This window comes from Rhodococcus sp. 15-2388-1-1a (assembly GCF_002259145.1).
GTDB lineage: Bacteria > Actinomycetota > Actinomycetes > Mycobacteriales > Mycobacteriaceae > Rhodococcoides.
On the sequence record NZ_NPFP01000032.1, the window covers coordinates 173015 to 270557 of the forward strand.

113 protein-coding genes and 1 tRNA gene are annotated in these 97543 nt (G+C 65.2%); 25 read left to right on the forward strand and 89 right to left on the reverse strand.

The genetic code is table 11. The features are described from left to right. The first annotated feature begins 15 nt into the window (after window positions 1-15). The 12 genes from CH302_RS19045 to CH302_RS19100 all read left to right on the forward strand — a co-directional run bounded on the left by CH302_RS19045 (window position 16) and on the right by CH302_RS19100 (window position 13597). Entirely contained in the window at window positions 16-1455 is a 1440-nt protein-coding gene (locus tag CH302_RS19045) for a sugar transferase (RefSeq protein ID WP_230596353.1), read from the forward strand. 40 nt (window positions 1456-1495) lie between these two features. Then, on the forward strand, window positions 1496-2869 hold the full coding sequence (locus CH302_RS19050; RefSeq protein ID WP_037193210.1) for an O-antigen ligase family protein: 1374 nt from the start codon (window positions 1496-1498) through the stop codon (window positions 2867-2869). Then, window positions 2779-3831, forward strand: a complete 1053-nt coding sequence (locus CH302_RS19055) for a glycosyltransferase family 4 protein (protein ID WP_037193211.1) — start codon at window positions 2779-2781, stop codon at window positions 3829-3831. Before CH302_RS19050 ends, CH302_RS19055 begins: the two co-directional genes overlap by 91 nt. Further along, entirely contained in the window at window positions 3831-5357 is a 1527-nt protein-coding gene (locus tag CH302_RS19060; RefSeq protein ID WP_037193213.1) for a flippase, read from the forward strand. Before CH302_RS19055 ends, CH302_RS19060 begins: the two co-directional genes overlap by 1 nt. A gap of 273 nt (window positions 5358-5630) precedes the next feature. Beyond that, window positions 5631-6863 (forward strand): hypothetical protein, encoded by a 1233-nt coding sequence (locus CH302_RS19065; RefSeq protein WP_052047914.1) that lies wholly within the window; start codon window positions 5631-5633, stop codon window positions 6861-6863. Then, window positions 6853-7962, forward strand: coding sequence for a glycosyltransferase (locus CH302_RS19070; RefSeq protein ID WP_037193214.1), 1110 nt, complete (start codon window positions 6853-6855; stop codon window positions 7960-7962). Before CH302_RS19065 ends, CH302_RS19070 begins: the two co-directional genes overlap by 11 nt. Continuing rightward, window positions 7949-9208, forward strand: coding sequence for a hypothetical protein (locus CH302_RS19075; RefSeq protein WP_052047867.1), 1260 nt, complete (start codon window positions 7949-7951; stop codon window positions 9206-9208). Before CH302_RS19070 ends, CH302_RS19075 begins: the two co-directional genes overlap by 14 nt. Window positions 9209-9262: 54 nt before the next feature. Next, on the forward strand, window positions 9263-10348 hold the full coding sequence (locus tag CH302_RS19080; protein WP_037193215.1) for a glycosyltransferase family 4 protein: 1086 nt from the start codon (window positions 9263-9265) through the stop codon (window positions 10346-10348). A gap of 120 nt (window positions 10349-10468) precedes the next feature. After that, window positions 10469-11041, forward strand: a complete 573-nt coding sequence (locus tag CH302_RS19085; RefSeq protein WP_230596354.1) for a giguanylate cyclase — start codon at window positions 10469-10471, stop codon at window positions 11039-11041. A 5-nt stretch (window positions 11042-11046) separates the two neighbouring features. Continuing rightward, window positions 11047-11976: an aldo/keto reductase gene (locus CH302_RS19090; protein ID WP_037193219.1), complete on the forward strand. Its 930-nt coding sequence runs from the start codon at window positions 11047-11049 to the stop codon at window positions 11974-11976. A 207-nt stretch (window positions 11977-12183) separates the two neighbouring features. Further along, a complete protein-coding gene (locus CH302_RS19095; protein ID WP_037193220.1) occupies window positions 12184-12546 on the forward strand; it encodes an STAS domain-containing protein in 363 nt (120 codons plus the stop codon). A gap of 154 nt (window positions 12547-12700) precedes the next feature. Further along, window positions 12701-13597: an SDR family oxidoreductase gene (locus tag CH302_RS19100; protein WP_037193221.1), complete on the forward strand. Its 897-nt coding sequence runs from the start codon at window positions 12701-12703 to the stop codon at window positions 13595-13597. Here the strand turns inward: CH302_RS19100 and CH302_RS19105 are convergent. Both CH302_RS19105 and CH302_RS19110 read right to left on the reverse strand, forming a co-directional pair. After that, on the reverse strand, window positions 13590-15209 hold the full coding sequence (locus CH302_RS19105) for an MFS transporter (protein ID WP_052047868.1): 1620 nt from the start codon (window positions 15207-15209) through the stop codon (window positions 13590-13592). The genes CH302_RS19100 and CH302_RS19105 overlap by 8 nt on opposite strands. A 98-nt stretch (window positions 15210-15307) precedes the next feature. After that, complete coding sequence (locus tag CH302_RS19110) at window positions 15308-15895, reverse strand: TetR/AcrR family transcriptional regulator (RefSeq protein WP_230596355.1); 588 nt, start codon at window positions 15893-15895, stop codon at window positions 15308-15310. Between the two features lie 119 nt (window positions 15896-16014). On the opposite strand from CH302_RS19110, the gene CH302_RS19115 reads away from it, so the two are divergent. Genes CH302_RS19115 through CH302_RS19125 form a run of 3 tightly spaced genes read left to right on the forward strand, consistent with a single transcriptional unit; the run spans window position 16015 to window position 19207 of the window. Then, complete coding sequence (locus CH302_RS19115) at window positions 16015-17703, forward strand: nitroreductase family deazaflavin-dependent oxidoreductase (RefSeq protein WP_037193225.1); 1689 nt, start codon at window positions 16015-16017, stop codon at window positions 17701-17703. A 41-nt stretch (window positions 17704-17744) separates the two neighbouring features. After that, window positions 17745-18698, forward strand: coding sequence for an ABC transporter substrate-binding protein (locus CH302_RS19120; RefSeq protein WP_037193226.1), 954 nt, complete (start codon window positions 17745-17747; stop codon window positions 18696-18698). A gap of 20 nt (window positions 18699-18718) precedes the next feature. Further along, window positions 18719-19207, forward strand: coding sequence for an SRPBCC domain-containing protein (locus tag CH302_RS19125; protein ID WP_037193227.1), 489 nt, complete (start codon window positions 18719-18721; stop codon window positions 19205-19207). A 1-nt stretch (window position 19208) separates the two neighbouring features. Here the strand turns inward: CH302_RS19125 and CH302_RS19130 are convergent, their stop codons facing one another. Continuing rightward, on the reverse strand, window positions 19209-19490 hold the full coding sequence (locus CH302_RS19130) for a DUF7218 family protein (RefSeq protein WP_037193228.1): 282 nt from the start codon (window positions 19488-19490) through the stop codon (window positions 19209-19211). 122 nt (window positions 19491-19612) lie between these two features. Here CH302_RS19130 and CH302_RS19135 point away from each other — a divergent pair, with 122 nt between their 5' ends. Then, window positions 19613-20731 (forward strand): hypothetical protein, encoded by a 1119-nt coding sequence (locus tag CH302_RS19135; protein WP_052047869.1) that lies wholly within the window; start codon window positions 19613-19615, stop codon window positions 20729-20731. A 59-nt stretch (window positions 20732-20790) separates the two neighbouring features. After that, the gene (locus CH302_RS19140) at window positions 20791-21498 is read left to right on the forward strand and encodes an enoyl-CoA hydratase-related protein (protein WP_037193229.1); all 708 of its coding nucleotides are present in this window, start codon (window positions 20791-20793) and stop codon (window positions 21496-21498) included. 9 nt (window positions 21499-21507) lie between these two features. Here CH302_RS19140 and CH302_RS19145 read toward each other — a convergent pair whose 3' ends face one another. The 4 genes from CH302_RS19145 to CH302_RS19160 all read right to left on the reverse strand — a co-directional run bounded on the left by CH302_RS19145 (window position 21508) and on the right by CH302_RS19160 (window position 25499). Continuing rightward, window positions 21508-22401 carry a universal stress protein gene (locus tag CH302_RS19145; protein ID WP_052047870.1) on the reverse strand — a complete coding sequence of 298 codons (894 nt, stop codon included), beginning with the start codon at window positions 22399-22401 and terminating at the stop codon, window positions 21508-21510. 115 nt (window positions 22402-22516) lie between these two features. Beyond that, window positions 22517-23545, reverse strand: coding sequence for an LLM class flavin-dependent oxidoreductase (locus tag CH302_RS19150; protein WP_037193230.1), 1029 nt, complete (start codon window positions 23543-23545; stop codon window positions 22517-22519). A gap of 83 nt (window positions 23546-23628) precedes the next feature. Next, complete coding sequence (locus tag CH302_RS30175) at window positions 23629-23799, reverse strand: hypothetical protein (RefSeq protein WP_155292939.1); 171 nt, start codon at window positions 23797-23799, stop codon at window positions 23629-23631. Window positions 23800-24278: 479 nt separating this feature from the next. Further along, window positions 24279-25499 carry a lipase family protein gene (locus CH302_RS19160; RefSeq protein WP_052047871.1) on the reverse strand — a complete coding sequence of 407 codons (1221 nt, stop codon included), beginning with the start codon at window positions 25497-25499 and terminating at the stop codon, window positions 24279-24281. 366 nt (window positions 25500-25865) lie between these two features. On the opposite strand from CH302_RS19160, the gene CH302_RS19165 reads away from it, so the two are divergent. The 4 genes from CH302_RS19165 to CH302_RS19180 all read left to right on the forward strand — a co-directional run bounded on the left by CH302_RS19165 (window position 25866) and on the right by CH302_RS19180 (window position 27859). After that, window positions 25866-26696: a tyrosine-type recombinase/integrase gene (locus CH302_RS19165; protein WP_217903123.1), complete on the forward strand. Its 831-nt coding sequence runs from the start codon at window positions 25866-25868 to the stop codon at window positions 26694-26696. Window positions 26697-26710: 14 nt separating this feature from the next. Beyond that, the gene (locus CH302_RS19170) at window positions 26711-27160 is read left to right on the forward strand and encodes a DUF2637 domain-containing protein (protein WP_052047872.1); all 450 of its coding nucleotides are present in this window, start codon (window positions 26711-26713) and stop codon (window positions 27158-27160) included. A gap of 86 nt (window positions 27161-27246) precedes the next feature. After that, the gene (locus CH302_RS30180; protein ID WP_037193234.1) at window positions 27247-27573 is read left to right on the forward strand and encodes a DUF2510 domain-containing protein; all 327 of its coding nucleotides are present in this window, start codon (window positions 27247-27249) and stop codon (window positions 27571-27573) included. A 16-nt stretch (window positions 27574-27589) separates the two neighbouring features. After that, window positions 27590-27859 (forward strand): hypothetical protein, encoded by a 270-nt coding sequence (locus CH302_RS19180; RefSeq protein ID WP_037193238.1) that lies wholly within the window; start codon window positions 27590-27592, stop codon window positions 27857-27859. On the opposite strand, the gene CH302_RS19185 is transcribed toward CH302_RS19180, so the two are convergent. The 19 genes from CH302_RS19185 to CH302_RS19270 form a co-directional block, all read right to left on the reverse strand. After that, window positions 27856-28101 (reverse strand): hypothetical protein, encoded by a 246-nt coding sequence (locus CH302_RS19185; RefSeq protein WP_037193239.1) that lies wholly within the window; start codon window positions 28099-28101, stop codon window positions 27856-27858. The genes CH302_RS19180 and CH302_RS19185 overlap by 4 nt on opposite strands. A gap of 26 nt (window positions 28102-28127) precedes the next feature. Continuing rightward, window positions 28128-29048: a recombinase family protein gene (locus tag CH302_RS19190; protein ID WP_037193240.1), complete on the reverse strand. Its 921-nt coding sequence runs from the start codon at window positions 29046-29048 to the stop codon at window positions 28128-28130. 166 nt (window positions 29049-29214) lie between these two features. After that, a complete protein-coding gene (locus tag CH302_RS19195; protein ID WP_037193241.1) occupies window positions 29215-30507 on the reverse strand; it encodes a replicative DNA helicase in 1293 nt (430 codons plus the stop codon). Further along, window positions 30504-31469, reverse strand: coding sequence for a helix-turn-helix domain-containing protein (locus CH302_RS19200; RefSeq protein ID WP_052047873.1), 966 nt, complete (start codon window positions 31467-31469; stop codon window positions 30504-30506). Before CH302_RS19200 ends, CH302_RS19195 begins: the two co-directional genes overlap by 4 nt. Window positions 31470-31576: 107 nt before the next feature. Continuing rightward, complete coding sequence (locus tag CH302_RS30185) at window positions 31577-31813, reverse strand: hypothetical protein (protein WP_037193242.1); 237 nt, start codon at window positions 31811-31813, stop codon at window positions 31577-31579. A 68-nt stretch (window positions 31814-31881) separates the two neighbouring features. After that, window positions 31882-32871 carry a PD-(D/E)XK nuclease family protein gene (locus CH302_RS19210; protein WP_037193244.1) on the reverse strand — a complete coding sequence of 330 codons (990 nt, stop codon included), beginning with the start codon at window positions 32869-32871 and terminating at the stop codon, window positions 31882-31884. Beyond that, window positions 32868-33017: a hypothetical protein gene (locus tag CH302_RS30190; protein WP_155292940.1), complete on the reverse strand. Its 150-nt coding sequence runs from the start codon at window positions 33015-33017 to the stop codon at window positions 32868-32870. The genes CH302_RS19210 and CH302_RS30190 overlap by 4 nt, the downstream gene beginning before the upstream one ends. Then, the gene (locus CH302_RS19215) at window positions 33014-33214 is read right to left on the reverse strand and encodes a hypothetical protein (protein ID WP_037193246.1); all 201 of its coding nucleotides are present in this window, start codon (window positions 33212-33214) and stop codon (window positions 33014-33016) included. Before CH302_RS19215 ends, CH302_RS30190 begins: the two co-directional genes overlap by 4 nt. Then, the gene (locus tag CH302_RS19220) at window positions 33214-33654 is read right to left on the reverse strand and encodes a hypothetical protein (protein ID WP_037193254.1); all 441 of its coding nucleotides are present in this window, start codon (window positions 33652-33654) and stop codon (window positions 33214-33216) included. The genes CH302_RS19215 and CH302_RS19220 overlap by 1 nt, the downstream gene beginning before the upstream one ends. Further along, window positions 33651-34184 (reverse strand): hypothetical protein, encoded by a 534-nt coding sequence (locus CH302_RS19225; RefSeq protein ID WP_037193257.1) that lies wholly within the window; start codon window positions 34182-34184, stop codon window positions 33651-33653. The genes CH302_RS19220 and CH302_RS19225 overlap by 4 nt, the downstream gene beginning before the upstream one ends. Beyond that, the gene (locus tag CH302_RS19230) at window positions 34181-34912 is read right to left on the reverse strand and encodes a hypothetical protein (RefSeq protein WP_052047874.1); all 732 of its coding nucleotides are present in this window, start codon (window positions 34910-34912) and stop codon (window positions 34181-34183) included. Before CH302_RS19230 ends, CH302_RS19225 begins: the two co-directional genes overlap by 4 nt. Before the next feature lie 118 nt (window positions 34913-35030). Further along, complete coding sequence (locus tag CH302_RS19235; RefSeq protein ID WP_037193259.1) at window positions 35031-35273, reverse strand: DUF1508 domain-containing protein; 243 nt, start codon at window positions 35271-35273, stop codon at window positions 35031-35033. Then, on the reverse strand, window positions 35273-36253 hold the full coding sequence (locus CH302_RS19240) for a hypothetical protein (RefSeq protein WP_037193260.1): 981 nt from the start codon (window positions 36251-36253) through the stop codon (window positions 35273-35275). The genes CH302_RS19235 and CH302_RS19240 overlap by 1 nt, the downstream gene beginning before the upstream one ends. Window positions 36254-36452: 199 nt before the next feature. Beyond that, complete coding sequence (locus CH302_RS19245; RefSeq protein ID WP_037193262.1) at window positions 36453-36833, reverse strand: phage holin; 381 nt, start codon at window positions 36831-36833, stop codon at window positions 36453-36455. 29 nt (window positions 36834-36862) lie between these two features. After that, entirely contained in the window at window positions 36863-37519 is a 657-nt protein-coding gene (locus CH302_RS19250; protein WP_052047875.1) for a hypothetical protein, read from the reverse strand. Continuing rightward, window positions 37516-39081, reverse strand: coding sequence for a peptidoglycan DD-metalloendopeptidase family protein (locus CH302_RS19255; protein ID WP_082323746.1), 1566 nt, complete (start codon window positions 39079-39081; stop codon window positions 37516-37518). The genes CH302_RS19250 and CH302_RS19255 overlap by 4 nt, the downstream gene beginning before the upstream one ends. Window positions 39082-39161: 80 nt before the next feature. After that, window positions 39162-39461 carry a DUF7572 family protein gene (locus CH302_RS19260; RefSeq protein ID WP_037193263.1) on the reverse strand — a complete coding sequence of 100 codons (300 nt, stop codon included), beginning with the start codon at window positions 39459-39461 and terminating at the stop codon, window positions 39162-39164. After that, window positions 39461-40582: a glycine-rich domain-containing protein gene (locus CH302_RS30195; protein WP_155292941.1), complete on the reverse strand. Its 1122-nt coding sequence runs from the start codon at window positions 40580-40582 to the stop codon at window positions 39461-39463. Before CH302_RS30195 ends, CH302_RS19260 begins: the two co-directional genes overlap by 1 nt. Continuing rightward, window positions 40579-41064 (reverse strand): hypothetical protein, encoded by a 486-nt coding sequence (locus CH302_RS19270; protein WP_037193264.1) that lies wholly within the window; start codon window positions 41062-41064, stop codon window positions 40579-40581. Before CH302_RS19270 ends, CH302_RS30195 begins: the two co-directional genes overlap by 4 nt. A gap of 119 nt (window positions 41065-41183) precedes the next feature. Between CH302_RS19270 and CH302_RS19275 the strand changes: the two genes are divergently transcribed. Further along, entirely contained in the window at window positions 41184-41777 is a 594-nt protein-coding gene (locus CH302_RS19275) for an HNH endonuclease (RefSeq protein ID WP_052047877.1), read from the forward strand. 7 nt (window positions 41778-41784) lie between these two features. Here the strand turns inward: CH302_RS19275 and CH302_RS19280 are convergent, their stop codons facing one another. The 57 genes from CH302_RS19280 to CH302_RS19545 form a co-directional block, all read right to left on the reverse strand. Next, entirely contained in the window at window positions 41785-43419 is a 1635-nt protein-coding gene (locus CH302_RS19280) for a Gp37-like protein (RefSeq protein ID WP_141216684.1), read from the reverse strand. Beyond that, window positions 43419-44345 carry a hypothetical protein gene (locus CH302_RS19285; RefSeq protein ID WP_037193266.1) on the reverse strand — a complete coding sequence of 309 codons (927 nt, stop codon included), beginning with the start codon at window positions 44343-44345 and terminating at the stop codon, window positions 43419-43421. Before CH302_RS19285 ends, CH302_RS19280 begins: the two co-directional genes overlap by 1 nt. Before the next feature lie 2 nt (window positions 44346-44347). Then, window positions 44348-48532: a phage tail protein gene (locus CH302_RS19290; protein ID WP_037193267.1), complete on the reverse strand. Its 4185-nt coding sequence runs from the start codon at window positions 48530-48532 to the stop codon at window positions 44348-44350. Window positions 48533-48637: 105 nt separating this feature from the next. Next, a complete protein-coding gene (locus CH302_RS19295; RefSeq protein WP_037193268.1) occupies window positions 48638-49204 on the reverse strand; it encodes a hypothetical protein in 567 nt (188 codons plus the stop codon). 3 nt (window positions 49205-49207) lie between these two features. Continuing rightward, window positions 49208-49702 carry a hypothetical protein gene (locus tag CH302_RS19300; RefSeq protein WP_037193269.1) on the reverse strand — a complete coding sequence of 165 codons (495 nt, stop codon included), beginning with the start codon at window positions 49700-49702 and terminating at the stop codon, window positions 49208-49210. Window positions 49703-49713: 11 nt separating this feature from the next. Then, window positions 49714-50190: an HK97 gp10 family phage protein gene (locus CH302_RS19305; RefSeq protein ID WP_037193270.1), complete on the reverse strand. Its 477-nt coding sequence runs from the start codon at window positions 50188-50190 to the stop codon at window positions 49714-49716. A 2-nt stretch (window positions 50191-50192) separates the two neighbouring features. Next, a complete protein-coding gene (locus tag CH302_RS19310) occupies window positions 50193-50588 on the reverse strand; it encodes a hypothetical protein (RefSeq protein WP_141216685.1) in 396 nt (131 codons plus the stop codon). 33 nt (window positions 50589-50621) lie between these two features. Then, window positions 50622-51170 (reverse strand): hypothetical protein, encoded by a 549-nt coding sequence (locus tag CH302_RS19315; protein ID WP_155292942.1) that lies wholly within the window; start codon window positions 51168-51170, stop codon window positions 50622-50624. Then, entirely contained in the window at window positions 51170-51949 is a 780-nt protein-coding gene (locus tag CH302_RS19320; RefSeq protein WP_052047878.1) for a hypothetical protein, read from the reverse strand. The genes CH302_RS19315 and CH302_RS19320 overlap by 1 nt, the downstream gene beginning before the upstream one ends. After that, window positions 51949-52638 (reverse strand): hypothetical protein, encoded by a 690-nt coding sequence (locus CH302_RS19325; RefSeq protein WP_037193273.1) that lies wholly within the window; start codon window positions 52636-52638, stop codon window positions 51949-51951. The genes CH302_RS19320 and CH302_RS19325 overlap by 1 nt, the downstream gene beginning before the upstream one ends. A gap of 359 nt (window positions 52639-52997) precedes the next feature. Next, complete coding sequence (locus CH302_RS19330) at window positions 52998-53231, reverse strand: hypothetical protein (protein WP_037193274.1); 234 nt, start codon at window positions 53229-53231, stop codon at window positions 52998-53000. 3 nt (window positions 53232-53234) lie between these two features. Then, window positions 53235-53372 (reverse strand): hypothetical protein, encoded by a 138-nt coding sequence (locus tag CH302_RS30200; protein WP_176460736.1) that lies wholly within the window; start codon window positions 53370-53372, stop codon window positions 53235-53237. A 144-nt stretch (window positions 53373-53516) separates the two neighbouring features. Continuing rightward, the gene (locus CH302_RS19335; RefSeq protein ID WP_037193275.1) at window positions 53517-54629 is read right to left on the reverse strand and encodes an acyltransferase family protein; all 1113 of its coding nucleotides are present in this window, start codon (window positions 54627-54629) and stop codon (window positions 53517-53519) included. A 111-nt stretch (window positions 54630-54740) separates the two neighbouring features. Next, on the reverse strand, window positions 54741-54893 hold the full coding sequence (locus CH302_RS30205; RefSeq protein WP_155292943.1) for a hypothetical protein: 153 nt from the start codon (window positions 54891-54893) through the stop codon (window positions 54741-54743). A 43-nt stretch (window positions 54894-54936) separates the two neighbouring features. Beyond that, entirely contained in the window at window positions 54937-57336 is a 2400-nt protein-coding gene (locus CH302_RS19340; protein ID WP_037193281.1) for a hypothetical protein, read from the reverse strand. Window positions 57337-57436: 100 nt separating this feature from the next. Beyond that, window positions 57437-57724 (reverse strand): hypothetical protein, encoded by a 288-nt coding sequence (locus CH302_RS19345; protein ID WP_037193283.1) that lies wholly within the window; start codon window positions 57722-57724, stop codon window positions 57437-57439. Between the two features lie 10 nt (window positions 57725-57734). Further along, on the reverse strand, window positions 57735-58106 hold the full coding sequence (locus CH302_RS19350) for a hypothetical protein (RefSeq protein WP_037193287.1): 372 nt from the start codon (window positions 58104-58106) through the stop codon (window positions 57735-57737). Further along, window positions 58099-58602 (reverse strand): hypothetical protein, encoded by a 504-nt coding sequence (locus tag CH302_RS19355; protein ID WP_037193289.1) that lies wholly within the window; start codon window positions 58600-58602, stop codon window positions 58099-58101. The genes CH302_RS19350 and CH302_RS19355 overlap by 8 nt, the downstream gene beginning before the upstream one ends. After that, window positions 58602-59054 (reverse strand): hypothetical protein, encoded by a 453-nt coding sequence (locus CH302_RS19360; protein WP_141216687.1) that lies wholly within the window; start codon window positions 59052-59054, stop codon window positions 58602-58604. Before CH302_RS19360 ends, CH302_RS19355 begins: the two co-directional genes overlap by 1 nt. A 3-nt stretch (window positions 59055-59057) precedes the next feature. Continuing rightward, a complete protein-coding gene (locus CH302_RS19365) occupies window positions 59058-59591 on the reverse strand; it encodes a hypothetical protein (protein ID WP_037193291.1) in 534 nt (177 codons plus the stop codon). 11 nt (window positions 59592-59602) lie between these two features. Then, window positions 59603-60421 carry a hypothetical protein gene (locus CH302_RS19370; RefSeq protein ID WP_037193292.1) on the reverse strand — a complete coding sequence of 273 codons (819 nt, stop codon included), beginning with the start codon at window positions 60419-60421 and terminating at the stop codon, window positions 59603-59605. 73 nt (window positions 60422-60494) lie between these two features. Continuing rightward, window positions 60495-62369, reverse strand: coding sequence for a major capsid protein (locus CH302_RS19375; RefSeq protein WP_052047879.1), 1875 nt, complete (start codon window positions 62367-62369; stop codon window positions 60495-60497). Between the two features lie 246 nt (window positions 62370-62615). Next, window positions 62616-65582 (reverse strand): hypothetical protein, encoded by a 2967-nt coding sequence (locus CH302_RS19380; RefSeq protein ID WP_141216689.1) that lies wholly within the window; start codon window positions 65580-65582, stop codon window positions 62616-62618. 50 nt (window positions 65583-65632) lie between these two features. Further along, window positions 65633-67456, reverse strand: coding sequence for a phage minor head protein (locus CH302_RS19385; RefSeq protein ID WP_052047880.1), 1824 nt, complete (start codon window positions 67454-67456; stop codon window positions 65633-65635). A 75-nt stretch (window positions 67457-67531) separates the two neighbouring features. After that, window positions 67532-67756, reverse strand: a complete 225-nt coding sequence (locus tag CH302_RS19390) for a hypothetical protein (protein ID WP_037193294.1) — start codon at window positions 67754-67756, stop codon at window positions 67532-67534. Beyond that, window positions 67753-68097, reverse strand: coding sequence for a hypothetical protein (locus CH302_RS19395; RefSeq protein WP_037193296.1), 345 nt, complete (start codon window positions 68095-68097; stop codon window positions 67753-67755). The genes CH302_RS19390 and CH302_RS19395 overlap by 4 nt, the downstream gene beginning before the upstream one ends. Next, complete coding sequence (locus tag CH302_RS19400; protein WP_037193297.1) at window positions 68094-69734, reverse strand: hypothetical protein; 1641 nt, start codon at window positions 69732-69734, stop codon at window positions 68094-68096. Before CH302_RS19400 ends, CH302_RS19395 begins: the two co-directional genes overlap by 4 nt. Further along, a complete protein-coding gene (locus tag CH302_RS19405; protein ID WP_037193298.1) occupies window positions 69731-70027 on the reverse strand; it encodes a hypothetical protein in 297 nt (98 codons plus the stop codon). Before CH302_RS19405 ends, CH302_RS19400 begins: the two co-directional genes overlap by 4 nt. A 544-nt stretch (window positions 70028-70571) precedes the next feature. Next, on the reverse strand, window positions 70572-70838 hold the full coding sequence (locus tag CH302_RS19415) for a hypothetical protein (protein ID WP_141216690.1): 267 nt from the start codon (window positions 70836-70838) through the stop codon (window positions 70572-70574). Between the two features lie 80 nt (window positions 70839-70918). Then, the gene (locus CH302_RS19420) at window positions 70919-71221 is read right to left on the reverse strand and encodes a hypothetical protein (protein ID WP_037193302.1); all 303 of its coding nucleotides are present in this window, start codon (window positions 71219-71221) and stop codon (window positions 70919-70921) included. Beyond that, the gene (locus tag CH302_RS19425) at window positions 71218-71592 is read right to left on the reverse strand and encodes a hypothetical protein (protein ID WP_141216691.1); all 375 of its coding nucleotides are present in this window, start codon (window positions 71590-71592) and stop codon (window positions 71218-71220) included. Before CH302_RS19425 ends, CH302_RS19420 begins: the two co-directional genes overlap by 4 nt. Beyond that, window positions 71589-72377: a DNA polymerase beta superfamily protein gene (locus CH302_RS19430; protein WP_037193304.1), complete on the reverse strand. Its 789-nt coding sequence runs from the start codon at window positions 72375-72377 to the stop codon at window positions 71589-71591. The genes CH302_RS19425 and CH302_RS19430 overlap by 4 nt, the downstream gene beginning before the upstream one ends. Next, window positions 72374-73000: a hypothetical protein gene (locus CH302_RS19435; RefSeq protein WP_037193305.1), complete on the reverse strand. Its 627-nt coding sequence runs from the start codon at window positions 72998-73000 to the stop codon at window positions 72374-72376. The genes CH302_RS19430 and CH302_RS19435 overlap by 4 nt, the downstream gene beginning before the upstream one ends. Then, the gene (locus CH302_RS19440) at window positions 73000-73278 is read right to left on the reverse strand and encodes a hypothetical protein (RefSeq protein WP_037193306.1); all 279 of its coding nucleotides are present in this window, start codon (window positions 73276-73278) and stop codon (window positions 73000-73002) included. Before CH302_RS19440 ends, CH302_RS19435 begins: the two co-directional genes overlap by 1 nt. Beyond that, the gene (locus CH302_RS19445) at window positions 73278-73517 is read right to left on the reverse strand and encodes a hypothetical protein (RefSeq protein WP_037193307.1); all 240 of its coding nucleotides are present in this window, start codon (window positions 73515-73517) and stop codon (window positions 73278-73280) included. Before CH302_RS19445 ends, CH302_RS19440 begins: the two co-directional genes overlap by 1 nt. Further along, window positions 73514-73792, reverse strand: a complete 279-nt coding sequence (locus CH302_RS19450) for a hypothetical protein (protein ID WP_037193308.1) — start codon at window positions 73790-73792, stop codon at window positions 73514-73516. Before CH302_RS19450 ends, CH302_RS19445 begins: the two co-directional genes overlap by 4 nt. Next, window positions 73789-74091 carry a hypothetical protein gene (locus tag CH302_RS19455; protein ID WP_230596356.1) on the reverse strand — a complete coding sequence of 101 codons (303 nt, stop codon included), beginning with the start codon at window positions 74089-74091 and terminating at the stop codon, window positions 73789-73791. The genes CH302_RS19450 and CH302_RS19455 overlap by 4 nt, the downstream gene beginning before the upstream one ends. Window positions 74092-74099: 8 nt before the next feature. Next, a complete protein-coding gene (locus CH302_RS19460; RefSeq protein ID WP_037193310.1) occupies window positions 74100-74603 on the reverse strand; it encodes a hypothetical protein in 504 nt (167 codons plus the stop codon). Next, on the reverse strand, window positions 74600-75202 hold the full coding sequence (locus tag CH302_RS19465; RefSeq protein ID WP_037193311.1) for a hypothetical protein: 603 nt from the start codon (window positions 75200-75202) through the stop codon (window positions 74600-74602). The genes CH302_RS19460 and CH302_RS19465 overlap by 4 nt, the downstream gene beginning before the upstream one ends. Next, window positions 75199-75498, reverse strand: a complete 300-nt coding sequence (locus tag CH302_RS19470; protein WP_037193312.1) for a hypothetical protein — start codon at window positions 75496-75498, stop codon at window positions 75199-75201. The genes CH302_RS19465 and CH302_RS19470 overlap by 4 nt, the downstream gene beginning before the upstream one ends. Further along, complete coding sequence (locus tag CH302_RS19475) at window positions 75495-76043, reverse strand: phage N-6-adenine-methyltransferase (protein WP_217903124.1); 549 nt, start codon at window positions 76041-76043, stop codon at window positions 75495-75497. Before CH302_RS19475 ends, CH302_RS19470 begins: the two co-directional genes overlap by 4 nt. After that, complete coding sequence (locus tag CH302_RS19480) at window positions 76040-76840, reverse strand: DUF6551 family protein (RefSeq protein WP_082323747.1); 801 nt, start codon at window positions 76838-76840, stop codon at window positions 76040-76042. Before CH302_RS19480 ends, CH302_RS19475 begins: the two co-directional genes overlap by 4 nt. Then, window positions 76837-77226, reverse strand: a complete 390-nt coding sequence (locus tag CH302_RS19485; RefSeq protein ID WP_037193315.1) for a hypothetical protein — start codon at window positions 77224-77226, stop codon at window positions 76837-76839. The genes CH302_RS19480 and CH302_RS19485 overlap by 4 nt, the downstream gene beginning before the upstream one ends. Further along, the gene (locus tag CH302_RS30210; protein ID WP_155292944.1) at window positions 77223-77396 is read right to left on the reverse strand and encodes a hypothetical protein; all 174 of its coding nucleotides are present in this window, start codon (window positions 77394-77396) and stop codon (window positions 77223-77225) included. The genes CH302_RS19485 and CH302_RS30210 overlap by 4 nt, the downstream gene beginning before the upstream one ends. Before the next feature lie 9 nt (window positions 77397-77405). Further along, window positions 77406-77645, reverse strand: a complete 240-nt coding sequence (locus tag CH302_RS19490) for a hypothetical protein (protein WP_037193316.1) — start codon at window positions 77643-77645, stop codon at window positions 77406-77408. Then, window positions 77642-77845, reverse strand: coding sequence for a hypothetical protein (locus CH302_RS19495; RefSeq protein ID WP_155292945.1), 204 nt, complete (start codon window positions 77843-77845; stop codon window positions 77642-77644). Before CH302_RS19495 ends, CH302_RS19490 begins: the two co-directional genes overlap by 4 nt. 102 nt (window positions 77846-77947) lie before the next feature. Then, a complete protein-coding gene (locus tag CH302_RS19500) occupies window positions 77948-79543 on the reverse strand; it encodes a terminase large subunit domain-containing protein (protein WP_052047881.1) in 1596 nt (531 codons plus the stop codon). Continuing rightward, window positions 79540-79989, reverse strand: coding sequence for a hypothetical protein (locus CH302_RS19505; protein ID WP_141216692.1), 450 nt, complete (start codon window positions 79987-79989; stop codon window positions 79540-79542). The genes CH302_RS19500 and CH302_RS19505 overlap by 4 nt, the downstream gene beginning before the upstream one ends. Window positions 79990-80040: 51 nt before the next feature. Continuing rightward, the gene (locus tag CH302_RS19510; RefSeq protein ID WP_037193321.1) at window positions 80041-80514 is read right to left on the reverse strand and encodes a hypothetical protein; all 474 of its coding nucleotides are present in this window, start codon (window positions 80512-80514) and stop codon (window positions 80041-80043) included. Window positions 80515-80540: 26 nt separating this feature from the next. Next, window positions 80541-80813, reverse strand: a complete 273-nt coding sequence (locus CH302_RS19515; protein ID WP_037193323.1) for a hypothetical protein — start codon at window positions 80811-80813, stop codon at window positions 80541-80543. Continuing rightward, window positions 80810-80977: a hypothetical protein gene (locus CH302_RS30215; protein ID WP_155292946.1), complete on the reverse strand. Its 168-nt coding sequence runs from the start codon at window positions 80975-80977 to the stop codon at window positions 80810-80812. Before CH302_RS30215 ends, CH302_RS19515 begins: the two co-directional genes overlap by 4 nt. Next, entirely contained in the window at window positions 80974-81405 is a 432-nt protein-coding gene (locus CH302_RS19520; protein ID WP_037193324.1) for a hypothetical protein, read from the reverse strand. The genes CH302_RS30215 and CH302_RS19520 overlap by 4 nt, the downstream gene beginning before the upstream one ends. Then, complete coding sequence (locus tag CH302_RS19525; RefSeq protein WP_037193325.1) at window positions 81402-81629, reverse strand: hypothetical protein; 228 nt, start codon at window positions 81627-81629, stop codon at window positions 81402-81404. The genes CH302_RS19520 and CH302_RS19525 overlap by 4 nt, the downstream gene beginning before the upstream one ends. Next, entirely contained in the window at window positions 81626-81856 is a 231-nt protein-coding gene (locus tag CH302_RS19530; RefSeq protein WP_037193326.1) for a hypothetical protein, read from the reverse strand. The genes CH302_RS19525 and CH302_RS19530 overlap by 4 nt, the downstream gene beginning before the upstream one ends. Window positions 81857-81878: 22 nt before the next feature. Then, entirely contained in the window at window positions 81879-82082 is a 204-nt protein-coding gene (locus CH302_RS19535; protein ID WP_037193327.1) for a hypothetical protein, read from the reverse strand. Next, window positions 82079-82867, reverse strand: coding sequence for a BRO family protein (locus CH302_RS19540; RefSeq protein WP_052047882.1), 789 nt, complete (start codon window positions 82865-82867; stop codon window positions 82079-82081). Before CH302_RS19540 ends, CH302_RS19535 begins: the two co-directional genes overlap by 4 nt. Continuing rightward, window positions 82864-83067: a helix-turn-helix domain-containing protein gene (locus tag CH302_RS19545; RefSeq protein ID WP_176460737.1), complete on the reverse strand. Its 204-nt coding sequence runs from the start codon at window positions 83065-83067 to the stop codon at window positions 82864-82866. Before CH302_RS19545 ends, CH302_RS19540 begins: the two co-directional genes overlap by 4 nt. Before the next feature lie 93 nt (window positions 83068-83160). Between CH302_RS19545 and CH302_RS19550 the strand changes: the two genes are divergently transcribed. After that, window positions 83161-83472, forward strand: a complete 312-nt coding sequence (locus tag CH302_RS19550) for a helix-turn-helix transcriptional regulator (RefSeq protein ID WP_094650004.1) — start codon at window positions 83161-83163, stop codon at window positions 83470-83472. On the opposite strand, the gene CH302_RS19555 is transcribed toward CH302_RS19550, so the two are convergent. Both CH302_RS19555 and CH302_RS19560 read right to left on the reverse strand, forming a co-directional pair. Continuing rightward, window positions 83438-83511 (reverse strand) — tRNA-Lys (locus tag CH302_RS19555). The two genes, CH302_RS19550 and CH302_RS19555, sit on opposite strands and share 35 nt — an antisense overlap. A 92-nt stretch (window positions 83512-83603) precedes the next feature. Beyond that, window positions 83604-83825 (reverse strand): DUF3618 domain-containing protein, encoded by a 222-nt coding sequence (locus tag CH302_RS19560; protein WP_032375974.1) that lies wholly within the window; start codon window positions 83823-83825, stop codon window positions 83604-83606. A 77-nt stretch (window positions 83826-83902) separates the two neighbouring features. Between CH302_RS19560 and bcp the strand changes: the two genes are divergently transcribed. Further along, entirely contained in the window at window positions 83903-84376 is a 474-nt protein-coding gene (bcp, locus tag CH302_RS19565) for a thioredoxin-dependent thiol peroxidase (RefSeq protein WP_032375973.1), read from the forward strand. A 4-nt stretch (window positions 84377-84380) separates the two neighbouring features. Here the strand turns inward: bcp and CH302_RS19570 are convergent, their stop codons facing one another. After that, the gene (locus CH302_RS19570; RefSeq protein ID WP_037193329.1) at window positions 84381-85745 is read right to left on the reverse strand and encodes a dipeptidase; all 1365 of its coding nucleotides are present in this window, start codon (window positions 85743-85745) and stop codon (window positions 84381-84383) included. A gap of 61 nt (window positions 85746-85806) precedes the next feature. Continuing rightward, window positions 85807-87213: a hypothetical protein gene (locus CH302_RS19575; protein WP_230596358.1), complete on the reverse strand. Its 1407-nt coding sequence runs from the start codon at window positions 87211-87213 to the stop codon at window positions 85807-85809. Window positions 87214-87593: 380 nt separating this feature from the next. Between CH302_RS19575 and CH302_RS19580 the strand changes: the two genes are divergently transcribed. Then, complete coding sequence (locus CH302_RS19580) at window positions 87594-88235, forward strand: TetR/AcrR family transcriptional regulator (protein ID WP_371828451.1); 642 nt, start codon at window positions 87594-87596, stop codon at window positions 88233-88235. Between the two features lie 77 nt (window positions 88236-88312). Here CH302_RS19580 and acpS read toward each other — a convergent pair whose 3' ends face one another. Further along, the gene (acpS, locus tag CH302_RS19585; protein WP_008715184.1) at window positions 88313-88705 is read right to left on the reverse strand and encodes a holo-ACP synthase AcpS; all 393 of its coding nucleotides are present in this window, start codon (window positions 88703-88705) and stop codon (window positions 88313-88315) included. Then, the coding region (locus CH302_RS19590; RefSeq protein WP_094650005.1) for a type I polyketide synthase at window positions 88705-97543 on the reverse strand (8839 nt) is incomplete at its 5' end. The genes acpS and CH302_RS19590, both read right to left, overlap by 1 nt.

The window sequence follows — 97543 nt, forward strand, 5'->3', positions numbered from 1 at the left end:
ATTCGGCCTCGGCCGGTGACAACCGATTCGTCTGCCGTACCGCGAGCTATCGCCGACCGACTCCGAGTCGATCCATGGCACACCGGGGTCACTGTTGCTCTGGATTCGCTCGCTGCCATCGTGGCCGTGGTCGGCGCGTTGCTGTGGCACGCCGGAAATCTCACCGACTCAGGGCTGCTCCCCTGGCTGTTCGTACCGTTGCTGATCGGCATCCTGGCCGGCAAGTCCATGTACCGACGAAGCCTCCGCCGCAACTTTCTCGACGAGATCGGGCCGGCAGAAACGGCCGTCGCCTTCGCGTCACTGGCTCTGCTCGTCACGATGTTCCTGTCCGACACCGTCTATCGGCCCAGCGCCATTGTGCTGAGGCTGTGGCTGTTGAGCGCCGTCACGATAGCGCTCGCCCGTCTCGCTCGGGTCGTGCTTCAGCGCGTCATGCGTTCCAAGTACGGATGTGCCGCGCCGACCATCGTCGTCGGCAACGATCCCATCGCCCATCAACTCGCCGCGCGAATGCGCCAGTTCCCCGAGTACGGACTCGCGCCCGTCGGGTACGTCGGCGACGCACCGGCAGCCACGCTCGACCCGAGTGACAACGATCCGACGAGCCTGGTTCACCTCGGCATCACGACCGACTTCGAGGCAGTCGCCCGCAGCACCGGGGCCGAGGAACTGATCGTTGCCTTCGCACCGAGTCAGGACAGAGAATTGGTGGCTGCGATCAGGGTTGCGCACCGGCTCGGTATGCGGGTGTGGGTGGTTCCGCGGCTGTACGACACCGTCGGTTTGCACACCCGCATCGAGCACATCGGCGGACTGCCCCTGATGGTCCTTCCACACGTCGACCCCAAGGGCTGGCAGTTCGCCGTCAAGGGGGCTCTCGATCGGATCCTGTCCGCAGTCGGTGTTCTGTTGCTCTCCCCTGTCTTTCTGACTCTCGTACTGCTCGTGCGCCTGAGTTCGCCCGGCCCGATCTTCTTCAAACAGGAGCGAATCGGCCGCGACGGACTGCCGTTCGACTGCTTGAAGTTTCGCTCCATGCGCCCTCCACGTGCGTCCGACGCCGAGTTCGAGCGGAAGGCCGGGGACGCGCCCGGCGGTGTCGAGGGAGTCGACAGACGAACGCGAATCGGCAAGATCATGCGTCAGACCTCGCTGGACGAACTTCCGCAGTTGCTCAACGTACTTCGCGGCGACATGAGCCTGGTCGGCCCGCGACCGGAGCGCCCCGAGTACGTCGATCTCTTCGAGATGCAGATCCGTCGGTACGGAGAGCGGCACCGCGTCAAGGCCGGAGTGACCGGGTGGGCTCAGGTGCACGGCCTGAGGGGCCAGACATCCATCGCGGACCGCGCCGAATGGGACAATTTCTACATCGAGAACTGGTCCGTGTGGCTCGATGTCAAGATTCTGTTTCTCACGGTTCTCGCCGTTCTGAAGCGCGCCGAGGACTGATCGTGGTCCACGCCGAACACGGCCACGTTCGGGTCACCGCGTGATCACGTACGTTGCGCTCGCTTTCGGCGCAGCGGTGCTGCTCGCGCTGGGCTGCGCGGTCGCCTCGGCCATCTACCGTCGGCCGCAACGCGGTGTGTTGCTGTTGGCGGGATTGGTTCCACTGCACGGCCTTCTGTTTCTCGTTCCCCTCCCCGGGGTGGTGTCCGGCTGGAAGGAAGGCCTGGTCGTCTTCACGGTTCTGTGCGCGTGGTTGCGTCGACCCCGACACGTTCGTGGCTCGACGCCTCGGGTGTTCATGCCGTGGTGGCCCGCGGCCGTCGTCTTCGTCGTGTTCGGCAGCGTGTCTGCGTTCGCCACGTTCGGAATCGTCGGCGTGTTCGGCATCAAGGTGACCTTCTTCTACATCCTGCTGGTGGTCGTCATGTGGCTTGCACCGTTCGACGCCACGGACCGCGACCACCTCGTCTCCGTTCTCATGGGTATGGGTGTGTTCACCTCGGCGGTGGGCATCGCACAACTCCTGGCCGGACCCGCCGCATTGGTGTCGTTGGGGTACGAATACGGCACCCAGGTCCGAACATCGGGTGGACTGCTCCGCACGTTCAGCACGTTCAACCTGCCGTTCCCGTTCGGGCTGTACGTGATGTTGGCGTTGCTCGTCGGTGGTGCGGTCGCGCTGGCCGATCCACATCGTCGGCGAAACATGTTGTTCCTGTGCGCGACTCCGATGATGGTCGTCGCCATGTCCAGTTCGATCGTGCGAGGAGCAATTCTGGGGCTCGCGGTCGGAGCCATCTACCTGATCGCTGTGCGCTTCCGCTACCTCGCCGCGCCGCTCGCTCTGGTAGCGCTGGCCGTGGCGGTCACGGTTCCCTTCGTCCCCAGGATCACGTCGGTCTTCTTCTCGTCGAGCAGTCTGGGTCAACGCGGCGACGGCTGGGCCAACATCATCGCCAGCATCCTGATCCATCCGTTCGGGACGGGGCTGGGGTCGAGTGGTTCTGCGGCAGACCGCATTTCCACCGCCGAGGGTGTCGCATTCACGCAATCGGGGCTCTCCACCAACTACCAGCCCGACAACTACTACGTGAAGGCACTGCTCGAACTCGGACCGATCGGCCTGTGGGCGGTGATTGCGTTGCTCGTGACGTCGCTGCTGTGGTGCACTCGCCTGTCCCGAGCGCTACCGGGCAGAGACGGCGCACTGGCACTCGGTGTCGGTGCCTCGATCGTTGCCGCCATGTTCGCCAGTCTCGTCTCGACGTATTTCGAGATCTTTCCGATCGATGTCTATTTCTGGCTCTTGTTAGGAGTGGTGGGATGCGCAGCAGCGCAACACGAATCGTTTTCGGGGCGCTCGCCCTCCGGCCGGGCGGAAGCGGAGTACAGACCTACATTCGCGAGCTCCTGAACGAGTTACCGCACTGCCTACCCGATGCCGATCTCGCCGCGTCGGTGCAGCGCGACGCCGTCGGTGAGCTCCCTCCCTCGGTCACGGCGATGGAGCGGCCTGTCACCAGCGGTGCAGCTCGTGCGTTGCTCGGGGCCCTTCCTGTCGGTCGTTGCGATGTGGTGCACGGTCTGGACGTCGACCTGCCGTTCCTCACCAAGGCCTTCACAGTTGCGACGGTGCACGACCTTTCGGTCATCGACATGCCGTCGGCCTCGAGTCGATTTCGCGCGCTCGGCGAACAGAGACTGGTACGGCGCGCACTGCGCCGCGCAGATCTGCTCATTGCGGTCTCGCAGTTCACCGCCGATCGAATCAAGGCGGTCAGCGGGCGCCACGCCACTGTGGTCGGCTTGGCACCCGCAGCCTGGGCCACCGTCCCCACCGACAGCCGGGTGGACGTCGTTCGGTCCAAGTACGACTTACCGGACCGTTTCGTCATGCAGGTCGGAACGGTGGAGCCTCGCAAGAACGTTCAGCTGGTGGCCGACGCAGCGGAGAAACTCGGAATTCCGTGTCTGCTGGCCGGGGCAGGCTCGACCGGTCCCCACGCTCCCCGCAATTCCCGGGGACTCGGTTACGTCGATGTCGAGGATCTACCCGCCCTCTACGCTGCCGCGACAGTCACCGCATACGCGTCTCGGTACGAGGGCTACGGACTCCCGCCCGTCGAGGCCATGGCGTCGGGCGGCGCGGTTGTCGCCAGCGCCGTCGGCGCCCTCCCCGACGTCGTCGGCGACGGTGCCGTTCTCGTCGAATCGGAGAACGTGGACGACTGGGTACATGCGATGAAACCCATCGCTTTCGACGGGGACGCCCGCGCAGCTCTTGTCGACGCGGCAGCCGTTGCCACCCGCGAGATCAGCTGGCGTCGAACGGCGGAACTCACCGCCGACGCGTATCGAGCCGCAGGCGTGGTCTGATGGCCGAGGAGCTCGCGCTCGACGGCACCGAGCAGCCCCCGGACTACCGCGCCATCGCAGCGGATCCGAAAGCCGCGGCCAAAGCGACGATTGCCGTTCTGATCAGCAGAGTGATCATCGCGACGTTGGGGTGGGTGGGCAGCGTCGTCGTCGCGAGGTCCCTCGGACCGGACGAGTGGGGCCAGTTCAGCTTCGTCTTCGCGCTGCTCGGCTTGATGTCCGTCGTGACCGATCTGGGGGTCGGACGCGTCGTGCTCGCGAAATTGATGGACGACGATCCCGAGGAGATCGGTCGAACGGCGTCGTCGTTTCTCGCTCTGCGTACCGTTCTCGGGTTGGTGGGGTACGTGCTGGCCGTCGCATACGTTCTGCTGCTGCAGTATCCGAGCGAAGTGGTCCTCGCGACGGTGGTGGGCGGACTGGTGGTCGTGTTCGCAACGCCCGGTCACGCATTGAGTGTGCTCTTCCAGAGTCGTCACCGTCTGGTACTCGTGGCCGTTGCCGAAAGCGCCGGGCAAGCAATCCAATTGGCGTTGACCGTGCTGGCGGCCGTGCTGGCCCCCACCCTGCTGATCTTCGTTCTCCCGGCCGTGGCCAACGAAGTGTTCAAGTTGGTGACCAAGGGTTTCGGCATCGGTAACCGTTCCATGGGCCTGCGACCGTCGCGGCACATCGAAATTCGTCGCTGGGGGCCCTACCTGAAGGAGGCCGTGCCACTCGCGATCGGCTTCGCTCTCACCATCGCCATGCTCAAGATCGACATGTTGATGCTCAGCCTGCTCGACACGTTCGAGGCCGTGGGACTGTATTCCATCGGCTACAAGTTCTCGGACATGATCGACACCTTCGTCCTGGCGGCGGTTGCACCGATCAGCACCCTGCTCGTCGCGTCGTGGCCCCACGACACCACAGCATTTCGAGCACGCTCACGTTCGGCCGCACTGCTGTTCGCGCTCTTCGGCGCTATGGCTGTCGCGGCGTTCGTGCCGTCGGCCGAGCCGCTGATCGGCCTGCTGTACGGCGAACGGTTCGTCGACGGAGCTCACGCAGCCCGTCTGCTCGTCATCGGTGCGGCGCTGATGTCGTTGGTGATGCTGGGAATTTTCCTGCTCGCGTCGGCCGGAATGCAGCGGCACTACCCCGTGGTGGCATTGGTCGGTCTGGCCCTGAACATCGGGTTGAACCTGTTCCTGATCCCGCGGATGTCGTACGACGGAGCTGCGATCTCGACCGTCGTGACGATCGGCACCACCCTCGTTCTCTTGTGGATCGTGATCGCGCGAAGCATGCCCGTATCCAGACTGCTTCCAGTGCAGTCCATTTCGGTGACAGTCGTGGTGACCGCGGCCACTACGGTCGGCGGCTGGTTCCTGGTGCAGCACCATCCCGGCCTGTGGCTGCTCATCTCGGTCGCGGCAGCGCTGCTGGTCGCGAGCGTGCTCTACGCGTTCGTCGCCATCGGACTCGTCGAGTCTCCACTGCCGGGGCCGGCCGAGAAGGGACGACACCGTGCGCACTCCGAATGACCACCGACACAACGGACACATCGCCCGATTCGGGCCGTGCCCCGCGGAGTCGAAGTCGGGTTTCGCGGATGTAGCTGACCATCGTGCTTGTTCTTCGAATGTTGTTGATGTGCAGTTTCATTCACGAGCGGCACGGTTACGCGGACTGCACTCGGGCCCGGCTATCATCGAGCCTGTCGGCTCCACGAATCTCCGAAGCGGTACGTCCGCTCGCATCGACGACGGAAGGGTACGCGGTTGATGTCCGTCCACGATGCCGTACACCGGGGCGACGTGCCCCCACCTATCGATCTGGCGGGACACATGCGTGAACTCGGCCGGGCACTGCTGCCCGCCGTGATCATTGCTGCGCTGGTCGGTGCAGGCGTGTTCTACCTCAGAAGCGAACTCACCGACAAGCAGTACGCCGCGTCGGTCGTGGCCGAGATCGAACCGGCCCAAAGCCTCGTTCCCGGTGACGCGTTCATCGAGCAGATGCGCGCACCGTTCGTCGAGTTGGCGACCGACCGCAGTGTGCTCGATGAGGTCCTCACGCAGGTCGACTCCGGACTGAACGCTGCCGAGCTGGCGTCGAGCGTCGAACTCTCCCCCGGCACCTCGCCTGCACTGCTGACCGTCACGGTGACGACCCGATCTCCCGAGCTCGCCGCAGATCTGGCTCGCACGATGGTGTCGACCATGGCAAGTACCAGCACTGCCAACGCGATCCGCGACTCTCGCGAGCGCGCGGAGGAAGCGCAGTCCTCGATCGATGCGCAACAGGCTCGAGTGGACGCTCTCCCCGCCGACGACCCGAGCCGGGCCGCGGCCGTGTCCGAACTGGCCGAACTGCGCACCCGCCTGAGCGAAGTCGAGGCCGCTGCGGGAGGAGATCGACTGGTCGTGCTGTCGAACCCCGAGCAGAGCACCACACCGGTGTCACCGAAACCGGTCTCGGAGGCACTCGTAGCCGCTCTCGCAGCCCTCATCGTCGCGGCCGAACTGATCGTGTTGCTGCGAGGACGCCTCGGACGCAGGCCCTCTCGTTCCTGGGCACGTCGGGTCTCCCGCAAGTACGGAGCGCACTTCGACCCGACGGCGGGTGACGCGGTGCCGCCGGCCGTAGCTGCGCGGATGGCAGCACTCGAACGCGGCGATCGACCCGCCTCGAGGGGTGCTCGACACGCAGCTCCCAGGGGCGACAGCGTGATCGTCCTGTTGGTCGGCGAGGGTGCCGTGTCGGAGTCGACTCACGATCGGCATCGGACAACCGAACATCGCCGAGGCACCGCAGAATTCGGGTTGTCGGAGCAGTGGTGGCAGCACACGGAAGTGGGCGAAGTCGAGACCGTCGTGGTGCTGGTGTCCAGCCGTGGACGGGACAAGAAGGCAGCAACCGCCGCGCTGCGGCGGCTCGACGACTTCGACATACCCGTGCACCTGGTCCTGCAGAGCAAGAACTCGACCCGACGAGTGGAACAGACCGCGCAGACGATCGCGCCGGAAGGCCGAAGCCATGCCAGCTGACAGAATTGCCGTCGTACACGAAAGATTCACCGAGATCGCCGGATCCGAGCACGTCATAGAACAGCTCGCATTGCACTGGCCTGCGGCCGAGGTGTTCGCGCCGATCTCCAGGCCGGCCGGGGTCCCGTCGGGGATCGGCCGCGAGGTGCACACGTCGAGCCTGAACCGGCTGTACAACGCGTTGGGGCAGCGGTCCTACGCGCCCGTCCTTCCGATGATGCCGCTGGCATTTCGGCGCATGCCGCTCGAAGGTTTCGATGCAGTCGTGGTCAGCCACCACGCCTTCGCAACCCAGGCCGTGTTCGCCACCGACTCCCCGGTGATCGCCTACGTGCACAGCCCGGCACGGTGGGCCTGGGACCCCGAACTACGCGCAGGCGAAGGCGGCGGTAGAGCCGGAGCAGCGATCCTGACGGCACTGTCGGCCGTTGCCCGCCGATGCGAGATCGCTGCCGCACCGAAACTGACCACCGTGGTGGCCAATTCGACTGCAGTTGCACGTCGCATCGAGGACTGGTGGGGCCGTGACGACGCGGTGGTGGTCCACCCTCCCGTCGACACCGAGGGATTCACGCCGGATCCGTCCGTCGAGCGAGAGAACTTCTTCCTGCTCGCGGGTCGCCTGGTCCCCTACAAGCGTCCGGACATCGCGGTGCGCGCGGCCGCGGAGGCCGACGTTCCCCTCGTGGTGGCGGGAGACGGCCGTGCGATGGACGCCTGCCGGAAACTGGCCGGACCGAAAACGACCTTCCTGGGACGAGTTTCACACGAGAAGCTTCTCGAACTGCATCGGACGACGCGCGCCCTTCTGATGCCGGGAGTCGAAGACTTCGGCATCGTCCCCGTCGAGTCCATGGCGACCGGAACACCCGTCATCGCCCTGGGCGACGGCGGTGCCATGGACTCGGTGGTACCCGGAAAGACCGGGGTGCACGTGGCTCCGGGCTCCGACGACGAAGTGATCGCCGGATTCGCCGAGGCCATGCGCTCCTTCGACCCCGCAGACTACGACCGCGCCGGCATTCGCGCGTGGGCGGAGGGCTTTTCACGGGCAAACTTCCGCAGTCGGATGCAGGAGGTCGTCGATGCCGTCCGCTGAGCGTCGATACCGCGCAACTGCGCTGGATCGTGTCTTCGCCGATACCCGAATTGTCACCGCGGTCGGCCCTGTTCGTGGTCTCGACGTCGGACGTACGAGACGAACGCTCACGGCCGCCGAACAGGTCGGTACCGAGGCACACCTCGCCCTGGAACCGCGGTCGGACGCTCGTCTGTGGCGCTACCGCACCGGCATCGCAGGTGACAACGTCTCCGCGAGCACCGATCCCACGGACGACCTGGGCAAGATGCTCACCGACATTCGATCTCGACACGGAGAACGCAGCCCTCTCGACGTGGTCGTGTTCGACGACCATCTCGCGATCGACTACTCGCACGGAATCGGGGACGGCCAGATCGGCGTGATGATGTTGGCGGCATTCTGCGACGATGCCGACGGGTCACTGGTCCCCGGGCTCGCGGTGGGACTACCGGCGAGCGCAACATGGAAAGCGTTGTGGCGTCACTATTCTCGGAATCCGAAGACCTTGGCGGACTTCTGGAAGCTACGCGGTCGCCACCGAACCGAGGCCGACGGCGAGTCCGCTCCCCGTCGCAGAATCGAGAACTGGGAAGCCGCGAAGGTCAGCCGAGCCGCGTACATGAGCCGAGCCCGTGTGGACGAACTCAAACACTGGACGGCCGAGCACATGCCAGGAGCGACCGCCGCGTCGATCTCGATCGCACTGTGGAGCGCGGCTCTGCGGGCCGAGGGCGTCGACGTCGCCGAGCACATCATGGTCTTGTTCAACAGTCGACGTTATCTCGATTCGGCGCAACAGAATTCGCACGGGAACTTTGCCGTCGGCATTCCACTTCACCTCCCGTCGGGCACGTCACCCGTCGGTATCACTGCGACAATGCGCGAGGTGATCGAATCGGGTTGGCCGATAGCAGTATTGGCGATGTCACTGCTGCGCGATGCTGCGTCGCGAGTTCGGCCTGCTGCTCGCTCGCAGACCGATTCGGTCGTCGAGGTTCCCGAAACACTGAGGCTGGCCGTCAGCGACCTCGGGCGAGTACGGGTGTTCGATCATCTCGACTGGTTCGACGACGGCAGACCGCCGCAGATGGCCGCGTCGCTCGAACCGGACGGCCCGGACGGCTGCACCATGCTCATCGCCGAGATTGCCGGTGGGCGAACGTACACGGCATCGTTCTGCAGCAAGATGATCGACGTCACGGTCATCGATTCGGCGCTACAGAGGATGTGTGAAGACCCCGTCGCTCTGCTGCACCATGCATGACGAGTCACGAGTTCGACTTCTCGAACCACCCTTGCCACACAGACGGGCCCACACATGACCGACGAGTCGACCGTGCTCTTCCTCGCCCACACGGGACAGGTCTCCGGTGCCGAGAAGGTACTGCTGAACTTGATCGACGAGGCCGAGCGCCGCGGCCACAGAACTGTGATCGCCTGCCCCGCGGGACCACTGGCGCATCGCCTCCCGAGCGCAACCCGACACATCCGGATCGACGAGCTGGGCCTCGGAGGTGAGCACGGGGCCGCACGCGTCGCCGCCGCCGTACGCCTGGTCGGCAGATGGATCGGAGCAGCGCGCGCAGTGCGCACCGTCGCGCGTGCCCCCGGAACCGCAACCGTCGTCAACTCGCTGTTCGCGCTCCCCGTCGTACGACTGTGCAGGCCCACCCGCGGTGCGTCGTGGCTCGTTCACGACACCATGAACTCGCTCAAGCAGCGGGTGGTGGTTCGATTCGCGCGGCCCGCCGTCCGTGTCGCGGTGTCGGTGTCGGAAGCAACGGCAGTTCCGCTCCGCGCGGCCGGCCTTCCCGTGGTGGTATCCCACAACGGAGTGCCGTGGCCGGTGCCTCGCTTCGGCGGCGAACTTCACACCCCGCCGGTCGTCGGTATGTTGGCTCTGCTGACACCGTGGAAGGGTCACCGAGTTCTCCTCGATGCCGTGGCCACTCTTCCCGACATCCGAGTCGAGCTGGCAGGAGGCAGCTTCCCCGGCGATCGGGACTACGTATCGGAGCTCCACGCACGTGCGGCCGAACCGGACCTCGGCGGCAGGGTCGAGTTTCTCGGGCACACCGACGCCGAGTCCGCTCTCCGCAGGTGGGACGTCGTGATTTCGGCCAGTACGTCTCCGGAGGCCGGCCCCTTGTCGGTACTCGAAGCGATGTCGCACGGGCTGCCGGTGATCGGAACAGATCACGGCGGTACCCACGAATTCCTCGTCGACGGTGCCGGGATACTGGTCGAGCCCGGCAACGCCACAGCCCTCGCGGCCGCCATTTCGACGGTGGTGGCCGATTCGGATCGGCGGCGGACTCTCGGGGACGCCGCGAGGGACCGAGTTGCCAGCCGCCACGACATCGCCGAGACACTTCCCGCCTTACTGCACCGCCTCATCAGCTGACAGTCATGCCCATCGCGCGAGGACCCGCGCGGGAAAATGAACGAAGTCGAACCCCGGCGCAGGCGGCTGTGTTTCAATCGGGACCCGATTGGAACGATGGGGGCTGATGTGACTCGCGCCATGACGAGATCCAACGAGCATTATCAATGGTGTATCGGCGTGATGACCAGCCTCGCGTTGACCACCGCGGTCAAACGCATCGTCTCCGCTGCTGCCTTGGCCATGGCCGTCGTCGTGACCTTCGAGCTCGCATTCGGCTACGGAGCCACGACGACGATCCCGTCGATAGTGCAGTGGACGTGCATGATCGCCGCATACATCATGGGCGCGTTCTGGTGGTTCGGTCCGTGGCCGACGCTCGGGCAGGCGTTCGCCTTCGTCGTCATCGCGAACGTCGCAATTTTCGGGGCCACCATCACGGCAGATTTCGCGCCCGAGGTCACGCTCGGAAAATGCGCATTCCTCATCCCGATCGGCATGCTTGCCGGCTTCTTCTTCGACAAGTGGCGGTTGGCCACGCACGTCGCTCTCTGCCTGCTCGGCACCACCGTCGTCGCGGTCTATATCGTCGTCGAACGAGGTGTGGACACGTTCGTGGCGGTGGTTCTGTGGGCTCCGATCGTCGTCTCCTTCACCGGCTTCGCCCTGCTACTGCAGGCAACCACCCAATCCATGCGTCTGGAGTTCGAGTAACCGACATGCGAACCTTCGCCCTCCCTCACACCGGAACAGCAGTCTCGAGCATCGTGCTGGGGTTCATGCGCATCACCGATCTGGACGACAACCAGATCAGGAGACTGGTGGACACCGCCCTCGACGTGGGCGTCACGGTGTTCGACCATGCCGATATCTACGGCGGTGCCCCGCACACGTGCGAGAAGCGGTTCGGAGATGCGGTCACCCTGACTTCGTCGCAGCGCGAGCACGTCAGCATTCAGAGCAAGGTCGGCATTCGCGAGGGTTGGTTCGACTTCTCCGAGGATCACATCGTCACCACGGTCGAGGCGTCACTCGCGGCCCTCGGCGTCGACCACCTGGACACCCTTCTACTGCACCGACCGGACACCCTCGTCGAGCCGGAAGAGGTTGCAGCAGCATTCGACCACCTGCACGCGTCGGGCAAGGTCCTCGGCTTCGGCGTCTCCAATCACACACCCGGCCAGATAGAGTTGCTGAAAACTGCTGTGAATCAACCTATTCTGTTCGATCAAGTACAGCTGAGCATCGTGCACTCGCCGTTGATCGCGGCGGGCCTGACCGCCAACATGGGCACCGAGGATCAGTCGATCGACCGCGACAACGGTTTGCTGGACTACGCGCGAACGCGCGGCATTACCCTGCAGGCGTGGTCACCGTTCCAGAGCGGGACATCCTCCGGTGTGTTCGTGGGCGACCGCGAGAACTATCCCGATCTGAACGTGGCACTGGACGAGATCGCCCACGTACACGGCTCGACCCCGTCGGCGGTGGCAACGGCCTGGATCACCAGGCACCCGGCCGATATTCAGGTCGTGCTCGGAACCACGAATCCCGATCGAGTCGTCGAAGCCGCCGGCGGTTCGGACCTACGCCTGACCAGGCAGGAGTGGTACCGCCTGTTCCGGGCGGCAGGCCACACATTGCCCTGAACGACCTGCCCTGAACGACGCTCAGCGACGTCACATCTGCCGTTACCTTTTCGTTACCGACTAGCTATCGGTCCGTGATGGTCAGGCCTCGGTTCGGTGACGTTGCGCTGTCAGGATTGCCGCACGGCATGCACCGGAACCTGTAGCCCTCGGGTTCCACCCCGTGCACGTCGGTCGTTAGGCCATCCGAACTGAGAGGTTCGCACCGTGACTGTCACCGACCACTTCGATTCTCGCCTCGCACCCGTCGAACGCGGCAATGCTCGTTACTCCATCCGCAGCGAGTTCTACTCCCCTCGCCTGACTGTCGTCCGCGCGACGGGCGATCTCGATCTGCGGGCTCGTACCGATCTGACACAGGCGCTCGACGACGCCTTGCACGGCGAAACGGTTGTGCTGCTGGACTTGTCGGCGGTCACCTTCATGTACTCGGGGTCCGCATGCGTGATCGTCGACGCTGCCACGCACAGTGTGGGCCGGCTCGAGATCTACGCTCCGACGCGGCCCGCGCGCATCGTTCTCGACGCACTGGGCGCGGTGACCATCGGGGCGGATCCGCGCGCTGCATGATCGGTGGAGGTTTGCGGTACGCCCGATTCGGCAAACCCCAGGAGGACAGCGACTCCGGACGGCACGTGCGCCGTGAGTCGTCTCCACTGAATCGAAGCGGCTCGTTCGACTTGCCGCGTGGAGCATTTCACGCACACCGAGGCAAGGATCGACAATGTCCGACCAGTTCAGCAAATCCGACCCGACCACCGCGTTTCCGACGCCCGATCGGGCCGAGCAAGGACGCCTCGAGCACCCAGGACTGACCCGCGACATGGTCACCTCTCCCGATCACGGTGAGAATTCCTACCGTGGATCTGGTCGATTGCACGGCCGCAAAGCTCTGATCACCGGTGGCGACTCGGGCATCGGCCGCGCTGTTGCACTTGCCTTTGCACGCGAGGGCGCCGACGTCGTCATCGCACACCTCGAATCCGAAGGTCCTGACGCGCAGACCACCGTCGACCTCATAGAGGGAGCAGGCCGCGCTGGCAGAGCCATCGCCTGCGATCTCACCGACGAGTCGCAGTGCGTGCGATTGGTCGACACCGCGTCCGAGGTACTCGACGGACTCGACATCGTCGTCAACAACGCCGCGTTTCAGATGGCACAGATGGGCGGCATCGCCGACATCACCACCGAGCAGTTCGATCGGGTGCTCAAGACCAACCTGTACGCCTTGTTCTGGATTTCGAAACGCGCTGCCGAGATCATGGACGCAGGCTCGACGATCATCAACACCACCTCGATTCAGGCGTCGAATCCTTCTCCGGAACTGATGGATTACGCCACGACCAAGGCGGGAATCGTGGCCTTCACCAAGGGCCTTGCCGGCGATCTGGCAGGGCGCGGAATTCGCGTCAATGCTGTTGCGCCCGGACCGATATGGACACCGCTCATCCCCGCGACGATGCCGGCGGAGAAGTACGAGAAGTTCGGCGAGACCGTCCCGCTGGGACGACCGGGCCAACCCGCAGAATTGGCACCGGCATATGTCTTCCTGGCATCGAACGAATCGAGCTACATCACCGGCGAGACCATCGCGGTCACCGGCGGCACGCCGTTCAACTGATCTCGTCGCCCTCTGCGGTGTCGCGCCACGCAAGCAGCACACCGTTTCCCTCGGGTCGTCGCCACGGCAGGAACAACGCGACGGCGAGCGCACATGCCACAGCGGCACCGACGGTTACGAACGACGCGAGCTGAAAGCCCTCCAGTGAGGCCGCTTTCATCGCGTGGATCAGGTCGGCCTTCTGTGTCGCGAAGATCGGGTTGGTCGGCGCTTTCACGATCTCGATCACGCTGACGACCGTCTCGCGCGCGAATGCCTTCTGATACGGCTCCATGATCGCGTCGGGTATCGCATCGATCTTCGGACTCACCTGTGCGGTGTAGATCGATGCGACGATCGACCCGAGCACGGCTACCCCGAGCGTTCCGCCGACCTCTCGCGTGGTGTCGTTCACCGCGGAGCCCGCACCTGCTTCGTCGAGCGTCACCGAGGACATGATCGACTCGGTGGCAGGGCCCTGCACGATCGCCAAGCCGAGGCCCATCAGAATCATCGAGACGAGAACCGGCCCCAGATAGGGCGTTTCGACTTCCACCTGCCCTGCGATGAACATTCCGGTGCTCATCACCATCAGCCCGAAGACGATCACGGCAGTGGTTCCGATGCGTTGCGCAACGATCGTCGCCAGCGGCGCACCGATTGCGATGGATACAGCGAAGGGCAGCGAGTGAATGCCGAACTCCAGTGGGGTCAACTCCATCACCCCCTGGAAATACTGGGTGATCATGAACAGGAAGCCGAACATACTGAAGTACGCCACGGCAATTGCCAACGCGGGCAGTGAGAATCGCCGGTTCCGAAACAGGTTCAAATCCAGCACCGGGGACGGTGTTCGCAGTTCCCACCAGACGAAAGCGACGATGGCAGCCGATCCTGCCAGGTAGGCTCCGACGCTCGTTGCAGACAACCAACCGTTGTGTGGCGCTTCGATGATCGCCCAGACCAGCACGGTGATGCCCGCCAACGACAGCGCGATGCCCAGGGGGTCGTACTTGCCGACATGCTCTGCTTTGGACTCCGGCACGCAGGCCAGCGCAGCCACCAGAACAAGCAGTGCCACAAGAACATTGATCCAGAACACCGAATGCCACGAGAAGTGCTCGAGCAGGAATCCACCAGCCGTCGGGCCGATGGCGATGGCGAACCCGGCCATGGCCGTCCAGGCCGCGATGGCCAGCGCTCGCTCCTTGGCGTCGGTGAAGATGTTGATGATCAGTGCAAGGGTCGCCGGAAACACCGCGGCCGCACACACTCCCATAGCCGCTCGGGCCGCGATCACCTGGCCCAGATCGGCTGCGACGGCGCCGCCGACCGACATCACCGCAATACCCGCCAGTCCGACGACCATGATCTTCTTACGACCGTAGCGATCGCCGAGGTGACCGAACGCCAACAGCAATCCAGCGAACGTCAGCGTGTAGGCGTCGACCACCCACTGCAATCCGCTCATCTCGGCACGCAGCTGCAGTCCCATCGAGGGCAGCGCGACGTTGACGACGGTGTTGTCCAGCACGACGAGCAGCTCGGCTGCGCAGATCACGATCAGCGCGAGGTATCGCCGACGGAATTGGGGCACATCCGCCAGGTGACGGGAGGTGGTGGGTGACGACATCGGAATCCCTTCCACTATGACGGTTGGCATAGTTTCTGAAGGGAAGTTAGCTGTAACTGGAAGTTATAGCAACACCTGCCGCCCCATCCTGGCCGGCATCAGCGGCCGGCCGACGCCTCCAGCACCGCCTCGAGCAGGGCCGACAACTCCCCCTCGGTCCGATCCAACGCCGTGGTGGAGCGCTGCGCCTTGGCCATGATCAGCGCACCTTCGATGGCGGCGATCGCGAATGTCGCCAACGCGTAAGACCGCTCGCGAGTCAATCCGCGCTGCCACAGAGACGCCGCTATCACGTCCTCCCAGGACGAGAAGGACTCACCTGCCGCGGCCACTGCCTGCGGCGCATGCAGTCCCTCGAGCGCGGCCGGCGCGACAGGACAGCCCGCAACGAAATCCGTGGCCAGCAGTTCGCTGCGGAATCCCTCCAGAATGGCCCGCACGGTCGCAGACGGACCGGCGGAAGCCAGGCCGGCCGAAATCATCGCGCTCATCGCGGCACCCGCAGTACGGGTCGCCTCTTCCACCAACTGAGGTTTGCCGCGGGGAAAATGGTGATAGATCGACCCGCGCGGCGCGCCCGCATGATCGATGACGTCTGCCAGCGAGGTGGCGTCCACGCCGCGTCGACGAAACAGGTGCGCGGCGCTGCGCAACATGTCGTCCCGAGCATTGCTTCGATTCGCCATCCGAACCCCTCCCGAGGACACCACAATGATTGACGTGACGCCTCGTTACATCTACAGTCCCTCTGTATCTATGTTGTCCATCATAGCTTGAGCCGCAGTCCAGGAACCGGAGAAACGCCATGTCCCCTGACACCGACGTGATCGACCTGAGCAGCCCGCTCACCCTCGCCTGCGGGCAGATCTTGCCGAATCGTGTGATGAAGGCAGCTCTCAGCGAAGGACTGTCCACCGCCGAGCACGGTCCGGACTTCCGCCTCGAAACGCTGTACCGCCAGTGGGGCGCGGGCGGCTACGGCCTGGTGGTGACCGGCAACGTGATGATCGACCGATCTCACCTCGGCGAACCGGGCAATGTCGTCATCGAGGACGACCGCGACCGCGACGCTCTGGCCCGTTGGGCGAAAGCAACGTCCGACGGCGGTGCCCCCATCTGGATGCAGCTCAATCACCCGGGCCGGCAGGCCAACCCGATCGTCACCCGCACCAAGCCCGTTGCACCGTCCGCAGTCGCCCCCAACATCCCGGGAATTCCGGCACCGCGGGCGTTGAGCGAGAACGAGATCCGCGACATCATCGGCCGATTCGCCACCGCAGCGGCCGTGGCCGAGACGGCCGGTTTCGACGGCGTCCAGATCCACGGGGCGCACGGATACCTGGTTTCGCAGTTCCTGTCGCCGCTGTCCAATCGACGCGACGACGCCTGGGGCGGCGACCTCGACGGACGGATGCGATTCGTACTCGAAGTCGTCCGCGCAATCAGATCAGCGGTGTCCCCGAGTTTCGCAGTGGGAATCAAACTCAATTCCGCGGACTTCCAACGCGGCGGCTTCAGCGAGGAAGAATCACGCATCACCGTCGAGCATCTCGTTCGAGAATCCATCGATCTCATCGAAATCAGCGGTGGCAGTTACGAATCACCCGCGATGATGGGCACTGCGAGCACCCGCGATCGTGAGGCGTACTTCCTCGAGTACGCGCGGACGGTGCGCGACGCGGCAGGAACCGTGCCGCTGGCGGTCACCGGCGGCTTCCGCACCCGCTCGGTGATGAATGCGGCAGTGCAGTCGGGTGAGTGCGACATGGTCGGCCTCGGCCGTCCGACTGCCCTCGCCCCGGCCGTCGCGAACTCTCTGGTCGACGGCACGCTGGACCGGGTCGAGTCGCCGCGCGTGGGTCTTCGCGTCCCGTCGAAGTCCAGTGCGTTCAAGCAGATCAACGGCGCACTCGATCTGCAGTGGCACACCGACCAATTACAGCTCATCGGCGCTGGACGGCAGCCGAATTCGAGCCGTCCGGCGTGGAAGACTGCCGCCACGATGATGCAGCGCAACGGCTGGGACGCGTTCCGCAACCGCCGAGGTGCCGCTCGGGCGGACACATCTGCTGCCGTGACGAAGTTCCGCCGCGAGCGCTTGATCGGGAAGTACCTCGCCAATCCCATCGTGAACGGATTGACGTCCCTGGGAGTGACGACCTCCCTGGTGACCGACCTCGAGACCGTGGGACGCAAGACCGGGCTCGCCCGTCGCGTGCCGGTGTCGGCGGCATTCGACGATTCCGGTGCGTGGCTGGTATCGCAGCACGGCACCAGGTCCGGTTGGGGTGCCAATATCGCGGACAGACCGGGAATCCGGATTCGAGTGGGCAACCAGTGGCGCAGCGGCACAGCCACATTCGTACCCGACGACGACGTCGTCGCCAGAGCGAGGTCGTTCTCCGGCAATCCCCTCCTCGGACGCATCATCGGAGCCGGCTTCCGAGCGCTCCAGACCGACCCGATCTCGGTCCGCATCGAGTTCGACGAATGACCAGTTCCTCACAATCGACTTAGGTTTGGTTTACTTAAGTCGTGAAGACAGTCCCCCACTTGTCCGTCGCCCTCGGCGCGTTCCTGGTTGCATCTCTGCTCTCGGCTTGTGGTGTCGACACCGAACGGGCGGCCACGAACTCCGCGACCCATTCGGCCACCACGCAGTTCGGCACCGTCGAGGTACCGGATCGAATCGAGTCGGTCGTCGTCATCGACGGACGACGCGACCTGGACATCGCCCTGGCGTTCGACTTGCCCATCGTCGGGATTCCGGTGGAAACCGAGGCTCCGCCGGAAATTCCCGGTCCACTGACCGAGCCCACCAGGATGCTGCTTGCAGACGGAGTGCCAGAGCTCTACCCCCGAAACACGGTCGATCTCGAAGCAATTGCCCGAGTGGAACCGGACTTGATCATCGGTCGCGACGAAGTAGTCGAGGAGATATACGACCAGCTCAGCGAAATTGCGCCGGTACTGCCGGTGGGCTCCACCGGCACCGGAGTCAGCTGGCAGCAGGACGTCACAACGATCGGCGCGGCACTGAATCTTCGGGACGAGGCGGAAACGATACTGAGCGAGTACACCTCTCGCGTCGACGAGCTCATGTTGCAGTATGCCGACGCGATCGCGAACACCGCGGTCCTGCCGATCAGTACGTCCGAGGAAGGTGGGATCTCGATAGGACGCGACCGGGTGACCTCCATCGTGCTCGAAGACGTGGGAGCCCGCTTCGCTTCCGCCTGGAACGACGCCGACCCCGAAATCGAGTACGGCCCGGAGAACGTCACTGCCGCATCCGACGCAGTGGCCATGATTGCCTCGATCACCTCGGAGCAGGACCTGCAGGCCATGAACGCCAATCCGCTCTGGAGTGGCCTGCCTGCCGTGAGAGACGACCGCATCGTGCGGACCGACAAGTTCACCAACGACGGTGGACCACTGACCGCGCTGTGGACCCTCGGCCTGGTGGAGAAGCTCTACGCCCGGAGCTGACCGAGATGCATAATCACTCGATGGCACCGACTCCTCTGGGCACACTGAGAACAACCGACACCGGCTTCGCCCTCGAATTGAGCCGCACCATCTCGGCACCACGTGAGGTCGTATGGGCACGCCTCACCGAATCGTCCCGGACGGCACTGTGGTTCGGTCCGTGGGAGCGGATCTCGCAAAACACCGTTCGCGTCACGATGGCATTCGAGGAGGATGCGCCCGCGTCGGACATGATCATCGACGCGTGTGAGCCGCCGGGCCTCCTGGCAGTGCGGATGACCGGCGAGGGCCAGTGGCCTCTCGAGGTCCGTCTGACCGAGAGAGGCCCTGGGACCGTTCTCGTGCTCGTACACAGCTGCGCGAGCACGGACGGTCTGGGAGAGATCGGACCGGGGTGGGAGTACTACCTGGACATGTTCGTCGCGGCCGGAAACGGCGACCCACTCCCGAGTTTCGACGACTACTACCCATCCCAGCAGGAGTACTATTCGTCGCTGCGCCCGCAGTGAATCAATGGTGTCGGAGCGCGTCGATGAGCTCCTCCTTCTTCAGTTTCGAGTAACCCTCGAGGCCCAGTTCTTTGGCCCTGTCGGTCAATTCGTCCACGGTCCAGTCCTCGTAGGATCCGGACTTCCCTCCCTTCTCACCGATCTGATCCCTGCCCTCCTTCGCGGCCGCGTTCGAGATTCGAGCAGCCTTCTCCTTCGAGTTGCCCTCTTCTCGAAGCTTCTCGTACAGGGCCTGATCCTTCAGTTGCGGCTGGTCCCCGGTTTCGTTCTTCTTCGCCGGCATCGAACTTCCTCTCGCTGGACTGCATCGACTTATCGAATGCGCTACCCGGTCTGCACGACGACAAACCTCGTTCCGCGGCAGACGAGTGGTGTGCACCGAGCGTCATCGGGTAAGCGATCGAGATGCACTTCGATCGATCGGCCTCTGCGGGCCGAGACAACACCGGCCACCACGACACCACCGACGCAGACGATTCACCGCTCTCGGTGGGCGTGGTCAGTGACGACGGCTTCGCGTCGACCGTCGCGTCCGCCATCATCGACAAGTTGCCCGACCACGCGATGATCGACGGGCACCGGCGGGAACTACGGGTGTCCGGAGCGTCGGTTCCCCTCCCACCCACCGCGACCGGTGCCGCCCCACTCGGTCAGTGGCTGGCATCGGTGCAAGCCACCGACAACTACAACATCGTGTTGTGTGTGTCGGAAGTACCTCGCCGTCTCGGGTCGCGTCCGGTGATCGCCGAGATTCGCGGTGGCACGACAGGCGCGCTGTACGTGCCCTCTTTCGGAACGCTTGCGGTCCGGCGACGCGCCGTCACCGCCGCTCTCGCGGTGTTGCACGAGTTGATCGAAGCCGACGACCCCTCTCGGCAGCCGCGAAGATACTCTCGGTCTCGCTGGGCTCCGAGCGATTCCGGGGAAGGTGCCGAAGTTCTGCTGACGTCGAGCATGTTCGGCCGAACCAGGTTGGTGTCAGGGATGATTCGGTGTAATCGCCCGTGGCGATTGGTTCCCACGTTGTCGGGTGCGCTTGCTGCCGCGAGCGCGGCGTCCGCCTTCGGCGTGTTCTACGCGAGCATCTGGCAGATGGCAGCGTCGATGAGCCTCGGACGACTGGCGATGATCGGAGTCACCGCGGTGATGGCCATGACGGTGTGGGTCATCTTTCCCAATGGGCTGTGGGAAAAACGCTCGTTCCGAAGCTCGACGATCGATCGCTGGATGTACAACGCAGCCACCCTCGGAACGGTCCTGACCGGTGCGCTCTGCATGTACGCGCTGCTGTTCGCGGTCGTACTGTTCTCGGCAGCAGTGGTCATTTCACCGGACTTCCTGACCGCGCAGATCGGTCGCGACGCGACTCTCGGCGACTACTTCGCCCTGGCATGGCTTGCCGCTTCGCTGGGCACGGTGGCAGGCGCGGTCGGCTCCTCCGTGGCAGATCGCGAGGACATCCTCGGCGCCACCTACGGTCACCGCGAACTCATTCGTCGAGAATCGGCTACCGCGTCTTCGTAACCACCGACGAACCCTCGGCGTTGTGAGTGAGAACAACAAGATGTGGGTACGTTCGGGATATGCCATACCTCGAACGCGTTGCCGATGTCTTCGTCCTGAACCTCGGAAGTCGAGGTGTCGACGACACCGAAAATCGCATCAGCCCGGATTGGGTTGCCGAGATCAACACTCTGCTCGACGAGGTCGAGGCCAGTTCCGGTGCTGCTGCGCTCGTCACGACAGCGACGGGCAAGTACTTCTCCACCGGAGTGGACCTGTCGTGGGGTGCCGAGAACCTCGACCAGATCAACCGGTTCATCGGCACCGTGCAAGAGATGTTGGTGCGCTTTCTGACACTTCCGATGCAAACGGTCGCGGCCATGCAGGGACACACGTTCGGTGGTGCCGCATTCTTCGTGATGGCTCACGACCACCGAATCATGCGGTCCGATCGCGGCTTCCTGTGCTTCCCCGGTGTCAACATCGGGGCGACCTACAGCCCGGGAACCGTCGACATGGTGCGAGCGAGGCTGGCACCGCACGCCTTCCACGAGGCACTCACCACCGGCCGCCGCTACGGCGGAGGCGACGCCATGGCACTCGGTTTGGTCGATGCCGTGTCGGCCGCCGATTCACTGCTCGACGACGCCATCGCCCGCGCAGGCGACCTGGCCGGAACTCGTGGCGACGTTCTGGGCGAGATCAAACGCACCATGTACGCCGGTGAGATCCGTTCCCTGCTGACGCCTGTCGCAGGCGTCGACGAAATGGAATGGGCCTCGAACTAGGTGACGCCGTCAATGCACCACGAGCACCGGACATTCGGCGTGATGCACCAAGTTCTGGCTCACTGATCCCAATATCGCTGCTGTGAAGCGATTTCGGCCACGGCTACCCACGACCAACACCTGAGACGTAGCGGAGATCGAACGAAGTTCGTGTGCCGCCGAGGCACCGACGGACACTGCCCGAACCGGCACCGACGGATACTTGTCTCGATAGGCATCGACGTTGGCCTGCAACCACTGTCGTTCCGCCTCACGAAGGTGCTGCCAGTCGACGGAGGTGCCGTAGTCGAGTTGGTCGGTCTCGTGCACGGCACCCACGTGGACGGCGAGCAGCTCTGCATCCAGGATGCTCGCAAGCTCGAACGCTGCCGACAGTGCGCGCTTCGACGGCTCTGATCCATCGACCCCCACCGCGACGGGTGCCGGTTCGGATCCCGAGTCGCGACGTTCGTGCCACACCAGCACCGGGCAGGTCGCGGCGTTGACGATTGCCGTCGGCGAATACCCGAAGACGATGTCGCGCAGCGGACCCGACTCGCACGCGCCGACGACGAGCATTGCCGCGTCTGCGGAGAGCGCCTTGGCCATACGTGCAGCCGACAGCTCCGATACCTCCGATTCGACCGCCACCTGGGGATCGACACCGTGAACCACCTCGACAGCGCGAGCGAGTACGCCTTCGCCCTCCTGCCGCAGACGCGTCGGGAAGTCGGTGGTGTTCAGCTCGGCGGCGACGGCCGCACTCCACTCGTCTTTCGGTGCACCGTGGACGAGGCGCACCGATGTCGAGGCCGCTCCGGCGAAATGCGCCGCCCATTCGGCCACCCCCTTGTCCGTGGGCGAGCCGTCGACCACGACCGCGAGCGGTCCTTCGAATGTAGTTGCCGCGATCGTGTGGTCCATCGTTCCTCCGTTGGCCGAAGACGGAATTCTGCGTCGTCTTCTACGATCGACGCTTCGTCCACGGTCCACTAGGGCATTTGGCCACCGTGATTGCGGGCACTTCGGGTCGGAACGGCTATGCCAAGGCAACCAGAGGTGCGACTTCGGTGCCGAGTAGTTCGATGCCGCGCAGAAGGTCGCTGTGGGCCAGCCGCGGATTTGTCATCTGCAACGACAGTCGGTCCACACCGCCCAGTTGTTCGCTCACTCGCAGAATCTTGTCGGCCACCGTCTTCGGATCTCCCATGAAGAACGCGCCGTTCGGACCGGAAGTGGCGTCGAACTGTTGCCTGCTCGGTCGGGCGAATCCACGCTCCCGCGAGATCTTGGTGAACATCTCGTTCCACCCGGGATAGATCGTGTCTGCCGCAGCCTGTGTGGTCTCGGAGACGAAGCCGAACACGTGCAGACCCACCTTCAGTTTCTCCGGAGGGTGACCCGCTTGGGCTCCGGCGCGCCGGTACAGATCGACCAGCGGAGCGAACTGTCGTGGTTCGCCGCCGATGATGGCGATCATCAGTGGGAGCCCCAGAAGCCCTGCGCGAGCGAAGGATTCGGGAGTCCCACCGACACCGACCCAGATCGGCAACGGATCCTGCAGCGGACGTGGGTAGATGCCCTGACGGTTCAGCGCCGGGCGGTGCCGACCGGACCAGGTCACCTCGACGTTGTCCCGAATCTGCAGCAGGAGGTCGAGCTTCTCGGCGAAGAGCGAGTCGTAATCGGCCAGATCGAGTCCGAACAGCGGGAACGACTCGGTGAAGGATCCGCGTCCCACGACCAGGTCGATCCGGCCCTTGGAGATCAGGTCGAGAGTGGCGAACTCCTGGAAGACCCGGACCGGATCGTCGGCGCTGAGTACCTTGACTGCGCTGCCGAGTCGAATGCTCTCGGTGCGCGCGGCTGCCGCGGCGAGAATGATCGACGGAGCCGAGTCGTAGTACTCACTGCGGTGATGCTCGCCGATGCCGAACGAATAGAGCCCGACCTGATCCGCGAGGGCGATCTCCTCCAGCAGGTGACCCATTCGCTCCTCGGGAGCGATCACCCGGCCGTCGGTCGGATCGGTCACGGAAGAGACGAAGCTGTCGACGCCCAGATGCATGGTGGGACCTTTCGAGTCGGGATGGTCGCTTGCAACAGCATCGGTGAAGATTCAATTATTCCGATGCGAGATCGAGCAGGCGACTACTCTCCCCAACGCTTCAGCTCCTCCGCCGCGTAGTACATCTGCTGCGACGCGCCGAAGCGGACGAGCAACTGCTGCTTCTCCTCGTAGAACCAGACCACGGTTCCGTACATACCTGCCATGGGCCCGCTCAGCGGTGCAACTCCGTCGCCAACCTCGAATCCGTACATACCTGCACCGTACCGATCGATCGACGTTCGGAGGCCGCCTCGAGGACCGATGCCAGGTTGGTTGCGCTCGAGGGAGCCGGAATCGACACCTGACGAAAGCTTTTCGGCCGCAAGGGTTTCGTCGGGTGTCGACGGGAACGAGCATGGTCGTTGCGGCATGTTGCGCAACGCATCGCTCGTTGTCCGGCTTATCGCCGTCCGCGTTTGCGTGCGCGCCGCTCGTCGAGCTTCCGCTTGCCGTAGCCCCACGTGACGCGGCCCAGACCCTCGAAGAGTCGGCTGGACAGACTCCTGCGGCCACTCATGCGACGGCCCCGTTTCCGATGACGATCATGGTCGATCCCTTTCTCCAAGGCAGTAGATCTCGGTGATTCGCCGGTGCATCTGACCCGGCATGACCGATAAGTCGGATCGGAAAGGAGCAAACACACACCGGTCGTGCGTGATCTACGTCACGTACGACTGACTTGGGTAGCGAGCTACGCCCGAGTGACAAGTCGATTTATCCACCCGATCAATTCGGGGTAGGCAGCGACGTTCGTGGCCGGATGATCGAACGCGGGCACCAGATCGGTTCCGAAGTCGAACTCTCGGACGGTGATGTCCGTGACGCCTGCGGCGCGCCAACGGTCCGCCAGGAGCCGGCTCTGCTCGATCTCGACGGACGCGTCGTGAACGCCGTGCACGATCATCACGGGTGCGACGGGCGCGGTGAATCCGATGGTGTTCTCCTCCGCCAGCGGACCCAGCACGGGCCCGACCATGAGTGTTCTCAGGGAAGAGCCGTCGGCAGTCAGATCCTCGGATCGCAACGGTCCGTAGGTGAGAGCGTCGACCGTGCAGAAATCCTGTGCCGCATCGAGAGCTGCCCGTCCGCGATCGTTGAACAGTGCCCGAATCTGTTCGGCCCGGTCGGGGTGCGCACCGATCAGGCCGCCGATCGTGTACAGCATCGTCGCGGCGGAATCGGAGCCGTCTTGGTCGTCGACACGCAGCACCGGATCGGTCGGTGCGGCACCGACGAAAGCGCCGACCACGGAAACATCGGGCGCGTAGGTGGAAGCGAGCTCTGCAGCAGCGGCCGACGCGACGCCGCCCGCCGAGTACCCGTAGAGCACGACGGGCGCGTCGGTCTCCCGTGCCGCAGCCCGTGCCGAGTCCAGCACGGCACGGGCACTGGCGATCCGACCCAGAAACTCGTATTCGCCAGGGGTTCCCAGCCCTTGATAGTCCGTCGTGACCACCTGATACCCCTGCGCCAGTAATGGCAGCAGTGCCGGCATCGTGGTTGCCAGTCCCAGCTTCGACGAGCCCGAGCAACGATCGGCAACCCCGTAACTGCCTGGCGCATAAGCGATCACGGGCCGGGGACCGGAACCGGACCACGCACGCGTCGGCGTGACCAGCAGCCCCGACACCGCCACTGCACGATCGCGGGGATCGGCCGATCGGTACAGAATGCGCTCGGTGTGCGATCCCAGAACGTCGAGCTGCGGCACGGGTTCTCGGCGCAGGATGGACCCGGGAGCGTATGACTCCAGGCCGACGACGGGCGCTCCGTAGAAATCGGTACCGCCGGGAGCCGCCGAGGCGGGTGCGGCCGAGAGAGCGAGGCACCCGACAAGAACGGACAGGGCGAAGGTGACGAACGGCAGTCTCATCTCGCGAGCCAGTATGCGGTCCGAAGTGCGGATCCGCATTCTGTGTCCGTGGATTGCGACACCCACGTCACGGTCGGAAAACACCACAAAAAATGCCCTTGCCAGTGTTTCCACTGGCAAGGGCATCTGTTGTGCGCCATCAGGGATTCGAACCCCGGACCCGCTGATTAAGGGAAGCAGCAGCTGTGACCAGCATCGGGGCGATTCGTCGTTTCGAGCTGCCCGAGAAGATCGCATCGTGATGACACACCGACACTTCGTGAGTGGCACCAGCGTCCCAGAATCCAATTCGTGTGACCTCACAGCTGAACCTAACGGTGAGGTATAGACATGGTGACGAATCAGTCATACCGGACAGTCAGTTTCATGCGTCCTGCTCCGATGTCGGGCATGAACATGCTGACAGTGAAACCAGTTTGGGCAGAAGCAATTTCGTCGTGGGACGAGTGGCTGCGTGCCGCCGGTAAATCGGCCGAAACGCGCTACACCCGGACATATCACCTGCGACGGCTGGCCCATGACCACCCCGACGTGCACCCATGGCAGATGACGGATGGTCACGTCGTGACGTGGATGGCGAACCACGAGTGGAAGGCCGAGACTCGCCGCAGCTATCGATCGAGCCTGCGTGTGTTCTTCCGCTGGGCGCAGGCCCGCGGGCACATCACCGTCGATCCTTCCCACGAGCTGCCACCGGTACCCATCCCCAGGGCTCGACCCCGGCCGGCACCGAACGACATCGTCGAGGACGCCCTCGACACCGTCGACCCCCGAGTGAAACTGATGCTGCTCGTCTTGGTGTTCACCGGCATCCGGCGCGGTGAGTGCAGTCGACTGCACACCAACCAGATCGAACGCGACCTCTACGGGTGGCAGCTGCGTGTCATCGGTAAGGGTGGGCACGAGCGAATCATCCCCATCGACGACGCCCTCGCGGCAACCCTGCGCTTACTCCCGCCGGGGTGGTTCTTCCCCGGTCAGATCAACGGACACCTGAGCGCCAGCTACGTCGGCAAGCTCGTCTCCCGCGCCATGGCCGACGGGTGGACCGCACACAATCTCCGACACCGGTACGCCAGCCTGGCCTACTCCGTCGAGCGCGACATTCGCGCCACCCAGGAGTTACTCGGCCACGCCTCGGTAACCACCACGCAGATCTACACGTTCGTTCCCGAAGAGTCGCTACGTCGTGCCGCAGCCGGAGCCAACCTCGGCCTCGCTCGTCACGCAGCCTGATACAGGAGAACCCCATGTCACGCTTCCCCACTGCGGCCTCGATCGCAGGAACCACCATGATCGCGCTCGGCGCGTTCTGGCTCAGCTTCACCGCGCTACGCGACCTCGCCGAACGGTCCGGAGTGCCGACACAGCAGGCGTGGGTGTGGCCGCTGATCGTCGACGGCCTGGTCCTCGTCGCGACGGTCGCAGTCGTCGCCCTCGACGAACATCGCTGGTACGCCTGGACTCTGCTGGGGATCGGCGCGAGCCTGTCACTGGCCGGCAACTCACTGCACGCGACGTACACCGGGGAGTTGCCCGTCGCGGTCCGAATCCTTGTCGCGGCGGTGCCTCCGTTGTCGCTGCTCGCGGTCACCCATCTGACGTACCTGCTGGCGCACCGGCCCTCCCGGGCCGCGTTGGCTCCGGTGGTCGGATTGGAACCGCGGGTGCCTTCCTTTCGCCACGACGCCGCAGCGTGAGGTGTATCGAATGAATGACGTGTCGGGCGTGTCGGTAACACCCTCTGGTAGAACCACGACTCAACAGGAGTCGACAGGGGAACACCATGGGCATCATCCGCAAGACCATGAGCGTCGGAACGCTCGGCGTCGTCAGCTACCGCAACGATGCGGAGCGGACCAGCAAATACACGAAGCAGACCCGCAACGCGGCCCGCGCACAGGTAGTGCAGCAGGGCGTGTCATTGGAGTTGCAGCGTCAGCAGCTGCAGGCGCTCAATCATGCGAACGTACGCGAGGAGACCCGGCCCGTGACGACACCACCGGGCTGGTACGGCGACCCGGGGAATCCTGGGTTCGTGCGGTGGTTCGACGGCACCCAGTGGACTCAGCATGTTCAGCCGTCGGTGCCGCCGACGCCACCGCAGTATTGACGAAACGAGGACGGCCATGAGGCGCGGCGGTTACCTGGATCGGCACCCGGCCGTCGCGGTCCTGTGCGGCCTGTTCGCCCTCGGCCTGGTGATCGAGCATTGGGCGGTGGCGATCCTCGCCGCGATGACATTCTGCGCCGTGAAGGCCGGTCAGCATTACCTGCGGCACCGCGACGAGCAGCGTCGACTCGATACGGCGGTCGCGGCGCGCGCCGACTGGGAACACCAGCAGTACCTCGCCGGGAACTCGATCGGCTGGTACGGCCAATACCCGCCAGCACGCTAGGCCAGTTCCTCTTCGTCTTCCGTCACGTAGAAAACGTTGGTGCGCTTGCCGCCGCCGCCGATTTCCATTTCGGTGACCGACGCCTTCTCGATCGGCAACGCGTGCGGGCTGCTCGCGAGGTCGCGGTGGCCGATGAGTTCCCTGGCGCGGGAGATCGCCGTGTCCTTGTTGGAGTGCAGTTCCGCCAGCGAAAAGGAATCATAGAACCCGCACGACTTCGTCTCAACCAGATAGACCTTCACACTGCTCCCCTACCGGAGTCGACTGTTCATGCGTTCCGCCAGAAGTATTCGAGGCGGTTGGTGTCGAGGCCGGCGTAGCCGCGTCGTTCCCTCGGGAGTGGTTTGACGGTGACGTGGTCGAGGAGGACGGCGACAGTGTCACGTCTGCGGCGTGTCGACGCGTCCTCCCACCATTCGATGACCTTCCCCGAGGCAATGTCGGGGATGTCGGTGAGTGTGTCGGTGTCCTCTTTCGCGCGGTGCACTTTCGCGGTGCGGTCCTTGATCTCGGCTGTCGCCGAGTGGAGTGTGTCGCGTGTGATGAGGCCTCGGGCGTAATCGGTACCGAGGTCCTTCAGTCGAGTGTTGAGGGCTGCGATCTCGCGGTCTGTGTTCGCGACAGCTGCGTCGTTGATCGATCGGGCGAGCGCGTTGCGGGTCGCCGGATCGGTCAGTCGTGCGAGGACGCGTTCGGTGACGTCGTCCTCGAGGTACTGGGCGACGATGGTGATGCCGCCGCATCCGGACTGGGACATGCAGGCGTAGATGTCGCGGCCCTTCCCGCCGGCCGCGGGGAACATGCGGGATCCGCATTTGCCGCAGCGGACGAGCCCACCGGACAACAGGTGGGAGCGCGCTTCCTTCGCAGCGAAACGCTGCCGGTCGGGATCGGTGATGATCTTGACGACGGCGTTGTACTTGTCCTCGTCGAGGATGGCGGGAATGTCGGCGGCGACGAGGGTGTCGCCTTTGAGTTTCTTGCCGATGATTCGGGGGTTGGTGAGGGCCCGCTTGATGGTGATCGGCTCCCAGCCCTTGCCGTTGGCGGTGGTGATGCCTTCGTCGGTGAGTTTCTTGATGAAGGGTCGTAGGCTTCCGCCGTCGGCGACGTGGTCGGCGACGCGGCGGAGCACGGCGGCTTCGGTGTCGTTGACTGTGCCGTCGTCGTTCCAGCCGTACGCTCTCATGTCGCGCCTTTCACTGTCACCTGATTGTGTGTCACCCTATCCACTCTAGACCATGCGAGGCGCAGATGCCTAGTGCGCGTCGGCCGAACCACATCCGAGCAGTCACGACACAGCGGGAACAGGTCCTCCGTCGCTGCGTGACCGCAGATCTGGCACACCCAGCCCGTCACGAGCTGAACCGAGCTTGGTAGCCCATCCACCGCAGCGGGATGGTGTGACACTTGCCGGTTCGGTTCTTCGCGACGATCAGATCGACATACCCGGTGGGCAGGTTCTCCTCGATCTGGTGGTGCAGCAGGATCACGATGTCGGCGTCCTGCTCGATCGCCCCCGACTCCCGTAGGTCCGACAGTGCCGGTTTCTTCTCCCCCGCTGCCGGGTTGCGGTTGAGCTGGCACGCGATGATGATCGCGACGTCGAGTTCCCGGGCGAGGACCTTCAAGCTGCGGGAGATGTGTGCGACTTGCCGTTCGCGGGCCTGCTTCGAGTCTGTCTCCCGGAGGAGCTGCAGGTAGTCGACGAACACGACATCGAGTCCTCCGTTGCGTTTGAGTGCGCGGCAGCGGGACGCGATGTAGTCGACGGTGACGTCGGACTTGTCGATGAGGAACAGTGGCATGTCCCGGTGCGCGGCGACGTACGCGTCCAGTCGGGCCCGGTTGAACGTGTCGAGGGTGCGTTTGGTGATCTGCGCGTACTCGACTTCGGCGGCTGCGGCGTAGACGCGGGATGCGACTTCGATGTTGCCCATCTCGACGGAGAAGATCGCGGCCCGGTGCCCGTTCTCGGCGGCGCGGACAGCGAGGTTCACACCTGCGATCGACTTCCCGTCACCGGGCCTGGCCCCGAACACGTACGTCCGGCCGGCATGCAGTCCTCCGGCGAGGGTTTCGTCGAGTTCGGCCCACGGTGTCTCGAAGGTGCGGACCTCGGCGTCCGGGGAGTCGAGCCAGTGCAGCCACGTGTCAGTAACGGTGTCGAGGGTTTCGACGTCGTGGTGGACGGTGCCGCCGTCGAGGGTCGACAGCTGCTGGTACGCGAACTCGAACGCTTCGCCGTACGACTGGGCGGAGGTGGTGACCTCGGCGATGCGCTTGCAGACCTGGATGAGTCGGCGGGACTGCGCCATCTCGGCGACGGCGTGTGCGGCTGCGGACACCGCGGCGGGGCGGACGGGTTCGCCGGCGAGCTGCTCGATCCGAACCCGGACGGCGGGGGTGTCACGTTCGGCGAGGAGGGTGCGCTTGCTGATCGACTTCCCCCGCGACAGCAGGTTCCGCGCTGACTCCCAGATCTGCCCGATATGCGAGTCGACGAAGTCCGTCGGCGACAGTTTCGCGAGCAGCTCCGGGACGAGGTCGCGGGCCGTGAACGCGAGGAGGGCCGCGCCGAGGATCCGCTCGTCGGACGGTGCCTCGAGGAGGTCTTCGCTGTAGTCGAGGAATGCTCCGGTGCTCATGCCGAGATCCCTTCTCGGCGTGCGACGGCGGCGGTGATGGCGGGGACGTTCGCGACGATCCACTCGCGGCGCTGCGCGAGGAGCCAGCTGGCGACAGCGTCCCGGTCGGGGAGTTCGGCGGGGATGTCGGGCTGCGGGTACGTGAGCCCGGAGCGGTCCTCGACGGTGCGGTAGTCGCCACGCTGCCAGCAGTCCCGCAACCACGCATCGATGCTCGATGCGGTCTTCGGGGCGAGGTCGTCGGAGTCCCAGTGGCCCTTGTTCAGCCAGGTCGCGGGGTACGGGTAGAACTGCTTGTCACGTTTCTCAGCGGCCAGGGCGGTCGCGGCGGCGAGGAGTTTCTCGGGGCCGACGTTGCGGACAGCTCGGGTGTACGCCTTGCGTGCGTCCGGTCTCGCGACCTTGCGGGGATATTTCTCGTACCAGGTGTCGAAGAGCGCATCGATCTGTTTCGTGGAAAGACTCTTCGGAGCAGGCGAGATGTCAGGTTGATCGATCAGCGCGAGCTCGTCTCGCGAGGGATTGTTTTCTTCAAGATGGTCTTCTGGAGGAATAGTCTTCTTAGGGGTCCGCTCAGTCGATGACGGGTCAACCGTTGTCGGAAAACCTGACGACGGTGATTCGTCATCCGTCGTCGGATAACCGGGTGACGGTGGCTCGGGGATGTCGACCGGGTCACGCAGGACGTAGTCCATGGCGGCGAACTTGCCGTTCTCTCGCTTCTCCAGGCGCTCGAGGTAGCCGAGTTCTTCGAGTTCCGCGATGGCCGATCGGATGGCGGTCAGGCCCTCGGGTCCGGACTCTGCGAGGGACTTGACGCTGATGCGCCAGCCCTGTCGGTGGCTCATCAGTTCGGCGAGGAGGCCGCGTGCGCGGCGGCTCAGTCGCTCGTCTCGGAGCCAGCGGTTCGGGACGATGGTGAAGTTGTCGGCGGCGGGGATTCGTGTCCTGATGATGCTCACGAGAGCACCGCCTGGGCGACTTTGTCGGATGGGTTCACTACAATCACTGTCATCTCCTGTTCGACCTTGATGCCCCGGAGCGGTGAACTCCGGGGCATCGCTTTGTTCTAGGTTCGGTGCAGCCAATCCAGTTCTGGTGCACGTGCTTTGGTGAGCTTTGCTTCGACGTCGATCGACTCGGCCCAGATGTCCTGCAGCTGATCGACGGTGTCGTCGGTGTAGTGGCCGGCGTCGAGCAGCCGTGCCGCTTCGTTGATGAGGGCGGTGTCCTGTCGCATCAGATCGTTGATGCGGTCGGACGCCGCTGGAATGTCGGTCCATTCCGGTAAGTGCTCGACGGTCATGCAGTCCTCATCAGATCAGAGTAACCCGGTGACACATGCTAACTGTTCCCTAGTTACTCGTGGCGTGTTCAAGTAGCTTCGGGTTCCACGAGCGACACCGACGGGTAGTAGGACGCTTCACCCATCGGTATCGGCGTCCCAGCTGCCTCGAGGAGAGCTTTCGCTTTCTTCTGGTCCATCCGTCTACCGTTCGACCGTTGCCCGATCTTGTAGACGCCGTGGACTCCGGTCACCCCTTCGAGGAGCGCCGACGCGAACTTCTTGTCTTTCTTCGCTGCGGCTTCCCGCTGCCCCGCGTCGTAGTGGAGCTGCGCGGCGTCGGCGACCGCTTCGTCACCGCCTTCGGTGATGAGGGTGGCGACCCCTTCGGGAAAGCAACGGGTCCGCCATGCGCAGTCCGTGCACACCCAGTCGTGGCCCGGTCCCCTTCCCCCTCGCGGTAGCAGGTCGGGGTCGTCGGCCTGCTTCACGTCACGGATCCATTGACGCGCCTCAGCGGTCACGTCCGGGTCCGGCCGCGAGCACCACACCTCCGTGTCCCCCAACGCCCGATCGAGGTACACGAGGCCGATCATCACGACATTCGCGCCGGCCTGGCGACGCGCCTCCGCATACAGGTTCGTCTGCCACGTGTGACCGCGCGGTGGACCGTAGGCGCGGACCTTCGACATCTTCGACTGCGTGCACGTCTTCAGGTCCACGATCACCTCCCGGTCCCCCGACACGTTCCGCATCAGATCGGTGTGGCCCTTCACGCCGTCGACGAGGACCGTCACCTCCACCTCCCCGCCGAACAGGGCAGCGATCAGCGGCAGCACCTTCTCGTGAATCCACGTCCCCAACAGGGCAGGCCTCGACGGCGACACAGGATCGGTCTTCGGGGTGTTTGTCATCCGGTACCCGGCGCGGCGTTCGCACTGCCCGATCTCCGAGACGCCGATCTCGGCCTGCGTCGACCGTTCGTGGTCGGCGTCGGCGAGATCCCAGATCCCGTTCACTGCATCTTCCAGCTCACCGGCCAGCGCGGTGAGGTCGATCTCCGTTTCGATGTCGGTCATGACAACTCCGTTTCGAGGATGCGTCGCTCCGGAGAGTCGACGGGGAGGACCAGGAGACGATCCCGATCGGTGTCTCGTAGCGCCAGCCACAGGAACACGAACCCGACCGTCGCGAACCCGCACACGACACACATCAGCGCGGTCACCGTGCTGTCCTGTCGGTGACGCTGTTCAGGACTTCCGCGAGCGCTTCGTCGATGGCACCGGTGATGTCGTCCAGTTCGGCTGCCGGTGGGTGGAAGACCCTGATCTCGCACGTGATCTGCGGGACCGTGCGGTTCGGTGACTGACCGCCGTCGTATGGCAGGCGGACGATGGCGTAGTGAGATTTCCGGTGTCCCATCACGCCACCTCGAATAGCTCGAGCTGCTCGGCGGGAGCGCTGAGATCGATCGCCTCGTGCACGATCCGAGCGAGCTCGGCCAGATCTCGCGTGTCGACGGGGTATGTGCGCCACGCCGTCATTGCCCGCTCGCGTAGCTCGGCTGGCAGGCTCGTCGCCCACTGGCGTAGACGGGTGTAAGTCATCTCCACGCGCAGGTGTGGTTTGTGAAAACGCAGGATGCCGGGTGAACCGTCAGGCAGTCGCTCGACGATGTCGTACTGACACCACTCGCCTTCGAGGCCGGTCTTGGTCAACCGGTAATCGAAGCCCTTACCGCCGCCTCCACCTTGCGACTGCCGAAGGCTGTCGATGCCATGCTTCGGGGTCGCGATGACCTGGCCGATGCTGCCGTTCAGACGATGGAGCAGCCTGCGCTCGTCCTCGGTGAGCGTGATCATCGAACCAAACCCCCACCGGAACCAGCGGCACGGGCTCGCTGATGGTCAGCTCGCGTGACACCACACTCGATGCACTTTGCGGGGTCACCGTGAAAGATGTGGCTGCCATCGGAATCGCGTTGCTCAGCGGTCGATGGTTTTGCGACGCCGGCATCATCGAGGACAGCCGGGTCGACTTCCTGCCATTCGGGGACATCGCGGTAGGCGATGAAGATATTCACGGTCGGGTCGTCGCGCTTCCACTCATCGCGGACCCCTTCCGCCCACGCAAGCTTCCGGTAGTCGACTCCGACCGTGACAACCTTGCCGTCGGGGTTCCGGTAAGCGGCCGAGTATCGCCGCGTGATCTCTCCTGAGGGCCCGTTGGCGAGGAGAGCGGCGATCACTGACGCCTGATGCTCGTCGAACTCCGGACGCCAGGACTCGCCAATCTTCGTGCGGGTCGTTTCCCAGCCGCACAGACACAACCCGAAGGACACCGCGTAGTGCTGCCCGAGTGCAGCCGCAATGCGGTCCTCCACCGTGCTCACTTCAGGCCCACGATCAGCTGCGTGAGTTTCTGCGCGTACGTGATGTTCGAGTCGGCCATGTTCTCGCGGTAGTAGCAGGTGTGCCGACCGTCGCGGGTGTAGCCGAGGGACCACTGGTGCGCGCCGACCCAGTCGATAGTGCGGTCCCAGAACCGCAACCGGCCAGTGAGGGCCTTGCGCTTCAGGTCGTCCATCCACCGGGCCGGGTCTTTGATGGACCAGAACTCGATGCCCTGCGCGAGGACGCCGAGGCCGTTTCCGAACGGCAACTCCGAGATGGGGTCGCCCCACGCGGACAGTTGCCAGACCTGGAAGTTGCCAGCGATGTAGCGACCACCCATGATTCCCTGACCGCCACGGTTCTGGCCGATGATCTGTGCGGTGTGCCGGGACGGGTCGGAGATCAACCCGACCGCCGAGATGGACAGGCCCAGGTGCATACCGCGCCCGATCTCGGCGGCGACGTTCCCAGCGACCTGCGCGCCACCCGAATACCCGAGGATGATCGCACCGGGGAACCGGCGGATCAGCTCGAACAACCCGGCCTGCGCGTTCGCGACACTGACACCGAACGCGTCACCATCCCACCGCGGCACACCACCGAACTCCGCCGACCACACCAACTCGATGACGTTGAATCTCTTGCGGTCGAGGTCCTTCGTGACCGCCCGGAGCAGGTTCTGCTCGTATGGTTCACCGATCCCTCGACACAGAATGACGGTTCTCATAACAAGCCCCTTGCTGCTCGCTCGAATTGCTCTCCGGCCCAGGTGAATGCGACGACGCCAGCGGTGCACACTCCGGCACCCGCGAACGCAGCGACCAGGGCCAGGTCTCGTAGACGGTTCACTGCAGCGCCCCTCGCGTCAGGTGGTTCCTACCCTCGGCCTTGTCGACGATCAGGCAGGACAGCTGGTCGGCGTTGGCGGTGAGCATGTTGTCGACCATCGCGGCCTTCGTCGTGTAACCCTCGGTCGAAGCGGCGACGGTGAACGAGTTTCCGGCCTGCCGACGCCACCGGTACTCACCGCCCTCGTCGATGTACAGGGTGATGCGGTGCGGCTTCCTCGGGGTGGTCTCGGGAGGCATCAGGCACCAGCCTTCGCGGCCGACACGCTCTTGCGTGCGTCGAGGATCCACTTGCGCAGCGGCACATTCTCGTAGTCGTATCCGAGCCATTCGCCTTCGGACTCGCGGCCCAGCTTCCACAGGCGCTGCAGCTCGGCGTCGTCCTTCTGCTCTTTCGCGATGACGACCTGGTCGATGAACTCCTGCAGGTTCTGGGGGTCGTCGAGCTGCGACTGATCCGCCGTGTCGGATGCGGGTTCAGGTTCTCCGGTGCCTTCGGCGGCTGGTTCCGGTTCGGGTTCCGATTCCTGTTTCTCCTCGGCCGCAGGATCGGGGACTACCTCGGCGTCGACAGGCTCACTCTCCGCCTGCTTATCCTCGGCAGCCGGTTCAGCAACCGGCGCCGATTCCGGTGCCACATCCGCCACGACCGGTTCGGCAGGTTTCTCGATCCGGCCACCCGACGCCTGCGCCTGACGCTCGTCCTCGAGCTCCTCCGCCGACTGACCGAACCCCGCCAGGACATCAGCGAAGTACAGCTTCGCGCCCTTCGTCGTCGCGCGCGCCACCATCATCGCGGCCGGGTTCTTGTCGTAGTTACCACCCGGCTTGATCAGCCCGGCTGTCCTCGCGTCCTGAATCTGGTAGTCGACGTAGCGTGCGGCCTGCCATTCCTTCCGCTTCACCTTGATCTTCGCGTGCACAGCGTCGTCCTCGACGAGCTCGAAATCGTGGCCGGCGCGGATGATCAGCGCCCGCATCATGAACGCGGACAGGCCGGTCTTGCCGTTGATGTGGTTCAGCTCCTGGAACGCCACCCACAGGGGGATGTCGAGGGCGTTCGATGCCATCTGTGCGGCGAGGATGTTGCCGGGTTTCCCGACGTACTGCGTGGGGAGCATGCCAGCGGTCGACAGTTCTTTCGCAAGGTCGAGACGGTCCTTCCACGTCTCGGGGATGTCTGATCGCCCGATCGTGGTGAGCGCGTTGGATGGAGCCATGGGGAGGTCCTTTCACGAGGGATACCTACATGGGGAACAGTAACACTGTCACCCTACCTACACGAGTGTAGCCGCCATACCCGACACGAAACTCTCGCGACCACGGGGCTGACGGCTACACTCGGAGTTGCCTTTCACGAGGCCGAGGCCTTCGCGTTTCTGACGGACGCGGGGGCCTCACCTATGTGTCAGGGGACTATCACGCGGTGAATGAGTCGGGACCTGTCCGCGTGGCCTCGAGTACTGGCGTGTTCGATCCCGCGACAGCAGTACCCAACAGTGCAGCGACGACCGCGAGGACACCGGCGAGCTTCACGTCAGCGACGATCCCGTACGCACCGAGCAGCCCCGATGCCGCGACCACCACTGTGTAGAACACCTGCCGCACGGTCGATGTCGCGTACAGCAGGGCGAAGATCAGAGTGACGACGTTGACGATCAACGCAGTCCACAGCGGCGCATTCGACGCATCGAACACACCCCACAACACCAGCGCACCGACAGCAGCGGTCGAGACGTCGTAGAAACGCTGACGCGCCGACGCGGGGATTCCGGAACGGATCGGATCGAGAACAGACATGGAGTGCCTTTCGGATAGGTTTCTTCGAGCTACGCGCCGACAGGTACGGTCACGTCTCCCTCGCGAGCGAGGAGAGTCTTGAAGTCAGCGAACGAGATACGGGCACGGCCACCGCTCCCCCAGCCCGCCGACCACGAATTGAGAATCGTCACGTACTCGCCGTGCAGGTTCGCGCCGAGCACCAAATACTCATGCCCACCGATCAGTTCACCGTCCGGGCGGATGAAGAAATCGGCGCCGGTTTCCTCCATGCCGGTGAACCAGTCCGTCCCGACGATCACCGGCCCCCGCTGGATCGCCGACAGGAACTGCTCGAACCCGAACGCATGCCGATACGACGCCAGATAACCCTGCGCGACACCGGCCTTGCACACAGCCAGCCCCGAGCTCCCCGTGTCGATCGGCGGATAGGCACCGGGAATGTCATCGAGGACCGTCGCCATCTCGTACAGCGACAGGGCATTCGACTCCGACAGATACGCGCCGGCCGCACCACGCGACTTCGCGAACGCCTGCGTGTTCAGCAACTGCGCCAACGCGAACCCCGTGCACGCACCCAGGTCCTTCTGGTCGAGGACAGGGGCGTTGTGTCGCCACAGGACGGTCCGCAAAACCGGCGCCGGTTTCACCGCGAAACGGCGCGACCGATCATCGTGCTCGACGACCCGGCCGAGACCACCGCTCACTTGTCCTCCACCGGGGTGTCGGCACCGTCAGCGTTGAGCAGTCCGACGGTCTGCTTCGGGTTCCAGAAGATCCGGCCATGCTCGAAGTCTTGATACGCGCCACCGTCGAACACGACCTCGTTCGACGTCGGCCACCCGAACGGTCCCGTCTCGAACCCCGATCGCTTCCACCGCTCCCCGATCAGCCCGGTGACGACGAAACCGGGCTGCCCATTGCGGCGATACAGGACACCCTTCTCGTATGCCTGCACGTCGCCATCGGGCAGCACAGTGTGAAACGCGATCGGATACCCGAGAACACCGGTCTCCCACCCCAGCTCGCTGTACGTCTCGAACAGATGCTTCGGCACCGGACGCGCACCGGTCTCCGCCGTCCAGTAGATGTAGCCGTTCTCGTACTGCGCGTACCGGCCGCGCCCGTCCGGGGTGGTGAGCTCGAGCTGCTGGGTGATCTTCGCTCCCAGCCATGGCGACGCCTCGTACTGCACTGCGATCGCATTCGGTGCCGGAGCCGGTGGAGGCACGACGACCCCTTTCACGTTCCGCTCGATCGCCGCGATGAATCGGTCCCACGGAAAGTTCGGGCCGACATCGGTATGACTACCGATACCCAGCCCTTTCGTGATCCCGTAATGGTCAGTCCCGCCAGCGAGACCGCGACGGATCTCATCCCAGCTGAGTGTGCGGAGGTTCGCGAAACCGTACTTGCGGGCGTCCTGGACGAACAGGAACGCCGCGTAATCGATCGCGGCACCGAACCTGTCCAGCCACACATCCCGCGACTGCGCTGCCCGGGATCCACCGAAGCACAGATTGATCGAGTACGAGTTCGCGTCGAGCACCGACCAGGACGCACGATCGGTGTCGACGACATCGACACACAGCTCGTTGTCGATGCTGTAGTGATACGAGACCTGCGAGCTGGCCTGCTGCAGATAGTTCGCGAGCGACTGGGCGGACCCGTTGCCCTCCTGCGTGTGTAGCACCCACAGGCGAGGCTTCGATCCCCACCGCTGAGAATGGTTCGGACTGCGCCCGATCTGATTGATCTCTTTCATCTTCGACGCTCCTGAAGGTGCAGTAGGCGCAGCAGGCGGTACGACCGGAACCGATGACTCCCCCGGATAAGCGGACCCTGCCAGCAGCGGCAATGGATTGAGCACGTCACGTTCGTTGCGCTTGTCCACGTACGAGTAGCGATGCCACTCGAAATGCAGATGCGGGTCCACGCCACCGTTCCCGGGACCCTTCACCGGATTGATGCGGGCGATTCGTTGGCCGGCCTCGATACGCTGCCCGACCTTCACCTCTGGGATCACATGCCCGTACACGGTGCACCCCGCACCGTCCGCAGTCGGATGATCGACAACGACCCAGGCACCGAACCCCGAAGCGGAACCGGAATACTGCACAGTCCCGCCCTGCGATGCGAACACCGGCAGACCACCAGAGCCGCCATCACGCCCGAAATCGACGCCCCAATGGACAGCCTTACGCCAGTCCTGCCAACCGAACGTGTCGGTCACCTTGTGCCCACGAGCGAGCGGCCAGTAGCGGGTCAACCTCGGTCACCTCGGGACATGTCAGCGAGATGCCCGGCCCGAGGCCAGCAGCAGATACCAGCAAGAATAGACCTGGTCAGCTACACATCAACGGACGTTCCCTCATCAGGAACCGCGTCGACCACGTTGTACCCAGCCAACGCCAACGCCTTCTCGTGATCAGCCCACCCCACCAACGACCCCGGCAATCGGTTCATCAAGTGCGCAGAACCATCCTCACGCGCACCGACAATCACCGTCTCGTCGTGCTGAGTGCCAGGCATATCAACGGCGAACACAACCACGAGATCATGCCCGTCGAGTGGCTCCGACAGTCGGTAGTGGTGCGCGACACCGGCATAGCCGCCGATGTCGGTTCCGATTCGTGTGGCTGTGGGCATCAGATGAACCTTTCGATGATGTAGATACGGCCGGCGCTTCCGCGACCGCCTGCTGAGAACGACCCACCGAACGCTGTGCCGCCACGGATCGAACCGCCGCCGCCACCACCTGACGGGAATGCACCTACGCCGCCCGGGCTCAGCGCAGAGCCGCCCGCGCCGCCTGCACCGCCACCGCCGCCGGTTGTCACGGCAGAACTTGGCGGTGTTCCGTTTTGGCCAGGTGATGTGCCGCCTGGTGAGATTCCGCCTTGCCCGCCTCTACCGTGTCCAGTCGGTCCTGCGGTGCTGTCTGCCGAGCCGCCGCCTCCACCGCCTCCACCGCCGGCCAAGCTGTACTCAGAGGTTGAGTCGCCACCCGGAGCACCGGCGGCAGGAGCCGGGGATTGGGTGCCGCCCCTACCTCCATCGCCGCCACGCGGTGCCCCAGACCCACCCGCACCACCGGGAGCGCCGGTGTTAGTACCCGCGCCGCCGCCACCGCTGCCACCGCCTGCGGTGAGGTATGTGGCGATTGCTGAGTTGCCGCCGCCAGCGCCCACCGCCTGACTTGTTGCCCCACCAGCTCCGCCAGCGCCGACATAGATGGGCACGGGGTTGAACGTCTCGCCGGTCTTTGGAAGAAACGATGCCGGAATGTTTGTGACGACAGCTCCGCCACCGCCACCGCCGCCGGCACCGACGTTGTTGTATGAGCCGCTATTTCCTGCTCCGCCGCCAGCGCCGCCACCGAGGATCACGACGTCCACTGACACGAGCTTGGGCGATGGGTACCAGGTGTTGTTGCTGTCGAACACGATCGCGTTGCCCTGCAGCGTGAGTTGGTCGAACGCTTCAACGAGTGCGGTGATCTGTTGCGTGTGGTCATTCATCGTCGCGTACTGCTCAGCGGTGTAATTCTGCACAGAGGGCGATAGAAAATTGCTGAACAAACCGCCAGTAATAGCTCGAGCAATCATGCTCAAGAGGCCACCAACGAGATTTCCCCGCGCAAACTCAGCAGCGGCCAACAAATCCGCATTCGACAACCCGGCCGCGATGTCCGGGTCGTAATCTTGCATCGCAGAAATCTCCGCAAAAGTCAGAGACTTCTGCGGAATACCGCCGTCGGGCGAAGTCACTCGAGCCCCTCAGCGTCCTTCATCTGCTGGCGAACACCAGCGTCGGCACCGTCGATCAGTTGCTGCCGGATCTCTTCGGACTTGAGCGCGGCGCGCATCGCGGCGATCTTTCTCTTCGTCCACCCCTGTGGATCAGGCACCACGACGGGCCGCTCGGGGTCTGCTTCCTTCGCCGCCTTACGCCCCTTGACGGGCGGCTCCCACGTGCCGACGTTCTTCTGCCCACCGACCGCAATCGCAGAAGACGGCGGCACATAGATATAGCGAGGCTCCGTCGGCGGCGAGCAACCCAGGTTGTCAAAAATATGTATGGCGCACAGCTGCTTCAGCTCGGCCGGCATGTCGAAGTTCACCCCCGCCTCGGACGGGATCGCATTGAACACATCGATATACGGGTGGGCATGCCGACGGGCGATGACGATGTTCGTCTGCGGATCCCGAAGGATGCCGTCTTTCTCGACGGTGCGCTGTCTGGGTGGCACGAATCCTCCATGTCGGTACGCAGGGCTACAGTTCAACTGTATCCCTGTTCACTATGAACAGGAGATGCCCCGCAGGTGCGCAAACACCCCGGGGCCCGACCGACTACTGAGGAGTCGATATGTCGAACGGTACCTGCTCCATCGCCGAATGCACGACGCCCGCCAAGACGCGGGGCTGGTGCGAGATGCACTACACCCGGTGGCGTAGACACGGTGACACCGCCGCCACCCTTCGCTCCAGGGAAGACACCGTGGCGGCGGTCCTGACGCATCACATGAAGGGTGACGCACCCGAAACCGGCTGCTGGCTGTGGCCGCACACGATCGCCGACACCGGATACGGAACCTTCGTCCACGCGGGCACACGCTATGGCGCGCACCGCGTTTCACACGAGGCATTCAACGGACCCATCCCAGACGGCATGTGCGTCCGCCACACATGCGACGTGCGGGCCTGCATCAACCCGGCGCACCTGATTGTCGGAACCCAAGCCGAGAACATCGGCGACATGGTCGAGCGGGACCGCCAGTGCACTGGAATGCGCAACGGCCAGGCGAAACTCACCGACGCACAGATCGCAGACATCAGGCGGCGGTACGCACTCGGCGGCATCACCCAGTACCAACTCGCGGACGAGTACTCCGTCCGACAGCCTGCAATCTCCCGAATAGTACGAGGCTTGCGCTGGAAAAAGCAGCCCATGTCCGCTTAACCGCAGGTCAGCTCGACACCCCCACGGCCTGCAGCACACCCCGGATCTGCTCCGCCTGACGCGCCAGGATCGCGCTGGGCGCGTCGATGGGCTTGTCGTCGCCGACCGCCACAGTCCAGTCCGCGTCGGTGCCGCGGTCCCACGTGCACTTGCGGGACGCGACCCGTTCCGTATGCAGCTTGTTCCGTCGGCCGTACTCGAACGCGACCCGGTCGCCGAGGTCGAAGTGCCGGCCAACCCAGTACGGTGCACCGTTGCGGACGGTGAACTTGTACGTCTGCATCGGGCGGGAACGCCACATGCCGACACGGATCGCCTGCAGCGCCGATAGGGAGAATCCGGTGCCGCCGGATGACTCGAACACTTCGCCGAGTGGTGGCCCTCGGAGCCCCATTTTCGCTTGCCTGAACGGGTTTCCGGCGCGGTGGAACGCGAGGACGACATCTTCGACGACACTGTCGAACAGGCCGAGGGTCAGTCCGGGGTTGCCGAACATCGCCCCGATGTAACCCAGGATTCCATTCACCAAGAGCTTGAGGCCAGTATTCACCCAGTCCGGGCTGTGTCCCCCAGTCACCACAATGGAGGCGTTCGCCTTCAGTCGGTGACGCTCCCACGACTGGATGCCCGACGCCCCCGTCTGGTGCGACTTCCGGAACGCGACCCACGGTTCCTTGATGGTGCCGAGGAACCCCGTCAGGTCGTACTCGGGCTGATTCACGTTGTACGAGAACAGGGTCGAGACTTCGTTGATGAGGTCGTCGGCGACGGTCTTCGAGAAGTGCAGCAGCCCGTCGAGGAGGGTGCCGGACGGGCCGCAGTAGCCGGACTGGTCGATGACGTCGACGGTCAGCGTCGACTGCGTCAGGGTGAAGTGGCCAGGTGCGGGCTGCGGATCGCCGGGGAACCAACGCTTCAGCACGATCCGCAGTTGCGCGTCGGACAGGGTCGGTGCGACGACGTCGTGGAACATGCCCATGCGCGTCGACAGGACCGTCCACATCGACGTGTCCGTGAGAACGTTGCCCGGCAGGACGACGATCGGCCAGTTCGACGGGATCAAATTCGACAGCCACGAGCCCGGGTCGAACAAGTTCTCCGGCAGCGCCCACAAAGGCGCGAAACGTCGCAGCAGGTTCAGGAACAGGAGCGTTTTCACGCCGGTCACCGCGGGCCCGGCGTAGGCGTACAGTTTCGGGAACTGGAACTCGGCCGGGAAGAACGGGTTGCAGTAGCACACAACACGTTTCATGTGTTCGTACTCGGAAATGAACTTCAGAATGAAGAACTCTTGACCGTCTTCGGTGCCCTGCTCGACGATGTCCTGCACGATGCCGGTCCACTGCACCCCGGACACGATGATGCGGACGTGGACGTCCTCGTCGTCGTCGAGCTCGTCGTCGATCCAGTCGGCGAGCTTGTGGGAGCCGAACATCTTGATCTCGGCACTGCCGGTGTCGTTGAGGATTTCCTCGGCGCTGCCGGAGATCTCACCGACGACGTGCTGGCGGGTGTCCCACGTCCAGTTTCCGTCGAAGATGTCGCACTGCGCGGGCTTGCGCATCTGCTCGTGGAACTGCTTCTCCATCGCCTCGATCTCGGCGCGGACCTGATCGCAGTTGAGCATCGTCGGAGTCGTCATCAGGCTTCCCCGCCCCAGCAGCGCTGCCACCGTTGCGGCGTGTACATGGTGATCTCGGTGTTCGCGGTGCCGCCCTGGATGCGGAGTGGGGCCATGAACGGCGTCGTCAGCGACTCGGGGATCGGGTCGTCGTCGAATGCTCGGGCGTTGAGCTTCGCCCACTGCAGCGAGTTGTCACGCGTCAGCAACGTCGGCACCAGCGGGTCGGTACGCACGAGGAACTCGCGGCCGGCGGACAGGGTCGGCATCTGCACGATGCGGCCGGTGTTTCGGTCCGGCAGCCACACTGTCGTCGGTGCCTCGAGCTGATTCGACGCGAACAGTGGGTACGTCGGTTGGTCGCCGAAGTTCTGGATCGGGACCATCGCCTCGTAGACACCGCCGCCGATGCTGGTCATCTCCGACCGCTTCACGGTGTACCGCAGTTCCTGCGACTGCCAGTCCGGGTCGCAGGCGAGGGCGATGATCTTCCACGCCGCGAACCGGTTCAGCCCCGGCCCTTTCCGGAGCATGTCGTCGGGTGCACGTTCCTTGCGGACCAGGATTTCCCGCGGTTCCGAGCGGTGCGAATACAGGCGCAGGACGCAGTCCTTCTTGAACGACCAGAACTTCCACAGTCGGTTCTCGACGTCCTCCCACTGCGCCGGCGTCGCGGCCTGTGTACCGAGGGTGAACTCGAGGATCCGTTCCTTCTCCCGAGGAATGTCCGACGGTCGAGATCCCTTGCGGTACGCGGACTCCTGCCGGATCACCGTCGCGTCGGCGTGATAGAAGCCCTTGTACCCTTCGGCGAGGGTGACGCCCTGCCCCTCGAACTGGGGCGCGTAGATGTCGAGGGTGTCTACGTCACGCCCCAGGTTGTCGCGCCGAATCAGCTGCATCGGCCTCGCGAGGCCCTCGGTCTCGTCGCAATATGCGGACGTCATTGCTACCCGCCGTTTCTCGTAGTGACAGTGGCGGGGGTGGTGCGATCGTCGAGCATGCGGCGCATCTCTTCGCTGGCGCGGCGCTCGTCCATGTTCTGGAAAACCATGGTGTCGGCGAGCTTTCCGTCGCCCGAGCCGTACGAGTTCGCTTCGGCGCGCTGCGCCATCATCGCCTCGTACGCGGAGTTCACCTGACCCGATGCGAGACCGCCGAGGCCGAGTGGTGATGCGAGATCACCGGCGATGGAACCGAGAGCCTCGTAGCCCCACTTCTCGGCTTGGGTGCCGAAGTTCTGGTCCGCCGCCCAGCGGTTGCCGGCGTCGATGCGTTCGGCCCACGACCCGGTCCCAATGCTGTACGGGTCGTAGTCGCCTCCGAGGTCGCCGCCGGTGTTCGGCAGGGAATAGCCGGTCGTCGCAGACCGCACCGCTGCCGGGTCGTACGCGGCCGTCGACGGACCGGACAGGTCCACACCGCCGCCACCGGAATACATGCCCGAGTACGTCGGAGCGGATCCACCGTCCCCACCGCCCGGTGTGCTCATGCCGGGGAGCTGGTCGCCACCGACGAAGAACTCCGGAGGGAAATGCGCATGATCGGTGAACGCGGGATCGTTCGCACCGGCAGCTCCGCCACCGACCTGGCCGTCGCCGCGATCTCCACCCATCTCGACGTTCGTGCCATCAGGGAGGGTGCCGGCGGTATGCCCGCCGTACGGTCCACCGTTGTACCAACCGAACGACAGCGACCCTGCCGGGCCGACACCGGGGACGGCACCCATCGCAGCCAACGACTCGGCCATGTTCCCGGTAGCGAACCTCGACCCGAACGGATCCTTACCGGTGGCATAGTTCGCCAGAGCAGACATCGCTCCGGAGCAGTCACCCCAGTTGACGCCACCCCACACGTATTCGTCGCCTTCGAGGCCGGCCATCCGCGGGAACTGGTTGACCTGCTCCGCAGATACCAGCCCACCGGTGGCGTAGCCGGGGATACCGCCGACCATCCCTTGCAGGAACTCCGGCGACGGCACCCACCCGTTGTTGATCGCCTCGAGCAACGGCAGTGTCCGACCGGATACCGACTGCGCCTTCGTGATGTATGCGAGGTGTTCCTTGTTGGAGATGCGGATGACGTTCGCGTCGTCGGTCGGGCCACCACGCCCCGAGAACACGCCACCGAGCGCATAGCCGGGAGCGCTCGTCGACATCGTCCGAACCGGGGTCGCCGACCCCTGCACCGCATTCGATGCCGGAGCGCTCGTCGCCCACTGCACCATCGACGACCCGATGTCGGAGAACCCGATCGTCTTACCGCGCCCCGGGATACCGGGCAGGTCCGGGATCTTCACCTCGGGGATCCGCATAAGGAACTTGCCGATCTCACCGACCGCGAACTTGATCGTCGACACGATCGTGTCCCACACCGACTTGATCTTGTCGCCCATGCCGGAGAAGAACCCACTGATGGATTCCGTTGCCCCGGAGATGAAGTCCCGTGCGCCCTGAATGTTGTTCATGACATCGGTCAGTCGGTCGGCCCATACCTGCGCGAACGAGCGGATGCCTTCGACCACCAACGGCAGGACGTACGTCGCGAGGAACTCGATCGCCGACGTGATCGGCGGCAGCACGGTCTGCACCAGCACCATGAACAGGTCGATCAGGACCGGCAGCAGGTCCACGCTGATCTGCACGAGCTGTGGAATGAACGGTGCGAGCGCCAGGATGATCCGAGAGAACGAGTCGATCAGCGTCGGCAGCAGTGGGGTGATCTGCACCAACGCATCCGCGATGGCGGTGCCCAGCTGCATCGCCACTTCAGCGAGGATCGGAGCGAGCTGCTCAAGGACCGGCCCCATGCCGTCGAGGAACTGCTCAATGACCGGCCCGAGTGCGTCGAAGATCGTCGTCAGTGCCGGCGCGAGTGCCTGCACCAACATGGAGATGACCTCGGCGACGACCGGCAGAATCGGCGCCAGCGCAGTAACGAGCGACGCGAATGCTTCACCGAGCGGGCCGATCGCCGGAGCGAGGGCATCGAACGCCTCGATCAGTGCGCCGCCGAGGGTCTGCAGGATCTCCGACAACGGCGGGATCAGGGGGATCAGCGCGTTGCCGAGGGACGAGAACAGGTCGGCGAGGACAGGCATGATCGGCGTCAACCCGACAGCGAATGCGTTGATGAAGTCCGTCAGAGCAGGCATCAGCGACTGCAGGGACACTGAGAACGCGGCACCGAGCACACCGAGTGCGGGTGCCACGTTCTTGATCAGGTCGCCGATCGACTGGAACAACGGTCCGAGTGTCGGGCCGACATAGTTACCGATCTCGATGAGCCCGTCGAGCATCGAGTTCAGTCCGCCGCCGAGTCCGGACAGGATGTCGCCAAACGTGGAGATCAGCGCGGTCAGGGAGCCGTTCTCGAATGCATCGGTGAACGCCTGTCCGATACCTCCGAGGAGATCACCGAGACCCTTGCCGACGTTCGCCATCGCCGGTTCCGCGGCTTTCGCCATGTCCAGGAACCCGGTCGTCGCCTGCGCCAGACCGGGCTGGATCGCGGTGATCAGCGTCGACGTGCCCGCGAACGCCGCCCGCAGTCCGTCTTGCGCCTCGGCCGACTCCCAAAATGCAGCGAAGTCCTTCGCGGCACCGTTCATCGCGCCCGCGACGTCGGTCATCCCCGCCTTCAGCGTCGGCAGGGACGTCTTGGCCAGGTCGGTGAACACGGTGTCGAGGTCCGCAAACATCGCGTCCTGCACACCCATCCGCAGGTCTTTCCACGCCGGCCCGAGGTCGCGCATCGCGAGGACAAACGACCTCGCGTTCGGCGACAACTTCGCGAGCGCCTCAGCGACCTTGTCGATACCGCCAGCAGCCGGGGACTGCGCGTCGGCCAGTTCCTTGACGGCGTCGATGAGGTCGCGTTCGGATTCCTTGACGGCGTCGTTCGCATCGACGACCCGCTGTTTCGCGTCGACGACCTGATCGGAGCCCTCGACACCCTTGACGTTCGCGTCGTACGTCTCCTGCGCGAGGTCCTTGTTCCGGGCCTGCACCTCGAGCAGACGCTGCTCGGCCTCCTCGACCCGCAGGACAGCGCGGGCACGTTCGTCGGGGTTGTCGAACTTTCCGGTCGCGAGATCGCGGCGTGCTTCTCTGATGGAGAGCAGCGCATCCTTCTCGGACAGTGACGCGCCACGCAGGGCGATGTTCAGATCCTCGATCTGGTTCACCTGGTCCTTGCGGGCGCGCGTGAGGTCTTCCTCTGCGTCCTGCGAGTCCTTCTTTGCGCGGGCGACGGCCTTCTCGGCCTGCTCGACACCACGGGTCGCGGACTCGATCGCTTTCGCTTGGGCTTTCGCGTCGGTGCCCGCACTGGCTGACTGGTCCGAGAACGCACTGAATGCGTCGGCGATACCACTGAGACCGACGACCGCTGTTGATGCGCCAGCGAGGGCAGCAGGCCCGAGCGCGGCCAGCCCACCGGCCAACGCACCGACAGCACCGAGAGCTGTACCGGCCGCGCCACCGATCGCGCCGACCAACGATGCGACACCGGCGACTTTCAGGCCGGTCATCGCGCCGAGCCCACGGCCACCGCCACTGCGACCGCCGCCGAGGCCTCCCCCGCCACCGCTGCTGTTGATGTTGACCCGCGTCGTCCGGTCACGCGTCAATGCATCGAGGCGTGCACGGAACGCCGCCTCACCCTCCAGGTCCAGGCCGACAGGGACACGAATGTTCGCCGTCGCCAACTGCATCCGCAGCTCGGACGCGAACCGACGGACCTCGGCCGTAGACACCGTCAGGCCGACCTTGATCCGGCCCTCGGGAAGGCTCGCCAGACGTGCCCGCAGCACGTCCTCGTCGAGCACCGGGATCACGTGAAGCATCGGTCGGCGACCGGTCTTGAAGCGTTCGTTCAGCTCCGCAACGAACTTCCGAACCTCGGTCGCGTTGATCCGCAGACCGACATCGACCTTCAGGTTCTTGATCTCGCGGAGGTCCTGCCGCAGCCGAGTGGTGTCGACGTTCGGCGTGAACTTGATCTTGTTCAACTCACGCTGAGCAGCCTTCGACGCTTTGATCGCCGCGGCGGTGACCTTCGCCTTCAGCTCTTCGTCGAGGTTGTTCCAGTCGAGCTCAGCGGAGACATGCGCCGACGCGAAGGGCTGAGTCACGCCGCGCCTCCTCGGAACACCTATTCAGGTGCCCGGCCCGAGGCCAGCGGCGTCAATCTTCGCTATCTATCGATCAGGGTATCGGTACAACACCGGTCACAGGCGTCATGTGCCCTGTGCCGCTGCCGCCAATGCTGCGACCGCATCCCAGTCGGCCTGCTGCCGCTCAGCATCCTTGGCCCGTTTCATCGACCTGGTCTGCACCGCCGCCGGCGCGGCCTGTAGCTCGCTGACCAATGCAGCCCGTGCGTTCTTGTCCTCCGCGACGCGGGCCATCAGGAGGTGGAACACCACGTTCGTCGCCCGGTCCGGAGGCAGCTCCATGATGTCGACACCCCGCCCGGTGAGTTCGCCGTCGATGTCCGGCCACGCCTCGATGGCCCTGCGCCACAACACCGCTGCCTGCCAACGAGGGCGCGCAAAGTATGCCTCGGCGATGCCGTCGGCGATCAGCTCGAGTAGCTCGTCGGTGATTCCGCCGTCGATGTCGACGATCATCTTCGCGATCACATCGGACACCGCGGGGTCTTCGGTTGTCCCGAGGATCATCGGGATCGGAGAGTCAGCGAGCAGCATCCCGACGACGACCCGGAGTGGCTGCTGCGCCAGCGCGACCTCGATACCGTCGAGGGACCAGCCGTCGACAGGTCGACGCCACGCAGCAGCCGGCACCGATCAGTTCTTCGAGGACTTCTTGGCAGCCGCTCGACGATCGGCGCGGTTCTTCTGGTTCTTCGGCAACAGATCCTCTGCGTGCCAATGCTTCGCGAGGCCCTCGATGACATCCATGAGGATGTTCTCGTCGAAGTCGGGGCGCTCGATGTAGCGCCACAGCCAGTCCTTCGAGATCGGCGTCAGCACGGTGGAGAAGAACCCGAGGATGCCGTTGATCTGATCGAACTCCGTCGCGTTACGCGACAGGGAACCCATCAGCACCAGCATCGAACCTCGCGTCGGCTCGTACGCCTCGAGCGCGTGGGAGCCGATGGAGAACGTGATCGTCTTCCGGTCCGCGAGATCGCCTTCGACGTCGTCGGTACCGAACTGCAGATCGTCGGGAATTACCAACGGCTCGACGTCGTCGACATCACGATCGAGGACATCAGCTGCACTGACATCCGGCTCGACAGCGAGCTCGGTTTCCTTCTTGGCGCGGGCGCGTGGAGGCATGAGGATCCTTCTCAGTCGTTGGCGTGGGGTGTATCTCGAACGAGGGCATCACCGAACACGTCCTTGAGTGCACTACTCAGGAACGGGGACGGCGGCGAACCCTTCACGCTCTTCGCGAACACGAAGGGCCGCTTGTTCTTCGGGAGGTTCCGGACACCCTGCGGGAGCGGGCCCATCATCTTCCCTTTCCGGAACCGCAGTGCTTTCGCGGTGACCGGGACGATCGGCTTACCGTGCGGGCCGTAGATGCCGGTACCGCGGTGAACCCACATCGCGTGCTCCAGTGGCGATCCGACGCGGACATGGACGCTGTCGCTACGCACGGTGACGAGATGTGTGATCGATGCTTTCAGTCGTCCCTCGTCGGTCGGGCAGTGTGCGCGAGCGAGGTTGACGACTTCCTGGCCTACGCGGTCACCCCACCGCACACCGGCGATGCGCATGCCGGCGTCGATGTTCTCGCGGTGGATTTCGGCGTGGCCGGCCATGACTATTCGGTGTCTTCCTTCGGCTTGCGAGCGCGGCTGGTCTTGCGGGGTTCCGTTGCGGTTGGCGGCGTGTCGTCATCCTCGGCTGTTTCCGAGTTTGCGTCGTCGCCGACGGTGACGTCCCACTTGGACTCGTCAGGAGCGGCATCGGCTTCGGTGTACGAACCGACCAGGCTGTTCGGCTGCTCGTCGGCGCTGCCGTGCTTCTCACCGAAATGGAAGTCGTCGGCTGTCATCGGTTCGCCGTCCTCGATGGTGACCTTCTCGTCCTCGTCGACGATCTCGATCCGGCCGTCGGCCAGCATCTGGTCAACGCGGGCACTGCGTTCGACAGTGAACACCGCCCCGGGCTCGAACTCGACGGTGGACTGCATGCCTCGAACAGTTATTTCGCTCATGCGATCAGGATACGGTGCGGACAGTCACCCTTGTCACATATGACGCGGGTCGCCTTCCAGTGGCTCCACCATGTCGTCGATCGCCGGGGGAACCATCTCGCAGTCGCAATGCACATCAGCGCGGACCGTGACGTCCATCGCGCCGCCGTGGACACCGCCACCCGCACGAGGAATCCACGTGCCGAGGACGACTTTCTCGTCGGGCCACGCGCACAGTGCGGCCTTCCGCATCGCCGCAGCGTCATCCATAGCGTCGCGCGCCATCGAGTCCAGCTCGGGCGCGTCAGGCACCGCGTTCTGCTCATCGTTGTAGGCGCAGCGGTCGACGACCATCTCGAGAGTCACCGCGTACTCGTGCGGATCATCCGACGACAGCAACCGGGCCGGCGTCGGGAACGACGACACCGCACCGATCATCTTCACCCGCACCGCTGCCATCGACGAGCAGTCCTCGAAGTGCGGCTGGATCTGAGTGCCGGGATGGACGGCAGCCCATGACGGCTCACCGGCCCTCGTCGATGCCAGCTCGTACACCAGCCGGTCGAGCAGGCGGGCCGCGAGGACGTACACACCGGCGTCCATCAGCGCAGCCTCGACGGGGCGCGTGAGTCCGGCGAGTACACCCGAGACCGAGCACGTGCACGCGTCGGGTTCACCGCCGCGATCCACACATCCACCGACGGGATGCCCGTCAATCCTTGGTCGAACAGCATGTACGGGTCGAGGAGCTGGACGTCGACACCCGACCTCGACACCGACTGCGCACGCGCTGGGATCCGGCAGCCCTTACCGTCACCGTGCGCACGCAGGAAGTCGCAGGCGAGGTCTCCGGCCGCGATCAGTCCGGCCTTCGGCACCGGGATGCCACGCAGGTATTCGACGGTGAACGCGCCCTCGCCGTCATCGGGGGCGGTCATGTCCTGCTCCTGCGGCCACACCGCACCGTCGACACGTAGCAGCCACCGACGGTTCCGCACCCGATATGCCGCCGGGTCCAGCACGATCCCGTCGATCATCACGCTCGTGATCGACTCCACCGGGCCGGGCAGCATCAGCTGGTTCGGGCCGATGCAATCACAGCCCGACGAGCAGCCACACGCGCCACCCATGCCGGAGCCGTTGACCAGTCCTGGCCACCAGTACGGGCCCGAATGGCCGGACCCGTGATAGGCGGTCGAATGCTCACGCCGCCCGAAGCAGGGCCGCACCGTCGCCGGCATCAGCCCGAACATCTTCCCCGTCAGCGACCACAGCATGTGGACAGCCATCTCGAGGGCATTCTCGCGTTGGGCATCGGTCGTCGAACCGGCCTGCCAATCAGAGCAGGCCGGTTCGACATCCCAGCCGAGGGGACCTGCCACTATGCGGGCAGTGCGATCGGCGACGGCGTCGGTGCGGGCGGCGGCACCAGAGTCGTCTGCATGTGCAGGTGCTGCTTCGGTCCGATCGGCGTGAGCAGAGGACCTGCCACCGCCGCGGCCTGACCGACCGGAGCCTGCAGGACCACCGGGTAGGGGCCGACACCCCACGGCGACAGCGGGTTCGTACGCGACCCCGAGATGGTGAATGTCGCGGCCTCGTTCGCGATGGAGAAGTCGTCGAGACGGCCACCGGTCAGCCACGGCAGCAGGAAGTAGCCGTACGGCTTCGCCCCTGCACACGCGACTCCGGGATTGTCGGACCAGCCTTCGAGCGCGAAGCTTGTCTGCACGGTCTCACCGATCCGCACACCGACCGCGTTACCGAGGCCGTCGAGGACGATGGGGTGACCCATGATCGCCGAGAAGATGTCGGGGTTGACGCGGTTGAACACGATCGTCGCGTTGACGTACTTCAGTTCGTCCTTCGGCTTGTCGATCCAGTCGATCGTGCCGTCGGCGTTCTTCTGCACCGTCTCGGTGCCCTCCTCGTACTGAGGGGACAGAGCGATCGACGCGAAGCCCTTCGTGGAGATGGTGGACGCGGGGCCGACGATCGGCGCACCGCACAGATCTTCCCTCGTGACGCGGAGAACGTCACCGCGAATGGAACCCCAGCTGGTGGTGGGCATTGGAAACCTCCCGGACGGGCGAATACGCCCGGCCCGAGGCCAGCAGCTCTTACGGTGAAGGATAGTCGCTACCCCTGGCATCAGCCGAGAGGTTGACCGACGACGCTGCTACGGTCGCCGGATGACCGCGCACGAACGCCTCACCCGCACCTCACGGGGGTGGGTGGAATCGGCACCGAAATCGTGCCCAAACGGACACGACCTCGGCCCCGGACATGTCCTCGTCGGCAGTCAGGTCTGCTCTTGCGAGATCCACCACCATCGAACCCATGCGTGCAGGCGCTGCGATGGCGTGATCTACACACCGCCCATGACCGCCGCGTGCACCGACTCCAGCTTCGACGGCCGCGCCCGATAGATCAACGCGCGACAGAGAATCCCGCAGCAGTCAGGCACCGGCCGATGAAACGGGCCATCTCTTTCGAGTCGTTACCGCCTGCCCCGAGATACGTGCTGCCGTCCAGATGCAAGAGGCAGGCCTCCATGTAGTGCTCGATAGCGTCCTGGATCAGACCACGCGAGTCGATACCCGTGCCGTACCGGGCACCCAACTCACGCTCTGACGCTCCCAGGGCCTCGTGCCATTCACTCATGCCCTACCCCTCCTCGGGTGCTTTGCCGATGATGACGTCGTCCGAACCCTCGTAGCGGTACGCGCGGCGTCCGTCCGGGAGCAGTACCCATCCGGCCTGTCCCTCGTCGGTGGGCGGAGTGAAGACGTTCGCGTCGGTCATGCCGTCGAGTATCCCAGGGCGCACTTCTCGCGTTATGCGCCCGTTCGGATCGCGGCCAGACCGGGCGGTGCGGCATGATGGCTCGCATGGAAGAGCGCGGACGGTTTCAGGAATGGCTAGAGAAGTACGACCTGAAGTTCCTGCTCATCGTCGCGGTGGTTGGGTTCCTGTTTGCGGCAGGGGTTGTTGTGTTTGCGTCGTGGTCGGGACTGGCCCAGTAGCGTCGTCGCTCGACGAGGACCGTTCGATGATGCGACGGCCCAGCGCAATCGCGGGGTTCTCCACCAGCCGCGCCAGCACCTCGGCGGTAGCCAAGGACAGGACGAAGACTCCCGCGAACCGAGCCAGTTGCAGCAGTACGCCGCCCGTCCCCGGCGCGATGGCCCTGTCGACCAGTTCCAGGCACAGTGGGTGAAATAGGTAGATGGCGTACGCCCGGGTTCCGTAGTGGGCAACCGCACGGTTCGCGAGCAATCGTTGAATCCATGTTCTCGACAGCAGCACTCCCGGCAAGACCAGGACGGCGACCAGGCCGAACAGGGTGTGCGCGTACCGGTTTGTCTCCACCAGCGGTAGCGACTCGTCGACGAAAAGCACAATGATCAGGCAGCCGAACAGTGCGTAGACGGCCGCTGGCCGCGCCAGGGCGTACACGTAGCGGAACGTCGACTCTGCGTTCGCTGCGATTGCGAGAGCGCAGCCCCCGATGATCGGGAAGTAGATGCCGAAGTAGCCGACGTTGGGAACAAAGCTCGCGACCGCAGCGACGGGTGCCAGGATCGCGACCGCCCGACCGCGAAAGCGACGCACCAGAGGGATACCGAACGCGAGAGCTGGCCACACGAGGTAGAACTTCTCCTCGATCCCGAGGGACCAGCTGTGACTGAACGTCCCGGAACCGGCGAATTCCCCATTGAACGTAGCCAGTAGGGGTAGTCGTTCGAGGTAGTTGCCGGCTCCCGTGCCCTGACCCAGGCCGATCACGAGTAGCGAGAACGTGATCAGCGCGAGGGCGTACAGGGGAACGATTCGGAAGAAGCGACGAATGTAGAACTTCGACAGCGAGATTCGACCGCCCCGGTGCTCCTCGCGCAGCAGCAGTGTGGTGATCAGGAAGCCGCTGATTGCGAAGAACAGTGTCACGCCGAGTGCTCCGTTGAAGGACTCCCACATTGGATCATGTGTGTGCACGGTCAGCACCAGGATGATGCTCAGCGCTCGCAATCCATCAAGAGCTGGCCAGTAACGCGCACCCATGAATGCCTGGTACGACGCGCCGGATTCAGTGTTTGGCCGAGGGCTCGCTGTCACGCCGGTGACGGTACACGCGCCCGACCCTGTCCGCCTCTGGGAGAAATCCGGCTCGGCTCAGGCGGTCGGCGGTTCAGCCCGCTTGGGTGGCGGTGCTGCCCAACCGCCCGTCGCGTGCCAATCTTCCAGATCCTCGGCACTGATGTCGCCGTAGTCCACGGGGCCAAGAGTGCGTTTGAGCCACTCGCGCAATCTTGCGACCAGATTCATCGCGCAAACGCTACACCGAGGCCCCGCGCCACGTGCCATTCCGTCAGGCGTTCGCGAGCGCCACGTCCGCCCCTGCCGGGAAGTACCCGACCAGGTACCGCACGGTGCGGACCTTGCTCGATCCGGCCGGGATGACCTTCGCGCCACCGCGCGTGGAGATCCACGAGAAGTACACCTTGGTCAGCGTGCCGGTGCGATCCTGGATGGCCGCGAGACCGGGTGAGGCGTACTGCCAGTTGTCCATCGCGCCGTAGACGTCGGGCAGCCACGCGAGCGCGGCGACCTTGCCGACACTCGACCACATCCAGGCGGCCGCAGACTTCGAGTTGCCGTAGCGAGCGTCAACCGAACCTGGCAGCGAAAGGATACCGGGGAAGTTCGACAGCGCCGCACGGTCGAACTTGTTCACCGTCGACAGCGACCCGTTAGCTGGGAGCATCGTGTACGCCAGGTCGCAGTCCAGCGCGATCGGGTAGTCGGTCTTGATCGACACCTGCAACCCGTAGCGGTCGAGGATGTAGGTCACGGTCACCGTGAACACCGGCGTCGTCGGAGTATCCGGGTGGTAGACGGTGCTGGTGCGCACGACCTTGAGAAATCCGCCGGCCGCAGGGACGAGCAGATCACCGGCGGCCATCACCGACGCCACCGATGCGTCTCCCGCCGTCACGACGAGCGAAGTCTGACGCTCGTACCCGTGAACACTTCCGACCAGGGTGAGCGTTCCGACGCCCTGCGGTCGGACCTCGTCGGCGAACTCGTACGCCGAGGTCGTGCCGGTCTCGTCGTGCACCGATTCGAGCAGAAACAGCGCCGCGCCCGCGTCGGTGACTAGCGTGGATGCGGTGCCCGAGGCGAACCCGCTGATATTCGTGCGGCCTGCAGTTCGGCTCACCGTGTCCCCGGATGTGTGGGCGGCAGTCGTAGCCGCCGACAGGTTCGCGGTGAACGGAGCCGACGACCCAGTAACCGAACTGACTGTGACGGTTTCGGATCCGATCAGGTACTGCCCAGCAGTCACCAACGCTGAGAGCGGGATGCTGGTAACGCCAGACGCCACTGTGCTGGTCAGTGTGGCAGCGACCGGACCGTAACCCGTGGACGTCATAACGACAGGGTGCGCGGCAGGGGTGAGGTTCGCTCCCAGAGTCATGGGCACGTCGTAATTCAAGGACGACGCGTACTGATCGAGCACCCGGTCCGTCGGGTTCAGAGTGCCGCCGTTAGCGACCAGGATGCTCGGCGCATACCGACCCGCATCCACGAGCTGCTGTGCTGTCGGCAGCATGTTCGCCAACGTCGCGTCCCCACTGACGGCGATCTTCGACAGACCACCGGATGTGGTCTTGATCGATCGCCAGCCGATCGACGTCGATCCTGCCGGTGCCGTCCATGTCACGGTCGCGCCCGCCGCGGTGCTGTACCGGTAGAACCCGCCGTACGCGAGCAGCTGTGCTGTGCCTCCCGACCACGTGCCAGCGAAGGCAAACGACGAGTCGGCGTATGCGACGGACAGGAGGGCCAAGCACACCCGGCACTGACCGAGCTGGTTCGCGCCGTAGCTGTAGGCCGGGGGCAGGTTGGTGCGATACGGCAGCGCCCACTCGACGTAGCGCCCACCACCGATGCCGTGGACGAAAAAGTAGTCGAGATCGGTCGTCGCAATCGGGGCCGCACTGGAGTGCGCGGCCGTCGACGGAGCTGCGAGCGTCGCGGTGAACGGATTCGACGATCCGGTCACCGCAGTGATGGTCACCGTCTCGGTGTCGACGAGGTACTTGCCGGGGGTGAGCTGCGCGGCGAGCGAGAGCGTCGTTGCCCCGATCGCAGATGCCGCCGCCAGGGTCGTGGCGGTACGACTAGCCGTCGGCTTCGCAGCGCGCAGCGCGACCCCGGACGGGCGGCCGAGGAAGATCGACTGCAACCGGGCCACGCCCGCCGCTGCTTCGGCGTTGACGACGGCTCGTTCGGCTGCCTCGACGACACCGACCTTGGATGCGACAGCAGTCACGGCGGACGCTGCTGCGGACGACGCAGCCGACGCAGCCGTAGCCGCGTTGGCTGCCGTGGTGGCCACGGAAACGGGAGCATAACGAGAATCGAGTGCCGTTTTGGTGGCACCGGTCGCGGCGACGATGGCGGCGACCGCTTCGTTCGATACCGGGCCTCCCCCACCACCACCGAACAAGGCGTCGAGAGCAAGCCGAGTGGCGGCTGTGGGCGATCCGATGAGGTCCGCGACTGCGGCGTCGGAGAACGACCGGAAGACCGGCGTCGGAGTGATGGGGCCCGAGTACACCGCTGCATAGCCGGTTGCGACGTACTGGGTGTAGAACGGCGACCAGATGACGTTCGCGACCTCACCCTTCGCGAGGATGGTCGTGGTGATCCGGCCTATGAGCGCGACAGTGTCGCCATTGGCCGGCGGTGTGGGAGATGACATTGGCGTACGCCCTCGTTCCGGGTCTTACGCCCGGCCCGAGGCCAGCAGCTCTACGTGCACAGAATAGCCGTAACCGGCGCCGATTCTCGGGTGCACGCGGTCATCCACCTGCCTCGATCAACGTCCGCAGCTTCGGAGTCCCCGACGTCGGCACCACAATCGGATGCGGCCCCGACGTGAATCCGATGAACTCGAGCCACACCCGATACGGCCCCGGGTCGAGGTTGACGGTGAACGCACCCGTCGCCGGCACCAGCACCGGGAACTTCACACCGAGGATGGTGAAAGCACCGTCGGCGCTGCCGTGCATACCGACGGACTGGAACTTGACGGTGCCCTGGACACCGCCGAGCATGCCGTTGCGGAACTGTTCGGTCACTGTGGTCACTGCACTGTCCTCACGTCGGGTTCGGTGCCAGAGGAGGCCCGCCACCGGGGCGCGGGAACGGCGGTGGCGGCGGGAGGGTCCAGCCGTGAGCTCGGGCCTCGGCCATGACCTCGCCCTGCCACTCGCGTTCCTTCTCCGCCCAAGTCTCGATGACGGACAGGCGCTGACCCATCGCATTCACCAGTGCGGGGTTCATCAGCTGCATCGCGGTCTGCACGAGCGTTTCCCCGGCTGTCGCTTCGCCGTTCGCTGCGTCGGCTGCCATCTTCCGGGACTCGCTGCGCCACTGCCAGAACTTCGTGCCCAGGACAGCGAGGCCGAGGGTCGAGACGATGCCGAACACCTTGCCGACGGTGTCTAGGAGCGATACCGCGTCAGTCACCTCCGGGCCCTCCGATCTTGTCGTCCGGATCGGCAAGTGGGGCCGGGGTGGCGGACTGCGGGTTGACGAGGGCACGGTTGAGCTTGCGGAGGTCACGCCAGATGCGGCGTCCACGGCGCAGTGACGCGACGAGGATCGCCAGGCCCATCAGCATGGGGATGGTGGCGCTACGTCCTTCGAGGAGCAACACGAAGTTGCTCGAGGCGTACAGCGTCCAGCAGAGGGCGAGGATGCCGAGCACGATCGCCTCGGCCTGGCATTCGTGCCGGATGTCGGTGACGGTGCGGTCGCGGTCTGCTTTCCAGGTGGAGATTCTGCCGCCGATGCCGGCCAGGGTGATGATGCCGAAGAACACAAACGAGAACGACGGCCACGCGAGGACGATGGCGGCGGAGATGTCGGAGCCAGGGAAGACTCCGAGGATGCCGACGATGATGGACAGGTCGAAGGTGGTCTTCTCAAACTCGCCCGCGCGGCGGACGATGAGGGCACGCATCAGGCGCTCCGTCGTCGGAAAGCCCCACGGAACGCGTTGCGAATCGCCCTGAGGATTCGCCACACCAGCAGCGAGAAACGACCTGTCGACACAGACGCAGCGGCGTCGATGTGCAGCCACAACACCCAGCCGTACACCACAATCCCGGTCAGGCCTGCGGTCGACTGTGTGAACGCCGCGACCAGGAATGCCGACACGAACAGTGCGTAGCCGGTGGATGCCGCCATGTAGGCGTGGAACAGCAGGCGGTGCCACCACCTGTTCGCGACGAGCAAGGCGACGGACAGGATGAGGAACCCGATACCCCAGACCACTTCGCCGCCGGTCGCGACGACGGTGGTGTACGAGGGGCCACCCACACGGCGAGGGCCACCGAGAAGCATTACTGCTCCCAGTGGCCCTGCCAGGCATGCGGCCCGGAACGGTGACAGTGCACCGACCTCGGATGCCATGGATCAGTCCTGCGCTGCCTTGTGGGTGTCCCAGAGTGCGATCAGTTCGGTGCGGTCCTCGGCGGTGACGTCCTCGGGGATGTCGACGCCTTGTTCTTGGAGGAATGCGAACCATTCGTCGCCGCCGGAACCCTTGCCGCCGCGGGGCGGTTCGTCGACGGTCTCTTTCGGTGCGGTGGTCGGTGCCTCGGCGTCGACGTCGGTGGCATCGACTGGTTCCTCGGCGGGGGCGGTGGGTGCTCCGGATTCGGTGGAGCCGTTGACGTCGACGTGGCCGGCGGGCTCGTCGCCCTGAGCCTCGTCCTTGCCCTCTGCTTCGGTACCGGCATCGGCGTCGTCCGGATCCTCGTCGTAGTCGGCGAGGTCGACCGTCGAATTACCGATACCGAGCTTCGCGGCAAGCTCGTCGGATATGACGAAAGCTGTTGTTGCACCCGAAGTGTCGGTCGCGACATCTGACGGATGATCAGCGGCGGCGAGGAGCTGGCGCGCCAATGCGGGAACGTCGGTATCGGGGCCTGGGATGATCGTGGGCATAGCGTTCTCCTCTACAGGGTGACCGGTACAGCAGCGCGGACACGGTCGTCCCACGCCGGGACAAAGGTGCGTTCGGCGATCGAGAAGATCTCGTTGTTCGATCGGTCGAACGCGGCTGCGTAGCTGTCGGGCCGGTACGTCACTTCGGTGCGGCGCACCACAACCGGGCCTGTCGCTACGAGCCATGCAGTCCCCGCAGCCGGTGCAGCACCGGTCGGGGAGGTTCCCGGGTACGCGCCGAAAGAGAGGCGGTTACCGAGGGCGGTGACCTTGCGGCCGGATTCGGTGTCCATCTGATGCTTCTCGGCGAAGTAGGCACCGAGCTCGCGGGGAGCATGGATGACACCGATACCGACACCGGAGTCGTTGATGTGCTTCTCCAACAGTCCGATCCCCGCGACGAGAGACACCGCGGTCTGGGACAGGACATCGGTTTCGACGGGGTCCATCAGCCGCAGCTTCAGGTCGTTGTCACCCCACAGGACACGTTCGAGTGCGGCCTGCTCACCGCCGGCCAACGCCTGACGGGTGTGCTCGAGCATCTCCGCTTCGGACAGGCCGACAGCGCGGCACGTGAACCCGTTGTAGACGGTAATCGGGGATGCCTCGGTGACCGGCAGACCGTCGTCGACGGTGACCGGGTCGGACGGTCCGGTGTGGCATTCGTACGGGGTGTACTTCGCCGCACCGGGAGGCGGTGTCTGGAACTCGACACCGTTGCGTTCGTGCGGGTCGGTGATGGTAATGAGGTCCGCGGCGGACAACAGTCCATACCGGGACGCCGTCACCGGTGGTGCGGCGACGTACTTCGGGGGCGCGATGACCGCCACGGTTCCTCCTGCTCAGTGAATAGGACTGGGACTACCTCGGGCCACCCGTTGGATCGGTGGCCCGAGGTAGGTCTCAGGCGGGAGGAGCGATCAGACCCTGAGCAGTCAACGCGGCCGGTGCACCCGTCACACCGTTCGTTGCCAGTGGCAGCGTCGCGACGTAAGACAGGTACTGGCGACGCTTCACGAGCAGCTTCTCCTCGGCGAACAGCACCAGGAAGTCGTTGACCTTGATGTTCGTCGAGTCGTACACGGCGTTGAGGGTGATGACGTCACCGCGGCCACGGATGAATGCACCGGGGGCGTGGATGATCGCCTTCACCGACGTCGGCCATGCGGTCGGCACAGCTGCGCCACCGAACCCGGTCGTGATGCCGGTGTAGGCGTCCTGCCAGTCGTAGAGCCACTGGACCGACAGGTTCCGCTGCGTGAACCACGCCGAGATCTGCTGATCGGTGATGTTCAGTGCCTCGTTGCGCGACCACCCGGAGGTGACCGCCAGATCAGCGCGAAACACTTCCTTCACCCACAAGGGAAGCTTCAGCTCGAGAGCCATGGTGTCGGCGGCGCGGTACTTGTACCGGTAGTGCGTCGCGAGGAGCGACAGACCGTTGAGCACCGCGGTGGAGGCCGACGGCCCGAACGCCAGAGTGCCGGCCGAGGTGGACTGCGCCTCGACCTGACGGATCGACTCGGCGTTCACCTTGTGGGCGTGCGCGACGAGTGCACCGCGGGTGACGCGCTGCGTCAGCTCCGGGTACGCATCGTTCTGCAGAATGCCTGCCTCGATGCCGGTGTGGACGACACCGGCGCGGGTGTCCTCGAAGTTGGTGCACGGCACCCGGTATACGGCCTTCGTGTATCCGGCGATGGCCTCGGCTTCGGTCTTGACGACACCGATGCCTGCACCCGAGAAGAGGGTGGAGAAGTCGGGGCCCTCGGTGGTGCGGATGCCGCCACGGTTGACCTGGACCTCGGGGAGATCGATCAGGTTGGTGATCGCCTCCAGCTCACCGGCGAGTTCGTAGATGGTCTCCGACGGCGAGCACCAGCCACCCGAGGCGACGAGCGATCCACCGGGAAGGCGGGATTCGTCAGTGGCGAGTGCGATGGCGGCTTCGTCACCGTCGCGGCCTTCGACGCCCAGCTCCTTCGGGAACATGTTCGAGATCGATGCGATGCCCGCCGAGACACGCTGGCCGGAGCCACGAATGTCGTCGGGGCCTGCACCACCGGCAACTGGGCCGAGGGGCAGTGCCTTCATGCGGGACACGGCAGCCATGGTGAGGCCTTCGATGCCGTCGAGGCTCGATCCCATCGAGACACCGGGGACGTCGGCGGCGGCAGTGATGACCGACAGTGCCGAGCTGCGCTGCTCCACAGGGGCGGTCGCCCTCGGGGCCGTCGCCTTGATGGCAGCGAGATCGACGCGTGCGCGACGACGGGGGGTCGGGGTGTTCGATGCGGCGAGGGACTCGGCCGGTGCAGCATCGGCAGGTGCTTCGCCTGCGGGAGCGGCATCGACGGGTGCGATGTCGGTGCCACCTTCGGGGTGGACCTCGGCAGCAGCGTCAGCCGGTGCGGCGTCACCCTCGGCCGGAACCTCGGCGTCGGTCGGTGCGGGCTCACCCTCGGCGGGTGCAGCCTTGGTGACCTTCGCCTTCAGCTCGTCGAGCTTCGCAGCGCGATCGGTGACGACCTGCTGACGACGACCCTGCTCAGCTCCGAGGCCTTCGATGACCTCACCGAGCAGCTCGACAGCGGTGGTCGCGTCGTCGGAATCCTTTGCGCCGTCGAACAGTTCGTTGAACTGCTTCAACGCTTCCTTGTTCAGGGCGGAGATATCGAGTGTGGGGTGTTCTGCGAGGAAAGCAGTCAGGGCTTCGATGCCTTTGCCGGCTTCGGCTTCCTGCACTGCGTTGACGAGATCCTGAAGGGTGATGTCCACCGCGGGCCTCCTGCGGGTATTCGGGCAACAAGTGCCCGGCCCGAGGCCAGCGGCGGTACATCGCACACTCTATCTTGTGGCGCGCCTGTTGGTCGTGAACCTACTGTTCGATCCTCAGGTACGACCCTCCGGAGGCGTTCGCGGACGCCTGAGCTTCCGCTGCGGTCCCGTACGTGCGGACCGTGCCGTCGGGCATCGTCACCTGATGGATGACGCTTCTCCGCTTACCGCAATTGCATCCCATGGTCAGAACCCGCTTTCTTGTCCGATGATGGTGTCGAGGTGGGCACGGATCTGTGCCCGCACTTCTGGTGTAGCAGCCGAGTCGTCCAGCCCTGCACGCACGTTCAACCCGCGGCGTGCGACATCAGCGACGAGGGTCGGCATCGCGGCAGTATCGAAGTCGTGGTCGGTCAGGATCGAGACGTCTGCGTACAGCTCTGCGATCTCGCTGTTGGTCATCTCGTTCAGTCGCCGACGTGGCCCGAAGATGTCGGGGTCGGTGGGTCGTGGTTCCTCGCGACGGTGGCGTTCGAGTGCGTCGTTGAACAGTTGCCCCATCTGCGCGTATTCACTGTCGGGGTCGATCTCGTGCTCACCGCCTGGTCCGATACCCGTGTGCAGGAACCGTGCGTTGATGCCGTCGCGGATCAGATCGGTTTCGGCGGCGGCGATGTCGTAGTCGCTCAGTTTGCCCTGCAGGAGCCCTTCGGTGCCCCGCTTCTTCCCTGCCTCGTATTCGCTCCACGAGTTCCATTCGCACAGTGCGCGGGTGATGTCGTACATGTCCTTCCTGGGGACCGCGTCGACGTCATCGCCCTTGTATTTCTTCTCGAAGCCTTCAGGGAGGGGGTCCGCCTTGTCATCGCCGCCTGACTTCGCTGCAGGCTTGTCAGAGTCCGGGGTGTCGGGTCCGTCGGTGATGATGATCGACCCCACAGGCTGGCCGTAATGCCGTGCGCCCTCGGGGGTTTCGACGCGACGGTGCCGACCCGCAGCAGTGAGCGCATCCAGGTTCTGGACCCGGTCGCGGACGAGGGACAGACGGCCCATGCGGGCGCGTGACGCAGCGAGAGCGAGGCGGTCTTTCTTGTCACCGTCCCGCTTCTTACCGGGCCACTCCCCCTTCACCTTCCGGTAGTAGGTGGCCGCGAGCCCGTTGATCTGTTCGGGTGTCATCTCGTCGGCGGGGATCTCTTTCTTCAGCTCCCGCACCAGCGTCGTGAACGGGTGCGGTGACTCGGCCCAACGGGCGAGACCCTTGCCTTCGGTCCAATACCGTTCGAGGGGCTTGGCTTTCTGGTCGTCGGTCTTCGCTGCGGTACCGACACGGCGGGATAGCAGGGACAGGCGTGCGTTGCGGACGCGTTGCGCTGCATGGCCGCAGCGGGTCGCCCGGTCGGCTCGTGCGATGACCTGATCGATGGCGATGCGCTTGGTGACCGGCGCCGGTTTCGGCTCCACCTCAGGCTCGGATGGGGACAGGTCGACGAACGCCGACGACGCGATGAGGGTCTGACGGCCCTCGCCGACGTACGCCCGGTTGCCGGCCGGTGCCATGAACCCGGGACTGTTCACGGACAGCACAGCGATGAGCTCGAGGCGCGGCGATGTGCGGGCGTTGGGCCGCAGCTTCCGCCAGTCCCCCGACACTGCCGAATGCTGCACGGTGTGGATCTGCTCCTCGGACAGTCCAGGGAGGAGGCGTCCGGAGACGAACGGGCCGTGTTCGCCGTTGCGGCAGCGGACGAGTGCGCCGACGGTTCCGGTGTTGTCGTAGTGGGCGAGGGTGCCCTGGACGCCGAGGCGGTGGCCGGCGTGGCCGGTGCCGAACGTGATCTTCCCGACCCGTGTCATGCCAGCGGTGGTGGCGACGGGTCCGCCTTGGTGGAAGGCGTTGTAGTCGTCGTCCGGGTAATACGGCGGCGAGACGCACGCATCGGGGAATGCGGCGTGGCAGCCGTCCCACGGCGCGATGTGCCCGTACACGCGGCCGTCGTCGGTGACGGTGACCATCGTGTACTCGTCGGGTTCGGGCTGCTCGAAGTCCGCTGCGTCGTAGACGATCCCCGATGCGACGAGTGCCTCGCCGATGGGTTCGAGGGAAATGTCGCGGACGTCGACGTCGGCGAAGCTGATACGGATCCGGTCGAAGCGAATCGGGCCGGTCTCGGTCAGCTCCGACACATCGAGGCCGTAGCCGGCGGTGACGTGCGGCAGATAGTTGTCGTACGGCTCGGGGATCTCCGGGGTGTCGGTGTCGGCGAGGGCACCATCGACCGCGGCCTTCAGCCCGGACAGACCATCGGCTTCGACGAGGTACACCGAGCACGGTTCGTCACCGTCCGGATTGAATCGTGCATGCCCCATGACCGACCCGAGCAGAGGCGACGCGTAGCCGAGCTCCCGGACAGCAAGTTCGAGGGCGTCGCGTTGCGTGTCGTCCCAGTCGGCCGCGGTGCCGAGGAACGTCAGGGTCGTGTGCAGGACCTCGGGTGGTTCGTAGCCGTCGACGGCGAGGCGGGCGCAGTCCTCCTCCGACGGGACGAGGGCGATCATGGCACCGGTGTGGACCGCCGCGGCAGCGACGAGGGCTTCCTTCGCGTGGACGGGGGTGAACTCCTCCCCGAACACGGGCTCGATGCGTGCCGACTCGAACGCGGGACTGGAGACGAGGGTGACGCCCATCAGCTTCCACGACGGGACGCGGTAGAGCACCTCGCGGACGTCGGGGCCGGGTGGTGGTTCGCCTTCCGCGCCGGCATCCACCCATGCCTGGTGTGCGGCTTCGAGTTCGGCGAAGACCTCGTCGGTGATGACTTCGTCGTTGGAGTCGAGGGGGACTTGTTCGACGGAGATGTCGGACATGTCAGCGGACACCCACCCGGCCATTCCGCGGCCCAGCCGTGCCGCCCAGTCACGCGCCTCCGGGTCGTCCAGATCGAACGGGCCCTCCGCCCACACGTGCCCGTCTTCGACCCACACGCGGGTGATGAGACCGACGACGGCGGAGCCCTTGTGTGCGTCGTCGAGGTACTTCTGCGCGTTCAGTGGCTGCGGTAGTGGACGGACGAGTGGTTCGGCACCGTCGGCGAGGGAGTACTCGCGGCGGTCACCGGAGCGGGTGTTGACGGGCAGGATCGGGCCACGCCACCCCGTCGGCAGTGCTGCCTCGAGGGAATCCTCGGCGGGTGCCATCGTCGGTGCGGTCATTCTGGTCTCCTCGCTGCACAGGGGAACATTGCAAACTGTATCCCGCACACTCAGCTGGTCGGCGGTACTACTTCGGCTTCGACGGTCGGCGGGTTCTCCCCGTAGGTGACTGCGGTGACGGCGAGGACGGTGCCGGCCGCGAGCAGCAGGACGGGCGGTAGGTCGGTGTCGGGGATCGACGGCAGCCACAGGCCCGGGGTCCCGGCGGGGACGGAGATGGACACGTTGACCGCGCCGCCACCAGTGGGTGAGGGTGCACGGTTGGGTGCGAGCGTCGTCGGCAGGAACTCGGGGACGGTGACCTGACTGCCGACGACAGTGTTGAGTCCACCGTTGGCGATACCGAACACCTCGGTGGAGTCGGGGATGCCGTGCCACACCTCGACGTCGTCGACAACGGTGGACGCGTCGATCAGTTCCGTCAGATCGTCGGCCAGCTCGAACGATGCACTGTCGGCGGGGGCGACCTTCAGCCATTCCTCGACGGCCCGGACACGCTGCGGGGTGGCGGCGGACTCTACGAGGACGGCAGGCGCAGGCGCTTCGCTCGGGCTGTCACCCTCATCGGGATCCGCGTCGGGATCATGATCATCTTCCGGGTCTTCGGGGTCTGCCATCCGATCGACGCCATCCACAGTATGTGCACGGTCGTCTCCGTCGTCGTCCACTTCGTGTTGCACGTCTGGACCTGGATCGTCGTCGTCGAGCACGTCGACATCCAGTTCAGGCCCGTCAGCCGGTGCAGCCACCCGGTCAGCATCGCGTCGAGAGTCCGCTTCGGTTCGGTCATCGGGTGTCCTGTCCGTGGGTGTGGGTTCGTCGACTACTTCGCCGGCGAGTTCTCGTTTCAGGCGGGCGACAGCTGCTTCGGTGTCTGCTGTGTCGTCGGGGCCGAGGCGTGCGGCTCGGGGTGCGACGCCGCGGCCACCCCAGATGCCTTGCAGTTCGGACTGCATTTCGGCGCCGGTGAGGATGCGCATGCTGCACCGGCAGTTGATGGTTTCGTGGGCGGGCCCGAACGGGTCGGCGGGATGCTGCAGCTCGGAGACCCCGACGGTGAACGGATCACGCAGGCGCACCATCTGCCCTTCGGCGACCGCATGGGTCAGTCGGGTCCGTTCGTCCGACGTCGCGAGCCACGCCTTGTAGAGGGCCTCGCCGGTGGTGTCCTCGCGGGCCTGAGCTGCCGCGAGCGTCCCCGCGTTCATTGCGCCCTGGATCTCGGTGCGGGCGATGCGTCGGGCCTTCCACTGCCACTCCAGGTTGCGTTCCTCGTGCTGGTCCCACAGTTGCCGACGGCGCGCTTTCAGCCCTCCGATCTCCTGCCGGGGCGTCTCCTCGTCGGCGAGCTTCCGGTCGATCTCCGAGATGTCGGCGCGGACACGACGAGCCGGGGCGTCGATGCCGAGGACCATGCCGATGCGGTCCTGCACCTGATCGATCGACTCACCTTCGGCCATCGCCTCGAGCAGCTCCGGCCGCAGTTCCTCGAACGCGCCTTCCGGCCAGATGACGAGCCGGTCATGCACCTCGGCCATGTGCCGTTCCTGGTAGTGAACGGGGCTGATGTCGGCGATGCGGGACTCGGCGCGGAACTGCTCACCGAATGCTTCGGCGAGGACGGGTTCGACGTTCTCGGTCAGCGCGCGCGCCCACACGGCGAACGAGGCCTGCACGTTGTCTATGTCAGGTGGTTCGTTGTCGGCGGCGGCGGTGAGGACGTCGACGGGTTGATGGAGCACCAGCGCACGAGCAGTGTCGAGCCAGCGGGTCATCGCATCGATGAGGGCGGCGTGGACCTTGCGTTCGCCGGCGCGGAGGCGTGCGTCGTAGCGTGCCCGCTGGATCAGGTGCGGGTCACGCCGCGGCGGCACGGTGGCGTCCCACGTAGCCGTAGCGGCGATGCCACATGTCGATCGCCCACGTCACGACGGCCTGCAGGTCGGCCATCACATCAGACCTGCACGGTGCGCGACCCACCAGCTGAACTTTTCCCACGCGTCCGGATCTTCGACCATCCACGCGGTCACCACCTTTGCGACGTTCGCGTTCCGGATGTCGGTGTCGGGGGTGAGGCAGGCGACGACGAGCTGCGCGAGGATCGGCGCGGACACGTTCTCGGTAAGCCAGGCGACGGCCTCGGCCTCGGTGGCGTTCGGATCGAATGCGGTCACAGTGAGTCCTCCAGGACTGCCGCGAGCGCGGCCTTGGTGTGGGGGGTACGACGCACCAGCAGTTGCCGCACGTAGCGGTCGCAGATGGCGTACAGGTCGGGGCGTTCGGGGAGCACCAACGTCAGGTGCTCCCACGCGCCCTTGAGGATCGAGTCGCAGTCGGCGGTGGTGTTCGCGTTGATCAGCTGCGTGTAGATCAGGTAGTCGGGGGTGGAGTCGATGAGCTGTTTGCGTCGTTCCCTCGAGACGTTGCGGCAGCGTTTGCCGGCCATCTCGAGTGCCCGCAGGACTGCCATTTCGCAGGCGAGGAAGACGGGGTCTTCGGTGGTGCTGACGGTCACAGTTCTTCCCCTGGTCCGGCGTCGCCTTGCGCTGGTGCGGTGTCCTGCCGTGTCGGCAGCGGATTGTCGTTGCCCGACGGTGCGGCGTCGGGTGGGGTGTCGTTCACTTCCTCGGGGGTGTCGTCCGGGACGATCCCCGACAACGCAGCGAGGACATCCGCTGGAAGGTTCGGGATCAGGTACGGCAACAGGGCCGGACCGAGCTGTGGCTGCGCAGCGACGAGAGCCCACAGTTCCCGCGTGGCGCGTTCCTTCTCGTCGGGCATGTCACCGGCACCGAACCCGTTCTCACGCAGCAACGACTCGGCGGACAGTTCCTTCTTGTCGAACAGGGACTGCGCGTCCTTCGACCGGTCCGGACGCAGTTCGAGGGTCGAGGCGTCGACCCAGATCTGATACAGGTGCGCGTCGGGGACACCGAGCTGCTCGAGCGCCGGCTGATACCAGCCGACCGTCAACGCGTGAGCGATCGTCGCGGCCGTCGGCAGCACCGTGAGGGTCACTTCGTCTTCGGAGATCTGCCACGCCGACCAGTGATTCGCGCCAGCGGACATACCGAGGAGCACCTCGGGTGGGGAGTCCATGCCGAGCGCGATGCGCCTGATCTCCTCGGAGCGGAGGTCCTTCGCCTGCGGGTCCAGTGGGGTGGAGAACGTGATGTGCTTGATCTTGTCGACGAACTCGGCCGGGACCTTCGCGATCAACGGGACGAGCGCCGCAGCCGAGTCGGGTTCGGACAGGGCGGTCATCATCATGTCCATCAGGTCCGCGACGAACGGATCGATGTCGTCCTCGTCGTCGCGCTCCGGGTCGCCCTGCCCGGACATGGTCACGATCTCGTTCGGGACGAGCAGCAAACCGGCACCCGCCAGCCGGGATTCGACCTGAGCACTGGTGTGCTTCGACAGCTCCCGCAGCGTCCTCGCCGACGACAGGACCGCACGTGCCGAGCAGTCCGGCAGTGCCGACTGCTCGGGGTCGGGGAGCCAGCAGCGGATGACGAGTTCGTCGTCGCGGAGCTTGCGGGGTTCGATGCCGTTGTTGACGGTCCACGATTGGCCGGCACCGGTCAGCTCGGTCGTCGACATCGGGTCGAAGCGGTGCTGCCCGTCTTCGTCCTGGGAGACGACGAGGAGGCTTTCGCCGGTGAAACCGAGCTGCTGCGCGGCCCGCTTCACGGACTGCTGTGTCCGTGCCCTGGATCCGAACATGCTGTTCGACAGGTCGAAGGCCGGGCCGTCGGTGACGGGCTGTGGGTCTGCGGTCGGGTCGTCGATCTTCGCGCCGAAGAACCGCACCTGTGAGACAGCGCGGGCGGGTCGGTCACCGGCGAAGCGGAACTCGCCGACCTGGTTGCGGAGCTCCCACGATTCGGTCTGCCACGTCATCTTCTTGTACTGCGGTTTCGACGACGCTGCGACGTTGCCGCCGTGGATGATCTTCGCCGCCGCTACGAGGGACCTTGTCTGGTCGGGGCCGTCGATGCCGATGTGCGCGACGACAGCCCCGGGGACATTCCGGGACTTGGTGCGGGTCACCGACATACGGCGTGACCGTTCCGCCACTCTCGCCTGCGCGGCCTCGGTGGCTGCGGTGGATTCGGGGCGTCGCCGGAACCGACGACCTGGGGCGGTCACTGGTCACCGTCCAACCACGTCGACGCGATACCGACGAGCCACGAGATCGACAGGCATGCCGCCGGGATCAGGAACCCCGAATGCTCCCCGAAAAACCACGCCGTCGTCCCGATCGCGCCACCGATGTAGATGGACAGGCACCACGGGCACCCGATCAGATACGCAAGATCATGGTCAGGCCCGAACCGTCCGATGAAGAACGCCCGCACCCGGCGCGTCAGGTAGTCGTCGGATATGAACCTCGTGACCCGCAACGTGGCACCGAGCGCCAACAGGAACACCGTGAACGTCATGCACCAGCACCTCTACGAGTCGACCAACTGACAAGGGGAACAGTGCAAGAGTATCCCTGCACACTCGAAGCCTGCGTCAACCGAACAAACCAGGTTGCTCGGCGACGGGTTGAGCGGTCCCGTATTCGATGGTGAGGATCTGCTCGACCCACGTCCTGTGGCCGTGACTGTCGTGATGGCGGGCGGCGACGGCCTGCGCGTTCGGGGTCGTCCACTCGATTGAGCAGCGTGCACACCCGGCGGTCACGGACCGGGAGGTCGAGGTCTGCCGGTTCATTCCGGCACCGACATATCGCACGGCTGAATCGAGTAGCCGTCGAGCAGGGAAGGATTCTCGTTGCGAATCTTTTCGATGAGCCAGTCTGGCAGCAGGAAGCGCGACCCCAGTTCTGAGTGGGACACCCAACTCGCTGTCATCGTCGCGTCCAGGTCTGTCCGCAGGAGCAGGTGACGACGAACGCGTACACGTACTCACCGCCGTCGTGACGAGGTGCGGTGACACCCCGCCACGACTGATGATGCCCACGCAGGCGATGCAGCCAGATCATCGGACGTCTTGCCCTGCCGCGTGGCCGAGCAGGTGCCACCATCGCGCTCGGGCCTGGCGTTGCGTGAACGAGAGCGTTCGGTCGTCGGCGGTGGCCGGCACCCACACTTTCGTCGAGTGAATGCGGTCCAGTGCGACGGGGCCAGCCTCGGTGTGGGCCCGGTCGTACGTCTCGCTCCCGAAGTAGGCGACTGGGCAGCCGCGGCCGTCGTCACGGAACACGACCCCGACATGAGGCTCGAAGGTGAACGACCATCCGGACACGAATGTTGCGTGATTCCTGTCGACGCGGTCAGCCCAGCACCGCAGACGCCACCCGAGTCGGGCACGCCAGCCTGCGCGCTTCACCGTCCGGCCGTGCTTCTGTATGGGTTCGACGCGGGGAACTGCGCAGTCGACCCTTCGTCCCAGGCGCGGGCCGCGAGCGTCTCGGCGGCTTTCTCGATGACGCGGTACTGCTGGCTGAGGTTGGCGATCCGATTGTCGAGGACACCGATGTGCTGGTAGACGCGGATCAGCATCTCCTCCTCGGCGGTCATGACGCCGGGCTCACTGCTCTGCGTGTTCAATGCTGCCGCGACGAGCTCGTCGAGTTCGGTGCGCTCTTCCTCGGTCAGGGCCAGCCGGTCGTTCGCTCCGCCGCTCATGAAAGCTCCTCGATTGGTGTTCCGCGGTAGAGGCAGTCGCCGCTACTCGTCGGTTCGTAGGGTGGGTGGAACCGTGGGTCGTCGATGCGGGATGTCCAGATGTGATCCCGCAACTCTTCGAGCTGCGGCACTGTCCATCCACGGGCGTGGATAGGTGCGCACCAGCCGCCCGCGTTGATGACGTACTCGCCTGTGCGCGGGTCGAAGCCATACAGTTCGGCGATCTCCTTCAGGTCCATCCGAAACTCCGCCAACGCATCTTGCCAAGCAAGGTTCGGGTCGGAGTAGACGTCTACGTACGACGTGTAGTAGTTGAAGCACCGCCGCTCAGCCTTCTCCACTTCGGCTTCGATGATCTCGTCCTGGTTCATCCGTTTCGCCTCCACCACTTCTGGTAGGTGTCGACGAGCCACGCGTCGAGCTGCTTGGTGTCGACCTTGTTGGGTAGGTCAGCGGTACGCCTGAGGGTGACGAGCTGGGCCTGAAGGTCGGCTGCACGGTCGAGGGCTTCCTCTTTCGTGTGCTCCCCACGACGCAGCTCGAGGAGCCATGTCCGGTCCGGTTCGGGGATCGGGAGGGTGATCTTGCCGGTGGTGAGCAGTTCGACGCCCTGGATGCCGAGACGCACCATGTGGTACGCGAACTTCGTGTCGAACCCGAACACCTCGACGAGCTCGGGCCGGTTCGTGTGCCGGCGGCCACGGAGGCCCTGCATCTGTTCCCGCTGCGATGTCAGGTACCCGGAGAACCGTGCCGCGGCCTGACGGGACAGGAACAGTTCCGGGCGCTGTTGGATCTCGTAGCCGGGGCCGTCGATGTGCACGACCTCGGACGGTGGCAGGTACATCATCAGCAGCACCGTCGGATTCCCCGCAGCGGTCAGGCGGGCCCACTTGCGGAGGGAGTAGACGACGAGGTCCAGATCCCCCGGCCCCGACCGCGACCCCTCCGGTTGTGTCCGATATTGGAATTGCTCGAAGCGTCGATTCCCGATCACGAACTCCGGTGGCTCGATGCAGATACCCATCTCGTCGCGGTCGTCAGCACCGGTCGTCACACCATGCAGCCCAGACCCGACCTGGCCGAGGAGGATGGTGTTCTCGAACGCGAGGGTCGCGAACTCGGCGCTCCCATGCGCAAGGGTGTCAGCGTTCACGTCAGCCTTCCTTCTCGCCGCAGAATTGCGGCGGCTTCTTCGACTCGGTCCCACTGCTCGCGGTCACCGTTGTTGCGGTCGGGGTGCGCCATGGCGCGGGCCTTTCGGTACGCGTGCTCGGTGGTCTGTGCGAGCTGCGACCCGGAGACGCGTTTGATGTACCGCAGTGCGGCCTCCGGGGTTTGGCTGCTGGTGTTGGATTCGATGGCGCGCCAGCCTGTGTACTGCTCGGCGTTCGGGGTGATCCCGTAGCGGTCGATCTTCCGCAGCGCCTCCAGGGCGAGGGCGATAGCGCGGAGGTTGTCCTGCCACCGCGTGAACCGGTCACACGGGAACGACAGCGGCCCCTTGCTGGATTCGATGGCGAGGATGACACCGGGATGCGCCGGCACCGCGTTCGCTCGAGGTAGGCCGTCGAGACGGAAGTCCTGCTCCCGCATCGCGATCTGCAGGACAGCGGGAGCGTTGCGGTTACCGCCGCCGAGGTAATGCAACTCCCGGTCGAGCAGCTCCAACGTGGAGCGCCACGGTGCAGAGAAGTTCGAGCGTTGCCGCTCCCGGGTCTCGACCCCCGGCCACGCGACGATGGGGCGCAAGGTCAGCCCATGCGGGTAGTCACTCATCAGAACGGGACATCCTGGTCGAGTGGCACCTCGCGGAGTTCGCGCACGTCCCAGTAGTTCGCGACGGTCTCAAGGACTACGTCGACAAGCTCGTCACTGTTCACCGGGCGGGGTGACTGAACTGCTGTTGCAATGGTGGCCGCGACCTTCCCGCGTGCTTCCACTTCGCGAGCCTGCCGCCCCTTCTCGGCTACGAGTGCATTCGCGGCAATGCCCTGTTGGTTCGCGCGAAGCCATCCGACGATGGAGTCGAAGTCGCTGAAGCTGGGTCTCGACATCAGTGGGTCACCCTTTCTTGTCGTGCGATGTGGTCGAGGCGGTCGAGTCCGTCGGCTTCCTCCTGCGCGAGGATCACGGCCTGGACGTAACCGCCGAACCCGATCGCGAGGCGTGCCTTGTTGCGGGGGTCCGCCTTGCAGATGAGGGCGATGAGGTCGCCCATGAATCCGCCGGCGGGGTAGCCGCGGCTGCTGTCGAAGTAGTGGACGACTTGGTTGGCGATCTCCGGTGTGATCACTGGCCGGCCTCGTCTGCGATCCGGTCAATCCGCGCTGTGGCAGCATGGCAAGCCGTCGCGAGATCGGTCGCTGAGACAGCGAGGACGACAGTTCCCTGGTGCACCGTGTGCTCGTCTCCGGCTTCATCGAGGATGTCGATCGGCGTGTCGTCTCGGACGATGATGGACCAGCCGTACCGGTTGCTGACGACGTCGGTGTGCCAGATCTTGCCGCCCTGCCCGAGGTCCTCTTTCAGGGTGGCGAGGTGGCTTTGCAGAACCTTGAGGGTGCTCACTGAGGGACCTCCTGTATGTCGAGTGGGACGCGGTTGCGGTGGCTCACTTCGATGCGGCCGGCTTCGAGTTCGCTGCAGAGTTCCTCGCATGATTCGTCGGTGGTGGTGTCCCAGCCCTGGCCGATGAGGTTGCACGGGCCGCGGACTGATTTGCGCCAGTCGACGATGCAATAGAAGTCGGTGCCCTTCGGTTTGAAGTCCGCTTGGCGCGTGAGAACTGCGTAGTGAGGGCTAGTTGCGCGGACCGTGTAGGGGCGGCGTGGTTCGCCGATAAACGTCACCTTGTCGCCGATCGCCATTTCTGCGTTCATCGGGCGGCTGCGATCTGTCGTGCGAGGTCGCGGGCCTCGGAGATGATCCCGTCGACGGTCCAGTCACGGCTCCCCGGTGACCACGGGAACGGTGTGAGGAACTCACCGCTGGGTAGCGGTTGCCGGACGAGGCCGACCTTCTTCAGTTCGACGGAGGGCCAGTGGTCGTTGTAGTGGGCGGTGTCGAATCCGATCCAGCCGCCGCAGTCTCGGAGTGTGCGTCCTTCGTGACGTACGCCTGGCGGGAACTCGTAGGGGGCTACGGGTCCCCAGGTGATTCCGCCTGGTGCGTTGACGAGCCGGTCGAGGTCGTCCTCGTTGGCGAGTGTGCACCAGGGGTGTCCCTCGGCGGGGATCTGCGCGTATCCACACAGGGCGGGCGAGTAGGGGCTGCCGTTCTTCGAGATGGCCCAGGGGATGTCGCTCTCGATCCCGATCTGGATGGGTTCGTCTTTGAACGGCCAGGCGTTGCGTGCGGCGGTGAGGAGTGCTGTGTTCATCGTTTTCCCTGGTTGATGGTGTGTGTGTTGAGTGGTTGTCTGCTGGCGGTGAGGGCGATGTCCCATGCGGATCGTTGGTGTCGGAGTTTTCCGCTTTTGCCGATTGCGCTGCGCCAGTTTGGTTTTCGTCGTTCGGCGTCGGAGACGAGTGCGTCGGGGTAGGTGGCGAGTGGTGCGGAGCCGTTGCCGCTGGGTGGGATCTCGGTGTAGTGGTCGAGGGTTTCTCGTGCCCAGGCTTGGATGTTGCCGAGGACGATGGCGGCGGCGAGGAGTGCTTCGGGGTTGGCTGCGGCTCTGCCTTGCATGTGCCAGTTGGGGCGCGTAATTCCTTCGATGGCGATGCGGTAGGTCACGTCGGGCACTTTGGCTGCGTAGACGCCGAGGCTGACTGTCTGAAGGACTCGGGCGCACGTAGCGATGACGTCTGTCAGGTAGGTGTCTTCGACGGGCAGGAATTGCGTCGGCTTGTAGAGCGCTGGCTTCTTGCGCAGGACGGTCTCTGCGGTCAGTAGGTGTGGGCGCTCGGCCTTTTCGGTGAGCATGAGGGCGAGGCCGGTGGCTACTGCGCCGGGGTCGATGCCGAGGATGATGACGGTCATAGGTGCGCGAACCTGCCGATCCAGTCTTCGGATGTCTCCATCAGTGCGCCGCAGGAGATGCAGTTGAGTGGGAATGCTCGGGCTGCGTCGATGGTGATTTCCTGCATGTGTGCGCGGCAGATGAACATGGGGTGGGTGCCGTGGGTGCAGCAGTGACGGGCCGCGGTGAAGTCAGCGGAGTTAGGGCACCGCGTGAACAGGCTCGTCGCTTGCTCGCATCGGGCGTTGGGTCGGAAGTCCAGACCGGCGAGTGTGTCGAAGTCAGCGGCGGTGAACTCGGGTTCGTTGTCGGTCATGCGAACACCGGGTCCGAGAAGAGATGCTGGGGGCCTCGGATGCCCCAGTCTGTGACGTATGCGCCGTCGAGGCCGCAGCGCTGTAGCACTTCGGCGTTGTCGGATCCGTACGCGACGAGGCATGATGGCGCGCCGGCGTTGCCTGCCCCTGGTGTGCCATCGGGATTGTGAAAGGTCAGGCGTCCGGTCAGGAAGAGGACCGCGTTAGATCGGTACCAGACCTGGTTGAAGAACCCTGCAGTCTCGGTGCGAGCGAAGATGAGTGCGATTCCGTTGCCGTGGGTGGCAAGTCGGTCGAGCCATCGCCAGGTCTGCTGTCCGTAGGGCGGGTTCAGCCAGACGCGACCAGTCCAATCGGTGGCAAGGCCGTCGGCGGGGAGTGTGATGTGGTCGCGTGCCGTCGGCCAGATCGTGGGGTCCGGAGCGGAGCACGGGTCCAGGTCGAACGGTCCGAGCGCGTCGAGTATGTGGCGCGGCGTCAGCCAGATGTCGGTCTTGGCCTGAGCTGACTGGTGCGCGCCCATCCCCTGGCCGTGGCCGCTCATCCTTTGATCACCTTCTCGTCGAGCTTCGGGCCGCGTTCCTTGTTGTAAAGGCGGACGAGGACGACGGCGACCATGGACGCGAGGGTCCCGGACTCGAACTCACGCAAAGACTGCGCCTGTGCCCGGACCTGACGGGGCGTCATCTCGGCCATCGCGTCGGCGAGTCGCCCGGACTTGAAGGTGGCTCCTGCTTCGACGTCGTCGAAAGAGTCGAGGAGGATGCCGACGCCTGCGACGATCGCGCCTTCGAGGGCGTCGACGGACGGTGGCCAGGTGTCGGTGATCAGGAACAGGGTGTTGACGACGAGGGACTGCCCGCCTTTGCGGAGCAGCTTTTCGAGGCTGGTGATGCAGCGTAGGTTCTTCGGCCCGGGGCGTGGGTTGATGACGAGGCCGAGTTGGGCGACGGCGGTTTCGATGGTGGTGACGTCGGGGTCGCCGGCGGCTTTGCGTGCACGCCACCGGTCCCAGGTGGAGATGGGTTTGGTTTTGCGGTCGATGTCGTCGAAGAGCTGCGCTTCGCCTGCGACGTCGAGTCCGGTGTGGACGTTGACGACGAGGTGGGCGTCGGGGTCGCGCATGCCTGCTGCGGCCCAGCGGTGTTGGCCGTTGATGATCGCGTAGCGGGGTTGCTGGTCGTCGCCGCGGTCGGAGACGTCGAGGACTCCGAGGAGGCGGGGGTCCCATTCGGCGACGATCTTGCGGACGCGTTTCATGTCGCAGTCGCGTTGGTAGGTGTGGTCGACGAACAGGTCGGTGACCGAGACTGCCATGGGGAAGGTGGTGGGTGCGGTCATCGTGCGGGCCTGAGCGAGCGCAGGAGTGTCCGGAGCGCGGTGGACCCGGTGGGTACTGCGGACTGTGCGGTGATCGTGACCCGGTCCCGTTGGTTGAGCTGACTGTTGACGCGCGCGGTCAGGGCGTGGAGGACGGTGTTCAGTGGCCCGATGGCGGCGGGCATCGCGACCCAGTGGGAGCTGTCGGTGTAGACGTCGTGGCCGTCGTACTCCCCCGCGGTGAGGGGCTTGACGGCCGACGAGTACTTCAGCGACGGGGCCGCGAGGATCGCTTCGGCGATGCTGGTCGGGTTCCAGTTGGAGCGGCGAAGCTCTGCGCGGATGACGGCGGCGAGTGCGCCTTGCTCGAGACGGTGGACGGCCTCGTGGGTAGCTGGTCCGGTCACAGTGCACCGCCGTTGGCGTTGGCGAGGGCGTGGAGGATGCCGCTGCCCGCGATGAGGCAGGTGAGTGCGCCCGCCCACATGCGGATGGTGGTGGGCAGGTCCGACGGGACGGCGTCGGTGAGGTTGTCGACGGCGAGATCGCCGTGTTCGACGATGGTCTGCTGATCCATGACTGTCTCCTAGTTGCTTTCGCGGTGGATGCGGAGGCGTTGGCCGCGGGGGAAGAACTCCGTGCGGGTGTGCTCGAGGTCGAACACGGTGATGCGGTCTCGCTCGGGGCCGATGCCACTGATGCGTCCGACGGTGAGCTGGTCGATCGAGGTTTCGATGAACCGTCCCCCGAAGGTCTGGTCGACCTTCTTGACGATGACGTCGCCGGGCCGGAGGTCTTCGACGGGCACGATGCGGGTTCCGTTCATGCGGCGGCGTCGATGTCGAGGCCGCGGGACTGCCGCTCGGTGTGGAGGGCGGCGAGGCGTTGGCTTTCGATCCGCGCGGAGACGGCGGCGTCCTGGGAGTCGTAGCGGCCGGCGCGTGCTCGGCGGTCGAATCGGTCGCGGCGTTCGGTGGTGGCGGCGATGTCGGCGAGGAGTTCGTTGTCGTCGAGGTGCTGGTGCATGGTGGCTTCTTTCACGAGGTTGTCGGCGTTGGGTGGGTCTGACGCGCCGTGTGTCTCGAACTTAACCGAGTTGGGTGACAGTTGCAACTGTTCCCTGGTTATTCATCGTCGGCGTCGCCGGGACACCGCGGACGAGCCCGTGGTGTCGCCCTTCTTTCGCTTGGCCACGGAATGGGTCTGCGCGCCGGATCCGATGGCGGGGAGCAGCTCGTACGCGAGGTGGACGGCGGCGTCGAGGGCACCGGGCGACCAGGTCGATCCGACTTCCCACAGTTGCCACTCCCGCTTCAGCTCCCCGAGGGACGGTTCGGTGGTGAACCAGGCGCGGCCGGCGTTGACGGCGGCGGCGATCGGCTCGGCGCGAAGGGTCTTCGATTTGCGGGAGTGGACGCCGGTGATCATCGGGCACATCTTCCGGGCCCCGATCTCCCCCGCTTCCTGTAGTGACTTCCAGGCCTGCTTGATGAGGGAACCGGCCATGTCGCCGCCGTAGTTCGATTCGTAGACGATGCGGTCGGCGTCGATCTCTGCGGCGAGGAGGCATGCTTCGCGGGGCCAGACGTCGGCGCTCATCCGTTTGGTGCGGGAGTGGGTCCACCACAGGTGCCCTTGGTCGTCGACGTGTCCGCCGATGATGCCGGCGGTGTCGCGGCCACCGCCGGAGGGGTCGATGCCGACTCCGGATCGTTTCGCTTCGCCGGGTGTGGCGGAGGTGCGGTCCTGGATCATCTGCTCTTTGACGAGCCCGCCTTCGACGTTGACGGGTGACCCTTGGCAGAGGGCGGAGAAGTCACGGGTGCCCATGTCTTTGCGTTGGGTGAACCAGTGACGGGTCATGCCGTCGGTGTCGTCGACATCGATCTTCGGGTGGGTGAGGGGTTCGCCGGGTGCGCGGCCGAGGGGGTCGGCGTAGAAACCGCGTTCGTGGTCTTCGGGCATGGCGAGGGCCGGGAGGTGGACGACGGTCCACTCCCCTCCGTCTTCGACTCGGCCATCCCGCTTGAGCAGTTTCCCGGCGAGGTCTTCCTGGTGCCAACGGGTCATAACGAGGATCTGCTTGCCGCCCGGTGCCATGCGGGACAGGAATGCGGAGGTGTACCAGTCCCAGACGGCTTCGCGGATGACGAGGGATTCGGCGGCGGCACGGTCGGCGAGGGGGTCGTCGATGAGGCCGAGGTCCATGGGGTTGCCGGTGAGGCCTGAGCGGACACCTCGGGCTCGGACACCGCCGCCGGATGTTGTGGTCCAGTCGGCGCGGGTCTTCTCGTCTTCCTTGAGCTGCAGGCCGTACTCGGCCCCGTATGCCTTGACGTAGTCGCGGGCTGCGGCGGAGTGGCCGGCGGCGAGGGTGGAGGCGTACGAGCCGAGGATGATCCGATCGCGTGGCCGCTGCGTCAGCCACCAGAACGGGAACCACCGCGACACTCGGGCGCTCTTGCCGACCTGCGGGGGTGTGAAGATCATCAGCTTCGCGCGCGGCGTGGTGAGGACGTCGACGAGGGCCTTGTCGATGACCTCGAGGTGCGGTCGTTCCATCGTCAGGAGTGGCTCGTGCTTCAGCGCGAGCTCACCCGGCGTCAGTGGCGCGAGAGGTGAGGGCTTGCCACGTTTCGCTGTCCCCTCGGCGAGGCGGTCCCGGTAGTACCGTTTGTCGTCCTCGGACAGGTTCCGCCACGCATCGGGGGCGAGGGCAGTCACGTCGACTGCTGCTTCGCCCTGTCCGCTTGCTCGTGGGCCTCGAAGAGTTTCTCGATGCTCTCGTCGAGCTCGGACCTGGTGGTAATCGTCGCGTCGATCTTCGTGGGTGCATCGAGGCCGTACAGCTTCGAGTACCGATCGATGATCGACAACACGAGACGACCCGCCTGGACGTCGCCCATCAGTGCGCGGCCAGTGAACTGCGCAAGCAGCCGCTCCAGGCGCTCGTGCACGATGGTCAGTGCCTTATCGGCGAGGTCCTCACGGGTCTTCGCGTGACGTTCGAGGGCGGCGGTGACAGCGCGGTGCGCACCGGACCGGTCGCGATAGCCGACGGTCTTCGCGATCTCTTCGTTCGTCTTCCCGGAGATGAGGAGTTCGAGGGCCCGCTCCTGCTTCTGCTGCACCGACGCCTGAACGCGTCGGGACTTGTTCTTGTCAGCCACCACGCACCTCCCATCCGAACCGAGTGACAGTACTCAATGTATCCGCGACACTCACCAGACTCGGAAACCGTCGTGTTCCGCCGCGGCCCGCAGGAATGGTTCCAGATCATTGAGTCCGAGATCCCAGTCAGGCTTGCCCGCCTTCTCCCACAGTTCGAGCGCTGAGACGCATTCGGCCTTGGTGACCCACCACCCATCGTTGGAGTGCACGAGCTTGTAGGCGGCGATGCCCGGACGCTCACCGCCCGTCTGACGCACATGGTCGAGAATCGTTTGCCTATATCTGGGGTCGACCCATTGTTCGGTTTCGTCGTCCCAGAGTTCTCCGTCGGCGGTCCGGGCAGCGCCCTCTGGGATCTCCGGCCACGGGCCGGGCAGTGCTGCGTCGTCGTGCCAGTACGCGATACCGAGTCCAACCAGGCGGTCAGCCTGTCTGCTCGCGCCCCAAATGTTGCGTCGCCAGTAGTCGTTCTCGCACTGCACTCGTTGGCCGTTGCTGTCGACGACACTCATGTCATATCCCATGGAGTTCTCCTCAGTAGTGGTGAAAGTCAGCGGTAGGTCTTGCGGAAGGTGGCGGCGTCGCGGCAGTTCGCGAAGTGGGACTCGTAAAGGGGTTGGCCGGCGGCGCGGGCCCCGGCGATCTGCCCCTTGCGGAGCACGGTGGCGACGATGTTCTCGGGGTCCGTGCCGTGCAGGACGATGGTGCCGCTCTCGCTCGGGTCGGCATCGACGGGCATCGTCTTCCCCGCAGGGATGGTGGTCGCGAAGATGATCGGGTAGCCGCAGCCCTTGCAGAGCTGTCGGCGTGGCAGTGCGGTCATTCGAGTTCCTCGCATTCGGTCCAGCGGCGGGCAGGGATCGCGATGATCAGGAACCCGTCGACGCGTCCGAACGCGAGTGCGCCGGAAAAGGTGATCTCGTAGACGTCGGCTTCGACGGTGAACCAGGTGCCGGACACGCTGCGCCAACGGAACTTTCGCTTCACCCCATCGCCTCCTGCACATGCGTCGGCGGCGTCCACAGGCCCTGCGCGCCGGTGCACGGGATCGGCTGGTCGAGGATGACGACGTTGTCGAGAACGAGGTGGGTGCGGTTGTGCCGCGCCCTGCCGCCGCCTTCAGCCGGTGCACTGTCGCCCCACGGTCGGCAGCATCCCTTGTCGTGGTGAACGTCGACGAGATCGACGAACCCGATGACGGCGGAGCGAGTGTGGATAGCATCGGCCTGCCAGTCAGTGGCGTTCATCCACGCGTCGGTGACACGGTCGTCGTCCCAGCCATCACGATCTTCGAGCGCACCGGCGTGGATCGCGAGGGGCCCGCGGTACGTCCAAGCCGTGGAACGATTTTCGATATTCTTCGATCCGAAGATGATCGCCCACGCCCACGGCTGTTTGACGGTCAGCGCTTTCATCGCATCGCCTCGAGGGCGTGCTCGGTAGCGGCGTCGATCTCCTGCCAGTTGTCGTCGACGGTGCGTCGCCACACCACGATGACAGGAACCTTGGTGCGGGCGACGTGATCTCGGGCCGCGTCGGCCGCGTCGTTGAGTGACCATGACTCGCGGTGCATTTCGACGAAGTGCCCGCGATCGAAGTACACGTACCCGGCAAGGGAGTGGTCGTCGGGGCGTTTCACAGTCCCACCGCCCGGTCTGCTGCGAGGTCGGCGGCGTGATCGCCAGCGTCGCTGGACGGGTCGGCGTACGGGGACACTTCGGCGTCGATCGCTACCTCGTCGGCGTCGAGCCCGAGGACCGGGGCGGCGTCGATGTGTGAGGCCATGCTGTCGGCCCGGATGATGGCGTGGTCGATGTTGGTGGCTTCGATGTCGAACTTGATGGTGATGGATACTTCGAAGTACATGGTGTGCCTTTCACGAGGGCAGCTATGAGGTGATGCGGTGCAGTCCGGTGTTGGTGATCCGCGCGAGGCGCTGCACCTGCTCGGGGCCGGGTACCGGGTAGGTGATGCCGGCGGCTTCGTCGATGGCGCGGCGCGCGTTGACGCGTTCGGTAAGAGTCATGGTGGAGCGTCCTTCTGCGAGAACGCGTTCCATGTCGTCGAGGGTGGCGGCGGTTGCGGTGCTCACAGGTTCGGCTCCTGGTCGATGGTCAGCTGGGCGGGGGCGGCGTTCGCTGCTCCGTAGTCGCTGAGGAGTTTCTGCAGGCCCTTCGGGGTGATGCGGGGCTGCGGTGGGTCGAGGACCAGGACGCCGGTCTTCGGGTGGTAGTGCGACGTCGGGATCACCGACATGTGTCCGGACTCGATCGCGGCCTGCATGACACGGAATCGGCCGTCGCCCTTCGCGCGTGCGATCCAGTGGCGGTGCTCGAGGTCGTTGAACAGTCGAGTCGCTCCGACCTTGATGCCAGCGCGAGTGAGGGCCTGGGCGGCGTCGCGGACCGAGTAGTCACCGTCAGCGTCGAGGATCTTCTCGGCAACCGCAGCTTTCGGTTCGAGCTCGGCAATGCGTTCGTCCTTCGCGACGATCATCGCCTGCGCTTCGATGACCGCGTGAGCGAGGAGCTCAGGACCTGACAGGGCTGGTGCCGAGGAGTAGCTGCCCGTCTTGCGGATCGACGGCAGGACCTCTGACGTCACCCAGCGACGGAACTTCACAGCGTCAGGTTTGTCTGAGCGAAGCACGAGGGCGTACATGCCGGATTCCGATACGACGGCCATCTGCTGAGGTCCGCCGGGGGTGTCAATCCGATTGACCCCCTTCTCATCTGCCGTCAGCCGCTGCATTGCCATGGTGACGTTGCTCAGATCCAGGGCGTTGCAGATGTCCCGCGCCACGAACCACGGCTCATCGTCGATCAGAACGCTGCGCAGTTCGGTATGGAGGTATTGGAACGTCATCAACGTGGTCATCGTGCACCGCCCGCTACTCGCTGCTTCCATTCCTGCGCGAATTTGTCGGCGGCGGCACGGGTGAGCAGGTGCGCCCCGGTTGCTCCAGGGAGTTTTCGGGTTTTGATACGGCCGTCCTTGATCGCAGACTGGAGGGTGCGTTTGGGGATGCCGTACTTGGCTGCCGCTTCACCGACTGTCATGGGAACGTTGTTGGGCATGTGCACAGTTTTAGCACGTTCGCGCAGTTGCGTGCCACGAATGGTTAAACCGACCGCTTGCACGTTCGCGTAGTTGCGCATAGCATTGCGCTCATGACCACCGCATACGAATCCGGCAAAGTCCCAGAGATTCTGCGTCACCACCGCCTACGAATCGCCAGAGAAGAAGCCGGCCTGGAACAGGGCCAGCTCGCTGAGCTGATCGGCGTGTCCCGCAACACCATCGGCGCAGCCGAGAAGAAAGACGGGAACCCGCGGAGGATCGTCATCAACGCGTGGGCGCTCGCGTGCGGCGTGCCGGTCAGCTGGTTGGAGACGGGGAATGCAGAAAGCCCCCGACCGGATGGAGATCCGGACGGGGGCTTGACTGTGCGCCATCAGGGATTCGAACCCCGGACCCGCTGATTAAGAGTCAGCTGCTCTAACCAACTGAGCTAATGGCGCCGATCCGCACCGCGTGTTCTCTGCGGTGCGGGAGAAACATTAACAGCAGATGCCGCCAGATGTGAAATCGGCTGGTAGGAGCGCCTGTCGTGTCAGTTGAAGATCCTGCGAACCACGAGAACTGCCACCACTGCGCCCACTCCGAGGAGGGTGAACTTCACTGCCGGCTCGTTGAGCTTGGCCACCACGGACTGCTTGGTGTTGGCGACGATGTTCTTGGGGCTGGCACGGACGCTCAGCTCGTCCAGGGTGCTGGCGAGCTGATTGCGAGCGGCCTCGATCTCGCGCTCGATTCGGTCGGTGTCCTTGGCCACGTGTCCTCCAGCTTGTTGCAAATAGTCTCGGTCGCAGTCGAGCCTAGAGCACGACGATATTTCGATACTCTCGTGCGGTGACCGAATACAGCAAGCTCGAGCCGGGCGACACCGCTCCGGCGTTCACCCTGCCCGATGCCGACGGCAACGACGTCTCTCTCGCCGACTACGCAGGCAAGAAGGTGATCGTGTACTTCTACCCCGCCGCGAGCACCCCGGGCTGCACCAAGCAGGCCTGCGACTTCCGCGACAGTCTCGCCGAGCTCAACGGCGAAGGCCTCGAGGTCATCGGCATCTCCCCCGACAAGCCGGCCAAGCTCGCCAAGTTCCGCGACAAGGAAGAGCTGACGTTCCCGCTGCTCTCCGACGAGGAGAAGACGACCCTGCAGGCGTGGGGCGCATTCGGGGAGAAGAAGAACTACGGCAAGGTCTACGAGGGCGTCATCCGCTCCACGTTCCTCGTCGACGAAGCAGGCAAGATCGAGGTGGCGCAGTACAACGTCCGTGCCACCGGCCACGTCGCCAAGCTCCGCCGCGATCTAGCGGTCTGAGACCTCACTCGTCCGAGCCGGCCAACCGCTGCAGGAACAACGCCTCCGCGACGGCCATCTTCTCGATTTCCGTCGGGTCCACGCTCTCGTTGGGAGCGTGGATCCGGCACCGAGGTTCCTCGACGCCCATCAGCACGATTTCGGCGTCCGGCAGCACCTGAGCCAACGCGTTGCACAGCGGAATGGACCCGCCCTGCCCCGCCGTCCCCATGGGATGCCCGAAGGCCTCCTCCAACGCCTCGGACAGCGCCGCGTAACCCGGCCCGTCGGTTCTGGCCCGAAACGGCGACCCGATCGCCTCACGCTCGACGGTGACCCGCGCATTCCATGGCGTACGCGCCTCCAGGTGAGCCACCAACGCATCCTGAGCCCGCTGCGGTTCCATTCCCGGCGGCACCCGCAAATTGAGCCGTGCCGACGCACGAGGCGAGATCGCAGCAGCCGAACCCACGACCGGTGGGCAGTCGATCCCCAGAATCGTCAGAGCAGGCCGCGCCCACACCGCCTCGGCCACCGAGCCCGAACCCGCGAGCCCGACGCCATCGAGCACGCCGGCATCGGCACGGAACTGCTGGGCGTCGTACTCGACCCCGTCCCAGGTCTGCGTTCCGTCCAATCCGTCGACCACGGTGTCGCCCTGCTCGTTGCGCAACGTCGAGAGCACCTGCACCAACGCGGCGAGAGCATCGGGCGCTGGCCCGCCGTACATGCCCGAGTGCACTTCTCCGGCAAGGGTTTCCACATGCACTACGACGTTCGCGATACCGCGGAGCGTGGTGGTGACCGTCGGTAGACCCACCTTCGCGTTGCCGGTATCGGCGATGACCACCATGTCTGCCGAAAACAGTTCGGGGCGCTGCTCCACGAGCGCTTCCAACCCGCCGGTGCCCATCTCCTCCGAACCCTCACAGACGATCCGCACGCCGACCTCGAGCGACTCCCCCAGCGCCCGTAGCGCCAGCAGATGCATGATCACATTGCCCTTGCAGTCCGCCGAACCCCGCCCGTACCAACGACCGTCCCGTTCGGTGAGGTCGAAAGGCTCGGTGTCCCACAGTGTGCCGTCACCTGGAGGTTGAACGTCGTAATGCGAGTAGAGCAGAACGGTCGGCGCTCCCGTACGAGCCGGCCGCGAGCCGACCACCGCCAGAGAGCCGTCGACCGTCTCGATCAGTTGGACGTCGGGAATGCCTGCGTCGACGAAGGCCCGTTGCACCCACTGCGCCGCACCCGTGCATTCCTCGACCGGAAACTGCCGGGGATCGTGCACCGAGGCGAACCGGACCAACTCTGCCAACTCCGATTTCGCTCGGGGCATCTGCGATGCGATTGCAGATCGAACGTCGACGGGTCGCGCATCGGCGGGCATGAATCCTCCAAACGAGAAAATGACAGACGGGCCGTAGCCAGTCTGTCATCACTCGTCACCGTCAGCCGCCGGAGAACTCCTGCTCGAACCACTGCCCCGTCTGTTGCCAGTGCCGGTCCCACGCTTCCTGCTCGAGCTGTTCGGGTGACTTGCCCGGCTCAGGAACGGGAACAGGAACGGTGAACTGCGGAGGATCCACCCTGGTCGGTGCAGGTGCCTGCTGCGGGGCGTCGGCAGCCGGACGCGGCGGATCCTGCGTTGTCCAGGCCTGGGTCGTCGGTGCAGGCTCGACGACTGTCGATGCGTCCACTGTCGGGGGAATCGTCGCGAGCGGCGGCACAACGGCCGGCACCGGCGGCACCACCACCGCAACGGGATCGGACGTCGTCGGATCCGCCTGCCTGGTTGCCCCCGCCAGATCCGCACCGGCATCGCGTCGATCGACGCTCTGCTCTGCAGTCGTCTCGGATTCACCCGGCAACGTCGCAGCGACCGCGACACCTGCGGAGAGCACCCCGGCCAGCAGCACTGCGGCGAGCACGAGCTTGCGTCCGGATCCTGCCGACCGGGCCGGCTCTGCGCCTGCGACCGAAAGCACTGCGGGCACCGGAAGCGGCGTTACCGCCGTGTCGAGATCCGCAGCCATCGTTACCTCGACGGCCTCCTCGGCCTCGGGTTCGGCGTCCGCAATTTCGGCGTCCGCAATTTCGGCGTCGGCAATCTCGGCATCGGCCTCGTCGGCTGCGACGACCTCGGCGGCCGCGGCTTCGACCGGCGTCGAGTCGGCGATCGCCGATGCAGCCGGCGCAGCGGCCACCACTGCCGGCTCGTCCCGATGTGCCAGCAGCGCAGCTCCTCGCGCCGCGACCTGGTCCGCAGCACCCACGCGTACGACGGCAACGCCGAGCCCGAGGGACAGGATGTCGACCAGGTCTCGACTACTCGACGAGTCACCGAACAGGGCCACGAACTCGGGCGTCTTGCCGGATTGATCCACCACTTCCCACGCCAGTGGAATGGTGCTGCCGATTCGCTCGGGCGACATGGAGTCCAGCGCAGCAGTCTTCGCCGGAGTGATCGAGGCGTCGGCTGCGTCGGCGAGAGAGATGGAGACGCCCGCCTCGCCCATGTAGTACAGAAGGACGGTCTTCGCGTCGGCGAATTCCTTCGAGGTTGCGAGCCAGCCGAGGAACGACTCGGATGCGGACGACAGCACTGCGGATTCGTCCCCCAGGGCTGCTGCGAACTCGGCGCGCTCGGCCTCGGTTCGATACACCACGCCCACTGCGTCGACGTCGGCGTCGAGGGTCGCGGCCTCGGCACGCATGATCTCGATCGCTTCGGTCAGTACAGTGGCCGCGTCTGGGTCGAGTGGCGTCGTCCGATCGGCGAGAACCTCGCCTGAGGCCGGCTCGACAAGAATCGTCTGCATCGAGCCAGATTCGATCGCTATACCAATGGTTGCCATGGCAGTCTCCCTGTGCTCAGGGTGGAGGCACCCGACCATGAACGTCATCCAGCGGATCCGAACGACGATCACCCTGCACGGAATTTGATTCTGTTACCTAAACCATACCTGTTGACGGTTAAATTGGTCCAGATCCGTCTTGGAGTTTGTCACAGCAATAGGAACCAGCAATTGTCGTCGACCCCAGGTTTCTTCGAAACCTCCGGCTGAAACCCACGTCTCCGACCCGGAACCAGAGCCTGCGGACGTGACCTACCGGACCGTTGTGGATAACGAGCGCTCTCGCCGGATAGCCTGACCGGGTGGAATCCTCTGCTCGTGCCCAGTCCTCGCGCCGTCTCGACGCCGCGCTCGAGTCGACGGCACAGACTCAGGAGCTCATGCCGCGACGACGTCCGACCCAGGAGCGGAGCCAGCGCAAGTTCGATGCGCTGCTGCAGGCCTCACGCGAGCTGCTCAGTGACGTGGGTTTCGAGTCGTTCACCTGCGAGGAAGTCGCGTCGCGCGCCGAACTCCCGATAGGAACGCTGTACCAGTTCTTCGCAAACAAGTACGTCATCGTCTGCGAGCTCAACCGCCAGGACCTCGTGGGGGTGCAACAGGAACTCGCCGAGTTCGACGGCGAAGTCCCGTCCCTGGATTGGGTGCGGTTCCTCAACAACTTCGTCGACCACATGGCCGGCATGTGGATGACCGATCCGTCTCGCCGTGAAGTGTGGCTCGCCATGCAGTCGACACCGTCGACGCGCGCAACCGGGGTGATTCACGAGCGGGAGTTCGCCGAGCAGGTCTCGCGCATGCTCGGACCGCTGACTCCCCGCACGCCTCGGCATCGCCGCAACCTCATGGCCCAGGTGTTGGTGCACATCGTCTACTCGATGCTCAACTTCTCCGTGCAGGACGGCCAGAGCCACGAGGACGCCGTCGCCGAGCTCAAACGCATCATGATGGCCTATCTGCTCGTCGCAGAGAAAGAGAGCAGGCGTTCCGGTGGCTCGGCGAGCGAGAACGAGCAAGGCTGAGCAACCCGAGCCCGCACAGACGAAAGGCCCGCCCGATCACCTGGATCGGACGGGCCTGACTCGTTTTCGGAGCGAACTCACTCCTCCAGAATCGCCACCGCGGCGGCGATGTCGCCGTCGTGCGTGAGCGACAGATGGATCTTCACCGTCGGCAGGAACTCCTGCGCCATCCCGTGCAATTTGATGGACGGCCGGCCCCACGCATCGTTGACGACCTCGATCAACGGATACGGGTTGTCACCGATCTGCGGCGGCCGAGCGAATCGTGATGTCGCCCATGCCTTCAGCACTGCTTCCTTGGCGGCCCACCGTGCTGCGTAGTGGCGGGTCGGGTCGGAACTCTTCGTTGCGGCATGACGCCGCTCGCCCGCGGTGAAGCTGTCGCGGATCATCGTCGTGCCGACCTTCTCCATCTGCTCGGCGAAGTCGGACACCGTCACCAGGTCGAAACCCACTCCCAGGATCGCCATCAGATGGCACCCGGCAGACCGGAGGAGTAGACGTCGCCCTCGCCGAGGCGAGCGGACTCGTTGAGCAACACGTTTGCCTCCAGTTCGCGTGACGCCTTGGCCGGCGTCCCGTCATGTCCGAGCCGTCGATCGTCGGGCCGCTCGTAGAGGGAGTCTCCTCCCACCATCGCGGAGATCAGCCTGCGCTGACCGGCGATTCGGCGCTCGTTCGCCTTGGCGATGTACTCCGCACGTCGTTCCGCCGGAACGGCCTCGAGGAATGCCTGTGGGTGCACCAGAGCGATGAGTCCGGACACGTGGCCGAACCCGAGGGAGGTGAGCAAACCTGCCTTGAGTGGCACCGAGTCACCGAAGCGCAGCGGCTCCCGTGCCCACACCAGATGCTCGAACGCGGTCATCTTGTCGTCGACGCAGTCGAGGCTGCGGTTCGGCGGGATGACGCCGTTGGCCAGCACCTGGCACAGGCCGATCAGCTGCCAGGCAGCCGCTCCACCCTTCGAGTGTCCGGTGAGGCTCTTCTGCGAGACGACGAACAACGGAGCGCCGTCCGAACGGCCGATGGCCTTGGCGAGGCGAGTGTGCAGTTCCGCCTCGTTCGGGTCGTTGGCTGCAGTGGACGTGTCGTGCTTGGAGATCACGGCCACGTCGTCTGCACTGACACCCAAGGCGTTCAGCGAGAGCGCGAGCGCCGAATCCTTGCCGCCGCGACCGGCACTGAGCGCGCCGAGTCCCGGAGCCGGGATGGACGTGTGCACTCCGTCGCCGTACGACTGTGCGTAGGCCACCACTCCGAGGACCGGCAGGCCCATCTCGAGTGCCAGGTCTCCGCGGGCGAGCAGGATCGTTCCGCCGCCGTGGGATTCAACGAATCCACCGCGCCTGCGGTCGTTGGCCCGGGAGAACCGTCGATCGCTGATGCCCTTGGCGGTCATCGCTGCCGAGTCCGCGGTGGCCGACATGTCACCGAAGCCGATGATGCCTTCGGTGCTCAGGTCGTCGAAGCCGCCGGCGACCACGAGCTGAGCCTTGCCCAGCTTGATCTTGTCGACGCCTTCTTCGACGGAGACGGCCGCGGTCGCACAGGCGGCGACGGGGTGAACCATCGCGCCGTAGCTACCGATGTACGACTGGACAACGTGTGCGGCAACGACGTTCGGCAGAGCCTCCTGCAGGATGTCGTTCGCACGAGCATCACCGAGCAGGGTGTCGATGTACAGCGAGCGCATCGATTCCATGCCACCCATGCCGGTGCCCTGCGTGTTGGCCACCAGCGTGGGGTGCACCCAGCGCATCAGTTCCGACGGGTTGAAGCCCGAGGAGATGAACGCGTCGACCGTGGTGACGATGTTCCACAGTGCGACACGGTCGACCGAGCTGGCCATGTCGGGCGAGATGCCCCACTTGGTGGGATCGAATCCGGTCGGAATCTGTCCACCGACGGTGCGAGTGAGCTTCATCTTGCGCGGAACGCGAATCTCGGTGCCCGCCTTGCGGGTGACCTGCCAGTCGCTCGAATCCGGGACCGGCGTGATCAGCGTGTGCTCGGGATCCGCTGCTGCGAACGACCGGGCATCGATCTCGGTTCCGACCACGAACGTGAGGTCGTTGTCGAGGAAGATCGAGGTCATCAGCGGAGCGGTGTTGCCGACCATCGCGCCGTCGTCGCCGTAGGTGCGGATACCGCACTTCTCGACCACGATGTCGTGGTACTTGTCGGCGATGTCCTCCTCGGGCACCAGGTCACCGGACTCGATGTCGTACCAACCCGGCTTGGGATCGTTCTCCCATGCAATCAGGCCGGTGTTCCATGCGAGTTCGAGAACGCCTGCGGCAGAGAGCTGCTCGTCGACCTCCATCTCGAAGCGGGTACGCGCCGAACCGTACGGTCCGAGCTCACCTGCACCGACGATGACGACCAGATCCTTCGGGTCGACATCGAGTGTCGGCCACGCGGGGGCGGTGGTCGACGTCGACAGCCGCGGCGGTGCGGGCAGTGCCGCAATCACCGAATCGTCGGATGCCTCTTCGGTCTTCTCGGCGGCGGCCGCAGCCGCGTCCCGAGCGAGTTCGACGAGATTGAGCTTGGTGCTGGCCAATCCACCGGTGAGATCGACGACGATCGGCTCCTGCGCGGCCTGACGACGAGCGGTAGGCGTGCACAGTTCGAGCAGTTCGGTCGCCATCTCGTCGGTCGACCAGGTGCGAACACCCTCGGCCTCGACGGCCTCGACGATGGGATCGTTGCCACCCATCAGGCCGGTTCCGCGAACCCACCCGATGTGAGCGTGGGCGATGGACACCCGCTCGGCCCAGTTCTTCTCCGAACCCCACTTGGCGACAACCGCATCCAGTGCAGCCTTCGATTCGCCGTAGGCACCGTCGCCACCGAACATTCCGCGGTTCGGCGATCCCGGCAGCACCACGTGCAGGTGCGTGTCGATGTCGTTGTCGTAGCCGACCTTCGACAGTCCGGTGATCAGGCGCTCGACCGACCAGAGCAGCACGCGCATCTCCATCTCGGCGCGAGCTCCGGCGTCGGACATCTCGCCCATGACCCGAGGTGCGGCGAACGGGAACAGCATCGTCGGTGTGACGCCGGCCTTGACCAGAGTCTTTGCGCCACCGGCAGTGTCGATGAAGTCGCTGCCGATCCACTCGATGAGCGCATCGACGTCGGTGTACGACGCGATGTTGGCCGGAACCACCCAGAGCGACGCTCCGCTGCGTGCGTTGTCGCGGTAGAGACTGCGGTAGAAGCCGAGTCGCTCGTCGTCGAGCCTGGAGGTGGTGACGAAGACCGTCGCTCCCCCGCCCAGCAGCTTGGCGGTCACCGCAGCTGCGATGGAGCCCTTGCTACCGCCGGTGACCACTGCGACCTCGTCGGCCCACTGACCCTTGTCCTCGGATGCGACCGCGATGTCCGCGATGCGTCCGAAGGTTTCGGCCAGTACTGTCTTGTTCTCGTAGTCGGCCTTGGCCTTCCACCACTGTGCCTGCGACGCAACGGCATTGCCCGCGCCGGCGAAGGACTCGACCGCGATATCGCCTGCGGTACCGAGCCACAACCTGGCCAGGTCCTCACGGGCGGTGGCCCACCGGTCGTCGATCAGGACGGCGCGCTTGGCGTCGAACGCCGGGGCGACGAGGCGAGGCCAGTCGGATCCCAGCTCGGCCGAGACCAGCTCTACCAGAGCGGCGTCGGGGTCCTCTGCCAGCAGCGCGTTGGGCGCATCCGCGAGTCCGAGCTGCTCGAGCACCAGCCGGGCAGCGGAGGCGAGAACGCCGTCGCGGCCGGTGATGTGTTCGGTGAACTCACCGAGAGCAGCAGCGTCGACGGTTCCACCGGCTCCGCCGCCTGCCTGCGGCATCGAGACTGCGACGCCGCGACGTGCGGCCACCGCAGCTACTGCCGCATCGATGACGTTGTCGACAGCATTGCCGTCGGCGAGAGCGCCGTCGGCCAGGCCGCCGAGTGCACCGCCGCGGACCGAGGCACCGTCACGGGTGCCGAGTGCGACCTCGGCGGTGACGTGATGCGCCCAGCCGTCGCCCAGTTCCCAGGTCTTCTTGACGCGATCGGCGATCGATGCCGGGCGTCGACCCGAGGGGCCGAAGACCTTGCGGAGGTGATCGTTGATCGAATCGCTGAGTACCGGGCCGAAGGGCTTGTAGGTACGAGCCAGCTTGTTCACCGTGCCGGAGAGCGCGCCCATGTCGGCATCGGCAGCACCGTCGATGGCACCGAGCGAGAGCTCGGAGCCGAGGTCGACGAGCAGCTGATTACGGCGTGAGGACACACCGTCGCACAGTGCCTCGATGGTGTCGGCAGGCCCGATCTGATCGAGCTGCAGCTTGGTCCACAGGCCGATGAGGATCTTGGTCGCATCGGCCGCGACGAACGCGATGTCGTCCGGGCGAGGTCCGCCGGACGGTGCTGCTGCCGGTGCGGGAGCCGAAGCCGGAGCTGCGGCCGCCGCAGGAGCAGCGGCCTCCACGGGAGTCGACTCTTCCTCGTCGGCCGGAGCCGGGTCGGTGTCGGTGCCGTAGATGATCGCAGCCTCACGCTCGAGGTTGAGTACCTCGACCGGGTGGCCGAAGCGGCCCGGCAGCTTGAGGGTCTGCGACGCGAGGTTCGCCACGGTCGGGGTTGCTCCCAGGCCGATCTCGACGAAGCGCTCGACGCCCATGCCGCCGTCGGACTCGTCTGCGAACAGCAAGTCCTGGGTTTCGATCCAACGCACCGGGCTGGCGAACTGCCATGCCAGCAGCTCGGTCAGGATCACCCGGCACAGAGCGCTCGGCCGTGCGGCCCACGAATCGAATTCTGCGAGAACGGTGTTCAGTGGCTCGGACGGAACCAGATCGGCGATCTCCTGGACGAACTCGCGATTCAGCGAGAACGGCTTGGGCACCAGATTCGGGATGTAGCGCCCCACCAGGATCGCCGGATCGATCTGCTCGGGGAGCAGAGTCTCGAGGCGGTTGCGGAAATCGTCGACTCCGCCGCGCAGCACCGTGGAGTGGAACGGCACGTCGATGCCGGGAACCATGATGTAGGCGGCCTTGCCACCGAACTCGGCTCGGCGGATCGCGATCTTCTTCTCCAGCTCGCCGAGGCCGGCAACCGTGCCTGCGATGGCGTACTGCGAACCGCGCAGGTTGAGGTTGACGATCTCGAGGAACTCACCGGATTCTTCTGCGACACCGGCGACGAAGCCCTGCACGTCCTGGTCGGCCAGGCCGATCTGAGACGGGCGAATGGCTGCCATGCGGTAGTCACTGCGGCCGCTGGCATCACGCGGAACCAGCGCGTGCATGGCCGAACCACGCTGGAAGACGACCTCGAGGACGGCTTCGAGCGGGAGCACACCGGCAACGGCCGCGAGGGCGTTGTACTCACCGACGGAGTGGCCGGCGAGAATCGAGTTCTCCACGAACGCACCGGATTCACGCAATTCGGCAACCTGTGCGACGCCGAGAACGGCCATCGCAACCTGGGTGAACTGCGTCAGGTGCAGCACACCGTCGGGGTGCTTGTGGGTGACACCGCGCGCCTTGAGCGACGTCGGATTGTCTCGCACCACAGCGAGAATGGAGAATCCGAGTGCGCTGCGGGTGTGCTTGTCGGCACGCTCCCACACTTCACGTGCGGCCTTCGAGCGAGCCCGTGCGTCCAGGCCCATGCCCGCACGCTGGATGCCCTGGCCCGGGAAGGCGTAGACGGTCTTCGGCGGAGCGGTACGAGCGGTGGCGACCATGACCAGTTCGCCTGCGACACGGCAGGAAACCTCGATCAGTTCGGCACCCTGGTCGAATCCGGTGCGGTCGACGCGAACGTCGATCTCGGCTCCGGGGCGAACCATGCCGAGGAAGCGCGCGGTCCAGGCGGTGAGGCGACGCGGCGGAGTCTTGGTGTCCGCGTGGTCGACTGCGGTGACCGTCTGCTGCGCAGCGGCCGAGAGCCACATGCCGTGCACGATCGGGCTGCCGAGACCGGCGAGCAGCGCTGCGGCGTCCGAGGTGTGGATGGGGTTGTGATCGCCCGAGACCTGAGCGAACGCAGCCATGTTGCGCGGGGCGACGATGGTTGCCTGACGGCGGCGACGACGCGGGGTGTCCTGTGCGTCGGCGCTCACCGAGCCGCCTGCACGAGCCGGGTCGACGAGCTCGCCCTTGCCGGTGCGTCCACGAATGGCGAAGCGCTCCACCAGAGTTGCGACGGCGGGAGCGTCGAGGCCCTCGCCGAGCATGGCACCGATCTCGACGGTGACCTCGACGACGCGGCCGAGGTCGGTGTCGAGCACCTCTCCGGCCGCAGCCTTGACCACGAGAATCGAGGTGTCGGTGGGCAATTCGCCGACCAGATTCACGCTGTGATCGAGGTGCACCAGGTCGAGCATGCCTTCGATGACGTCGATGCCTTCGGCGTTACGGGTCGCGCCGAGGACAGCGAAGACGGCGGGCCAGCAGGCACCGACCAGAACGTCGGGAACGGCCTTGCCGCTGACGGTCAGCGAGTCCGGCAGTCCGGATCCGGTGACGCCTGCGTGATCGGCGATCAGATCGGGGATCCAGGCGATGTTCAGCCGGGCAACGCCGCCCTTGACAGCCGGAAGCTCCTGGCCTGCAGCAACTCCGAGCAGAGCCGACATTGCCTGCTGAGCATCCTGCGCGGTGACGACGGGAGCGCCGCCGTCGATCGTGGAGGCCGGAACCGTCAGGCGGATCCGAACTTCCTTGCCCGGGGCAAGTGGAACCAGCAGCTCCACGTGCTCGGCATCGAGCACGGTCAGCGACGAACCGGTCTGCGGGTGCGCCGCAACCGTCTCGGATTCCACGGTCCATTCGGCCGGATCACCCAGGCGTGCAACGGGGTTCTGCGTCATACGCGAGGCCCACGTGACGTCGGGAGCAGCCAGCACGATGCCCAGCAGTCCGGGCGCGATCTCGGCGTGGCGACGGCTCGCGATGGCCGTGGGCTCGACGCCCTCGGCGAGAAGCTGGTCGGCGGTGGCCTTCTCGAAACGGTTCAGCAGCTCGCCCACGGGCTCGTCGACACGGGTGATGCCCGCGACGGCGACGGTTCCGGGGATGATGCAGACCTGGTCGGCGGAGTAGCGCGCGTCGTGTGCCTGCCACAGCGAGTCACTGCGCCACCAGCGGCGCACATCACCGTCGACGACGGGGACGAAGTTGACCGGCTTGCCTGGCATGCGGCACAGCGAGGTGAAGAAGGTGATGTCGGCCGGGTGCAGAACCACGTCGGCGGCGTCGGGGAACTGTGCGAGCAGCGACTTCAGTGCTGCGCGCGGGCGTTCGAGAACCTCGGCGTCGGCGAACAACGTGGGGATGGGTCCGCGATCGACCGGGTGCAGCCGAGCCTCGGCGCGCTGGAGCATCTCCAGGAAGCGGGTGCGCCAGGTGACATCGAGCCACACCGATTCGCGTGCCTCGGACACGGCATCGGTGAACTCGCCGCCGCAATCGAAATCGCTGCGCGAGTCGGTTCCGATGGCCAGGTCCAGGTAGCGGACGAGCCACTGCTGGTAGGTCATCTCGGCGACGTCGCCGAAGAAGGGCTTGGCAGTGCCGTCGAGCGCGGCGATGATCTCGTCACGACGCTCGGCCACGGCGTCGGCGTTGCCGGCGACCTCGTCGAGCAGTCGGCCACACCGCGACGCGGCATTGTCGATCTCGTGTATGTCGGCACCGAGCTGGCTTCGGCCCGAGGCCATTCCGCCGTTCGCGGTACCGGCACCGACCCAGTCGGGGGTTCCGGGTGTGTCGACCAGAAGCTGCTTGACCTCGGGAGCCGTCGTGGCCTCGAGGGTCGCCATCGCTGCAGTGCCGACGAGGATGCCGTCGAGCGGCATCTTCGGGTAGCCGTGCACGGCCGACCAGGTTCCGGTGAGGTACTCGGCTGCCCGCTCGGGTGTGCCGATGCCGCCGCCGACGCAGACGACGAGGTTGGGCCGTGACCGCAGCTCCGCGTAGGTGGTCAGCAGCAGGTCGTCGAGGTCCTCCCACGAGTGGTGTCCGCCTGCGCGGCCGCCCTCGATGTGAACGTTGACCTGGTAGGACGGAACCTCGTTGGCGATGCGGATGACGGCGCGAATCTGCGCGACGGTGCCGGGCTTGAACGAGACGTAACTGATGCCTGCCTCGGACAGCTCTTCGATGAGGGCCACTGCCTCTTCGAGTTCCGGGATGCCTGCGGTGACGACGACGCCGTCGATGGCCGCACCCGCTGCACGGGCACGCTGCACGATGCGGCGTCCGCCGAGCTGCAACTTCCACAGGTACGGATCGAGGAAGAGCGAGTTGAACTGGATTGCGCGGCCGGGCTCGAGAAGGGTGGAAAGCTCGGCGACACGATCGGTGAAGATGTCCTCGGTGACCTGTCCGCCACCGGCGAGCTCGGCCCAGTGGCCTGCGTTGGCGGCTGCGGCAACGATCTTCGCGTCGACCGTCGTCGGTGTCATGCCGGCGAGCAGGATCGGCGAGCGCCCGGTCATCTTGGTGAACGAGGTCTCGACGACGACGCGGCCGTCGGGCAACGTGACCGGGGTGGGAGCGAACGCGGACCATGCGGGCTGGACCTCGGGAGCAGCTCCCGGGGTGAGCAGATTGCGGTGGCCGCCGCGCGAGGACGCGGCGATGATGCCCACGCCCTGTCCACGCAGAGCCGGGGTGGTCATACGGGTGAGCAGGTCACCCGGACCGAGATCGAGGATCCAGTCGGCACCGGCGTCGACGACACCGTCGATGGCGTCGACCCAATCCACGGAGTCCACGAGGATCTTCTGTGCGAGGTCGCGTGCGAGCTCGACATCGAGTCCACAACGCTGTGCCCACGCGCTGACGAGTTCGACAGCGTCTGCCAGGGCGGGGTGATGGAAGCCGATCTCGACCGGAAGCTGCTCGAAGACCGGGGCGAACACCGCGCCGCCACGCTTCTTGGCGTCGCGTTCACGCTCTTCCTCGGCAGCAATCTGCTCGCACTTCTCCTGGACGCGGGCCAGCTGGGCCGGCGGTCCCGAGAGTACGACGCGGCGACGGCCGTTGCGGATGGCGAGGGCGGCGGATCGCACCGGCGCTCCGTCGATCGCGAGTTCGGCGATGATCGCCTGCAGTCGTGCGGGTTCGACGTTGGCAACCGAGACCATCGGCGCGCGGTCTCCGGCACCGATGATGCCGCGGCGGCGGCCGACGAGACCTGCGGCAGCACCCACGAGCTGGGCGATCGCGAGGAAGCTCGCGTCCTGTGCGCCGTCGGCGGCGACGGATTCCGCGGCGATGAGACCCTGCGAGTGTCCGACGACCTTGACGGGCGGGGTC

Bases quoted from the DNA above. Each gene is read 5' to 3' on its own strand.
- CH302_RS19055 (WP_037193211.1), top strand. From the start codon at position 2,779: ATGCGCAGCAGCGCAACACGAATCGTTTTCGGGGCGCTCGCCCTCCGG.
- CH302_RS19060 (WP_037193213.1), top strand. From the start codon at position 3,831: ATGGCCGAGGAGCTCGCGCTCGACGGCACCGAGCAGCCCCCGGACTAC.
- CH302_RS19070 (WP_037193214.1), top strand. From the start codon at position 6,853: ATGCCAGCTGACAGAATTGCCGTCGTACACGAAAGATTCACCGAGATC.
- CH302_RS19075 (WP_052047867.1), top strand. From the start codon at position 7,949: ATGCCGTCCGCTGAGCGTCGATACCGCGCAACTGCGCTGGATCGTGTC.
- CH302_RS19080 (WP_037193215.1), top strand. From the start codon at position 9,263: ATGACCGACGAGTCGACCGTGCTCTTCCTCGCCCACACGGGACAGGTC.
- CH302_RS19085 (WP_230596354.1), top strand. From the start codon at position 10,469: ATGACGAGATCCAACGAGCATTATCAATGGTGTATCGGCGTGATGACC.
- CH302_RS19090 (WP_037193219.1), top strand. From the start codon at position 11,047: ATGCGAACCTTCGCCCTCCCTCACACCGGAACAGCAGTCTCGAGCATC.
- CH302_RS19100 (WP_037193221.1), top strand. From the start codon at position 12,701: ATGTCCGACCAGTTCAGCAAATCCGACCCGACCACCGCGTTTCCGACG.
- CH302_RS19105 (WP_052047868.1), bottom strand. From the start codon at position 15,209: ATGTCGTCACCCACCACCTCCCGTCACCTGGCGGATGTGCCCCAATTC.
- CH302_RS19110 (WP_230596355.1), bottom strand. From the start codon at position 15,895: ATGGCGAATCGAAGCAATGCTCGGGACGACATGTTGCGCAGCGCCGCG.
- CH302_RS19115 (WP_037193225.1), top strand. From the start codon at position 16,015: ATGTCCCCTGACACCGACGTGATCGACCTGAGCAGCCCGCTCACCCTC.
- CH302_RS19125 (WP_037193227.1), top strand. From the start codon at position 18,719: ATGGCACCGACTCCTCTGGGCACACTGAGAACAACCGACACCGGCTTC.
- CH302_RS19130 (WP_037193228.1), bottom strand. From the start codon at position 19,490: ATGCCGGCGAAGAAGAACGAAACCGGGGACCAGCCGCAACTGAAGGAT.
- CH302_RS19135 (WP_052047869.1), top strand. From the start codon at position 19,613: ATGCACTTCGATCGATCGGCCTCTGCGGGCCGAGACAACACCGGCCAC.
- CH302_RS19140 (WP_037193229.1), top strand. From the start codon at position 20,791: ATGCCATACCTCGAACGCGTTGCCGATGTCTTCGTCCTGAACCTCGGA.
- CH302_RS19145 (WP_052047870.1), bottom strand. From the start codon at position 22,401: ATGGACCACACGATCGCGGCAACTACATTCGAAGGACCGCTCGCGGTC.
- CH302_RS19150 (WP_037193230.1), bottom strand. From the start codon at position 23,545: ATGCATCTGGGCGTCGACAGCTTCGTCTCTTCCGTGACCGATCCGACC.
- CH302_RS30175 (WP_155292939.1), bottom strand. From the start codon at position 23,799: ATGTACGGATTCGAGGTTGGCGACGGAGTTGCACCGCTGAGCGGGCCC.
- CH302_RS19160 (WP_052047871.1), bottom strand. From the start codon at position 25,499: ATGCGGATCCGCACTTCGGACCGCATACTGGCTCGCGAGATGAGACTG.
- CH302_RS19170 (WP_052047872.1), top strand. From the start codon at position 26,711: ATGTCACGCTTCCCCACTGCGGCCTCGATCGCAGGAACCACCATGATC.
- CH302_RS30180 (WP_037193234.1), top strand. From the start codon at position 27,247: ATGGGCATCATCCGCAAGACCATGAGCGTCGGAACGCTCGGCGTCGTC.
- CH302_RS19180 (WP_037193238.1), top strand. From the start codon at position 27,590: ATGAGGCGCGGCGGTTACCTGGATCGGCACCCGGCCGTCGCGGTCCTG.
- CH302_RS19190 (WP_037193240.1), bottom strand. From the start codon at position 29,048: ATGAGAGCGTACGGCTGGAACGACGACGGCACAGTCAACGACACCGAA.
- CH302_RS19195 (WP_037193241.1), bottom strand. From the start codon at position 30,507: ATGAGCACCGGAGCATTCCTCGACTACAGCGAAGACCTCCTCGAGGCA.
- CH302_RS30185 (WP_037193242.1), bottom strand. From the start codon at position 31,813: ATGACCGTCGAGCACTTACCGGAATGGACCGACATTCCAGCGGCGTCC.
- CH302_RS19210 (WP_037193244.1), bottom strand. From the start codon at position 32,871: ATGACCGACATCGAAACGGAGATCGACCTCACCGCGCTGGCCGGTGAG.
- CH302_RS19215 (WP_037193246.1), bottom strand. From the start codon at position 33,214: ATGGGACACCGGAAATCTCACTACGCCATCGTCCGCCTGCCATACGAC.
- CH302_RS19220 (WP_037193254.1), bottom strand. From the start codon at position 33,654: ATGATCACGCTCACCGAGGACGAGCGCAGGCTGCTCCATCGTCTGAAC.
- CH302_RS19230 (WP_052047874.1), bottom strand. From the start codon at position 34,912: ATGAGAACCGTCATTCTGTGTCGAGGGATCGGTGAACCATACGAGCAG.
- CH302_RS19235 (WP_037193259.1), bottom strand. From the start codon at position 35,273: ATGCCTCCCGAGACCACCCCGAGGAAGCCGCACCGCATCACCCTGTAC.
- CH302_RS19240 (WP_037193260.1), bottom strand. From the start codon at position 36,253: ATGGCTCCATCCAACGCGCTCACCACGATCGGGCGATCAGACATCCCC.
- CH302_RS19245 (WP_037193262.1), bottom strand. From the start codon at position 36,833: ATGTCTGTTCTCGATCCGATCCGTTCCGGAATCCCCGCGTCGGCGCGT.
- CH302_RS19260 (WP_037193263.1), bottom strand. From the start codon at position 39,461: ATGCCCACAGCCACACGAATCGGAACCGACATCGGCGGCTATGCCGGT.
- CH302_RS19275 (WP_052047877.1), top strand. From the start codon at position 41,184: ATGTCGAACGGTACCTGCTCCATCGCCGAATGCACGACGCCCGCCAAG.
- CH302_RS19280 (WP_141216684.1), bottom strand. From the start codon at position 43,419: ATGACGACTCCGACGATGCTCAACTGCGATCAGGTCCGCGCCGAGATC.
- CH302_RS19285 (WP_037193266.1), bottom strand. From the start codon at position 44,345: ATGACGTCCGCATATTGCGACGAGACCGAGGGCCTCGCGAGGCCGATG.
- CH302_RS19300 (WP_037193269.1), bottom strand. From the start codon at position 49,702: ATGCCTCCACGCGCCCGCGCCAAGAAGGAAACCGAGCTCGCTGTCGAG.
- CH302_RS19305 (WP_037193270.1), bottom strand. From the start codon at position 50,190: ATGGCCGGCCACGCCGAAATCCACCGCGAGAACATCGACGCCGGCATG.
- CH302_RS19310 (WP_141216685.1), bottom strand. From the start codon at position 50,588: ATGAGCGAAATAACTGTTCGAGGCATGCAGTCCACCGTCGAGTTCGAG.
- CH302_RS19315 (WP_155292942.1), bottom strand. From the start codon at position 51,170: ATGGACGCCGGTGTGTACGTCCTCGCGGCCCGCCTGCTCGACCGGCTG.
- CH302_RS19325 (WP_037193273.1), bottom strand. From the start codon at position 52,638: ATGCCCACCACCAGCTGGGGTTCCATTCGCGGTGACGTTCTCCGCGTC.
- CH302_RS19330 (WP_037193274.1), bottom strand. From the start codon at position 53,231: ATGAGTGAATGGCACGAGGCCCTGGGAGCGTCAGAGCGTGAGTTGGGT.
- CH302_RS30200 (WP_176460736.1), bottom strand. From the start codon at position 53,372: ATGACCGACGCGAACGTCTTCACTCCGCCCACCGACGAGGGACAGGCC.
- CH302_RS19335 (WP_037193275.1), bottom strand. From the start codon at position 54,629: ATGGGTGCGCGTTACTGGCCAGCTCTTGATGGATTGCGAGCGCTGAGC.
- CH302_RS30205 (WP_155292943.1), bottom strand. From the start codon at position 54,893: ATGAATCTGGTCGCAAGATTGCGCGAGTGGCTCAAACGCACTCTTGGC.
- CH302_RS19340 (WP_037193281.1), bottom strand. From the start codon at position 57,336: ATGTCATCTCCCACACCGCCGGCCAATGGCGACACTGTCGCGCTCATA.
- CH302_RS19355 (WP_037193289.1), bottom strand. From the start codon at position 58,602: ATGCGTGCCCTCATCGTCCGCCGCGCGGGCGAGTTTGAGAAGACCACC.
- CH302_RS19360 (WP_141216687.1), bottom strand. From the start codon at position 59,054: ATGGCATCCGAGGTCGGTGCACTGTCACCGTTCCGGGCCGCATGCCTG.
- CH302_RS19365 (WP_037193291.1), bottom strand. From the start codon at position 59,591: ATGCCCACGATCATCCCAGGCCCCGATACCGACGTTCCCGCATTGGCG.
- CH302_RS19380 (WP_141216689.1), bottom strand. From the start codon at position 65,582: ATGACCGCACCGACGATGGCACCCGCCGAGGATTCCCTCGAGGCAGCA.
- CH302_RS19405 (WP_037193298.1), bottom strand. From the start codon at position 70,027: ATGACGTTCACGGTGTTCCTGTTGGCGCTCGGTGCCACGTTGCGGGTC.
- CH302_RS19420 (WP_037193302.1), bottom strand. From the start codon at position 71,221: ATGAGCGGCGGAGCGAACGACCGGCTGGCCCTGACCGAGGAAGAGCGC.
- CH302_RS19425 (WP_141216691.1), bottom strand. From the start codon at position 71,592: ATGAACCAGGACGAGATCATCGAAGCCGAAGTGGAGAAGGCTGAGCGG.
- CH302_RS19435 (WP_037193305.1), bottom strand. From the start codon at position 73,000: ATGAGTGACTACCCGCATGGGCTGACCTTGCGCCCCATCGTCGCGTGG.
- CH302_RS19440 (WP_037193306.1), bottom strand. From the start codon at position 73,278: ATGTCGAGACCCAGCTTCAGCGACTTCGACTCCATCGTCGGATGGCTT.
- CH302_RS19455 (WP_230596356.1), bottom strand. From the start codon at position 74,091: ATGGCGATCGGCGACAAGGTGACGTTTATCGGCGAACCACGCCGCCCC.
- CH302_RS19460 (WP_037193310.1), bottom strand. From the start codon at position 74,603: ATGAACACAGCACTCCTCACCGCCGCACGCAACGCCTGGCCGTTCAAA.
- CH302_RS19465 (WP_037193311.1), bottom strand. From the start codon at position 75,202: ATGACCGTCATCATCCTCGGCATCGACCCCGGCGCAGTAGCCACCGGC.
- CH302_RS19470 (WP_037193312.1), bottom strand. From the start codon at position 75,498: ATGACCGACAACGAACCCGAGTTCACCGCCGCTGACTTCGACACACTC.
- CH302_RS19475 (WP_217903124.1), bottom strand. From the start codon at position 76,043: ATGAGCGGCCACGGCCAGGGGATGGGCGCGCACCAGTCAGCTCAGGCC.
- CH302_RS19480 (WP_082323747.1), bottom strand. From the start codon at position 76,840: ATGACCGCACCCACCACCTTCCCCATGGCAGTCTCGGTCACCGACCTG.
- CH302_RS30210 (WP_155292944.1), bottom strand. From the start codon at position 77,396: ATGGATCAGCAGACCATCGTCGAACACGGCGATCTCGCCGTCGACAAC.
- CH302_RS19490 (WP_037193316.1), bottom strand. From the start codon at position 77,645: ATGAACGGAACCCGCATCGTGCCCGTCGAAGACCTCCGGCCCGGCGAC.
- CH302_RS19495 (WP_155292945.1), bottom strand. From the start codon at position 77,845: ATGCACCAGCACCTCGACGACAACGAACTCCTCGCCGACATCGCCGCC.
- CH302_RS19510 (WP_037193321.1), bottom strand. From the start codon at position 80,514: ATGGGATATGACATGAGTGTCGTCGACAGCAACGGCCAACGAGTGCAG.
- CH302_RS19515 (WP_037193323.1), bottom strand. From the start codon at position 80,813: ATGACCGCACTGCCACGCCGACAGCTCTGCAAGGGCTGCGGCTACCCG.
- CH302_RS19520 (WP_037193324.1), bottom strand. From the start codon at position 81,405: ATGAAAGCGCTGACCGTCAAACAGCCGTGGGCGTGGGCGATCATCTTC.
- CH302_RS19530 (WP_037193326.1), bottom strand. From the start codon at position 81,856: ATGTACTTCGAAGTATCCATCACCATCAAGTTCGACATCGAAGCCACC.
- CH302_RS19540 (WP_052047882.1), bottom strand. From the start codon at position 82,867: ATGACCACGTTGATGACGTTCCAATACCTCCATACCGAACTGCGCAGC.
- CH302_RS19545 (WP_176460737.1), bottom strand. From the start codon at position 83,067: ATGCCCAACAACGTTCCCATGACAGTCGGTGAAGCGGCAGCCAAGTAC.
- CH302_RS19550 (WP_094650004.1), top strand. From the start codon at position 83,161: ATGACCACCGCATACGAATCCGGCAAAGTCCCAGAGATTCTGCGTCAC.
- CH302_RS19570 (WP_037193329.1), bottom strand. From the start codon at position 85,745: ATGCCCGCCGATGCGCGACCCGTCGACGTTCGATCTGCAATCGCATCG.
- CH302_RS19575 (WP_230596358.1), bottom strand. From the start codon at position 87,213: ATGGCAACCATTGGTATAGCGATCGAATCTGGCTCGATGCAGACGATT.
- CH302_RS19580 (WP_371828451.1), top strand. From the start codon at position 87,594: ATGCCGCGACGACGTCCGACCCAGGAGCGGAGCCAGCGCAAGTTCGAT.
- acpS (WP_008715184.1), bottom strand. From the start codon at position 88,705: ATGGCGATCCTGGGAGTGGGTTTCGACCTGGTGACGGTGTCCGACTTC.